At 39.7% G+C, this 115,343-nt stretch carries 82 protein-coding genes, 4 pseudogenes and 1 riboswitch (1 of these 87 running past the window's edge); of the genes and pseudogenes, 25 read left to right on the top strand and 61 right to left on the bottom strand.

The window, feature by feature from the left end; genetic code table 11:
• The 8 genes from murJ (B0I26_RS08145) to B0I26_RS08110 form a co-directional block, all read right to left on the bottom strand.
• Positions 1-123: the 5' end (the start) of a murein biosynthesis integral membrane protein MurJ gene (gene murJ / locus B0I26_RS08145; RefSeq protein WP_111644951.1), read on the bottom strand. Its footprint begins 1,389 nt before the window's first position; only the first 123 of its 1,512 coding nucleotides appear in the window; it begins with the start codon at positions 121-123; the stop codon falls past the left edge of the window.
• 23 nt (positions 124-146) lie between these two features.
• Entirely contained in the window at positions 147-629 is a 483-nt protein-coding gene (gene pssE / locus B0I26_RS08140) for a PssE/Cps14G family polysaccharide biosynthesis glycosyltransferase (RefSeq protein ID WP_111644950.1), read from the bottom strand.
• Entirely contained in the window at positions 626-1,111 is a 486-nt protein-coding gene (gene pssD, locus B0I26_RS08135; protein ID WP_111644949.1) for a PssD/Cps14F family polysaccharide biosynthesis glycosyltransferase, read from the bottom strand. The genes pssE and pssD overlap by 4 nt, the downstream gene beginning before the upstream one ends.
• The gene (locus B0I26_RS08130; RefSeq protein ID WP_245934735.1) at positions 1,104-2,216 is read right to left on the bottom strand and encodes a glycosyltransferase; all 1,113 of its coding nucleotides are present in this window, start codon (positions 2,214-2,216) and stop codon (positions 1,104-1,106) included. The genes pssD and B0I26_RS08130 overlap by 8 nt, the downstream gene beginning before the upstream one ends.
• Positions 2,195-3,358 (bottom strand): polysaccharide pyruvyl transferase family protein, encoded by a 1,164-nt coding sequence (locus B0I26_RS08125; protein ID WP_111644948.1) that lies wholly within the window; start codon positions 3,356-3,358, stop codon positions 2,195-2,197. Before B0I26_RS08125 ends, B0I26_RS08130 begins: the two co-directional genes overlap by 22 nt.
• Before the next feature lie 205 nt (positions 3,359-3,563).
• A complete protein-coding gene (locus tag B0I26_RS08120; RefSeq protein WP_245934734.1) occupies positions 3,564-5,087 on the bottom strand; it encodes an N-acetylmuramoyl-L-alanine amidase in 1,524 nt (507 codons plus the stop codon).
• Entirely contained in the window at positions 5,088-7,631 is a 2,544-nt protein-coding gene (locus tag B0I26_RS08115) for a phosphodiester glycosidase family protein (RefSeq protein ID WP_181502797.1), read from the bottom strand. It abuts the gene before it with no gap.
• A 270-nt stretch (positions 7,632-7,901) separates the two neighbouring features.
• Positions 7,902-10,205, bottom strand: a complete 2,304-nt coding sequence (locus B0I26_RS08110) for a S8 family peptidase (RefSeq protein ID WP_111644946.1) — start codon at positions 10,203-10,205, stop codon at positions 7,902-7,904.
• 447 nt (positions 10,206-10,652) lie between these two features.
• Here B0I26_RS08110 and B0I26_RS08105 point away from each other — a divergent pair, with 447 nt between their 5' ends.
• Together B0I26_RS08105 and B0I26_RS08100 are read left to right on the top strand one after the other, a co-directional pair.
• Positions 10,653-11,327, top strand: coding sequence for a hypothetical protein (locus B0I26_RS08105; RefSeq protein ID WP_111644945.1), 675 nt, complete (start codon positions 10,653-10,655; stop codon positions 11,325-11,327).
• Between the two features lie 15 nt (positions 11,328-11,342).
• Positions 11,343-12,542 carry an efflux RND transporter periplasmic adaptor subunit gene (locus B0I26_RS08100; protein WP_111644944.1) on the top strand — a complete coding sequence of 400 codons (1,200 nt, stop codon included), beginning with the start codon at positions 11,343-11,345 and terminating at the stop codon, positions 12,540-12,542.
• 415 nt (positions 12,543-12,957) lie between these two features.
• On the opposite strand, the gene galU is transcribed toward B0I26_RS08100, so the two are convergent.
• Complete coding sequence (galU, locus tag B0I26_RS08090; RefSeq protein ID WP_111644943.1) at positions 12,958-13,839, bottom strand: UTP--glucose-1-phosphate uridylyltransferase GalU; 882 nt, start codon at positions 13,837-13,839, stop codon at positions 12,958-12,960.
• 450 nt (positions 13,840-14,289) lie between these two features.
• Between galU and B0I26_RS08085 the strand changes: the two genes are divergently transcribed.
• Complete coding sequence (locus tag B0I26_RS08085; protein ID WP_111645036.1) at positions 14,290-17,217, top strand: SH3 domain-containing protein; 2,928 nt, start codon at positions 14,290-14,292, stop codon at positions 17,215-17,217.
• A 193-nt stretch (positions 17,218-17,410) separates the two neighbouring features.
• Here the strand turns inward: B0I26_RS08085 and B0I26_RS08080 are convergent, their stop codons facing one another.
• Entirely contained in the window at positions 17,411-17,671 is a 261-nt protein-coding gene (locus B0I26_RS08080; protein WP_146612802.1) for a hypothetical protein, read from the bottom strand.
• A gap of 99 nt (positions 17,672-17,770) precedes the next feature.
• Between B0I26_RS08080 and B0I26_RS08075 the strand changes: the two genes are divergently transcribed.
• The gene (locus B0I26_RS08075; protein WP_111644941.1) at positions 17,771-18,673 is read left to right on the top strand and encodes an S-layer homology domain-containing protein; all 903 of its coding nucleotides are present in this window, start codon (positions 17,771-17,773) and stop codon (positions 18,671-18,673) included.
• A gap of 416 nt (positions 18,674-19,089) precedes the next feature.
• On the opposite strand, the gene B0I26_RS08070 is transcribed toward B0I26_RS08075, so the two are convergent.
• Together B0I26_RS08070 and B0I26_RS08065 are read right to left on the bottom strand one after the other, a co-directional pair.
• Complete coding sequence (locus B0I26_RS08070; protein ID WP_245934740.1) at positions 19,090-21,351, bottom strand: S-layer homology domain-containing protein; 2,262 nt, start codon at positions 21,349-21,351, stop codon at positions 19,090-19,092.
• A 356-nt stretch (positions 21,352-21,707) separates the two neighbouring features.
• On the bottom strand, positions 21,708-23,624 hold the full coding sequence (locus tag B0I26_RS08065) for an S-layer homology domain-containing protein (protein WP_111644939.1): 1,917 nt from the start codon (positions 23,622-23,624) through the stop codon (positions 21,708-21,710).
• A 424-nt stretch (positions 23,625-24,048) separates the two neighbouring features.
• On the opposite strand from B0I26_RS08065, the gene B0I26_RS08060 reads away from it, so the two are divergent.
• The 5 genes from B0I26_RS08060 to B0I26_RS08040 all read left to right on the top strand — a co-directional run bounded on the left by B0I26_RS08060 (position 24,049) and on the right by B0I26_RS08040 (position 29,323).
• Positions 24,049-25,509 (top strand): alpha/beta hydrolase, encoded by a 1,461-nt coding sequence (locus tag B0I26_RS08060; RefSeq protein ID WP_111644938.1) that lies wholly within the window; start codon positions 24,049-24,051, stop codon positions 25,507-25,509.
• Between the two features lie 372 nt (positions 25,510-25,881).
• Complete coding sequence (locus tag B0I26_RS08055) at positions 25,882-27,777, top strand: S-layer homology domain-containing protein (protein ID WP_111644937.1); 1,896 nt, start codon at positions 25,882-25,884, stop codon at positions 27,775-27,777.
• A gap of 472 nt (positions 27,778-28,249) precedes the next feature.
• On the top strand, positions 28,250-28,438 hold the full coding sequence (locus B0I26_RS08050) for a hypothetical protein (protein WP_111644936.1): 189 nt from the start codon (positions 28,250-28,252) through the stop codon (positions 28,436-28,438).
• A gap of 151 nt (positions 28,439-28,589) precedes the next feature.
• On the top strand, positions 28,590-28,871 hold the full coding sequence (locus B0I26_RS08045) for an AbrB/MazE/SpoVT family DNA-binding domain-containing protein (protein ID WP_111644935.1): 282 nt from the start codon (positions 28,590-28,592) through the stop codon (positions 28,869-28,871).
• Between the two features lie 20 nt (positions 28,872-28,891).
• Positions 28,892-29,323 carry a type II toxin-antitoxin system death-on-curing family toxin gene (locus tag B0I26_RS08040; protein ID WP_111644934.1) on the top strand — a complete coding sequence of 144 codons (432 nt, stop codon included), beginning with the start codon at positions 28,892-28,894 and terminating at the stop codon, positions 29,321-29,323.
• A gap of 290 nt (positions 29,324-29,613) precedes the next feature.
• On the opposite strand, the gene B0I26_RS08035 is transcribed toward B0I26_RS08040, so the two are convergent.
• The 8 genes from B0I26_RS08035 to B0I26_RS08000 form a co-directional block, all read right to left on the bottom strand.
• On the bottom strand, positions 29,614-35,721 hold the full coding sequence (locus tag B0I26_RS08035; RefSeq protein ID WP_111644933.1) for a lamin tail domain-containing protein: 6,108 nt from the start codon (positions 35,719-35,721) through the stop codon (positions 29,614-29,616).
• A 793-nt stretch (positions 35,722-36,514) separates the two neighbouring features.
• Positions 36,515-37,714, bottom strand: a complete 1,200-nt coding sequence (locus tag B0I26_RS08030) for a polysaccharide deacetylase family protein (RefSeq protein WP_111644932.1) — start codon at positions 37,712-37,714, stop codon at positions 36,515-36,517.
• A 538-nt stretch (positions 37,715-38,252) separates the two neighbouring features.
• Positions 38,253-39,365: a Delta(10) desaturase DesB gene (gene desB / locus B0I26_RS08025; protein ID WP_111644931.1), complete on the bottom strand. Its 1,113-nt coding sequence runs from the start codon at positions 39,363-39,365 to the stop codon at positions 38,253-38,255.
• A 734-nt stretch (positions 39,366-40,099) separates the two neighbouring features.
• Positions 40,100-40,489 (bottom strand): GtrA family protein, encoded by a 390-nt coding sequence (locus B0I26_RS08020; protein ID WP_181502809.1) that lies wholly within the window; start codon positions 40,487-40,489, stop codon positions 40,100-40,102.
• Positions 40,476-41,441: a glycosyltransferase family 2 protein gene (locus B0I26_RS08015; protein WP_111644929.1), complete on the bottom strand. Its 966-nt coding sequence runs from the start codon at positions 41,439-41,441 to the stop codon at positions 40,476-40,478. The genes B0I26_RS08020 and B0I26_RS08015 overlap by 14 nt, the downstream gene beginning before the upstream one ends.
• Positions 41,442-41,452: 11 nt before the next feature.
• Positions 41,453-43,531 carry a glycosyltransferase family 39 protein gene (locus B0I26_RS08010; protein ID WP_111645035.1) on the bottom strand — a complete coding sequence of 693 codons (2,079 nt, stop codon included), beginning with the start codon at positions 43,529-43,531 and terminating at the stop codon, positions 41,453-41,455.
• Positions 43,532-44,100: 569 nt separating this feature from the next.
• Positions 44,101-44,982: a coiled-coil domain-containing protein gene (locus B0I26_RS08005; RefSeq protein WP_111644928.1), complete on the bottom strand. Its 882-nt coding sequence runs from the start codon at positions 44,980-44,982 to the stop codon at positions 44,101-44,103.
• 745 nt (positions 44,983-45,727) lie between these two features.
• A complete protein-coding gene (locus B0I26_RS08000; RefSeq protein ID WP_245934733.1) occupies positions 45,728-46,465 on the bottom strand; it encodes an HI0074 family nucleotidyltransferase substrate-binding subunit in 738 nt (245 codons plus the stop codon).
• A 202-nt stretch (positions 46,466-46,667) separates the two neighbouring features.
• Here B0I26_RS08000 and B0I26_RS18235 point away from each other — a divergent pair, with 202 nt between their 5' ends.
• Complete coding sequence (locus tag B0I26_RS18235; RefSeq protein WP_181502795.1) at positions 46,668-46,841, top strand: hypothetical protein; 174 nt, start codon at positions 46,668-46,670, stop codon at positions 46,839-46,841.
• A gap of 7 nt (positions 46,842-46,848) precedes the next feature.
• The gene (locus tag B0I26_RS07995) at positions 46,849-47,220 is read left to right on the top strand and encodes a hypothetical protein (RefSeq protein WP_146612801.1); all 372 of its coding nucleotides are present in this window, start codon (positions 46,849-46,851) and stop codon (positions 47,218-47,220) included.
• Here the strand turns inward: B0I26_RS07995 and B0I26_RS07990 are convergent.
• The 3 genes from B0I26_RS07990 to B0I26_RS18815 form a co-directional block, all read right to left on the bottom strand.
• A complete protein-coding gene (locus B0I26_RS07990; protein ID WP_111644926.1) occupies positions 47,206-47,412 on the bottom strand; it encodes a hypothetical protein in 207 nt (68 codons plus the stop codon). The two genes, B0I26_RS07995 and B0I26_RS07990, sit on opposite strands and share 15 nt — an antisense overlap.
• 75 nt (positions 47,413-47,487) lie before the next feature.
• Positions 47,488-48,240 (bottom strand): pyruvate kinase, encoded by a 753-nt coding sequence (locus B0I26_RS07985; RefSeq protein WP_245934732.1) that lies wholly within the window; start codon positions 48,238-48,240, stop codon positions 47,488-47,490.
• A 68-nt stretch (positions 48,241-48,308) separates the two neighbouring features.
• On the bottom strand, positions 48,309-48,437 hold the full coding sequence (locus B0I26_RS18815) for a hypothetical protein (RefSeq protein WP_281268689.1): 129 nt from the start codon (positions 48,435-48,437) through the stop codon (positions 48,309-48,311).
• Between the two features lie 257 nt (positions 48,438-48,694).
• Here B0I26_RS18815 and B0I26_RS07980 point away from each other — a divergent pair, with 257 nt between their 5' ends.
• Positions 48,695-50,623 (top strand): 5'-nucleotidase C-terminal domain-containing protein, encoded by a 1,929-nt coding sequence (locus B0I26_RS07980; protein WP_111644925.1) that lies wholly within the window; start codon positions 48,695-48,697, stop codon positions 50,621-50,623.
• Positions 50,624-50,986: 363 nt separating this feature from the next.
• Here B0I26_RS07980 and B0I26_RS07975 read toward each other — a convergent pair whose 3' ends face one another.
• From B0I26_RS07975 to B0I26_RS07955, 4 genes and pseudogenes are all read right to left on the bottom strand, one after another.
• The gene (locus B0I26_RS07975) at positions 50,987-52,018 is read right to left on the bottom strand and encodes a type II TA system antitoxin MqsA family protein (RefSeq protein ID WP_181502793.1); all 1,032 of its coding nucleotides are present in this window, start codon (positions 52,016-52,018) and stop codon (positions 50,987-50,989) included.
• A 959-nt stretch (positions 52,019-52,977) separates the two neighbouring features.
• Positions 52,978-53,157, bottom strand: a pseudogene (locus B0I26_RS07965) (ATP-binding protein); the annotation flags it as partial.
• A gap of 205 nt (positions 53,158-53,362) precedes the next feature.
• The gene (locus B0I26_RS07960) at positions 53,363-53,974 is read right to left on the bottom strand and encodes a hypothetical protein (protein WP_111644922.1); all 612 of its coding nucleotides are present in this window, start codon (positions 53,972-53,974) and stop codon (positions 53,363-53,365) included.
• 23 nt (positions 53,975-53,997) lie between these two features.
• A complete protein-coding gene (locus B0I26_RS07955; protein ID WP_111645031.1) occupies positions 53,998-54,471 on the bottom strand; it encodes a hypothetical protein in 474 nt (157 codons plus the stop codon).
• 370 nt (positions 54,472-54,841) lie between these two features.
• Between B0I26_RS07955 and B0I26_RS07950 the strand changes: the two genes are divergently transcribed.
• The gene (locus tag B0I26_RS07950) at positions 54,842-55,219 is read left to right on the top strand and encodes a hypothetical protein (protein WP_111644921.1); all 378 of its coding nucleotides are present in this window, start codon (positions 54,842-54,844) and stop codon (positions 55,217-55,219) included.
• 381 nt (positions 55,220-55,600) lie between these two features.
• Here B0I26_RS07950 and B0I26_RS19085 read toward each other — a convergent pair whose 3' ends face one another.
• The 9 genes and pseudogenes from B0I26_RS19085 to B0I26_RS18545 form a co-directional block, all read right to left on the bottom strand.
• A complete protein-coding gene (locus B0I26_RS19085) occupies positions 55,601-56,155 on the bottom strand; it encodes an ATP-binding protein (protein ID WP_458295086.1) in 555 nt (184 codons plus the stop codon).
• 12 nt (positions 56,156-56,167) lie between these two features.
• Positions 56,168-56,526: pseudogene (locus B0I26_RS19080) on the bottom strand (magnesium chelatase domain-containing protein); the annotation flags it as partial.
• A 68-nt stretch (positions 56,527-56,594) separates the two neighbouring features.
• Positions 56,595-57,185, bottom strand: coding sequence for a transposase (locus tag B0I26_RS07940; protein WP_111644920.1), 591 nt, complete (start codon positions 57,183-57,185; stop codon positions 56,595-56,597).
• A gap of 292 nt (positions 57,186-57,477) precedes the next feature.
• Positions 57,478-57,864: a type II toxin-antitoxin system PemK/MazF family toxin gene (locus B0I26_RS07935; RefSeq protein WP_033020639.1), complete on the bottom strand. Its 387-nt coding sequence runs from the start codon at positions 57,862-57,864 to the stop codon at positions 57,478-57,480.
• Complete coding sequence (locus B0I26_RS07930) at positions 57,864-58,172, bottom strand: AbrB/MazE/SpoVT family DNA-binding domain-containing protein (protein ID WP_004888884.1); 309 nt, start codon at positions 58,170-58,172, stop codon at positions 57,864-57,866. The genes B0I26_RS07935 and B0I26_RS07930 overlap by 1 nt, the downstream gene beginning before the upstream one ends.
• A 583-nt stretch (positions 58,173-58,755) precedes the next feature.
• Entirely contained in the window at positions 58,756-63,939 is a 5,184-nt protein-coding gene (locus B0I26_RS07925) for a DUF4073 domain-containing protein (RefSeq protein WP_111644919.1), read from the bottom strand.
• Positions 63,940-64,206: 267 nt separating this feature from the next.
• Positions 64,207-65,475 (bottom strand): TolC family protein, encoded by a 1,269-nt coding sequence (locus B0I26_RS07920; protein WP_111644918.1) that lies wholly within the window; start codon positions 65,473-65,475, stop codon positions 64,207-64,209.
• Positions 65,476-65,857: 382 nt separating this feature from the next.
• The gene (locus tag B0I26_RS07915; protein WP_111644917.1) at positions 65,858-67,027 is read right to left on the bottom strand and encodes an ISL3 family transposase; all 1,170 of its coding nucleotides are present in this window, start codon (positions 67,025-67,027) and stop codon (positions 65,858-65,860) included.
• A gap of 317 nt (positions 67,028-67,344) precedes the next feature.
• Positions 67,345-70,827 carry an S-layer homology domain-containing protein gene (locus B0I26_RS18545; RefSeq protein ID WP_245934731.1) on the bottom strand — a complete coding sequence of 1,161 codons (3,483 nt, stop codon included), beginning with the start codon at positions 70,825-70,827 and terminating at the stop codon, positions 67,345-67,347.
• A 446-nt stretch (positions 70,828-71,273) separates the two neighbouring features.
• Here B0I26_RS18545 and B0I26_RS07905 point away from each other — a divergent pair, with 446 nt between their 5' ends.
• A complete protein-coding gene (locus B0I26_RS07905) occupies positions 71,274-72,272 on the top strand; it encodes a C40 family peptidase (protein WP_111644916.1) in 999 nt (332 codons plus the stop codon).
• Between the two features lie 100 nt (positions 72,273-72,372).
• Here B0I26_RS07905 and B0I26_RS07900 read toward each other — a convergent pair whose 3' ends face one another.
• The 3 genes from B0I26_RS07900 to B0I26_RS07890 form a co-directional block, all read right to left on the bottom strand.
• Positions 72,373-73,188 (bottom strand): S-layer homology domain-containing protein, encoded by an 816-nt coding sequence (locus tag B0I26_RS07900; protein ID WP_111644915.1) that lies wholly within the window; start codon positions 73,186-73,188, stop codon positions 72,373-72,375.
• A 9-nt stretch (positions 73,189-73,197) separates the two neighbouring features.
• The gene (locus B0I26_RS07895; protein WP_181502791.1) at positions 73,198-74,826 is read right to left on the bottom strand and encodes a transglycosylase SLT domain-containing protein; all 1,629 of its coding nucleotides are present in this window, start codon (positions 74,824-74,826) and stop codon (positions 73,198-73,200) included.
• A 111-nt stretch (positions 74,827-74,937) separates the two neighbouring features.
• Positions 74,938-78,501: a S8 family serine peptidase gene (locus tag B0I26_RS07890; protein ID WP_111644913.1), complete on the bottom strand. Its 3,564-nt coding sequence runs from the start codon at positions 78,499-78,501 to the stop codon at positions 74,938-74,940.
• A gap of 304 nt (positions 78,502-78,805) precedes the next feature.
• Between B0I26_RS07890 and secA2 the strand changes: the two genes are divergently transcribed.
• On the top strand, positions 78,806-81,181 hold the full coding sequence (secA2, locus tag B0I26_RS07885; protein WP_111644912.1) for an accessory Sec system translocase SecA2: 2,376 nt from the start codon (positions 78,806-78,808) through the stop codon (positions 81,179-81,181).
• A 123-nt stretch (positions 81,182-81,304) separates the two neighbouring features.
• Positions 81,305-82,204: an accessory Sec system S-layer assembly protein gene (locus B0I26_RS07880; protein ID WP_111644911.1), complete on the top strand. Its 900-nt coding sequence runs from the start codon at positions 81,305-81,307 to the stop codon at positions 82,202-82,204.
• Positions 82,205-82,985: 781 nt separating this feature from the next.
• Here B0I26_RS07880 and B0I26_RS07875 read toward each other — a convergent pair.
• From B0I26_RS07875 to wecB, 7 genes are all read right to left on the bottom strand, one after another.
• Positions 82,986-84,254, bottom strand: coding sequence for an oligosaccharide repeat unit polymerase (locus B0I26_RS07875; RefSeq protein WP_111645030.1), 1,269 nt, complete (start codon positions 84,252-84,254; stop codon positions 82,986-82,988).
• A gap of 5 nt (positions 84,255-84,259) precedes the next feature.
• Positions 84,260-85,792, bottom strand: a complete 1,533-nt coding sequence (gene murJ, locus B0I26_RS07870) for a murein biosynthesis integral membrane protein MurJ (protein WP_111644910.1) — start codon at positions 85,790-85,792, stop codon at positions 84,260-84,262.
• A gap of 10 nt (positions 85,793-85,802) precedes the next feature.
• A complete protein-coding gene (locus tag B0I26_RS07865) occupies positions 85,803-86,510 on the bottom strand; it encodes a WecB/TagA/CpsF family glycosyltransferase (RefSeq protein WP_111645029.1) in 708 nt (235 codons plus the stop codon).
• Between the two features lie 32 nt (positions 86,511-86,542).
• Positions 86,543-87,829 (bottom strand): nucleotide sugar dehydrogenase, encoded by a 1,287-nt coding sequence (locus B0I26_RS07860; protein ID WP_111644909.1) that lies wholly within the window; start codon positions 87,827-87,829, stop codon positions 86,543-86,545.
• A 248-nt stretch (positions 87,830-88,077) separates the two neighbouring features.
• Entirely contained in the window at positions 88,078-89,412 is a 1,335-nt protein-coding gene (locus B0I26_RS07855) for a UDP-glucose dehydrogenase family protein (RefSeq protein ID WP_111644908.1), read from the bottom strand.
• A 245-nt stretch (positions 89,413-89,657) separates the two neighbouring features.
• Positions 89,658-90,053, bottom strand: coding sequence for a hypothetical protein (locus tag B0I26_RS07850; protein ID WP_111644907.1), 396 nt, complete (start codon positions 90,051-90,053; stop codon positions 89,658-89,660).
• 222 nt (positions 90,054-90,275) lie between these two features.
• Positions 90,276-91,421, bottom strand: coding sequence for a non-hydrolyzing UDP-N-acetylglucosamine 2-epimerase (gene wecB / locus B0I26_RS07845; RefSeq protein WP_111645028.1), 1,146 nt, complete (start codon positions 91,419-91,421; stop codon positions 90,276-90,278).
• Between the two features lie 227 nt (positions 91,422-91,648).
• Here wecB and tagU point away from each other — a divergent pair, with 227 nt between their 5' ends.
• A complete protein-coding gene (gene tagU / locus B0I26_RS07840; protein ID WP_111644906.1) occupies positions 91,649-92,584 on the top strand; it encodes a polyisoprenyl-teichoic acid--peptidoglycan teichoic acid transferase TagU in 936 nt (311 codons plus the stop codon).
• A 218-nt stretch (positions 92,585-92,802) separates the two neighbouring features.
• Here tagU and B0I26_RS07835 read toward each other — a convergent pair whose 3' ends face one another.
• From B0I26_RS07835 to B0I26_RS07825, 3 genes are all read right to left on the bottom strand, one after another.
• Complete coding sequence (locus B0I26_RS07835; RefSeq protein WP_111644905.1) at positions 92,803-93,519, bottom strand: CpsD/CapB family tyrosine-protein kinase; 717 nt, start codon at positions 93,517-93,519, stop codon at positions 92,803-92,805.
• Complete coding sequence (locus tag B0I26_RS07830) at positions 93,491-94,234, bottom strand: YveK family protein (protein WP_111644904.1); 744 nt, start codon at positions 94,232-94,234, stop codon at positions 93,491-93,493. Before B0I26_RS07830 ends, B0I26_RS07835 begins: the two co-directional genes overlap by 29 nt.
• A gap of 546 nt (positions 94,235-94,780) precedes the next feature.
• Positions 94,781-96,127: a C40 family peptidase gene (locus B0I26_RS07825; protein WP_245934738.1), complete on the bottom strand. Its 1,347-nt coding sequence runs from the start codon at positions 96,125-96,127 to the stop codon at positions 94,781-94,783.
• Positions 96,128-96,391: 264 nt separating this feature from the next.
• On the opposite strand from B0I26_RS07825, the gene B0I26_RS07820 reads away from it, so the two are divergent.
• Positions 96,392-96,661 carry a hypothetical protein gene (locus B0I26_RS07820; protein WP_111644902.1) on the top strand — a complete coding sequence of 90 codons (270 nt, stop codon included), beginning with the start codon at positions 96,392-96,394 and terminating at the stop codon, positions 96,659-96,661.
• Positions 96,553-96,840, top strand: a pseudogene (locus B0I26_RS07815) (DEAD/DEAH box helicase); the annotation flags it as partial. The gene B0I26_RS07820 and the pseudogene B0I26_RS07815, both read left to right, overlap by 109 nt.
• Before the next feature lie 160 nt (positions 96,841-97,000).
• Here B0I26_RS07815 and B0I26_RS07810 read toward each other — a convergent pair.
• Positions 97,001-97,498: a hypothetical protein gene (locus tag B0I26_RS07810; RefSeq protein WP_111644901.1), complete on the bottom strand. Its 498-nt coding sequence runs from the start codon at positions 97,496-97,498 to the stop codon at positions 97,001-97,003.
• A gap of 229 nt (positions 97,499-97,727) precedes the next feature.
• On the bottom strand, positions 97,728-98,072 hold the full coding sequence (ssb, locus tag B0I26_RS07805) for a single-stranded DNA-binding protein (RefSeq protein ID WP_111644900.1): 345 nt from the start codon (positions 98,070-98,072) through the stop codon (positions 97,728-97,730).
• 487 nt (positions 98,073-98,559) lie between these two features.
• Here ssb and B0I26_RS07800 point away from each other — a divergent pair, with 487 nt between their 5' ends.
• Positions 98,560-98,979: a YwpF-like family protein gene (locus tag B0I26_RS07800; RefSeq protein WP_111644899.1), complete on the top strand. Its 420-nt coding sequence runs from the start codon at positions 98,560-98,562 to the stop codon at positions 98,977-98,979.
• 143 nt (positions 98,980-99,122) lie between these two features.
• Here B0I26_RS07800 and B0I26_RS07795 read toward each other — a convergent pair whose 3' ends face one another.
• The 6 genes from B0I26_RS07795 to B0I26_RS07770 all read right to left on the bottom strand — a co-directional run bounded on the left by B0I26_RS07795 (position 99,123) and on the right by B0I26_RS07770 (position 105,930).
• Positions 99,123-100,217, bottom strand: a complete 1,095-nt coding sequence (locus B0I26_RS07795; RefSeq protein WP_111644898.1) for a Fic family protein — start codon at positions 100,215-100,217, stop codon at positions 99,123-99,125.
• A 280-nt stretch (positions 100,218-100,497) separates the two neighbouring features.
• Positions 100,498-101,844, bottom strand: coding sequence for an aspartate kinase (locus B0I26_RS07790; protein WP_111644897.1), 1,347 nt, complete (start codon positions 101,842-101,844; stop codon positions 100,498-100,500).
• Between the two features lie 81 nt (positions 101,845-101,925).
• Positions 101,926-102,372, bottom strand: a complete 447-nt coding sequence (locus B0I26_RS07785; protein WP_111644896.1) for a DUF1284 domain-containing protein — start codon at positions 102,370-102,372, stop codon at positions 101,926-101,928.
• Positions 102,373-102,830: 458 nt separating this feature from the next.
• Entirely contained in the window at positions 102,831-103,352 is a 522-nt protein-coding gene (locus tag B0I26_RS07780) for a competence protein ComK (protein ID WP_111644895.1), read from the bottom strand.
• A gap of 464 nt (positions 103,353-103,816) precedes the next feature.
• On the bottom strand, positions 103,817-104,836 hold the full coding sequence (locus B0I26_RS07775; protein WP_111644894.1) for a DNA sulfur modification protein DndB: 1,020 nt from the start codon (positions 104,834-104,836) through the stop codon (positions 103,817-103,819).
• Positions 104,836-105,930 carry a DNA sulfur modification protein DndB gene (locus tag B0I26_RS07770; RefSeq protein ID WP_111644893.1) on the bottom strand — a complete coding sequence of 365 codons (1,095 nt, stop codon included), beginning with the start codon at positions 105,928-105,930 and terminating at the stop codon, positions 104,836-104,838. The genes B0I26_RS07775 and B0I26_RS07770 overlap by 1 nt, the downstream gene beginning before the upstream one ends.
• Before the next feature lie 350 nt (positions 105,931-106,280).
• Positions 106,281-106,366: riboswitch (cyclic di-GMP riboswitch) on the top strand.
• A gap of 410 nt (positions 106,367-106,776) precedes the next feature.
• Here B0I26_RS07770 and B0I26_RS07765 point away from each other — a divergent pair.
• From B0I26_RS07765 to gloA2, 4 genes and pseudogenes are all read left to right on the top strand, one after another.
• A complete protein-coding gene (locus B0I26_RS07765) occupies positions 106,777-107,343 on the top strand; it encodes a hypothetical protein (protein ID WP_111644892.1) in 567 nt (188 codons plus the stop codon).
• 562 nt (positions 107,344-107,905) lie between these two features.
• Positions 107,906-109,426 carry an aldehyde dehydrogenase gene (gene adh / locus B0I26_RS07760; RefSeq protein WP_111644891.1) on the top strand — a complete coding sequence of 507 codons (1,521 nt, stop codon included), beginning with the start codon at positions 107,906-107,908 and terminating at the stop codon, positions 109,424-109,426.
• A gap of 455 nt (positions 109,427-109,881) precedes the next feature.
• On the top strand, positions 109,882-110,232 hold the full coding sequence (locus B0I26_RS07755; RefSeq protein ID WP_111644890.1) for a DUF779 domain-containing protein: 351 nt from the start codon (positions 109,882-109,884) through the stop codon (positions 110,230-110,232).
• Positions 110,233-110,434: 202 nt separating this feature from the next.
• A pseudogene (gene gloA2, locus B0I26_RS07750) lies at positions 110,435-110,820 on the top strand (SMU1112c/YaeR family gloxylase I-like metalloprotein).
• 165 nt (positions 110,821-110,985) lie between these two features.
• On the opposite strand, the gene B0I26_RS07745 reads toward gloA2, so the two are convergent.
• Both B0I26_RS07745 and B0I26_RS07740 read right to left on the bottom strand, forming a co-directional pair.
• Positions 110,986-111,417: a VanZ family protein gene (locus B0I26_RS07745; RefSeq protein WP_111644889.1), complete on the bottom strand. Its 432-nt coding sequence runs from the start codon at positions 111,415-111,417 to the stop codon at positions 110,986-110,988.
• A gap of 104 nt (positions 111,418-111,521) precedes the next feature.
• Positions 111,522-111,842: a hypothetical protein gene (locus tag B0I26_RS07740; protein ID WP_111644888.1), complete on the bottom strand. Its 321-nt coding sequence runs from the start codon at positions 111,840-111,842 to the stop codon at positions 111,522-111,524.
• Between the two features lie 502 nt (positions 111,843-112,344).
• Here B0I26_RS07740 and B0I26_RS07735 point away from each other — a divergent pair.
• Positions 112,345-113,328 carry a Gfo/Idh/MocA family protein gene (locus B0I26_RS07735; protein ID WP_111644887.1) on the top strand — a complete coding sequence of 328 codons (984 nt, stop codon included), beginning with the start codon at positions 112,345-112,347 and terminating at the stop codon, positions 113,326-113,328.
• A gap of 340 nt (positions 113,329-113,668) precedes the next feature.
• Here the strand turns inward: B0I26_RS07735 and B0I26_RS07725 are convergent, their stop codons facing one another.
• Together B0I26_RS07725 and B0I26_RS07715 are read right to left on the bottom strand one after the other, a co-directional pair.
• On the bottom strand, positions 113,669-114,133 hold the full coding sequence (locus tag B0I26_RS07725; RefSeq protein ID WP_111644885.1) for a hypothetical protein: 465 nt from the start codon (positions 114,131-114,133) through the stop codon (positions 113,669-113,671).
• A gap of 346 nt (positions 114,134-114,479) precedes the next feature.
• Positions 114,480-115,280 carry an ExeA family protein gene (locus B0I26_RS07715; protein WP_015864165.1) on the bottom strand — a complete coding sequence of 267 codons (801 nt, stop codon included), beginning with the start codon at positions 115,278-115,280 and terminating at the stop codon, positions 114,480-114,482.
• Positions 115,281-115,343: the final 63 nt, after the last annotated feature.

The following is a 115,343-nucleotide window of genomic DNA, read 5'->3' as shown; positions in this document are numbered from 1 at the left end:
GGCCAATGAAGAAGTTCCAAAATGATAGCCGATGACAACTTCGCGGAAAAAGCCTAATAGCCGGGACAGAATATTAATAATGGCTACAACACTGATAATTTGAACAATCCTCTTTTTGCTCACAACCTCACCCGCTATTTGTTATTTTAAACGTGTTCATTGATAAAGTTGCGGATAATTGAAATGATTTCTTGTTTTCCGCTTACAAACGGTACCGGCTTAAAATCTTTCGCCAGCTTTAATATTTCTCCTAAATCATCCCCGTCATACCACGCTAAAATATGTCCTGTTTTTTCAAATTGATGAACAATTTCCAACTGATGGTCATCGTTATGCTCACCATATTTAATAAGGCGAGGTGCAGCAATCATTTTTTTTCCCATTTTCACTCCCGTTGTAATGGAGCCTGTTCCTCCGTGCGTGATAATCAGATCGGCGTCACGGTACAATCGTTCCATGTTTTCATAACTTGTAAATTTAATCGTCTTCATATACGGGGATTTATAAGGAGTATGCCCTAATTGGACAATCACTTCATCTTGAATATTTCCATTTAATATTTGTTTTTCCACTTCACGCAGCAATCTTGTAAAAGGTAATTCATGGGTTCCTAACACAACAAAAATCAATAGATCGAACCTCCGTAAACAGCTTTTGGGTAGTGTTTTTTCATTGATTCCCATTGAACAATGAATAAGTCCGCAATTGGATAAACCAATCTTCCGGAAATAGTAGGGGTTGTTGTTTTCGCAAAACTCTCAATAAAAATCACTTTTTTGCCGAATAATTTCGCAATATAACACATTGGTACAGCGGTATGTGCACCTGTTGTCACTACGACATCAGGTTTTTCTCTTAGAAAATAATAAAAGGATTTAACAACATTGTATGAAAATTTAAAAATGTAGCGAAATGGATAATTTCTGGCACCATACATTAGAAAAGACATATTGTACTGCTTGCTTAATTCTTCCGTAATGACCGATTTTTCTGTAACAATATGGTAATCATATTCTGAAAAAAGCGGCTTTAGCTGTAATAACTGAGTTAAATGCCCTCCAAGAGAGGAAATAAAAAGCACTTTTTTCTTGTCTTTCTTTCTTTTAAGCATTACTCATACCCTCCGGAGGTGAATAAACTTGTATCACTTTTTCTATTAAGTATTGTTGATCATTTTCCTGCGCTCGAATCTCACCTTTTTGTATTAATTGTTTCCCAATATTTGAATCGGTTATAACTTTTTTTATTCCTTCATACAACGATTGAGGATTATGCGGTTCAACAAGCACACCCGCGCCATCGGCCAGCAAATAAGACAAACCGCCGACATCGCTGCCAACAACAGGGGTATGGCAAGACATCGCTTCTAAAGCAACGAGCCCAAACCCCTCGAGATGAGACGGCAGAACGAAAACTTCAGCAGCAGACATCCAAACGGCAATCTCTGATTGAGGCATCGCATCATAAATAAAAACATCTTGAAGAGTTCTGCGATGAACATACTCTACTAGTTCATTATAAAATGTAAAATCTTTTTTCGCACCAATAAGATAAAGTGAAACGTTTGGAATTTCACGTTTTAACATGCTGAACGCTTCAATAAGCTCCAGCAATCCTTTTTGCTTAATCATATTTCCTACAAACAAAATAGGAATGGATTGTTCATCAATCCCGCATTTTTTTCGCGCTGCGGATTTATCCATGGGCGCAAAAACTTTCCGGTTTACTCCCATATTAATGATCGAAATTTTCTCTTTTGGAATGTTAAAGTGCTCATGAATATTTTCATAAAGCTTTTGTCCTACTGCAATCACATGATCCGCTTCTTCTAATATCCTTTTTGTCCAATGGCGGATCCGCCCGCTTTTTTGCGCCATCCTGTCGATATCACCGCCATGGGCTGTGACGATGAGGCGAGTTTTCCAAAGTTTTTTATATAAAAGCCCGAGCATTCCTGTTGGAAAAACATAATGAACATGTACAACGTCATAGCTTCTGCCTTTTAAAATGAGATGAAGCATGACCCTTAACATCCAAAAAAGATATTTTGCGATAACATCCTGCTTCTTCATGCTTGGATTCGTCACAGCAATGACATCTACTTCCAAGCCTTTCTCACGAAGAGCATCCACTTGGTTTTTCACAAAAATCCCAAAAGATTTCGCTTTTTCCGTTGGATACATATTACTTAAAACTAAGATTTTTTTAGCTGACATTTTCCCTCACCTGTCATGTTAAGCAACTCAATCCCTTTTGCAGCTTCTTGCTTCATTTGATATGAAATTTGTTGAATCTCATTTTGTACTTGATGCCACTGGCTTTCCATTTGTCGGACAACCGCTGGAATGGCATCTGTATTTTTTAAAAGCTTTTCCATTTCAATATAGCACTCCAGTTGACCGATTGTTGATAAAAAGTGCTGTACTTTTGAATGATAACCAATTCCGATCACCGGTGTTTGCGCAACAATGGACAATATTAAAGAATGCAGCCTTGTACCAATGACAAGATCATGAGACGCACAAATCGAGATAATCTCATCGGGATGAAGATTGCTATCTATCATTTTTGTGTAATCTTTATATTTCATCAAAGAAACAATGTCCTTTGTCACTTCGACATCTTGCGGATATTTTGTCGAAAAAAACGTAACAGAAGCTCCTTTTTCCTGAATGAGCCGGTCCAAATTCCGAGCCATGCCTGAAATATAGTCCAAATATTTCATATCATCAGGCGTCGGCCAATACCGGCGGCTATAGTATGGTACTGCAGTGACAGCAATTTTTTGAATGGATGAAGAAAGTTCTTTTTGATGAGAGCTGGACAAAAACAGTGCAGGGTCGCCAATAATATGAATGTTCTTTTTTATACCAAGCGATGTTAGCAGCGCTTTAGAGTCAGCATCTCTCACTGAAATTTGCTCAGCCTTTTTTAACAGCTGCTTAATAAAAAAAGCGCCTATTTTCGTTCTGATCGGTCCGGCCCCGACACCATAAACAACTACCTTACATCCCGCATAATGACCTAAAATACCAAGAGTAGCATATAATGGGGCATCGCGCTTATACATATCCATCAACAAGCCCCCTCCGCCGATAATAAGCAAATCTAAATTCTTCATAATCGGATAGCTTGCTCTTAATGTCGCTATGATGGAAGATGCGATATTGCCTTTTTTATGCAGCAGCCGTACTGATTTAATACCGTATCTCTGCCAAGTATTTTCAGGATGATTGCTAAAAATGACGATATCTTCTTTATGAACCGTCAATTCCTCCGTCAGCTGTTTTAAAATACCGGTTAAAATCGCTTCATCTCCATTATTATTACCATAGTTTCCAATGATTCCGACTTTCATATAAGAAACACCTTTTGTTAAATTTTGTAGAATGATATTGATTTCCTCAACTTTTACATTATACTATTGTTCCTTTAATGGTAAAAGCGTTTTATACGATTACATGTAAACCCGAAAATCTCTGCAATTTTTTACACTGAAATGGACAAACGATGATATATTTGAAATGAAGCAAAAAAGCGGGGGCATTAATGTCCCCCAGCTACTAATTACTATAGTATTGGACAATACCATTATAAATGGATTGTGCAAAAATTTCTTGGTATTGGTTTGAAGTTAACTTCTTGGCATCATTGCTGTTAGAAATAAATCCGAGCTCTACAAGAACGCTTGGAACATTATTGTTGCGAATCACATAAAATCTGTTATCTTTTACCCCTCGATCATACATATCGGCATTTTTCACGATTTGTGATTGAATTTCTTTAGCCAATAAATAGCTTTCATATCCGTTTGGGTTTGTTGATGTGTCATAATACGTTTCTGTCCCATACGCCTTACTGGAAGCAGCAGAGTTATTATGAATGCTCACAAACAGCTCCGCATAATGTTTTTTAGCGATTTCCACCCGTTCTTCCAGAGACTTAAACGTATCATCATCTCTTGTCATAATGACGTTAGCTCCGGCAGACTGCAGCTTTTCTTTCAGTTTTTGTGCGACAGATAAAACAACGGTTTTTTCATTTGTTCCGGACCCGATGGCTCCAGGGTCTTCTCCACCATGACCGGCATCAACGACAATAATACGATTTCTCAATACATTCCCGTCCACATTTTTCAGTTTCAAGTAGGACTTATGCACATACCCGCTTTGATTACCGTATGTAATTTTTGCCCAATACCCGTTAATTTCGTATACATTTACTACATTCCCTAAAGATAATTTGCCAACAATCTTTGCATTTGCATTCGGCTCTGAGCGGACATTTAAAGCTTGTGCTGTCACTTTTCCTGTTGCAATGACTTTCCCCGTAACAGGCAGACGGAAATCTTTATTTAAAGCACGTGCCAAAAAAGCAGAAAATTGATCTCTTGATATATATTGTTCCGGCATAAAACGGTTCTGGTTTCCATTGGAAATGCCGTTATAATATAGCTTTAAAATGTACGAATATGCCCAATGTTTTTTATTAACATCGGAAAATACTTGCACATTCATTTTTGATGAATCAAGTGGTAGTTGAAAAGCGATAGCGATAACTTTGCTCATATGTGAACGTTTTAATGGTTCATTTGGCCGAAATGATCCATCGTCATATCCTGTAAACAATCCAAGCTTCACAGCCCGTTCAATCCATCCTAATGCCCAATGAGCATGTCCAACATCTGTAAAGGTCGGCTTCGATACTTCCAATTCACTATAACCAAGTGCTTTAACAAGCATTTTTGCTGCCTGGGCACGGGTCACATGACGGTTAGGAAGGAATTGCAATGTTTGATCATTTTCATACCCTGTAATAATAGAACGATTGTACAGAAAATGAATTTCGTCAATCGCCCAATGGTCGGACGGAACATCTGAAAAAATAGATTTCGTTGATGCGATATGAACTAAGCCGTTGTTATTGGATGTTTCTTGAGGAGGAGATTGATTAAAATCTTGAATCTCTAACAGCAAATCTTGATCAGCAAAATGAGTCGCACGTTCTTCCTGTTCTTCCGCGCTGACAGCTGCAGCAAACGGAAATAAGATAAACACGGAGGCAATAAATGATAACAATAAACGCACCTATTCATCTCTCCTTTCCTTTGTCAAAATGCGATATAAAAATGCGCTAAACTGTGCTCTAGTAACAGGTTGTTCTGGTCGAAATGTATGATCCTCTTGATATCCCGTCGTAATGTTGTTTGCCGCGATTGCCGATATAGCTTCATAAGCCCAATAGTCCTTTGGAACATCGACAAAATCCGTCTTATTTTCCCCTTGAAGGCGATAGGCTCTCTGTAAAATGACGGCCATTTGTGCTCTTGTCAATATACCATCCGGGTCAAATTTCGTGCCATTTTGCTTGCCTGTGATAATGCCATAATGGGCAACGGAGGCAATGATACCGTAATAAGGATGATTTTTAGGAATGTCTTTAAAACCCGGATCAGGTATTCCCGTTGTCGGCAATTTTAATTGTCGTGCCAGCAATAGAGCAGCATGAACGCGCTTTAAGTTCATATTCGGTTTAAATGTTCCATCCGTGTAGCCGTTAATAATATTGTTTTCTACTAAATATTGAATCTCTGTTTTTGCCCAAAATTGGTGAGGAACATCTTTAAACAGCGGTTCTTCATATGTGTCACTGTATTCTGCTTGGAGCTTATCAAAGTAAAGCTCTCCTTTTCCTTGGCGTTCTTGGTGAGCTTCCGCTATATACAGCTGTTTGAATGAAACAGGATAAGACACTTGTGATGGAATATCTGCCCGAACATATTTCCACCCGCTCCAATCTAATCCGCCTTCTTCCGTAAAGTTAATCGTATATATATCACCCTTGGCATCAATGATTTTTCCCCTCAACCAGTTCTTCTTGGCGTTTCCAAAAACCCAAACTCCAATTCTTTTTGGATATGCTTGAAGTTTAATAGGCTGTTTGGCTGTAATATAGGCAGCTTTTATCCCTTTCTCGCCAACCGTGAAATCATAAGAAAGCTTCAGGGAAGTACTTCCTTCATAGACAGGTTCAGACTTTGAGCTTAGCCGGATAGAAGCTGCGGAACGGGCATTTTCCACCTGCCAGTTGGACAGCGAATGAAATCCGTCGATTAAAAGCGGAGATGTACGATTTTCCACAACTGTAATTGGAATTTTCGCAGAAGCATTGCCGTATTTTCCTACAATAAAGCCTGTTCCCACTTTCGTCGCAATAAAACGATTCCCCTCTATCCTGCCAATATTTCCTTCTACTGTGTAAGAGATTTGTGTTTGCTGAAATGGCAAAGGGTTATAGTATTGATCGAGCACATACTTCGCTTCAAGTTCTACCGAAGAACCATTAGGAATGTCTCCATTATATTTCTTGCTAATAGACATATACGTTGGCTGTCCATATGGTGCTGTACTGACAGCTTGAAGAATAGTAGAAACAGCCCTTTCTTTTCCTTCAGACGGAGAATTAGCTACCGTTGAATACAGATTTCCATAACGCCGGACAACCATCGTAGTCGATCCGCCACCGTCAAGGTTTAATGCAGAATCAACACCAAGAGAAACTAAATATTGGGCGAATTCTTTCAATGACATGCCATCGCTATATCCAGGCTGCCTTCCATCTACAGTGACAAAAAACACCTTTTTTTTCGAAGAATCAACAGCTACAGCTGTTCTAGGATGACGTTCTTTTGCTCGTGAGCTATTTTCATCAATGGTTAGATACACCTGACCATTTTTAACAAGCATTGGCCCGCTCGCTAACATAAATTTCCCTTGTTTCCATTTATCGTTTATATCAACTTTCAGGCTGATGTTTTGCCCCGGCTTGACATCGGCAAATTGCGCCGCTTGATGACCGCCTTGAATCGAAATGACATATCCATCTTTCGGAATCAGCGAATTTCCTTTTCCATACGGAGAGACTTGGGAAACTGTACCAACTAATACTTCTCCGAAATGCAAGTCATGGTCAATTGATTTTCCAATATTTTGTACAACAATTTCTAAACCATACCCATTTGTCCTTGTAGATTCATAGCTCCACTCTGGAGTATACAAAATAATCTCATTGGCTTGCCGTGCTTTATTAATGGAGGAAATTTTAATAGTCTTCCCATTGACTTCAGCAGAAGCTTCATATTGGTACGTATCAATAAGAGCCTGTCCATCTTTCGTCAGCCCAAACGCTGTTGGAACACTCATATATTCATCGAAACCGGTCGAAATGACTCCTAAATTAACTATCCGATTGTTTTCAGCTATCAAATAAGCTGGAAGCTTGCTGCTAAAGTGATAGAATGAGCCATTAATCGCTCCGACCACATGATGGTTTTCACCGCTGTTTAATTTCGCATGAGAACTCGTTGGCAGCAAGTTCGTTAACGGTTTAGGAATTCCTGGTTCAATCTTGGTAAATGGGTTATGTAAATCAATTTCCAAAACACTAATCGCCTGTTTTGTTCTGTTATTGTCCAGACGAATATTTTTATATTGTACACCGGGCGAAACTTGAATGTTTTCTTGAATAGAAGAGGAACTTACCTCGGAAGCTCGAACGATGGGAATATGAATATATAAAACCAATATCAGCAACAGCAGAGAAAACGAAATCGTAACCTTCAGATGTTTCAAACGAAACTCCCCCATTTTTTCTATTTTTTTCTACACGACTCCTCTTCCATTCTACGAAACTAGCTATTTAAGTTCAACTTTATACGACAAAAAAAGGAAAATTTTGCGGTACATTCATTTTCGGATAGATTTAATAATTTGAACAAAAGCCAATCGCATTCACCGAATTGTACAAACTCTCTCATCGTCTTTATATTAAAACAAACTGCTCTTTATCTATATCACCCATACGTCTCAAATTATTGAATAACACTCAACATAACCGGGATATTATTTATTTTGCAAATAGTCATATGTTCTCATTACCATAGCAGCAAATTGAGCCCGCGTAATAAAGTCATTTGGACGAAAATAATCCTGCTTTGTAATAATTCCTTTATCGGCCAGCTGCTGAACGGCATAGTAAGCAAAGTGCTTCGGCTCAGAAAGGTCTTTAAACGGATAAGGTGCTCCATCATAAGATGTTTCGCTTAGTTTCAAAGCTCTGGCTAATATGACGGCCATTTGCGCCCGAGTAAGAAGTTTTTCAGGGTAAAAATTCCCATTATCATACCCTTTGATCACTTGCTGTTCATAAGCCGAATAAATGGCTAACGCTCCGGACAATTCAAGCGGTGTATCCTTAAACGGCGGCACCAGCTGCTGGGGCGGCCATGCGAATAAACGATGAATCATCATTAGACCATGTCTTCGTTTCAAATATTCATTCGGACGGAATGTTCCGTCGCTGAATCCATTGATCAAATACTGATTATACGCCCTTTGGATGTCTTTATATGCCCAATATGTTTCTGAAACATCGGCAAATGATTGAATCTGATTTTCATTACCTAAAATAATGATCCTATCGTCCGATGCTAATACATTGCCATTTTGCTCAGCAGCAATAACCGTTACATTTTTTTCATTCCGTGCCGATTGGATCGCCGGCAAATGAATATACTGCCAGCTATTCGCACCTATAAATCTCGAAACAAGCTGACCTTCAATAAAAATATATACGTTTTTACCAATCAAACCGCTAGATAAACCTAATATTTGTTGGTTAGAAAGATTAATCGTTTGAAAATCCTTCATTGTCAGCCAATCGATACTCTCGCTGGAAGTTCGATTGACCGCTTTTGAAATTTGTACAATACCGTATCCGGAATATATATCATAGCCTTTACTCTTAACATCAAGTGCTGACTGAAACAGACGTTGGCGAATTTGAATAAGATCCAGATCCGGATGAGCTGCCTTTAAAAAGGCAACGGCGCTCGTAACAAAAGGAGCAGCCATCGAAGTACCGCTTAGCGAGTGATAGCTGTCATTCAAGTAAGTGCTAATAATATTTAAACCGGGGGCACTTATATCGACTTCCCAGCCATAATTTGAATAAGGAAGGATATTATCGCTTTGATTCGTAGCTGCAACCGTAATAACACCTGGATAGGATGCAGGGTAAATATTCGCCGTTGACATTTTCCAATTTCCAGCAGCTGCAACAACGATGATGTTTTGCCGCAATGCTGCATAAATCGCTTCATACAAAATTGTTGTTTCTCCCTGTCCCGCCAAGCTTAGGTTAATGATATCTACATGAGCGACGATCGCGTCATTGACCGCCTGTGCAATATCAAAATCACTTCCATTTCCGCTTTGATCAAGAACTTTCAAAGGCAAGATATCTACAGGAGCAAAGCCTGCTGTTCCCGCAACACCTTCACCGTTATTAGGACAAGCAGCGATGATTCCCGTTACATGAGTGCCGTGACCATTTTCATCAATGGCGATCCCTTGTTCATCAATGTAATCTTTTCCAAGGCTATGCAATACATTGCCGCAAAAATCTTTATGTAATGACACTCCGGTATCAATGACGGCAACTAACACATGATTGACACCGATTACCTTTTCTACAATTGGCTGTTGATCCCATTGTTCCGTATTTTTGAGCGAAATTTGTAAACGACTATAAGTCTTATCTTTTGAAATGAGGACGTCCAGCTTCGGCAAATCTCCCGTATTCATTGCGATTACATTGCCGTATTCATCTAATACTTCCAATAACCACGGGCCTTCAATATGATCCAATTGAACAGATATTCTCGATAGCTTCGTTTCTTCTAACAACACTTGAAAATTTGAGGAACGCAACGGTTGTTCCTCATACATGACTGCTGCATGATTCACGATGAATCTCTTCCCGTATAAAAGATTTTTGGATATAAATTGATTCATAGCTTGATAAACATCAATTTTTTCCAACCCCCACTGCTCGAAAAGAAGCGGGTCATTGAAAGAAAGATAGGAAGCGAAAGATTTTTTATGATTAGGTTCGACTTTAGAAACAATCGACAGATGTTGAACTTGCTCAATCTCCTGAGAGCTGAATGCAGCTTTTAGAACAAGCTCTTCATCCATATAATCTTCGATGCGATTTTTATATTTTTCGATAAACTGCATATAGTTTTCCTTATTGTCAAAATAAACAATCCATTCTTGCAAAAATTCGCCGTTTACTTTCTGCTGATGAAAAAATAGAGAGAGAATCATGACGAACAGGCCAATAACCAATTTTTGCTTCTTCATCGTTGCCGCCCCTTTGATGCTTCTTTATAAGTCATTATATCAAAAATTAGGAAACAAAATGGAAAAATTATAAAGTTCGTGTCGTATATTGTAAATTTTTTAAGTCAAAAAAATGAAGAGGCTGACCTTACAGAAAGCATCGGATCCCACAAAGCTATATCACAATATGTATATTGTGAAACGCATGTGAAGCCAGATACTTTCAGGTCAGCCTCTAATAAAGTTTTCGCAAATATTTGAGGAAAAACCTCAGTTGGTTTTTTTATTCTAACAAATCTCTGCCTCCGTTGAAACAAGTAAGTTTTAACAAATTGTCCAATGATTAAATATTTTCCCGTTTTATAGGGATGAAGTTTATAAAATTGAAATTCATTTATTTGTTTGATTTCATATTGTTAAGGTAAAATGTTATAAGGTTATCAAATATTTCATAACGGGGGAAAAATTATGATTTTTCGCATCCAGCTATGGCGGGGCATTTTTCAACCGAATTTTAAATTTTATCAGCTTCGGCAAGCAGAAAAGGTTAACGGGCTTCTTTGGAGACTGATGATTTTATCCATTGTCAGCGGATTACTTTCGGGATTGAGCGTATATGCCGGTTTAGATACAGAAATGTTCACTAGATTAGTAGAAAAAAAGTCAATGGAAGCAATAGAGGCGATGAAGCTTTTATTTGGCGTTGGCTCTGTTCTGAATGGAATCATCTCCCCTATCATTATCATGTATCTTTCGTCATTGCTGATTTGGACTGTATTAGAAGATATGAAATTTTATAAAATCGCTGCGATTCAACTTTATGTTGTCTTTATTGGTGTCTTGGAAAAGACATTAGAAATGGTCTTTCGTTTAATGACAGGTGCCAATAGCTTTTCTTCCCCATTTGGATTTGGCATACTGGCCCAACTGATAACAGATCAGCCCCTGCTTATTCATTTCATGAATGAAATTACGATTTTTGGGATTTTAGGGGTTATTATTCAAATCATTGCTTTAAAAATTTGCAGTTCCTTTTCGCTCGGAAAAATTTCCATCCTTGTCATCGGTATTTATCTAATATTTAATCTCATCTCTTCGCTGTTATCCTTAATGGACATCGAGCAAATCTTCAAAGTGATATAAAAAGGGGAGAGCTTCATGCATAAAAAGTGGATATTGCCAAGCATCGTTTCTGCTTCTCTGCTGTTAACCGGGATGAACACTTACTTCCTATATAAACATGGAGAAATTTTGAACAGAACAGCCATTAGCCAAACAATTGAGCCAGTAGATAAGAAGGACTTTCAGCTATTCCTATCAACAAGAGGTGTAGTGACAGCCTCAGATGAAAAAAAGATTTTTATTGATTCTCAGCGCGAAACCGTTGAGCAAGTGCTTGTAAAAAGAGGAGAAGCGGTTGAAGCGGGGACACCGCTCGTTCAATTTAAACATGATGAAATCGATCATCAAATCGGACAGCTTGAAAAGAAATTGAGCCAACTGCAAACTCAATCGCAGGAAATTGAGCAATCGATACGTGATTTAGAAGAGTACAAGCAAAATGTAAACGAAGAAACATCCTCGTCTAAAGAAGAAACCGATCTGCTAATAGAAATCCGGAAATTAGAGACGGAACAAAGAATGGTTGAAATGAATATGCAGAATTTAGAAGAGGAAATCGATTACTTAGAGAAAAAGAAGCAAAAGTATGTATTAAAAAGCAATGTTGCCGGAATTGTTGAAGAGGTTCAACTCGAAGGAAATCACCCTTTTATTGACATTCTTGTTCCACCTTATTTCGTTGAAGGAGAAATATCCGAGTTCCATCTTGAAAAAGTAAAAGAAGGCCAGAAAGTGAAAATCTATCCTTCTATTGACCGAAACAATGAATACGACGGCAGCATTGCTGCGGTTTCAAAGCTTCCGTCAACTCAACCAACTTTACATGAAAAGGAAAGCTTTTATCCTTTTTACGTCGAACTGAAAGACAAATCCGACCGTTTGCCTTACGGCTCCCATGTTCATCTCGCTATTATCCTGAAAGAAAGCAAAAATGCTCCTTCCATTCCAAAAACAGCAGTAGTACGAGAGAAAAAGAAAGCGTTCGTTTATGTCGTCAACAACGGGAAAATCGAAAAACGAAAAGTGAAACTTGGGATAAGCAACGGCTCAGACCAAGAAATTACTTCGGGATTAAAACCGGAAGAGTGGATTATCGCACAGCCATCTTCTGCGATGCAAGAAGGTATGCTTGTCTCTACCCCTTTGCAGGTTGAAAAACTGCAAAAAGAAACAATAAAACAGCTTTCAAAAACAGAATGGGCTTACTCATTGCTAAAAGGATTTCTCAAAAACTAAAAAGAAATACAAAAAGAGGCTGACCAAAAGTTGACCTCACATATATTTCACAATATATAGTCCTTATATAATTGTGTTGTGGGGTCTAACGCTTTGCTTGTGAAGGGACGTGCCATTATAAACATTCTTGTATTAAAACAGCTTCCATATACAATCGTCTTTCCTTTAACGTCCATTACGTATATTTGGACATTAATGATATCGTATTTCCTTCTCGGTGAGAAAATAAAAGGAAAAAATTGCCGGCGTCGTTTTGATTATCATTGGCTCTATTTTTCTTGTCCTGTAAAACAGACACTGAGGCTGACCCAAAAGCAAAGTTTCAACCCCGCATCCATCATCTATAGGATAAAAACACGATATATGGTGGATTGCGCGCGAGGTCAGACACTTATCGATCAGTCTCAGTGTTTTCTTATAACATCTTCTCTTTTTTTAACAGCTCCTTTAAGAACGCAACCAATTCCTCACGTAAATCTTCTTTTTGAAGGGCAAACTCAATCGTTGTTTTGACAAAGCCAAGTTTTTCACCAACGTCATAACGTTTTCCTTTAAAACTATATGCGTAAACAGGCTGGACTTCATTTAACTTTTGAATCGCATCCGTTAACTGTATTTCACCACCAGCCCCTACTTCCTGCTTTTCCAAAAACTCAAAAATATCTGGCGTAAATACATAACGCCCCATAATCGCCAAATTGGATGGAGCTGTTCCAAGTGCCGGCTTTTCGACAAACCGCTTTACTTGATATAACTCCCCGACCTTTTCAAGCGGCTCAATAATACCGTAACGATTTGTTTCCTCATCTGGTACGGGTTGAACACCGATCACCGAACAGTTTGTGCGTTCAAAATGCTCAATCAACTGACTTAAACAAGGCGTTTCTGACTGGACAATATCGTCGCCCAATAATACAGCAAATGGTTCGTCACCAATAAATTTGCGGGCACACCAAACAGCATGCCCCAACCCTTTTGGAGATTTTTGACGAATATAATGAATATCAACCAAATTCGCAGAATGACGAACTTCCTCCAGCAAATCATACTTCTTTTTTTCTAGTAAAATTTGTTCAAGCTCTGGAGCATTGTCAAAATGATCCTCGATTGCTCTTTTTCCTTTTCCGGTGACAATAATAATATCCTCAATTCCAGAAGCAATCGCTTCTTCAACAATATATTGAATCGTCGGTTTATCAACAATCGGCAGCATTTCTTTCGGCATTGCCTTAGTGGCTGGTAAAAAGCGTGTTCCTAAACCAGCGGCAGGAATAATCGCCTTTCTGACTTTCTTCATCATAAACTCTCCTTCGCATCCAACTCGTTACTTTATTATACCTTAATAGAAATTGGTGAACAACAAACGAAAAATCGCCCTGCACATTCCGCTTCATTTTAGTGTCATCGAACTATGTCAGCTTTTTGGGAAAAATGATATAATTTGTATAGTCATAAACAATCATTGATTAGGAGGTGTAGACCTGGTTACTAAAATCGTTGAGTCTGTCTCAAAAGCCAAGGATCAGACTCTACAATACAATATATAGGGCATCATGTTGGATAAATGAGCTATTTATAATGAACGCAAGGTCAGACCTTATGAGACAACCTCATGCGCTGCTGCTAACAACAAGCCGCTGGTTGTCTTTCACAATAGGTGAATGACAACGAGATTTCTTTCCTGATGGAGCTCAGTTTTGCTCATTCCATCACGTTTTGCAGGCCTTTATCGATTTTAGTAACCAAGATGGAGATGTTTGCCAACATAAAAAAAATCTATACGTTTCTTACTATTCTAGTTTTGCTAGCTTCATATCTTTTATCTCCCGTTTATGCCGTTAAAGCAAGCGGGAATACAGATGAAGCTAGCCTGTACTTTCAAGTTTCCCAAGACGTAACGCCGGTCAAAAACAGCGAAACAAAACAAACGGTTGGCGAGTTAGTAAAAGGGGCCATATTAAAAGCCGTCAAAATTGAAGGAGAAAACGTCTATTTGCAGTGGGGAGAAGGATTAGCTTATGTATATGCGAATCATATACAAACGATTACTCCTTCTCAACCATTCGAATTTCAATCATACGATGCAAATGCTCCAACACTTTTATCTGTGGAGATAAAAGAAAAAACAGCCATTCTATCTAAAACGAAAGAAACGATTGGTTATTTAACAGAAGGAAGTCAATACCCTATTTTCCGGGAGTTAGAAGATTCATTTGAAATTATCATCGGAAACCAACTCGCTTATATTGCTAAATCTCCGTCCATTACCGTCAGCAGAGACAATGAAGCGGGCGAGACAAACATTGAAAATCATATCCAAACAGAGAATGAGCAAACAGGTAAAGCCGGGTCCACAGAAGAAATAGCGACGACCTCTGAAGCGAAAATAGAAACAAAACCGACAGAAACGAAGAAAACGGAAGCAGCCCATGCATCGGCGGCATCTATTGAAACAACACAATCTGCATTTACTCCAAATACTAAATTTTTTAAAGTGACAACAGACAAATTAGCGATCTACGACAATAGTACTGGAAAGCTTGTCCAAGTCGGTTCATTAGAAAAAGAACAAGAATTTCCAAGAGTGAAAGATTATGGGAATTGGCATCAAATTCAGTTTGGTAATAAATACGCTTACGTTTGGAAAGGGTCCACTGTGCCATCTGATGGAAGCAGTGCCATGAAATTAAACAATCAACGAAATCAAGATACAACCTTTACAGCTACTGCTGATTTACCAGTTTATGATAACTCTACAGGATCGTTAGTACATATCGCTACCATTCAAAAAGGACAATCTTATCCTATTATTGAAAGCTCAGGAAACTGGTATAAAATCGCCATTTCCGGAAGAATTGGTTACGTATATAAAGGTCTGGTACAAATTAACTTCAAAAGCAGTGACCGCTACTTTCGTGTAATAACTGAGCAATTAGCTGTCTATGATAACAGCACAGGAAAGCTTGTCAAAGTCGGCTTATTAGAAAAAGGACAAGAGTTTCCAAGAATAAAAGATTACGGAAATTGGCATCAAATCAAGTATGGCAATGGTTATGGATTTGTGTGGAAAGCATCCACTGAGCCTTCTAACGGTTCTAGCATTCGAAACTTAAATTCTCTCTCGCCATCATCGCAAACTTTTACAACCATTGCGAATGTACCTGTATATGACAATTCTTCTGGAAGTTTAGTGAAATTTGCAGCAATCGAAAAAGGTGTAAAGTATCCGATTGTAAAAGATTATGGGAACTGGTATGTAGTGGACGTATCCGGGCGTACTGGTTATGTCCATAAAAGCGGCGTAAAACTCCCATTTACAAATAAACATCGTTATTTTGAGGTTATTGAAAATCGTGTTCCAATCTATGATAATAGTTCAGGAAAATTATTGCCAGTTGCTTATTTGGAGAAAGGACAAGTCTTCCCAAGATTGCGTGACATAGGAAATTGGCATGAAGTAAAATACGGCACAACGGTCGGATATGTTTGGAAGGAATCAACAAGACCACCTTTTTCCATTAATGTAAAAAATGAAAATAACGGACTTTATCAACCGAGCGACCGGAGCTTTTTGGCAACTGTTGATGTTCCGGTTTACGATAATTCAAGCGGTACGCTCGTACAATTTGCTATTATCAAAGAAAAACAAAGCTACCCAATGATCAGCGAAGAAGGAAATTGGATAAAAATTGACATCGCAGGCCGAATTGGATATGTAAATAAAAATAATGTTCAAATAGGGCCCATTTTTAGATTTACGAAGTATGACCTAACTTTAGAAGAAATGCTCAACATTCAAATGACAAAAAATCCGCAAACAGATAAATATCGCAACGATAAATCGTATGTACATGCGGATTATATTCAAATAGCACAACCAAACACATTCCCGACAAAAGGAACAGTAACAGCCGCGACATTAAATGTAAGAGAAGGAGCGGGAACAAACTATCGGGTTGTCGGAACGTTAAAATCAGGCCAAACGGTAGATGTTCTGGCTAAAGTCGGAGACTGGTATGAAATTAAATTCGGACCGTGGAAAAACGCTAAATCAGAAGATGTACTAGCTTACCTCGATCCTAGTCGTTTCAGCCGCGACAGCAAAGAATATTTCCAATTTCTCGTTTTATCCGAAAGCGCCGGCATTCCAGTGAACGATTTAAATAATAAAATTTTAGCCAACAAAGGGATTCTCGCTGGGAAAGGACAGGCCTTTATCGAGGCAGGGCTGAAATATCACATGAACGAGATTTATTTAATCTCGCATGCCTTGCTGGAAACAGGAAATGGAACCTCCGCTTTAGCGAACGGTGTTTTAGTGGACAAAGTAGACGGAAAGCCGGTAGAACCGAAAAAAGTGTATAATATGTACGGCATCTCTGCTTATGATCACTGCCCTGTTACTTGCGGCGCAGAATACGCTTATAAACAAGGCTGGTTTACTCCTGAAGCAGCGATTATCGGCGGGGCTGAATATATCGCCAGCCAATATATTAATAACCCTGCCTATAAACAAGATACTCTCTACAAAATGAGATGGAACCCGGCCAATCCCGGCACCCATCAATATGCGACAGACATCGGCTGGGCGGTCAAACAAGTCCGCAACATTAGCCAGTTATATGACTTATTAGATCATTACACTTTAATCTTTGATGTTCCCGTTTACCGCTAACTAACAAAACAGAGGCTGCCCTAATGTAAAGTGTCAGACCCCACAAACCAGCAATTATACATGTGAAGTCTGACAATTACGGGGCAGCCTCTGTCTTTTTTGTTTTGCCGACAAAAGCTATCTACCTTCCAAACCGGACTTAAATTCTCCCACCTATCTTCGCTTAGACGCGGGAGACTTCCCGGTGAACATGTTAACTCGCACCACTAACGTTAGACTCATCTTCGTTTTGCTCTGTGGAATTTTGTTCCGAAGACTCATTCGAATTTATAGCATCATTCATTAATTGTTCCTGATGAACTGAAGATTCGGAATTTTCTCCCGGCTGTAACGTTTTTACACGTTCCATTTCAGCTTGGGCAAGTTGGATTAATTCCTCGACACGCTGCTCTAATGCTGCCAGATCCTCCTCATCTTCCTTCGCTTTCAACGAGACTCGATATAACTTGCACATTCACAATATGAACAGTCCCGACTTCTTGAAGTACTTTTTCTAACGCAATACATGTTGAAAAATCGAGTTGGAATTATCACGCCAAAGGAGAGTGTAATCATGAAGCATATGATCGTTCGAATTGTATCGTTAACATTAGCAGCGATGTTCATATTGCCTGCCATTCCGTCTTCAGCTGTAACTCGTTTTGCCGATGTAAGTCCTGATTACTGGGCATATAATGAGATTAATTATTTAGTAGGAAAACAAATTATTAGAGGAAAAGATGGCAAATTTGCTCCTGAGGATCCAATCAAACGAATTCAAGCGGCAGAAATGCTTGTAAAAGCATTAGGCTTAAGCACAGAAAATCGTCCTAATCCGAATTTCAAAGATATGAAGCCCGGGGACTATGGCTATCAATATGCCGCAACTTTAGCAGCTGAAGGAATTATGACGGGAAGCAATGGCTATTTTAAGCCTTGGGACACATTAACAAGAGGACAAATGGCAAAAATTCTTTCCGAAGCATATGACTTAATGTATGCGTTTGGCACGAATTTTAAGGATGTTCCATCCGACAGCTGGGTATATGATTACGTATCTTGTCTTGTCGATAATCATGTTACTACTGGATATGCTGACAATACATATCGCCCTAACGCCAAATTAAAAAGAGCACAATTCTCTGCGTTTATGGCGAGAATTTTAGATGATTCATTCAAACAAACTGTTTTATTTAAAGCATTAGATTATGAATGGAGCGAAGACGGCGGCTTGTCCTTATTAGTCGAAATTAGAAACAACTATTCCTATCCAGTCAAATTAATTAAGGCAAATGTGGCAGTTACTTCAAACGATGAATTTATTGCTGATGGTACTTTCGAATTTAATCCAGAAGAGATTTTCTTAGAGGCTAAACAATCGCAACAAATTGTTTTATCTTTCCCTTCCGATCTCGTTTATTACGTTACTGATTTAACTGATATTGTTGTTTATACACAAACGGAAATCAATAAATAAAAACAACTTATAAAGCAAAAAATTTTTCGTAAACGCTAGAGAGAAATCTCTTCAAGAAAAAAACTATATAACCATAATTTACATTCGACATTTTTTGTCGAATAATGTAGAATAATATCACGGTAAGATTTTGCTTGGTAAGCTGATTCCCGTAAAATTCGGGATAGCTTACCTCCATTTTTATTTCCGCAGAAGATTTTTCGACAAAATTTGAGATTGATAACATAAATAAAGAAACGTGCCCTCAAAATGGCACGTTTTTTTATTATATAGTAGATTTTCACCTACCATTTATATAAAGTCAGATTGAAAACTCGACAATAAGTAAGATGTTTAAAGAATTTAAGGAAAGATAAAAGAACATCCGAAATTCTTTATACATATGTCAGAAAATCAATCTGCATTTATACAGGTAATCACTGTAATGATTGCTTCGGATCGAAAATTTGAACAGATTGAACTTCGACATTGGTAGAGTAAGGCATTTCCGTCGTGAGCATAATCAGCTTTCCATCTCGCACAAATAGACGATCCACCGTTCCGTCCACATACCAGTTATTGAGAATCTCAAACGATTTACTATCGTACATAGTAATAAGATCGTCTGTTCCTGTATAAAAGACATTTTCTGCTTGGTCAAAAGCAATCGCTGAAAAAGGATCGATGCTTGTTACATATGTCATGTTTGTGCTTTGTAAATTAGTCGCACGAAAAACCGTACCGATATGATTAAAAATATATTTACCGTCAGCGGAAATCGTCATATCCGTAGACATTTCGTAGTCTCCGTGATAAGGAGAGTCATAGTGCCCGGTAAATTGTCCATTCGAAATTGTATAAACAGAAATATCTCTCGGAGACGTATCCGTTGTAATCGCGTAAATCATCGATTTATTCGGATGCATTTCCAAGTAGCTGGCATTGCGAATCGATTCCGAATCAACCTCTTGTTTTGTCATACGGTCATAACTTTTAATATACGTCCATTGCCCGGAACCGGATGACACATAAATATATTTGTCATCAGCAACAATATCATATGGGTCAATCGCAATGTCGAACGTTTCTTTTAATGTAAACGTGTTCGTGTCGATAACAGCAATCGCTCCCTCTTGATCTTCCTCCCACCAATATGGGCTATGCCGGCCTTTTAACAGGGTAATATACAGCTCATTATTGGCGAAATATAATCGTTCCGCCGGAAGTGGCAGTGAAATCGATTTTACTTCTTCAGTTTCATAGTTAATTTGAACAGCATTGCCGGAATAATCGATTCCATAAATGATTGGCAGTGACGGATGAGCAATCGCTTCCGCCAGCTGTTCATCTAAATAAAACTTTTCCGTATTCACAATTTCATCCGGTTCCGCCGACGGATCGGTTTCGATCTCATCTTCCGGTATTTCTTCCTCATACACCGGCAGCTCTTCAACCGGGATGACGGACAGCTGATAAAACGGCGCACCCACATACGGAGAAAGGAGATCTTTTATATGATCCGCCGCAAGAGCGAAATTCAGCTCTCCAAGTTCAAATCCAAACGATACAAGACCAACGACATAGCCGTACATATTAAACAACGGTCCACCTGAACTCCCGAACGTCACCGGCGCCGTAAATTGAATAAAATGAGCATCCAATCCATCTTCCGTAAAATGGCGAATCCCGCTCACGATCCCCGTGGACACAGAATTGTAGAAACCTAACGGACTGCCAATCGCGATGACATCGTCTCCCTCTTCCACCATATCCTTTGAACCGATTTTTAATTGTTTTAACGGAAGGCGGTCATACGGCTTTAAAAGAACGATATCATAATCAAGGTCGTAATCGACAACTCCTTCAATTTCATATACTTCATCTTTATATGTAACAACTTCAAACGATGTTCCGCCGCTAATGACATGATAGTTGGTCACAATTAAACCGTTGGACGTCACAAATCCGCTTCCTTGCGAAATTTCTTCACCGTTTTCATCATACGCATAAATCATGACGACACTTTCTTTTTGCGCGATGACTTCTTTCCTTGTTAGCGGAGTTTTAACAGGCGGTTTAAACTCATCGTTAATATATCGGGCCATAAATACAGCGAAATGCATGCGGGTAATCAGCGCGTTTGGACGGAAGCTGCCGTCAGGATACCCCGTTGTCACTTCATTCGCTGCTAACGCTTGTACATAATCGTAAGCCCAATCCCCTTTTTTTACATCTGTAAACTCTTTCGCAGTCCTGCCTTGAAGATTGAACGCATTAGCAAAAATTTTCGCCATTTGCGCACGAGTCAATTTGCCGTAAGGATCAAACGAACCATCGTTTTTTCCGTTGACAATCCCAAGCTCAACAGCAGTTGCTACTTCCTTATAGCCATAATCACCCGGCTTTAAATCTTTAAATTCAATATGTGATGCTTCCTCTGCCTCGATACCAAGAGTCCGGAGAATCATCTGAACCGCCTGTAACCGCTTAACTGGCGCTGCCGGCTGGAATGTCCCATCTTGATAACCTTGAATAATGCCTAAGCTTGTTAAATAATCAATTTCTTTTTCATATTGTGTCACATCCCGAAAAACAGATTTCGTATCCTCTGCTTCAACAAATACCGCTGCCGGTAACACAGAAACCATCACCATGACGGTCGACAAGAGCATGAATATCACTTTTTTAAAAGATCCCACATGATTCAAGAAAAAGTTCCCTCCAATTATTTAAATTTCCTGAAACTAAAATTATTTTAATAGAAAATAATGAGGAAATCTTCAGGTATTTTGTGGGATTTATAGGATAGATTGATGATAAAAAACAGTGATGGAAACAAACTAAAATCCAAGTTCGTTTTCCGTTACGAAAGTTCAGATACTTTTGAACTGCTTCTAATTTAAATTCTACGGAATAACTGATTTTACACATAAAAAACTCTTTCGTAGTAAACAATATCAGCCTTCGCTTTTTCTGACTGCTTTTCGGAACATGTTAAACAAAAAGAAACCAGAGTCGATACCGCTCTGATTCCTTTTGACATACTTCAACTTTTCTACCCCCGGTCTGCTGCACGCAATGAACGGTTGACAAAAGCAACAAATTGCGCGCGCGTCGTTCGTTCATTCGGACGGAAAAGCTCGTTGGCTTGGGTAACTTGGTTGGCTAACAACGTTCCAATGTACGGTCTTGACCATTGGGACGAGGAAATGTCTCGGAAGCGAACTTCATCTTCCCCCGTTAAACGGTAAGCATTCACTAAAATTTTTGCCATCTGTTCTCTCGTCAAAGGAGCGTCCGGATGAAAGCGGCCATTCGAACCGCTAAAAATCCCTTCATCTACTACAGTTGCGATAACATCGTATCCATATTGTCCGTGCTTAACATCCCCTAGCTGCGGATTAGGCCGATTTTTTGTGCTTAATCCAAGAGAGCGGACAATCATCACAGCGGCCTGCAGACGGCTGACAGGCGCTTCCGGCTTAAATGTTCCGTCTTTATAGCCTGTAATCACTCCTAAGTTTACTAAATTATCAATGTCTTCTTTCGCCCAATAATGAGAAGACACATCTTTAAAGGAAGGCATGTTGAGTATAGATGCGCTCTTTTTGTTGTCTTTTATTGAAATGATCTTTGTATGACCGGCAATTTTCACTCCATCATGATTGTTTCTGCCCGCGCGGTAATAAGCGGTTAGCTGATAATCTCCAACAGGTGTATTTTTCGGAAGTGTCAAAGCAAATTTTTCCGGATAACTTTCTCCTTTCGGCACAAGACCAACGACATACTTCTCATAGGAAGCTTTAACCTTGCCGGAAGGATCGGTTAGCTCTACTTTCATTGTGCCGCGTGAAATGACATTTCCATTGTTTTTCGCTTTCATCGTTCCGTACACGACATAATCACCCGCGCGAGGATATGCCCGAACATCAGTCAGCTCCATCGTTACTTTTCGATCAATTGGATGGAATTTCATAAGCGGCTGTGCTGTCCATTTAACACATTCGTCTAACAAGATTTTTAAATCTTCTCCTCCCTTTAAGGAGTCCCATGCTTTTCCTTTTGTTTCCGTTTGTCCATTCGGGTTCTTTTCATCCCATTCATTCGATAGACGTTCGTCCACCTCCATATAATCTAACAATTGAAATCCAAACCAAACCGCTTTTCCTTTTCCGTATTCGATAGCGTAGGCAGCCCCGGTCTTCGGAGGCGTATGTTCCGGCACAGAAGAGTAGCCAATCGTTTCGTATTGTAAAATTGGTGTAGCATAACTATTATTTTGATAAGGTTGAATCACCTCAATCCATGTCGGCTGATGGTTTTCAAGGAGAATGCTTGTTTTTTCCATCTGTTTTAACGCTTCTGACACAATTGGATGATTGCCAACACTTCTAATCGTATAATTGTTGAGCACAACATCATTGATAAACGCGGATTGAAATACTTCACTCAAATTATCCCATTCCCAAATCCACGTTTTCGTTTCATATATAAGCGGTGTTAAATCTAAATCCGTATCTTTATATGGGAAGCGCGCGCTTTCATTTCTTGCCATCGCAAACGCAAAGATCGCTCCTCCGCCATTTTTTATATATTCTTTTACTGCCTGACGCTGTACCTTTGACATCATCACCGTGTTTGGGAAGAAAAGAGAATTGAATTTCGCCAATTGCTTCGGATCGCTCAGCTGCGCATCGTTCACATATTCCACTTCATATCCTAAACTTTCAAGCAATAATTTAGCTTTAATTCGTTTATTTTTGATGGATGACCATATTTCTTTCGGTTGAACATATGTCCCATTATAATAGCCTCCTTTTCTTTCAATGAAGGCATACTTTTCGCTTAGCTGCGAAACAACTAATCCAACACTCATTTTCCCCTCTGCTTGTACTTTATGAGTATACACAAAACTCATGCAGATAAAGGCTGTCATGAATACACCAAATAAACTTTTTAAATATTTAAACACATGAATCCCCCTTATCCCTTATTACAAGAACTCTTTATTTATATCGTCTGAATTTGTAAAAACTTAACTGATATGTATTTTATAGAAAATAAAAAAGCTGGGGTAAAGGAGCTGGCAACATCCACATATATCCTATAAATAAAAACGAATCAAGGTTTTAACCTTGCATTTCTGCCCGTTCCTTCTATAAATATCTGTGCCGGGCAAGTCTTTTTCTTTTTACACCGCCTTTACTTGTATTTCGTATTGTTTTTAGCCGTCGCAGCGTCATGCCTGTTGCGCCTTTTCATTCAAAAATGGTTCCCGCTGAACAAATCATTTTTTGCTCGACTGATGCTGAGAGGACAGGCATGAATTCATGTTGAATTAACATTTTATTCATATTAATATATATATTACCTTTTATGATTTTCAGGGGGACAACATGAGTTATTACAAAACGAATGATGCTGATATTTACTATGAATATATTCGTTCTGCTGACCCGAATGCAGAAACAATCGTATTGGCACATGGATTGGGGTTGGATTTGACAACGTGGAAGTTTCTTATTCCCTATTTGCAAGACTTTCATCTGTTAATGTTTGACTTTAGAGGACATGGTCGCACGGTGAGCAAAGCTTATGAAATCAACTGGAAAACGCTATATAAAGATTTCAAGAATCTTCTGCATTTCTTAGAGATTAAACGATATCATTATGCAGGTCATGGATTGGGTGGGCATTTCGGTATTGAATTATTCAGCACCTTTGGCGAGAAGGCAATGTCCTTTACTCTTTTATCAACGCCTTGTTATTATCCAGAAAAAGTGGCTCAAAAGGCAATTCAGTTCCGCGAAAAAATCGCTTCCTTTCTCAATCCGAATGATTTTGCCGATTTTATGATTCCTCAAATCCTTTATGATCGGACAGCGGAGAAATATGAACTCGTCAAAGAAGCTTATTTGCGTTCCGATCAGGCAAAGCATATAGATTTTTTAAAATTAATTGCACAATCTTTGTCATTAGAGAAGTTAACTGCCATTTCAATCCCAACCTTATTATTAAGCGGTGAATTCGATACAAACTATCCGCCTTCGCTCACCACGATCAGTTCCAACTATTTTCCACAATGCAAAACATATATTATTCCCGATTCATCGAATTTAGTGTTCGTGGATCGACCTCAGCTTGTCAGTGAACATATCAAAAGATTTTACTTTGAAAAACAGAAGTTCATTAACCGGGCAAAAGACCGAACGATTTTTCCCTATCTAGAAGAGTTAAACAAACATCTTTACTCCAAAAAAGATGATGTTTCAGAGCATTCCTTGCAAATTCATTTTCTTCATCAATTCAACATAGCATATGGAACGAAAAAAATAGAAGGACAGTGGAATCGCCGAAAAGCCAAAGAAATTATCAGTTATTTAGCCATCTGCAAAAAAGTGTCACGGGACAAGCTCATTGAAGTGTTTTGGCCGGATCTTCCATTGCCGAAAGCACAAAACCAATTACGCGTTTCTTTAAGTCATCTGCGGAAAATTTTAGGAGATTATCAGTTTATTATTAAGATAACAAACAAGCATGTTCAAATTACCGAAAACTATCAATGTGATGTATTAACGCTCCGGCAAAAATTACACGAATATCAGTTTACGGAAGATGAGTATATGCGTTTATCCATCGCCGCAGAACTGCTAAACATTTGGAAAGGCAATATTTTAGAGGATTTTTATGATAATTGGGCAGTCGAGCTGAAAAGAGAACTGGAAGATTTGCTGCTCGCTCTTTTTGAAGATGCCTATGCTCTGTCTATACGGTTAGAAAAGCGGGCAATCGCTTTGCAATTTGAAAAAATTCTTAAAGAAAGTAAAGGAGAAATAAATGATATAAGAATCAGCTGAATGTCATAATGGATATGAACCCGGGAACTCACCGCATCCCGGTTTCATATCCATGGACAGCACCTGAATGCCTATAACGGCACTGCTTTTAAGTTTACATGCAAACCAAGGCACATTCCACCTAATAACGCGACTTTTTTAATCCCCATTTTTCTTCCTCCCTCTTTGCTTTTTCTAAAGAAATCCTATTATTTCTCCCATTACAGGTTCATTACAAAGAGAATTTCTGTACGAAATACGCATAGTTCGTTGAATGCAACATTCGTCAAAACCACCCATCACAGACGCGTATTTCATTGTAATGACTTTGTAATGCACCAAATCGTATCTTTATAACGTAACAAAATTCTTTTAGAGATTGGGGGACAACGAATGAAAAAGCTTATCGGATTTGTCGTTTTGCTCTTCTTCATTCCACTATTTCATATTCAGGCATATGCAAAAACTTCGTTTACAGACATTACTCCCTCTCATGACTCTTGGGAAGAAATTCAATATTTGATTGAACGGGGAGTCATTAATGGTTTTCCCGATGGAAGTTTTCGGCCGAACCAGCCGGTAAAACGCATTCAGGCGATTACTATGCTTGGACGTGCTTTAAATTGGGATACAACGAACGTAAAAGCACCGAATGTTAAAGATGTAGAAAAAGGGACAGAGGCGTACGGTTATATTGCTGTCGCTGTCGAAAAAGGGATTATTGCTAATTCCACAGCGTTTAATCCGCACGGAACCCTAACCCGTGCACAAATGGCAAAGATGTTAGCAAACGCATTCCAGCTGCCAAAGGGAGAAAGCAGAAATTTTAAAGATGTTTCTTCTAAGCATTGGGCTAAGACGTTTATTGATCAGCTGGCATCTTCAGGAATCACAACAGGGTATCCTGATAACACATTCAAACCGGAAAATCCAACAACACGACTGCAATTCTCACTATTTTTGGCACGGGCTTTAAACCCGGAATTCCGCGAATCATCAACCGAAGATCATTCAAAAGCGGTACATTTATCAGAAGTGATCGAATATAACGATCGACTTTACACATGGTGTGATAATGAATGGGACGAAACGAAAATGTGTTCCATGAACTTAGATGGTAGTGATCATCAAATCATTCCTCTTCCGACGGGATCGCTTGCTGTATGGAACGGTAAGTTTTACATTAACACATTTGATAATAAAATTGTTTCTGTCAACTCTGACGGAACCGGGTTGAAAACAATTGTGGAAGCAAAGAATATTCCTGAAAAAATGGATCCGATCTATCTTTCTGATGTAATCATTACAGAAGACTGGATTTACTTTTCTGTAAGTTCAAATCATCCGTATGAAGGCGCCATTTATAAAGTCAAACACGATGGAACGAAGCTGACGAAAGTGCATAATAAACCAAATCTGGATTTAACATATGCCAATGGCGAACTATGGTTTCACGAGGAATATGCCGATGGATGGCTAACAAAAATAAATATATCCAGCGGCAAAAAAACGTCATTCGGAATTCATGGTGTTCAATTTATGATTGATGATGGATGGGTGTACTTTGTTGAACGGAGCGACACCGGGGACTTCCCACTATATCGAATGAAGTTGGACGGATCCAATAAGCAGCTAATTGTCGCAGATGTCAACCCAAACTCCGATATTTATGTAAAAGACGGAACGGTCTATTATGTAAAAGGGTGGTACCATGAAACGCCGACATTGTATAAAAACAGCCCAGATGGAAAGAAAGAGCAGAAGTTAGCTTCTTTTGATAGCGATATTCACATCTATGGAATATGGAAAAACCATATGTATCTTCTCACCGATCATGGAGAATATAAAATCATAGATTTAACAACATTATCAGTGAAAAATCTTGTGCTTCATCAATATATAAAACCTGAAATTACTACACCCAATCCGCTCGTTGAAAGATTAAAAAGCATTGTTTCTGAACCGTATGAAGTGGTCGTTAAAGAGGGGTACCCTGAAATTTTATTAAACGGTCAACAAGCCATCAATGTTGCCTATGTTGAAGAAACTTCAGAAGTTTGGTTAAACATGTATGATACTTCAGAAGAAACGCTAAAGTTAGCGATCGACATATTACAAAGCTATGATTCGAGCATTGATGAAAATGCAATCATGGAAACAATGAAGACATGCATCGCTGAAGCAGCTTCACAAAATTATGAAACCGAAAGCTTTTCTTTAATAGCAATGCCGCCAGTGGATGAAACCGATCCCGTTGATTTACTCATTGTTGCCAAACTGAAGCAGTAAAAACGAAGCTGTCTCAAAAGCCAAGGGTCAGACCTCACAGCACAATATATACATCATATGTTGTGATAAATGAACCAGGCGTGAGGTCAGACCCTTATGAGACAGTCTCTTCTCAATCTCGCGTTGTTTAGCCCAGCTGCTCCCTTTTATATTTTCATCGCTAGACAAAGTGATACTCTCCACATATGAACTTGCCAAATCACTTGCAGACAGCTATCATCACAGCCGCTCGAATATAAACGACGATCTCTTTTTTATAAAATTTTCCTAAAAAGTAACAACTCCACGCATTGTCACTATGATAGAGGGCAAGCACTTATCCCTCTAAAACCGTAAAACATCCTAACAAATATCATTAAAACGCCGAATCAAAACATGGATCAACACCATTCCAAAATTCTACTTCCGCCCAAAAATAAGAGAATTTCTTCGTAATAGAGGAACCATTACAAAATTCAAACATCCTCTTAGTGTGAATGAACGACATGAATGGGCTGCTTACTCCGATCAAGCAGATACAAAACAGAAAAGTTCGGCATTGATCGAACGGGCTCTCGAGATATTGAGAGAAGAACTCGAATCCGACCAACGCGAAAGACAAGTACATGCCGCATTTGGCGCCTTTGACATCAAAACGTATGCCGGAACATATGAAATATGAGTTTTTGTTTGGAGAAAAGCCCTTTTTATTATTCCGTATTGCTTTTTGAAGAATCGTTGTTATAATTGTTTATACAGTAATAATTATATTAATAAAGAAAAGATAAAAACATCCTTTTTTGTAAATGTTATGGAAAGGAGATGGTAAAAAAATGAGCATGGAAATGTTGGGAAGCAACTATGAAAAAACGTACACACGTCGAATTAGTCAAGTTGGGAATAGTTTGTCCGTTAATCTACCGAAAGATTTAGCCACTATGTTAAACCTAAATAGAGGCGATGAAATCGAAATATCCTACAATGAAGAACGAGGTGAAATTGTGATGAAACGCGCAAACCGAATTCCAAAAGGAGTCCGGCCAGAAGTATTAATGGCAATGAACCGCGCGATCTCCAAATATGACGAAGCGCTTCGAAACTTAAAAGATAGATGAAGGAGTAATCAGGGTAAAACATGGTTTATTATCTAACAGCCGAAGAAATCATATTCTTACATTACACGATAATGGAAATGTATGATGACGCAGAACAAGCGGGGATCAAATTCCCCGATAAATTTGAATGGATGCTGGAAAGACCGAAAACAAAATTGTTTGGGGAGGAACAGTTCCCTTCGATCATTGAAAAGGCATGTTGCTATTACCATTCCATCGCTACGGGGCATATTTTTCACAACGGCAATAAGCGAACGGCTTTAGCCGTATTCGTAACATTTCTTGATTTGAATAGATATGAATTCACGATGACCAATAAAGAAGCAGAAGATTTTACAGTTTACCTTGCTGAGGATGATAAGTTTCGAGGAAATGATTGCATTCATCACCTTGTCAATGAATTAAAAGGTTACATTCTCCCCATTGAAAAGCAAGAAGACAATCAACGTTAGTACCCCTATCATCACTAGACTGAATGGAGCGATTAAGCTTAACCTCCCTTCACCGGAAAGTGGTCAACCGCCCAACCTGCTTATGCAGCTGCTATTAAAATTCTGACATTTGTCTATTTCCCATTCTAAAAGGAGAGCCGTTCACTTCTTACAGTGACGAGCTCTCCTTCTTTTTTAACATGTTCATCGACAAGTCTCCCGCCTCTAAACAGAGTATAGGCAGGAGAGGCTCATCCTAAAAATCAGGGGCGCGGCCAAGCATGAATCGTGGTATCCCTCTCGTTGGACTGTTAATCATTCATATACTCAATAAACACTAAGAAACGGTGCAAAATGGCAGCGATATGTGAACGATTCGCAGGGTCTCGCGGTGCAAAATGACCTGTCTCGCGTCCCTTCATGATATTAGCCTGTAACAATAACTCAACATCATCGTGAGCCCAAATCCCTATAGCATCTGAATCTTTATAGTTTGTGATTGATTTTTCCGTATCAAGCTTTTGTTGGTCATAACCAACATACTGCATAGCCCTAGAAATCATCGCAGCAGCTTGTTCACGGGTGACTGATTCATAAGGAGCAAAACGGCCATCATCTTTTCCTTTAATAATTCCTGCTTCAACCGCAGCCATTAGCTCTTCTACGAACCATTCGTCTCCCTTAACATCAGTGAAGCGGCCATCATATTCTTTTACTGTCGCTAATCCAAGGCTGCGAGCCAACAAGACCGCTAAATGAATACGTTTTGTATCCTCAAAAGGACCATACGTACCGTCTTTGCGGCCGTGAATGATGAACTTAGACGCCAGACTTTCGACATCCTCTTTATTCCAAAGACCTTCAAGATCTGAGAATGTTTGATCATGCTCTACGACGGTGTATTTACTGTTTGTCATACTTCGAAAAATAGCTTGGTTGTCGTCAAAGTAAGTTGGTAGAGCCGTAAAGGTTCCATCATTGTTCAATCTTACGACGGTCGCCCGATTAACATTTACTTCGCTTCGGAGCTTAATAGATCGTTTAATGGATTGCATAAATTGATTCAGTTCAACTGCTTTGTTATTGGCTGAAGCAACCACAGCAAAATCAACAATATCTGATACTGCTGTTAGTTGATTATTTTTTAACACCCCTTCTTCATCAGAGGCTTTATTAATTTGAATAGTAATCTGAATCTCACCTATCGATGTATGAAGTTGTTCAGCCAATTGTGGAAGATTCAACTCTTGTACAGGTAAGCTGTATGTTCCCTTTCCTGTCTCGACTTGAACAACGGATTTTTCATTCTTCTTGTGCAAAAGTTCAATGACATCGGATGGCAACACAATCTCTGCCAACTCTCCACTTTTTTCTGGTTTTAACATGATCGTTAGCATCTCAAATGGTGTCTCATTGGCAATCAGATTTTCAACTGTTGATTTCGCAATCGTTGAAGTGACTTTTTTCTTTCCATCTTTCGTTGTTTCTTCTGTTACTACTATTGAATTCTCAGGTAAAATGACTTCTCCATCCACAGGTTTTCTTTGTCCGTCAGAATGATCAACATCGGATCTTGGCGGAACAGGTGGACTACTTGACCCTCCACCGCCACTTCCACCACCTGAATTAACTGGCTGTTTATCTGTTGTGAAAGTCCAAATATTTGAACGAACTTTTCCTTTAAAATCATCGCTAACAATTACATACCATCCATACTCTTTTTCTGATGATAGATTTTTCCATGCAACCTCCGCTGTTTCATTGTCTTTCACTTTCGCTACTTCACCAATTTTTTCATCTGTAAAAACATTTACTTCAAACTTGTCTGTTGCTACTACTTTTTCTTGAGGCTGCAAGTTCATATCAATCACAAATTCATCTTTTCCAGGGTATGTTGTGCTGTCATAATAGTTGTATCGGTTTAAGTATGGTGAATATGTCTTTACATAAATTTTGTTTTCGACAGGATTTACGTGAAGCAGCCGCATAAATCCTTGTCCGCCTTCAGGTCCGCCTTGATAATCAGCAAGCATTTGATATACTTTGCGGTCTGGTGTACCGTCTTTGTTATCATCGATTTCATCGACTAATGTTTCGCTGTCATGATAATGTCCGGAAAGTACAGCGATCACATTTTGATTCGGGATGACAACTTCCTCATAAATTTTATTGCCAATTGGACTGCGGTTTCCTGAGACAAGCAAGTATTCATGGAAATTCAAAATCGCCATTCGGTCAGGATATTTTGCCAGCACTTGATTCATCCAAGCAATATCTTCGTCACTGACTCCCCAGCCCATGTAAATCATGATGAAATCATTTCCGTTTACGCTTATAAGATCGTAATGCCCACGGTTGTTTTTATACGATTCTCCGTAATAGTCTTTTCCTTTAAAACGTTCTTCACCAAAGTATTTGCTGTATTCGTTATAATCGCCTGTTTTATGGCCGACATCATGATTGCCAGCCAGCACGCCGTATGGAATGTTATGTTCGTCAAGAATACTCATTGCTTCATGCGCGTTGTTCCACTGCATTTCGTCTTCAGCTTCATCGACTAAGTCACCCGTATGAAAAACATATTGAATATTTAATTCTTGTTGTTTTTCCGCAATCCATTCTGTCATTCGCTTAAAGATATGCGGATAGCTTTCCGAATAATATTGCGTATCAGACATCCAAACAAAGGTGTAATCGAATTGAGGCGTTGACGCAATTTCATCCTGTACCATAACTTGAACGGTTTGATCTTTTAGATAATCTGTACCTTTCACCGTTCCCTGCAATGTAAAGTTTTCATTGTTTTCGGCTACTTTCCAGCTCAATGCTTCCCATCTGTTTGTATTGTAATTCCAAACGTACATCGTTACTTTTCGACCTAAAAGAGACTTTCCTTCCCAATTTAATTCGATTTCATCATTCGCATCGATTTCTTTATCTAATTTCACTTGGAAACGTTGATACGGAAATTGGGTTGTTGATTTCGTTGTTACATATTGAGAATCGGCTTTTTCTAATTTTTTTAGTTCCTCATCGGTTAATACGGTCTCGCCTTGAGGAATCATCTCTTTAGGCGGTTCACGGTCAACGTTGTTTTGGTAAATAGACAAATTGTCCTTTTCACCCGGCTTATATTGATAACCTTTAAAGAAAGTAACGTGTAAGTCATCTTTCGTAGGATCAGAAACTTTTACCTTTAATTTTGGCGATGTTGATACATTTTCTTCTTGATCCTGAGGTGAAATGACTTCAGGGCTAAAAGGTTGTTCCTCTACAGTAGAAAATGTAACCGTTTTTGATGAAGAATTTCCGACATGATCCACTGCTGTAAAAGTTAATGTATGCTTTCCATTTGATAATTCAGCTGATGACGTTACAAATGGAAGAGGGATTGGTTTGCCATCCAAAGTTGCTTCCACTTTACTTACTCCCGCGATTTCATCCTTCGTCTCTGCATCAATCGTAAACTCCCCTTTATATTCTTTTCCTTCTTCCACCGAAGAAGTTATCATTGGTGCGCTATTGTCGACTTTTACATTAGCCATTACCTTGTTTTGTCCATCAGCGGCTTGGATGATGTGCGTTCCTTCCGCTGCTTTCGTCGTATCCCACACATAAGCTTTGGCATTGAACTTTTCATCAGGAATAGTAAACGTAAAATCAACCGTTTCCTGTGATGACACTCCGTCTCCTACTGAAATTTCTTTTTCAGGATCTGCATAATTGGAATCATAAAGAACCGTGCCGTCTTTCAATACTAATCTGGCATTTTTAATGTAAAAATCATCGCGGTTTTCTTCTGATTCTTGATCAAATGGAGAGACTTTTGTGCCTGAACGAACGGAAATCGTCGTTCCTTTGCCTTTCTCAAAGTGGTTCGGATCAATTGGCACTGTTAACGTAACATATTGATTAATCGTATCATCAAAAATAAGTAATACTTCGTCTCCGATTGTAATTCCATTTTTAAAATAAAGATTTGTTTTTTTCACATCTACCGCAAAATAGACATGATCTTCCAGAGCCGGTTTTGTTTCGGCAGTGACATCTTTTGAATCAATTTCAATCGTTGTGCTTGCGACGTCATTTGAACTAGCTTTGATGATTGCCGTTTTATTCAAAATCGTTTCATCTGTCACGTTTAGTCTGATTCCTTGCTGCTTCTCTTCTTGGGTAATAGCAATTATTTGTTTTTCCGTTGTTACATCATTCGCTCCATCCGAAATCACCACGTAGTATTCGATAAATGACTTTCCGATTAATTCCGGGGAGTAGATCGTATAATGATATAAGCTGTCGTTAAAATCTTGGATCAAGTCAACAGATTTATATTCAGCCGCTTCATTATGCTTGTAAAAAAGACGGACTGTTTTTACTTGTTGATTGTCTTTTGCGTCAAATAATAGTTGAATATTTTCATATTCTGATACTTGCTTTTGCGTTGTTAAGTCTTCAAACGCCGGTTCTTCATTATCTTCTGGAATGGCAACTGGTTGATTAGGCACTTGTATCAGTGCCACCTGCCCCGGCGTTGCCTTTTCTTTTGCACTGCTATATTTCTTCATATTAAGAGAACCGTCTTTTGGAAACGTGTATAAAATTCCTTTATCAGCTGCGGTATCCTTCACGTTCGGTTCATCGTTATAATAAGCAGCAACAACGTCATGGCCTGTATTCGTCGCGATCACAATACCGTTATGGTTCGTATTTGACATGCCGTTAGAGTAAATTTTCGCAATGCTTTCGTTTTCCACTAATTGAGTTCCATAATGAGCATTAAAATCAGCAACTGTTTTATCTTGATTCCCTTTGTTGATAATCCAAAACACCATCGTTTTTCCGGCCGGCAGGATGATATCTTCTTTTTCCGCTCCCCATACTAAATCGGCTTCAGGACCATCCATTGGATAACGATAGTGAAGTTTATAGTCTTTTAAATGAATATCTTTGGAAGAGTTGTTATAAATCTCGATAAATTCGTAGCCATCAAGTCCGTTGACATTCGTTGAATCCGGAACAAGCTCTGTAATTAACAATGGTGGCAATTTTTGCGCATCAAACGCTCCGCTGTCAATCGTAATTTTCTGTTCTGCCGTTTCCGCTGTTTGTGTTCCGTCAAATGCTTCAATTTTATAAAACACTTCATTTGTCAAAATGCTTTCTTTTGGAATAATGGCTAAATACGTATTTGTTTCTGCATTGGTTAATTCCATTGGAATAGATTTATATTCGCCATTTTCTTTAAAATGGTAAGATAAGACAACACTAACGACTTTTTCATTATCTGTTACATTTGCTTCAATCTTAATATCTTCTTGCCATTTTCCTTCGGTTACTGGTGTATGCGTAATAATTGGAGGCTGATCGTCATTATTCACTTGAACAGGTTCAGCAGGCACTTGCCCTTCAATGATTTTTCCTGGATTTGCAGGGTTGCTGAGACCGATATTGACGAGCTGGGCTTGATGATTGAATACCTTATATTGAATACCCTTGTTTTCTGCCACATCTTCTTTTACATAATGAGCTGATGAAATTTCGTTATTGAATGGATCAGCGATAATAATGGTTCTTTCTCCGTTATTCGTCATGCCATCTGAATGAATCGTCGTCATCCTGTCTTCGCTGACCGCGGAGTTATAAATATGGTTGAAATCCTCGATTGTTTTTTCTTCATTGGATCCATTTTTTATCCATACAACCAATGAAGACTGAGCTGGAATTGTCTTATTGTCGTCAAACTTCCAGATAGCATCTGCTTTATTATCAGACGCGGGATAGCGGTAAATAATGTGATAATCTTGCAGTGAGACGGGCTGATCGCTATTATTGTAAATCTCAATAAACTCGTATCCGTCTTTTTCTCCTGTGTTGGATGAGTTAGGGACTATCTCCGTAATGAGCAATTTCGGATTTTTCTGCGGATCATCGTTTCCTTCAGCTTGTACCGTTACTTTAACCGGTTCTTCCTTATTAGCTGGGTAATACGTTGTTTGCTCTCCATCTGCTGCCTCAATATAATAAGATAATTGATTTCCAACATACTCATTAGCTGAAATCGTCCCTGAATATTCGAAATCATTTCCTTTTGCCAAAGGTTTTGATTTCCACTCTAACTCTGGTGAAGTTTGATAAAAAAGAGTAACAGTCGTGTTCTCGCTGGCATTTTCTACTCTTGTACTAATGACTAAATCTTGTTGATTGCCGATTGTCGTAACAGGAGTATGTAAAAGTTGTAAATTCATGGTGTTACTAGATTCCGATTGCTGTGGTGCTGTTGTGTCTGTTGATTCAGGTTGCTGCGATGCTGGAATGTCTATTGACTCTACCGCTGCAACAGACATCGAAGGTAAAAAAGTCGCAGCAAATATAAAATAAGCGGCAACAATTTTAACAAAAGTTGATCTAAAATACAGCATCTTGATCATTTCCTCCTTTACCTTTAGGATGTTGTTTTTTGTTATAAGAGTGAACAACAGGGATTTTTTACACAATGATTATATAGAATTAATTTTCATAAAATATTTATAATATGTTAATTTTAGGTAAAAGAGGAGTCCTATATAAATCAAACTTGATTTTTAAGCAATATTTAAAAGGTCCCTGTTGCTTTATAAGCAGGACTCCAGTATATTTTTTGTTTCACATGTTGAGAGTTTAAGTTGGATTTATATAAAATATAAAAATAAAAGGAGAGCCGTTCACTTCTTACAGTGACGAGCTCTCCTTTTTTTATTCTTTCGGGCGGTGGCCGCACAGAAGCACCACAGAAAACTTTGCGCCTGACATTTAACGCAATACGCGCAAAAAACCTCTACCTTTTATTATTTCTTCCTTTTTCATAGCACCAGTAAAAATACATATTTAATTTTCCAAGCACTGAATCCTACTCAAAATAATATAAAATCGCTACAACACTGACAGCATAAAGGCAAATGATGAATGAACCTCTCCCACTTACACTTCTTTTAGAGGGGGGAGGCTTCTCGGGGAACATGTTAAAAAATCGACATAAATAAGGTGTTTAGATTAAGCAAAAGAATAGTCGAAATGCTTTAGCTCTATACATATACCGGAAAATCAAGCCGCGTTTATATCATTTCCAATACGCTTATTGAAAAAAGAAAAGCCCTGCAGAGATTTCTCTCCGCAGAACTTTACTGCTAATCTATCACTCTTGGGCAAATTTCGGGGCGTGATACAGGCACGCATCTAGTTTTGAACCATTTTCGAAAAATCCTTTAGCGTATGTTCTGGGTATACACCTAATCGTTTTATCTCAAATAAAGGGTCTCCTATGCGTACTTTCCCCTGTTTTGTCGTCACTGCCAGTTTAAAATCCAATTCATTTAACATCTGAATAATACTAGAGTTATATTGACCGAATGGATAGGCAAAATACCGGGCACCTAATATGTCTCTACTCCGTTTAATATCTTCTTTTACCACATTGTAAGGTTTAGTAAGAACATCGCTCTTTCCTCCATTTAAATTATGCAGACAATCCGTATGGGATTCAAAAGTAAATACATCACTCATCGCGTCCATTTCAGATCGACTTAAAAATTGTAAGCTGTCTGGATTGAACTTTTGCGGTTCTTTCGGTATTCTGCCCGTTATGACAAAATTGACAGCTTGGAATCCATGCTCTTTTAATTTCGGATAAGCATATAGAAAACTTGTTTTCAACCCATCATCGAAGGTAATAACGACCGCTTTGGCAGGAATATTTGCCTTTCCCCGCACATACTGTTCTAAACGCTGCAATGTAATCGTTTCATATCCGTTTTCTTTTAACCAATTCATTTGTTCATTAAATTGGCTATCTGAAATGGTCGTTGATACATTACGATAGTTTTTGTTTTCGGATTTTTTCAAAATATGGTGGTACATTAATACAGGAACTCCATGATCCCAACTGGCTTTTGAATGATGGATGTACCCGATCCGGCCGCCAACATCAATTTTATACCAATTCTTAAGTTTGCAGATGATGGGATAACGCATATTCCCTTTAATCGTAACAAACGGAATTAACTTTCCCGTACTATTATCATATATTCGTTGATTTTCCATTAATAAAATCGTATCGTTTGAATTTTTTAAATTACTTGTATTCTCCCCCCCAATTGCTTTAGCCTTAAACGATTCGACATTACCTTTATAAACATAGGCATAACTATTACCAAATTTAATTTGCCACCAGTTTTTTCCCGGATCTTTATCAACTTTTAAAATATCCCCTTTTTCCATATAACCGACTTCTACCAACGAACCGGTACTGTTATCAAATAATGGAACGCGATCTTTAATAGCCTTAATATATGTATTAAGCTCGTCAGCTTTAACGAAATAATTAGAAAAACTAAAAAAAGAAATGAACAATGAAAAAGCAAACAGAATTGGCCTCATCCTATCATCATTTCCTCTTCTGCAATATTTTGTATGTACATAAATCGAACTTAAACTCTCAACATATGAATCAAACATGAAAATAGGTCGGCACTGTTTAGAAACAGCAGGGAGTCTTTTCAATACGCTGAAAAATTAAGTTTTTCTTATTATTATAACTTTAAGAGATTTTAAGGACTAGATAATTAGAGGCTGCGAGTTACAATGAGTTTTCGACAAATTTCGAACGATGACCAGTCATGCATTCGTCTAAAAATAAAAAAGTCCCTGGAGAATTTTCTCTCAAAGGAACAGCTTCGGTAAATATAAAGCACCGATCCAAAGTTAGCTAATCAACTAAGTTTCTACGGCGAGCACTAATCACATGTAGGTAGACATAAGCAAAATAAAGAAAGAGGACTCCCCCATAGGTGCCAACCACCATCTATCCAGAAAGGAATCCCCTCTATGTTGAAAATAGAAACAGGTTTATTTCAGGCATTACAGGAATGATTTCGTCAGTGGATGAGGGAGCTATCATTCATGGCACACATTCCATCTACTTATGTTTCGCGACTTTTTTGAATGATGAAGACACAAAGCTTTGACCCAGCTCCCGTTCGACTTCCGCCTTCCGATATTGAATGCGGGTTGGCTCAAGTCCGTTTCCAAGCGTGCCGTATACATGCCCTTGGAGCGGTTCAATGAGTTCGCGCTGCTGATAATACACGCGCGGCGTCTTCCAAAGCGCAATGAGCGCTTTTGTCATCGGCATTTCATGATAGCGATCCGGCCACATTTTTTTAAGATGTTTTTTCACGAGCGGATAATATTTTGAACTCATCGTTGGAAATAGATGATGCTCGGTGTGATACGAAAAGTTAAAATGCAAAACATCGATCCATTTCGGAACGGTAACTGAAAGGCTGTTGGCGAGCGGATCGTTGACCGGCACTAACGGATTTAACCGATGATTCGTCGAAATGTAGCTCATAACGATGAAATTGCCAATCAAAAGCGGCAGCAAAAACGCAAACAGCCACTTTGAAAATCCGATAACAAACAATAAGCCAATCCACGACGCCCAAGGCAATAGAAACTGCCAAAGCACGATTTTGCGGTTTTTCGGCTCAAAATCTTTAAAAAAGTAAAACAGCATCCGAATCGAATGAAGCGTAAATGTGAACGTCAATGCACTAAAGGCGAAAAACGCGCGAATCACAAACGGAATTCGATATACCCAGCGCAATAAACGACTTTTCGCTAACTTTTCTAAACCCGGCCATGCATCAGGGTCCAATTCCTCATGTTGGGTGTGCACATGATGGTTGGCGTTGTGCCACTTTCGCCACAGCTTCGGGCCTGTACATAACGGCCAAAACGCAATGGCTCCAAGGAAATCCCGCAACCACGGACGACGAACAACCGTACCGTGTAAAATTTCGTGCCCTAAAAATCCTAATGACGCAAAGCTAAAACCAAGCACGACAGAAATGAGGAAATTCCACAATGGATGAAGATCCAACAAGGAAATGACTAGGAGGCCGCTGAGCGCAATGATGAGGTAAATAAGACCGCCAAGTAAACGGGAAGGAACGGGCTCAAACACTTCTTTCGGCAAGTGCGGCGAAATTTTCGACGCATACCAGCCGAACGTATAAAATTCTCTCATTCAAATAAATCTCCTTTCAAATATACCGCCCATTCGCGCAGAATGGAGGCGCTACTCCGTAATGAGAGGCGCGAAACATATACAGAAAAATGAACATTCCGAACTTTCGCACCAATCATTCTTTCTCATCGTAACACTTGCACGCTCATCCTGTCAAACCTTTTTTATTACTTGGTACTATTATTTGGTTACAATCATTTACTCTTTCCGAGCCGGGAGACAACTCCTTTTTTCGATAACCCCCGGTGAGTGACGCCGGGAAAGCAATCAATAATCTGGAGGTCTTTATTACTGATTTTTTCTTTTTGTTGATTTAAATTTAGTACCTTACGAACTTTTTTGAAACCTTGTTGTACTGTCTAGATTCGACTTTTAGCATGTTCACCGAGAAATCTTCTCCCCCCTCTAAGCAAAATGAAGGCTGGAGATGTTCATCAGCGCCTTTCAGCATTCAATGCTTCAATTTGTAATGATTAAGATAAAAATTCCTCCGTTGAAGTCATTGAGCATGCGTTTCAATTCCTCATAAGTTAAGATAAAAACTTATAACGAAAGAGATATTTTTTATCAATTTCTTGTTTTTCCGCTATTTTTTATCTTTTCTCCAGAAAACAACTGGTCGTCGATCCCTTGGGGTTTTTACACGATTGGAGGCCGACGACCAAAATCTGTATATAATATAGTCGGATTAATTTCGAACGGTGACCAGACACCATTATTCTGTTCACTGCACACTATTCTTGAAACACCCAAAGACGGCTTCCGATGAAGTTCATCATCATTCCTCCTACGGTCGCAATCATTTTACTGATCAATAAAGGCCATCCTAAAATTTGCTGGCACACGTACAAAACGAAAAACGTCACACCTAACGAGAAAAGATTGCTGATCATGAAGCGAAAGAATTCTTGTATCGTCGCTTTTTGTTTCATTTGAAACGTCCAAACCCGGTTCCATATATAGCTGTTTATCATTCCCGCTGTATATGAACCGCCTTGTGCTAACAAATACGGAACACCTATAGAAGTGAGAAGGAAAAAGACGCCAAAATCAACGAGTGTATTTCCAACTCCTACCGTACAAAATCGGAATAACGAGCTTATTTTTTCTTTACCATTCAACATACTGCGGTACCTTTTCACTCTTTTGTCCGACTCCCCGGCAATCTTTCAAAATATATAATGGACGATGTTTCACCTCATCATAAATCCGGCCAATGTACTCCCCCATCACACCTAACATAATGAGAACAACGCCATTGAAAAAGAGAATCGCCATTAACAACGAAGACCATCCGGTTACGGTAGAGTTCGTAAATAATTTTAAGTATAAAACGACAAACATCCAAATCACGCTCGAAAACGAAAGAAGAAATCCTAACAAACTCGCTAACTTCAAAGGTTTATATGAGAAAGAAGTAATCCCATCCATAGAAAACCGCAGCATTTTCTTTAACGGATACTTCGTTTCTCCTGCAAATCGTTCATCACGCTCATATTCAAGCGCCGTCTGCTTAAATCCTATCCAACTAACGAGCCCGCGGACAAAACGGTTTCGTTCTCTCATGTTCACTAACTGATCGCACACTTTCCGATCCATTAAACGAAAATCCCCTGTATCTAATGGAATGTCAATTTCCGTAGACGCCCGTAAAATGCGATAAAATAAATGGGCCGTCACCTTTTTAAATATTGTTTCTCCCTTTCGTTTGATCCGCTTCGCATAAACGACATCGTAACCTTCTTTCCATTTTCGAATCATCTCTAAAATCAATTCGGGAGGGTCTTGCAGGTCAGCGTCAATAATCACGATCGCTTTTCCAGATGCATAATCCATTCCAGCCGTAATGGCGATTTGATGACCAAAATTTCGAGAGAAGTCTAAATATTTCACTGTTTCATCTTTGACGGCGAGCTCTTTTAAAATCTCGATTGTTTCATCTTCACTCCCATCATTGACAAACAATAATTCATAAGGTCCATCCGTTTGTTCCATGACTGCTTTTAAACGTTTATACGTCTCGCGAATAACAAGCGCTTCATTATATACAGGAATAATGACGGAATACTTCACCATATAGATCCCTCCTATCCTTCATATTTGTAAAGCTTCTCGGCTCTGTCCGTTCCAAATGGATGCCGGTCAGCAGATGTTTGGCCTTTTTGCCATTCTTCTTGCGGCACTTCTTTACAATGTTTTTGAATCCACTGAATTAACTCGCTATTGCTTTCACCGCCGCCACCGAATCCAGAAATAAGGAAATATCTCACTTCCCCTTTTTTCACGATTTGTTCCAATTTTTCCGGTGTTAACACAGGGTCACTTCCTAAAAATCCTCCCATCGCCATGACTGCTTTATCCGTTTTCAGCATAATTTGCGCGGCCGTATTCGCCCTAAATGTTGCCACTAAATATTTTTCACCGTTGTAATTCTTCTCTAAATATTCAATGAGACTTGAATTCGCTTCTCTTTCCATTCCTCCCGCCATCATCCGGTCTCCTTGTTGCCCAGAATGTCTTAAATCCGGACCCGCATAAGGAATGGCGCTATTTCCTCCGTATAAAACAGGGGTCAACGACCAATAAAATGGCATGATGAGAAGACCAATCATTCCGGCAATCTTTGTATAATACGCTGTTTTCTCTTTATTTCGAAAAGCTACTATAAAGGCAAAAATGGCCAATCCTAATAAAGCAATAACCAACATCCAAGAGACATGAATCGAAGAGCGGTTTTGGAATAATACATACGCTTCAAATAGGAATGTAACTAAAAAAGCCGTTGGAAGCAGCCATTGACTCCAATCCCGCTTCTCTTTGTAAAATTCCCATAATATCGTACTGCCAATGGCCGTAATTACGGCGATCGCCGGTGCCATCATACTTAGATAATAACGATGAAAAAATCCAGCAATGCTGAAAAAGCCCATCATCGGAATCAACCAAATGAACCAAAACATCGTAAATTGATGCGGCAAAGTCAATGCACGTTGTTTACGAATCGATACGATGAGTCCGATGAGACTAAAAAGAACGAATGGAAGCAGCCAGCTAATTTGCCCCGCCATTTGTTGATTAAAGAGACGGAACAATCCCGGCTCGCCCGTTTCGCCCCCTATCCCCCCCATTCTTCCGGGAGGTTGACTTTCGTTCGGTCCAAAATTCCCCATTTCTCCCGGATTCATACCCGGCATTCCTTGCGGCGGGCTTGGCAATGAACCATTTCCTTGATTTCCATTCTCGTCATTTATTTGAGAATTTATATTCGGCGTCCCTTGCGGCGGCACGCCTAACAAAGCATTTCCTTGATTTTGCTCATTTGTTTGCGGGTTCATTCTTGGCATATTTCCATCAGATGAATGATTTCCCCCTGGTCCAGCCTCACCCGTTAAACGCCCTACTCCGTTATAGCCAAATGCTAATTCAAAAACCGAGTTCGTTTGGCTGCTTCCGATATAAGGCCGCTTATCTTTCGGAATTGAATCGGCAACCGCCGCATAAGAAATGGAAATGACGAATAATACAACTGTCGCCAGCGATAAATGCCCTATTCGTTTTTTCCAATTTGCTTTATCTGCCAAGAAGTAGAACAAATAAAAGGCAGGTAACACCATATAAGCCTGCAGCATCTTCATGTTAAAACCGATTCCGACTAGCGCAAAGCTAAATAAAAGCCATGATATCTTCTGCTTATGTACCGATTTCATCAACGCCCATGCTGCCGCTAAAAGGGTGAAAATTAAAATCGCATCGATATTATTTGTCCGCGCTACTGCGACAAAGATGGGCGTACAAGCAAAAATCAAACTTGACCATAAAGCCGGAGCGCGTCCAAATATCGGCTTGACAATGAAATAAATGAGTAAAGTCGACAAAACTCCAGCAATTGCTTCCGGAAGCAGCACACTCCAATCGCTCACGCCAAAAATCGCTACGCTCAAAGCTTGAAACCATAAAGCAACTGGCGGTTTGTCTACCGTAATAAAACCTGCAGGGTCAAGTGATGCAAAGAAAAAAGCTTTCCAGTTTGCCGTCATACTTTTGGCAGCCGCTGTATAGTACACATTCGACCCGGCATTCCCGATGTTATAAAAATTTAAAAAAACCGACAGTAAAAAAATCGCTATGAGCCAAACGTCCACGCGACCTCTCAGTTTCGCTTTCATGTCCGCTTCACACACTCCTTTTTTCATTTTTACATTTTTCAACAAAGTAGTTGCTGCTCCATCGCATTTCCTATCACCCCTTTCGTTCATTTAACTCCGAACTTTTGCCTTTCCCTGACCTCAGTTAAAGAATACAATGCTTTGATGAAAATTTAGTGAAAATTTACGCAGCAACACAGCGATGTTCTCTCTTCAATGCGGTTAAAGAGCATCTCTCCTATCGAAGAAAAGTAAACCAAGTAAAGAAGCCCAGACTGAATCCCTATACTGATGCAGGATGTTCATTTTTGTCACATGAAGCGCATGATAGCTTCATTTTCTGCATGGCACACTCTTTCCTATTCCCCTTTAAAGAGCTATACAAAGTCATTTTTGCTTTCATTGAGTTTTCTCGACTATTTATTAAGATAAAAGGAGAGCAGGTCCCCAAGGACTCTACTCTCCTTTTCTTGCTCTCTATTTACAAAACATCAAAATGCGTCAAGCACTTGATAAATCATTTGGCATCATCCCTGCAAATACATGACAGAGCATATGTAGGTCAATTTTTTTATTTACTTAGATTTACGTCAAAATTCTGCCCTATCGAAATCAAAACCTAATCCATCAAATCCTCGCTCTCTATGATTAAACTCTTTCCATCCAAATTCGCCGCCTTCTCCAAATAAGTGATCCGTTTCTTCCTTTAATTTGTTTGGATCTTTCTTGTTAATTTCTATGATTAACTGGCGGATTGTTTTGTTTTCTGTAGAAATACCCAATTCTTCCGCCGCTTTGGTTACTTTCTTCTCTTTGACTTCGTGGACAAGCTGCTTAATCGTTTTGCCTTCTACTTCAATGCCAAGTTCTTCTGCTTCGTTTTTCACTTTTGCTTCAAGCACTTCCTTTTTCAATACTCTAATATCTTTTCCATCAACTGTTATTCCAAGCTTTTCTGCCTCTTGTTTGATAGAAGCCTCAAATACTTCTTTTGCCAATGTTTTTGTGTCTTTTCCGGCTGTACTAATCCCTAATTCTTCTGCTTTTTGTTTGAGCAGCACTTCGCGGATTTCTTGTGCCAATGTTTGTGCGTCTTTTCCGGCTGTGCTAATGCCTAGTTCTTCCGCTTTTTGTTTGAGCAGCACTTCGCGGATTTCTTGTGCCAATGTTTGTGCGTCTTTTCCGGCTGTGCTAATCCCCAATTCTTCTGCTTTTTGTTTGAGCAGCACTTCGCGGATTTCTTGTGCCAATGTTTGCTCATCTTTCCCGTCTGTGCTAATCCCTAATTCTTTCGCTTTAACGATTAAATCCTCTTTATTGAGCTGAAAATGACCTTTCTTCCACTCTTTTTGACTCCACTCCACATTGGAATTTGCAGTATCTTGATTAGAAGCTGCATGTGCAGTTATTCCATTAAACGCGCCTGCCACTAAAGCGCCTGAAACAGCTAATCCTAATACAATATTTTTCATAGTATGATCCTCCTCCACTTAATGGGATTGATATGCGATAACTCATGTTGAAAATTCTCAGTCTTTGCTAGCATCTCATTCCTTCGTTTCGCTTTCTTATTGCTGATAAGATTTTCGTTAAAACGTTATGTCCGAACTTTCCGGTCCACACATGGAACAACAGCAGTGCTACACTTTGACGGGAAGTAATGCGAATAAAATATTTACACATTTTCACTGTTTCAACTTCATTTCACACTCCTTTGTCATATTTTTATAGTAAACAATCGTACACCAAACATTCGCCCAAAATGAATGGTTTGTAAATTTCAATAGTCAGTTTATTTCATTCATCGAGCGAACTTTGGCAGTTTAAAAAATACAACACTATAGTGAAAATCAGGTGAAAATTTAATATAACCGGCCACTTCCGTCACTAAAACCGATTTCATTGCAAAATCCTCCTCACTCCTTCCTTGTTGATTCGTCATTATACAAAACGGCTTCACACGAATAAACCTCTCCTACCAGCACGCTGTTTAGAGGCGGGAGACTTCCCGGTGAACATGTTAAATAGTGAAAAAATTAAGTAAAAAACCTTCTTTCCCTCTTTATCACTTTTCACGAAAAGAGGAGAAAAAGAAAAAAGGAACCAGAGCTGTTCAGCCCTGATTCCTTCAGGTTAACCGATTTTATATTGTCTACTTTTGGGATCGCAATGCACATGACAGCAGCACCGCTAATCGTTCGGGAGGTGACATCAAGCCTAATGATCCATGCGCCGTTTCATCTCCGTCACAAAATCAGCAAACAAAGTGACATACGTTTGTTTGATGTTCTCGTATATTTCAATTGCGATCGCTTCATCATACGTATGCGATGTTCGATTGCGATCCTCAAGCATTTGAATCCACTTGTCCCCTTGCTCAATCAGACCTTCTTTAAACGCTTCGCGAATGGCGCTTCTTGGATTTGTTGCCTGTAAATTTCCGTTATATTCCAAATATACTTTCATCAGCTTCCACGATAATTCATACGTAAATTCAAACCGTTGAATCACTCCATCGCGCACAAGATCATCTGCACTTGCATCGCGTTGTACACTTTCGTGGAGCTTCTTCAACGCTCTTTCAAGATCAGCTAACTTGTCGATTACTTTATTTAAAGTCACAACGGGCTCTCCCTTCTCATTTGTTAAAAAAATAACCTTCCCTTCTTCGTCGATATAACGCTTCAGTTTTTCGTTATTTATTTTGTCATAATCAATGACATCGATCGTGTAAATAATGCTTGCTTCTGAGAGAGCGTCGCGGATGCAGCATAATTGCTCATGCTCTTTTCGAAATTTAATCGCCAAGTCAATGTCAGATGTTTTTTTATAATCTCCTCGTGCTCTCGAGCCAAACAAAATTACTTCACGTACAATAGGAGCATAGTTTTTTAAAATATTGATGATTTTATAAAAATCGGCTTCACTTAATCCGTACATCCTTTTTGCTGCCACAAGACCACCTCGCCCGACCTCACTTCGAAAAACATATATGACATGAAAAAAACGAATGTTATTTTCTTACAGACATTTTCAACAAACATCCTCTTATTCCTGCTTCTAAACGAACATAAGGCTTTTTTTGCACCATCATACTTTTCTTTAGCCTATATTTATCATTTATAATCACATTATACCATGCAAAGGAGGGGGCCGCTTGAAACTGCCGAGCGTGATTGAAGTGTTAGAAGCTTTAACAAAGCTGCCCGATTATGATACATTACCATCATCATTGCGCAGCGAAATTAAAAACGTCCTTTTCACAAATGAGCAGCCTGTCGAACAGAAAAAAGTCCCTTATGCTGTGTATCAAAGTGAAGGCTTTGTTTGAGGCAGGCTTGGCATCCAGTCATCAAAAAATTTGCACATGCACCTATAATCGAAAATCAAAACCAGGTGCGATGAACACCCGGTCAGAGCAGCTACATGCCGCAAAAAGAGCGGCTGACCTTGAAGATATTTTAAATAAAGAAATAACTGTTATACCTTTTGCCGAGGGGAAAGGTTATTTCACGTTTTATAAAGCAGAAGATGATATTAGACTTTATGGACAAAACCATCTAGTTGAAAGAAGGTTTTATTTCAAGAATAGAAGAAAGCTGTCTTCCCTGCCAGTGGCGGTCATCAATTCGGGCTGTACCAATCCCTGCTTCCTTTTCCGGGCTGCGGCACCGGCACGCAGCCTATATCTTCTCCTATTTTCTCGGTAACAATACTTCCTTTCCGATAAAGATAATTTTGTTTTGCTCGAGAATAAATTCAACTGTCTCCACTTGAATGCGAAATCCTTTATATTGAATAATATCGGAACGCAAAAGCACATCGACGATTTCCCGTTCTACTTCGGCCTTAATTTTTGACATATGATCGCCAATAAAACGAACGATTTCAATTGTATACAACTTCTCCCACCACTTTCGAGATTATTTTGTTATTTATATATATGTGTCGTAAGGATGGAAATGTACCTATAAGTTTTACTCGATTACGCCATATTGCGTCATATAATGAGTCAAGGTTTGCCGCCGTTTTTGCGGGTGTGCCTCTTCTTTTTCTAACAATTGGGCAAGGTTGTGAAGCGCCTCACCCGTCTCAATTTTCGCGATCACGGTTATATGCTGCGCGCCATGCTCCGCAAGAATGGCATAAAGCTTATTCACATCATGAGGAGTATGAACGAATGATAATCCAACGATATCTGCATGTTTGATAATAAACGGGATAGATTCTAAGTCTTGTTTTGTCAATGAAGAAACGTTCAAGTGTATAAATGAATCAGGCAAGTTCATTCCAGCCCCTTCTTTTATCGCGCGCGGTTTTCTTCCTGTAGAGATCACTTCCGCTTCCACGTATTCGTTTGTTACTTTTTGAATGAGAGCGAATATTTTTCCGTCATCAATATAAAGGCGGTGACCGACACGAACATTGCAAAATGCTTTTGGAAGAGTCGTTGTGACTTTCACAGCCGGATCGGTTTTTGTCACGTCTAAACTCGTTTCATCTAAGTAAATTCTTATATGGACTCCTTTTTTCACCGGCACTTGAACGGGAATAGGCACAACTGATTGTACAAACAGTTGAAAGCGCTCATTTTTTAAAAAAGACCGTTCTTGAATATATGCGGTTTTTTGCAATTCTACTTTTACACATGTAGGGCTAATAATATCAATAATCTTCAATGTTCTTCGACGCCCGCGCATATCTTTAAACGTTAATTCATCTCCGCTCACAAAAGTGACTTCATCTTTCGTTGCTGCTTCTAAAATAAAAGATATATCGTTCGAACGGTGACTTTATCTCATCCTAACTCCAATAAAAATTCTCTCATTTTTCTGTATGTGTCAATGACATCTTTTGATAAATACCATTCCACTGTATCAGGAGTAGGTTTCACTTCTTTCTTTTTCTTTATCAGCTCTGCCCACATACCTCTGTTACAATGTATATTTTCATTTTCGACCGTTTATTTTTTATAATCGATCAAAAGACCTTTAGAAGGTTAAAATGTACTTACCCTCTTCTCCCATACTCGTTCATCCAAAATATCTGCCAAAACGCACGCAATCACATTTCCCTTCAGAATGTTTTGAATCATGCAATCATAAAGTCATTTTAGAGAAATTCCAAGATTAATAGAATTTTGGTATAATTTAAAATAATTTTAAAATCATAGGAGGTTAAATCATGCTAAAGCAAAGTAAATGGGTTCCTTTTTTGCTTTCTCTTGTTATCGCTTTATTGCTTGTTGCACCAACAAAATTTGAAGCAAGCGAAAAAGCGGTTACACGCGGTGAGTTTGTGAAACAGCTCATCATGACGATGGATGTAGACATAAAAGAAGAAATAAAAAATTTAACGTTTACCGACGTTGATTCAGAACTAGCGCCATACGTGGAAGCCGCTCTTCGTCTCGGCATCACAACCGGAAAAACAGAAACAACGTTTGCCCCAAACGAAAAAGTAACGCGCGAACAAGCGTATGTTTTTCTCATTCGTTCTCTCCAACTTCGCGATCACTATTCGACAGACAAATTAAAAAGATTTAAAGATTTTTCGGCTGTCGGGCAATGGTCACAAGAATATCTTGCTGCCGCTGTCGAACTCGGCCTATTAACAGGATACACGGATCAAACGATCAGACCGCATCAAGCCATCACACCATCACAAGTGGCAGCCATGTTCAACCGTTACAATACAAACATTGAAAAAATTACATTCATTCATACAAACGATACACACGGACGCATTTTGTATAACGACACAAATGGAGAGATGGGCTTCGCTAAAATTTTCCGGATTGTCAACGATGTTCGCAAGAAAAATAACGAAACATTGCTCGTTGATTTAGGCGATACGTTCCACGGTACAACATATGTGAACATGAACGAAGGCCAAGCTGTTGTCGACATCATGAACGGAATGAAATATGATGCGATGGTCCCAGGCAACCATGATTTCAACTACGGACAAAATCGTCTGCTTGCTTTAAAAAATATGGTTCAATTCCCGATCATAAGCGGAAACATTTATAAAGATGGGCAGCCGTTTTTGCCGGCTTACACCATTAAAGAAGTTGCCGGAAAGAAAATTGCCCTCGTTGGCTTAACAGCAACGGACACAGCTGTCAAAACGAATCCGGCAGGCATTGTCGGCATCACGTTTGCAGATGAAGAAGCGACATTAAAGCAGCTTGTCCAACAGCTGAAAGGACAAGTGGATCATATTGTCGTCCTTTCCCATTCTGGATTAAAAACAGATGAGAAGCTTGCCAATTCTGTACAAGGAATCGATCTTATTCTCGGCGGCCATAGCCACGATGCCATTGAAACACCAAAGAAATTCAAATATGCGTATGTATCACAAGCATTCGAATACGGAAAAGCCGTCGGGCAAACAAATTTACTATTCTACAAAGGAAAACTGATTGGCGTAAACGGATTCCTTTATCGTGATTCATCTAACAAACAAGAAGATGCAGCGATTCAACAGATCGTTCAAACATACAAAAATGAAGTAGATACATCGTTACAACAAGTGATTGCGAATATTTCCGTCGATCTTGACGGTGAACGTGAAAACGTGCGCACAAAAGAAACGAACCTCGGCAATTTGATTGCCGATGCGATGCGTTCAGCATTAAATACAGACGCGGCCCTTACAAACGGCGGCGGCATTCGCGCTTCGATTCCAAAAGGAGACGTGACAAGAAATCATGTATTAACGACCCTTCCGTTTGCCAATACGCTTGTCAAACTATCCATTACAGGGGCAGACTTAAAGAAAGCGCTTGAGCACGGCGTTCGTCTATACCCTGAACAAAACGGCGGCTTCCCGCACGTATCAGGGATTCGCTTCACATTTGATGCAACAAAGCCAGCAGGCGAACGAATTACAAACGTTGAAATTAACGGCCAGCCGCTTGATGAAACAAAAACATATACGCTGGCAACAAACGACTTCCTGGCCAAAGGCGGGGACGGATATACGATGTTCAACAATGGCACTATTGAGTTTGACAGCGGCGAACTGCTCAGCTCAATCGTCATCGCCTACTTGCAAAATAACAATCCAATTCCAAACGTCGAAGGGCGAATTACCGTCATTGGCCAATAAAAATAAAGAAGAGAACCCCTCTATTTGATATTATCCCCTTATAGTAGACAGAAAAAAGAAAGGGATGTACGTCTACTATGGAGGGGATATTTTTATGGGAAAAATCAGAAAAACTTACAGTAAAGAATATAAATTAGACGTGGTGAAGAAATATTTGTATGAGGGGTGGACTAAACATGAAATCATGGATCCAAAATTCAATATCAGCCCTTATTGCTGCTAATCGAATTACTTTTTCTCTGTATTCACTATCTGTATTTTTAACTCTCTGTGATATATCAAGTTCAGTCAGCATACCTAAATCTGTACAAATAGGGGCTGTCCAAAAAGTCAGGGTAACTGACTTTTTGGACAGCCCCTTTATTAGAAGTCTCGAATTTCACGGGCTAAACTATATGGAATCACTTCATCTCGAGCAGTTTTTTGATAAGCCAACTCTTCATGCATATAATCGCTAATTTCTCTACTCCCCATTTTATCGAATTTTTCTAACACCGTTTGTAGAACGGATATCTCTTCTATAGTAAATTTTGATAAGTCTACATCCACTTTAGGTAAAATTTTATATGCAATCTTTTCATCAAAATATTCTTCAATGATGTTTATAGAAGATTGTGCATATTTTAATATCTCTTCATGTGCTTTTGGAACAGCTCCCAATGGTAAACGCTTATAAACCAATCCGGACATTCCCACTCCATATTTTTTAAAGAATAAAGCATCAGCATACCAAAGAAGTTTCATCAGTTTGACTTTATACAATCTAGAACTATATTGAGCAAAAAATGCTATCATATTCTCTACTTTCTCTAGATCCAACAATTTATAACCGTTATATTCAGATTCTTCTTGGTGATCAATATATATAGACTCAATAATTTCTTTATTCAAGTATTTAATCGATTTAGTCTTAACTAACTCTTTTATAAATTCTCTAATCTCTTCATATCTTGCTTGATCAAACTTTTCTTTATGTTTTTCTAATTCGTCTAAAGCTAATTTCGGATTATCTTTAACCTCTCTTATTTTTTGGTCATACGTTTCGTCTTGAATAGATTTTTTTTCGTATCTTTGAATGGTTACATCTCCCCATCCCAACATATTAGCAAATTCTTTTTGAGACAAACCGTATGAATTACGTATATCTTTAATCTCTTGAGAAGTAAGAAGCCCATTAAGGGTTCTATAGCTATCTTTAGCAGCTAATAAATTTTGGTTCAGTATTTCCTTAGGTACAAACTTATCTTCTTCAATTGGACAATAATAGTAAATCTCTTCATATTCGACTGGAGTATTATTAACTAGAGCTTTCGTTTTTTCTCTAAATACAGAAATTTCATGTTCTTCATCACAAAATGGGCAATTATAATGAATTTTTTCTAAAAGTTCAGCCATTTTTATCATCCTTTTACCCCTAGTATTGTATATGAATATTTCTAATAAAAATTGAAATAATGGGCAGGATATCTAATAAAGATAACCTGCCTAAAATAGTTAAGCATAAGGTTTATTCGTAATTGGCCACTTAGCAAAATGAAAGGACATACAGAAAATTTTCTTATTTTTTTCATCTCTTACCTTAAACTTGATGTAGACACTTTTACCATTTATGTTTTTTTCAAAAAATCAGAATGGTGGACTACTGGGTCTTTTACGATCTACAGCAGTTTTACAGTAATCGCTTGCTTTTAAAGTGATTAGCTCATTGACTACGTCCTCCTCATCGTACCCCAAACTTAGAAGCGTATTCTGTGTTGTATAAGGATCAAGAGGATCTTCGTCCTTTCTGATCAGTTGGATATCTAATTGGTAATTCTGACTAGACAAAATGGTTCTAACTTTATTAATAAAATTATTAACATCGTCTAAGCTTTCGATCCAATCCTCTTTCACCAAAAACACATCCTTTTCTGACTACTACATATATTTTACAATCAATTGATAATTTATTCAATAAAAATAATCAATTGATAATTTTATCAAAAGTTAATTTGTAGCTAATTGAAATTGGTAAAACCTAATGCCAAAATATATTGCGCATCCTTGATGCTGTTCACAAATAAAAAGTTGTTTAATTTTGTTCCATTACACATGCATTTCACCGTTCCAACATGACTGAACAGCGAAAATAAAGTTATTTAAAAATCTCAACATGTTAGCTGCTTCATGTTGAAGTTGTCAGAAAAATGTTGTTAAAATTTGATGAAAACCATTGTTGTTTAAAGGATTTACCCTTTTTTAAACAACTTTTTTGTAATTCAAATATCTTTATTGTCATCAAACAATAATTTGTAACTGCTAAAAAATTCCCCAATTTCAACGAAATGAAATTCCCAATCATTATGAACGGTTAATTAGATAATTGGGCAGGATAAACTCCTGCTTTTTTTCTTTTCCCATAGGCGGTAAGAATCTCCTTTGATATTAAAGATAATGGCGTGATGTAATGGACGATCTAAAATCGCTGTCACTAATACATCGTCACCGAATACTTTTCCCCATTCGAGATAGGATTTATTCGATGTGAGAATCATTTCAGACAGTGACAGTGCACGCACTATAATTTATTTTTTCAATAATTGACTTACATGATCAGTCTACTTCAACAGAAAAGAAAAGGTCTGCAGAGATTTCTCTCCACAGAGCTTTTCGACATTTTTCGGATGGTGAATTTTCGGGCGGTGCACAGCTACCGATCTCAAACTTCGTTCATATATCCGTGAGTGTATGGCAATCTTCTTATTTTTTCATAATCTGTAATATAGCAGCAGCTGCTGTGACTCGAACGAATGGATCATTTGATTGCAGTTCTTCTTCAAGCACGTTCCACGCTTTTTCAGCCAGTGAATGGTGACCATCTGAAAGTTGAGGTGCAGGTTTCCCATGCAGTAAAGGCTCCAACTCAGCAAGATGAATTGGATATTTAAATTTCGTTACTGTAGCCCGATTGCGTAAATGTTCCTGCACCTTATCATTTAAGGCATTCCGTTCAACAGTAGTTATCCAATGCACTGGACGCTGATGACACATCCCATCTTTATCGTTATCATATTCTTGTTTATATTCGTAATCACCAAGCTGTCCAATATGGACAAAATCCCCCTCTGTAATCATGACAAGGTCGCCCGCTTTCATCGTATTGGCAAACGCATTTACAATCCCTTTATAATATGCCATCTTTTGACCGACATAAGACGGATATCTCTTGGCAAGACGCTGTTCAATTTCGTTAGCATCCACATCCTTCAGTGAACCTATGCCAGGCCAGCCAATCGCCACAAACCCTTTTTCTAAAAAAAGAGGGAGACGTTCAATTCCGTGGGGCCGAGTTTTCATTTGAAACAAATTCATTCTCTTTCCCTCCTTTTTCTTCTTCACATCAATTCAGAGCCCAATTCCAACTCACTTAGATCATATTTACATTTAGTTACAATCCCGCGATGATTTAAGGTTTCCCGTACTTTTTCGTTAAAAAGGGAAGCATCCTCATCGACTACAATCCAATCAACTGAACGCTGATGACAAAATCCGTCTGTATCATTATCTAACTGCTCTTCGTATTGATAAGGCCCAATCAGCCCGATGCTCACAAGCGATCCTTTACGAATCATAACAATGTCGCCTTCCTTCATCGTATCGATAAAAGCCCAAATCGCACCTAGAGCATTTCTGAGTCTTGCCCCTGAATATCCGTAAACAGCGCGTAGTCGATTACGTAGCTCCTCCTTACTTACATTAGACAAATTCGAAATACCGGGCCAACCGATCCCAATCTTGTTTTCCTTGATAAATTCCTCATAACGCTGAATTCCATGTGGCTTTGTTTTTAGCTGAAAAACGCTTTTCACCATAAACACTCCTTTGGATTCCAAATGATTTGTAATATGATTATAACAAGGAACATAAATATTTACAACCTTCATTTATCTTTTGGAACCCAAATGGTTAAAACTGTTTCATGACAGCCTGTCATTTATTTCTTTGAAATGATAATTAACCCCTTCACTAAAAAGGACTTCGATATTAACAGGGAAAACCTTCTAAATTAAGCATTTACTAAAAAAGAAAAACTCCACGTAAATAAAAGAAGAATGATAAAATACATTTGAACGACTTAGGGCACTAAAAGGAATTTAACATGTTCACCGAGAAGTCTCTCACCTCTAAGCGAAGTGTAGGTGGGAGAGGTTCATATATAACTTTGAGGGGGAGAAAGATTTGAAGTTAAGTGATGATGAACTAAAAAAATTTATAAAAGGGATACCTGTTAATAAAGAGTTGGAGGATGGCGACTTTTACGATGAATTAGATAAAGACGATATGCTTGATCGGCTCCAACAGAATCATGAACCGGCGAGCAGAATGTTTTGGGAAAAATTCGTAGAAATAAAAAGGTACTTTCCACAAAAGGATTTGTTAGCAATAGTATTAGGTGCCGACGAGCCAATGGATTTGGAAAGCGATGAGGCTATTGAATTTGCTGCAAAAATAGCAAAAAAGAATAAGTATCCAAAATTCCATCAAGCTGAAGACGATGTTAGACTCTATGGCCAAAATTGTCTCGCAGAAAGAACCTTCTTTTTTAAAAAGAAATAAATTCTAGTATTTAATATTAATCCTCAATTTCTGTCCGCTACTAAGCTAATATGACACTGTACAAAATGATCTCCTTTTACGTAAGGGGATTTTTTTCTTTCCACAGAGCTGTTCCCCAACCTATTTACCTACTAATAGAGTGACAGTGGATTGCACCCACACTAAGGCAGAGTCACCCATTTATTTCCTCTTTGTCGGCCTATTCTTTGGCACCCAGATTGGACCATCCCAAGTAAAGTGAACAAGTACATCTTCACCATTTTCATCTTTTCTGATACATTTCAATTTTCCATCCATCATTAACTTACACAAACCGATTTCCGTTTGCGGTCCCCATTCACTCGCCTTATCTACTTTTTTATTAAAAGCTTTGATTTTACTCTAGTTTTGCAACACCATCAATAAAAAAAGCCCCGCAGCGATTTCTCTCCGCGGAGCTTTTCGACATTTTTTGGTGGTGCCAGGCACCCTTAAACTTAGAAACAAAACACCGTGATGGGCCAGCGACACTTCACCAGGTTTGGGATGAGTTCCCCCGCCAATTAAAGAAACCGATGAAGCGGAATGATGCGGATGACGAAAAGGAGGATACCCTCTATTCGCACATGGTTCTCCTGCCAACTTATATAAACTGAGTACCTCTAACTGAGTATCATTTGAGAGACGCGGTAAAATCGTTGGAAATGTTTCAGCTAATAAACTTTTTCCACACCCAGGAGGTCCGATCATCAGGACGTTATGTGCCCCTGCTGCGGCGATTTCAAGTGCACGCTTTGCTTGTTGATGACCGATAATATGTTGAAAATCGCGATGATGCTTTGGAGGAGTGTCGACTGTGGGAGGAAGATGGAAAAATGGAGAAAAGACTTGCTGTCCTTGTAAACGTTGCACCGCTTCGTCTAACGTTTGAACAAATACACAATTGAAGTTTTGCAAATGATGAAGAGGAAGAGTAGGATCGTACGGAAGGTATACTTGTTTGAAGCCGAGTTTTTTTGCTGCTAAGATCGCCGGCAGCATCCCATCGACAGGCTGAATCATTCCGTCTAATGATAACGAACCGAAAAAAGCGATATCCGATGAAATCGGTACTTTTAGCTTCTCTTTTGCTTGTAAAATTCCAATCGCCATCGCTAAGTCAAACATCGGACTTTGCTTTTCCGCTCCAGCGGCGATAAATGAATGACAAGCTTTTGATCCGCTACATCACATTCAAACGAATGCAACGCCGCAATCACTCTCTCCTTCGCCTCTTTCACCGATGCATCTGGCAAGCCAACAATGACAACAGACGGCAGCCCCGGCATTTCTTGCACTTCTACCTGCACGCGATATCCTTCAATTCCTCGTAAACCAACGCTGCAAATTTTGCCCGTCATCCATTCATACCTCCTTCAGCGAACATATTGTCGTTTGGCACAATGTCGGCTTTGACAAACTGCACATATTTTTTCTTTTGCTCTACTGTCGTTCCGGAAAAATAATCAAGCAGCACATCAATGTTCATAAATGGGGGTGATGAGATGGGTTGCGTGTATAAATAAAAACTGCTCCAGCGATAATGCTCGGGGAGATGCACCATGCGGGCTTCAACAGGATTGAGATGAATGTAGCGACTTACTTCCAACATGCCTGTTTCATCGTCAATGATTTTACTAAAGTAGCGTTTTTCAAACACATGTCCAGTCAAACGATAACGGGCGTTATAATAGTTGGCATATCGTTTATTGATAAGTGCCATCACTTTTGCGATCGATTCTTGCTGTGAACGCAGCTGCAGATGAAAATGATTCGTCATGAGGCAGTACGAAGCGATTTCAAACGGAATTTTTTCGTGAAGCTGTTCGAGGATATGCAAAAAAGCAAGAAAATCATTCGATTCTTTAAACAACGGATCACGCCGATTCCCGCGGCAAACAATATGGTAAAACAAATGCGGCACCCAAATCCGCCTCGCTCGTCCCATTCCCTTCACCTCACATATAAGTTGTCATGTGCTTTTTCGACAAAAACAAGCAAATTCCTGCATACCTAGGAAAATTTTTCAAATCAGTGGTAAACAACGAGTCTAATATTGATCGACTCCTTAATTTGATGAGGATAGATGAAAAAAGACAGAGAGCCAAGGCAACCCTCTGTCTCTATCAATCTTCGATAAAATTCGAGGCGTACAGCATCCCATTGGATCAAGGCCTTCCCCTTTCTCCCGTGAAACAATCTTGTGAAACAAGATTTTTCGGGGTGTGACAGGCACGCATTCAAGTCAGATATGTTTCTATTTTCGCTAGGCATTCATCAATGATTTTATCTATTTCTTCAATTTGTGCATCTTCTGGATTATACTTCTTTAAAATTTTTAAATTACGAGCTTTCCAATCCAATGATTTAATTTGATCAGTTAAAACTACCCCTGTTATTGGATAGCCATCGCCATCAAGGGATATTCCTTCTTTTGGTAAATCCACTTCGAAAGGATAACCCTTCTTTTGATTGGTAATCGGACAAACAGCTATAAATCCTGTTGCTTGATTGAATTCTTTAGGCGATAAAACAATAGCATTCCTTCTCCCAGCCTGCTCATGACCAGCTTGTGGATTGAAGTTTAAAACAACGAAATCGCCTCTCTCTGGTACGTCTGCTGGCATTAAATCAATTCACGCCCTTCTATCCCGAAATCAATTTCCTCGTGTCGATTTTCAGGTGTAATCTGTGATATTAGTTCTTCCAGTGTGTATTTCTTCCGTGTTCTTTTTGGCTTTAATGTGATGATACCTTCATTTCCAATCACATTTAATTCTATTTCGGAACCTTGTTTAATCCCTATTTTATCAGCAGCATCTTTTGGGATACGAATGCCCAAACTGTTTCCCCATTTTTGAACAATAACTGTAGACATGTAGTCAACCCCTTTACTCTGGTTTATTTTGTTTTCTAAATATTCTTTTGAATACATTATATCACCCCCAACCTAAAATGTATATACATAGTATATACATATTTACAAAAAATGATACCAATGATTTTTCGACAAATACTATTCTCGTCGCAAAAGCAATCATTTGAATCGATTAATTAAAAATGCTTTTTTCAGACTCAAAAGCATATATCAACAAGTATAGTTACAAACGTTGAATTGCGAAATGATGTATAAAGCTTTGCCATAACAAAAAAAGTAGGACCTTCAAGGAGAATCTAAAGCATCTATAGCTGAGGAATAGTTTGAGTAGTAAAGGAGTTATAAACATCTTGCTTTTGCTCATAGAGACTTATAAGTTTTTCGAGAGCATTTATTTTTTCGTTTAATTCTTTTATAACTGAATGATTTTAAGCATCATTTTGGGATGATAAGAACTTCTGCCACCGCCTTTATAGCGAGAAAACAATAACTTCATTTTACTAGAAAGGACGATTTTTTTGTGCACTTTTTTAAAAAAACATAATAAAGAGGGGCTTCAAAAAGTCAGTTAACCATGACTTTTTGGACAGCCCCCTTTCGATATTTTTCAGGCGGTGACATGCACCGATCCCAAATCTCTTTATCTAGTAAAATCTACCGCTAAAGTATCTTGTGCCGCATTATTTGGATTTATTGTATTTGTATTTGCTTTTACATTGTTAACATTTTTAACAGTTACTCTAAATTTCGATGCTTCTGTCGCTTTTTGAGCTAAATTAGTGACATCTTCAAGAGAAATAATGACATCGTTTCCAGTCCCATCTGCAACTGTGAAAACGGATGGAGATAGTGTAGTTTGATCATCTGTTGTACTAAAGTCACCGTCAACATCAAATACGATAGTGTAATTATCGGATGTACCTACGGTTGTTATATCCTCACTAAATGTGAGTGTTAAGAAATCATCTTCAGCTCCATCGTCTACCCCAGAAGCTCCTAGAACGTCTGCGCCGCTACTATATGATGTTGAATTTGAGCTGTAAGTTACCGATGTTAATGTAATTGTATTATTACTTGTATCATCTTTTAATGCGGATGCTCCTACTGCACTTTCGCCGTTAGAGTTCTTTGCAAATACGCCTAGTTCTACCGCATCATTCGGTACTACCGTGTTATCCGGAACCGTAAATGTGTTTACTCCATTTGCAACTTCACCAATCGCAGTCCCTATCTTCGTTCCATTGTTATCTAAGAAGTAAACGGTATAGCCTGTTATTCCTTCTTCATCCTCCGGTAATGTCCATGTTACGTTACCTGCGATTTCTCCTGCATTTGTATCCGTATCCGTGAAGGCTACTTCTGTTACTACTTGTGTTGGAATATTGGCTGTAAACGTTAATTCTGTTGTTTCTCCTGCTGGTGTCCCTGCAGTTGGATCTGCCGCTACACGTACCAATACCGTTTGATCCCCTTCAAATGTTGGCTCATTTGTTGGATCGTATGCCGTCCAGCTTTGGCCGCCATTAGTCGAATATTCCATTGTTGCATCTGCACCTACGATAACGTTGTTCTCATCATCAGCTGTTACGTCTGGTGCCGCTGGTACAGTTTGGTCATCAAACTGGTCAAGCGCTTCTTCTAACTGCTCTAATATTTGCTGCAGCTCTTCTTCAGACGCTTCTTCATCTTCCAATGCCGCCTCCGCAGCGGAAATTGCAGCTGTAAGAGGTTGCAATTCTTCCTCAGTATAATATTGGCTCAATGCGTCCAGTTGCGAATGTGCATATTCAAGCATCATGACAAGCCCCACTCTAGTATCAAAGCGGTCGAACACTTCCTCTAGCTGTGTTAAAAGTTCCTCCAGCGTTTCTTCAGACGTTTCCTCACTTGCCAATGCCGCCTCCGCAGCGGAAATTGCAGCTGTAAGAGGTTGCAATTCTTCATCAGTATAATATTGGCTCAATGCGTCCAGTTGCGAATGTGCATATTCAAGCGTCATGATAAGCTCCACTTTCGTATCAAAGCGGTCGAACACTTCCTCTAGCTCAGCTAAAATTTCCTGAATCTCTTCTTCAGACGCTTCTTCATCTTCCAATGCCGCCTCCGCAGCGGAAATTGCAGCTGTAAGAGGTTGCAATTCTTCCTCAGTATAATATTGGCTCAATGCATCCAGTTGCGAATGTGCATATTCAAGCGTCATGATAAGCTCCACTTTAGTATCAAAGCGGTCGAACACTTCCTCTAGCTGAGCTAAAATTTCCTGAATCTCTTCTTCAGACGCTTCTTCATCTTCCAATGCTGCCTCCGCAGCGGAAATTGCAGCTGTGAGAGGTTGCAATTCCTCATCACTATAATATTCGCTCAATGAGTCCAGTTGCCAACGTGCATCTTCAAGTGCCCATTCGAGTTCCGTTCTAGGATCAACATCGTTGTCATCTGCCGGCAACTCTTCAGGTCTTTCAATTGATAACGTATTGATTGGATTAATTTCAATATTTGTACCGTTATTAGAAACAACCATTTCAAAGACAGTCCAATATAACTCATTACCTTCACCGGCTGGAATTTCGAAAATATGGTCAGGTGAAGTGGAATTTCCTTTAAAAATTTCCACTTTCGCTCCGGACTGTCTCAGTGGAATATCATCTCTATGCTCACCAGAGAAGTTATGAACAATAAATTTGTACGTTCCATCAACAAGTTTGCGAATCGTTGTTGTTTCAGGACCATACGAATCAGTATCATCCCAATCTAAGTCTACATAGGTGATACCATTATATTTATACTCTCTCTCACTCTCAGGATACCAAGTATGGAAACGACCGCTTCCATCAGGAGTTGGACCTATTAAATGAGAGTCAATATCATACGGTTTTTCATTCCAAGTTAGCATAATTTTCACTTCGCTCGTAGCCGCAGCACGAATCGCCGTCTCATTTTGATTCACATTATATTGATCATCCGGCGCAACGGCGAACATATATGAAGTGACAAATCCTCGTCCTGAAATCTCCCCAGTATACGTACCCGGCTCAAGTGAAACAGAGTAGTATCCGTACTTACCTGTTGTCACTTCTTTCACTACTTCGCCTTCTCTTGCATCAGAACCTTTGCGGAATTTAATCGTAAGGCCTTCTACACCGACTCCGTAAATATCTGTAATATATCCTTCAAATCCCGTATTCAACTGTACTTTCGTTGTTTGCGGCTCCCCTTCTAATTTCTCCGTACCATCAGCAGGGGCAACTGTAATTTCAACTTCCTTGCCAAGATTTCCAGAAGTCAATGGAATTGGATCGTAAGTAATTCGTTTTTTATTAGGATCGTATTCGAGATTTTCCAGTGTTACGTCTTGATCCCCCATCTTCGCTGTGACCTTAAAATCGTCAATTGTTAAATCAGCGACATAATCTCCTAACTCAATATCAATAACTCCTTGAGTTGCCTTAATTCCCTTAATTGTTGTCTTATCAACATCGGAATAGCTTCCGGTCACTTCTTCATCGCCGATTTGAACTCGGCCGTTTGGAATTTGCAATACTAGATTTCTTGGTCGTTGTGATAATGTAATTCCCTCTGCATTAATTTCAGCCGTGCCAATACGACCCGATCCTGTAACGGCCGCAATCGCATTCAATACCAATGTTTCGATATCGGTTTCTTCTGCCAATTCAATTTTTACATTTGCAGCACGAGAATTGATCGTTTCAAAGTTTCCAACCAACTGAACTGTTAGGTTAGGATTGGAAGATTGGATGCTTTCTACGAGTGTAACATTTGTAAAACCAGGCGCATCTCCTGTAAGATTCATTTCTTCCACTTTAGCAAATGATTCCAGCTGTAAATCAACAACTCTTGTTGAACCTTCCGCAACAATTCGAACTTTGCCGTCATTTTTATTTACGATGACCGTCATTAAAACGGAATCTATAAAGTGGATACTATTTTCCCCGCCGCCTTTAACTTCGGTCTTTCCTTCTACCGTAACACCTTTAAGGGTAACGTCCCCTTCGCCAATTTCTTCACCAAGAACGAGGTTTCCTTTGATCGTCACATTTTGTAAAGTAACATCTTTGCTGTTAATTGTTACATCACCATCAATAGTGAGCTGACCGCTGCTTGGTCCATAAGTGCCTGCTTGGCTAATTACACTTGGTATTTGCGAATTACTATTGTCAGAGCGATTATTATTTGAGCCGCCGGAACCCCTTCTTGTTGTTCCTCCGGTTGTGCCGTTATTAATCAAGCTTCCATTCACTTTTTCAATCTGATTTTTTACTGAATTATAGTTTTTTATAATGCTGCTGATATTGAGTCCTTCAGGAACAAGAACATTGCCAACTCTTACATTTGCTTTAAGAGTGATTTGCGAGTTTTCGTTTTCAATTTCTAATTGTTCAATTTTTCCGCTAGTGTTTAGAACCATATTAGCCGCTGATTCGACTTTAAGATTTTTAACATTTCCATTTCCCTCTATTGACAGATTGCCTGTCGTTTGCACAGCCATTTCATTTATGTCAGCATTTAATTTGATGCCGGTGACTCCATCGTTTAAGACAAGTTTAGAAATTTGAACATCTGAACTTGCTACAACACTTACATTGGAAGTAACAACAATTTCTTTTACGTTTGTAGTTCCTTTCATCTCAAGGGAAGAATCTTGTTTATCAAGCTCTACTGTACCCAATGCAGCATTTTCGAATACAAGGTTTGTTTTTGATTCTTGAGCTGCCTGCATTTTTGCTAAAGGAAGTTTATAGGTTAACGATTTATAAAATAAATGGGTCGCTGCAGATTGCAAATTATCATCCTTATCGGAAATAATCGTTTTTCCTTTTACCTCCAAGTTATTAGCGTAGAAATTATTTTTCAATTCCTTCGTGATTTCTAAATCCCCATTAATTGTTAAGTTTTTCAATGTAATGTTATCAGCGCTTATTTTTACATTTCCATCAATAGTTCCTTGCTGACCATCTAAAACAAGATTCTCATTCGTTCCCGATGAAGTAATCTCTAAATATTTAACATTTGCAACTTTCTTGCCTTTCGTCTCAACTACGACATTTGCATTTTTTAAGATTGCTGAGTTTGCTATATTAATAATGTTCTTTACTTTATCATCAATTTCATATTCATTTCCATTTAATTGAACGGAATGGCTTGTAATGTTTTCAATCTTTCCTGTTTGAGTCGCAGTTTTCAATTTTTCACTACGATAAATAAATGCCGCCATCTGCCCACGGTTGACAGGTTCGTTTGGTGCAAATTCATTTTTGTTTTTCCCCGTTGTAATACCATTTTCGTATAAAGCTCCGACGAAACCAGCAAACCAATCATTTGTCTTTACATCTACAAAAGGCAGCTTATCAGTCTTGTTTTCTTTTAATTGAAAACCTAAAGAAATGATTTTTGCCATTTGTGCACGGGTGATTTTTTGATAAGGTTTAAAGGTTTTATCCTCATAACCTTTTAATACCCCTTCTTTTACTAACGCTGCTACCGGTCCGTAGAACCAATCTGTTTTTGAGACATCTTTAAAACCTGGATCCGTTACATTGTTTACATCTAATCCTAAAGCTAAAGCTAACATTTTAGCTGCTTGGGCGCGGGTAACGCTTTCATAAGGTTTAAAAGTTCCATCTTGGTAACCTTGAATGATATTTCGCGCTGCTAAACTTTGAACAGCTTCATAAAAATAGTCATCTGGTTTTACATCAGAGAAATTGATTTGCTGAGCAGATACAAAAGGGACTGAAATACTAGAAACCATTACCGTAGAGACTGTGGCAGCTAAAAACTTTTTAGAATCTTTCGATAAATACATTCTATCGATCCCCTTCTTATGTATATTTCACAGATGAAAAAATCTGTACAAATTTAATATTAGTATTATTATCCAAACATGTAAATATATATTTAATCATTCTTTTTTCGACATGATTCTATAAACAAACGTCTGTACTGAAAACGATTTACGTCATCGCTTATAGCTTAATGAATGAATTGAAAAAAGAAGAAAAGCCCCGCAGAGATGTCTCTCCGCAGAGCTTTTCGATATATTTCGGGACGAGGCACAGTGCGCGGCATTCTCCTATTGTATATAACCTTTTTCTAGAGCCTCAATAGACTGTTGCACTAAAAAGCGCGCTGCTTTAGCCAATTCTACATTTAACAGTGCCTGTTCCAGCTGCAGTTTCGCTTTCTCATAATCATATTTAGATACAACACCTGCATTGTATCTTTTCTCAAGATTCGCCAGATCGGTTTTCACATTTTCCAGTTTTCTCACTGCTTCTTCATAATTCAATTCTGCAAGATCGGCATTATGATTTAACGCATCAATCTTCGTTGTCAGTTCTTTATATAGCTTATTAATCGTTTCTTCTGCTGCTTTGACCTTATAGTCTTTTTCTGCTTTTAAAAATTCACTTGCATCTTCGTCCTCATAAGCTACATCACGATGATACTTCGCCAACTCCAAATTGTCTTTTGCCCGTTTCATTTGGAACGTGCCTTCAATAACAGAATCATAGTCTTCAATTTTCGTAATGCTAGCGATCTCCATATCGACCGGTGTTAAATACAAATCCGGATTGTAATTGATGTTAATATCAAACGAAAGATTCGCCAAATTATAATAATAGTTTTTTTGCAGCTGCTCCAATTGTTTTTCTAAATCCACTTGTTGTCTTTTCGCCTGATCAACCGCCTCTTTTGACCCTGCCCCGTATTGATAAAGTTTTTCTGCTTTTTTTACTTCATTTATCGCTGTTTGAATCGCTTTTTGCGTAAAATTCATTTGTTTTTGCAAATTTAACAAATTGACGTACGTTGAAGTAAGTTTTAACGAAATGCCTTCCTTCACTTCTTCTGCCTGCAGATTCAATTGAAATTGACCTGATTCAAGCTGCTTAATCGCCGTCTCAAGAGCTGTAATTTTATCGTCAAGTAATTCCAAGGCATCGGAAATAGCTACTCGTTCCTGTCCGTTCGCCAATCGCTCTAAACCTGTCAACCGGTCACGTTCATCTTTTAGTTTATCTAATTTTTTCTCCAAATCTCTAATGTCTTTTTGAGTATCTCTCATGTCATCTACCGCATCAAGTGTTTGATTTTTTAAAGCTTCAAGCTCATACTGCAGCACGACAAGATTTTGATCGTTGTCTAATGCACGTTTAACAACGTCATCTAACGTAAGAATTTTAACATCCTCATTTTGAACGTCTTCAGAAGTACTGCCTTGTTCATTTTGAACTTCTTCCGCCTGGTTTGCATCATTATCCCCGCTTGCCAGCGCAACTGTCGTAAAAGGCATACCTGCGATGACGGCTGTACATAAAAGTGCAGTAATTTTTTTCATACTTTCACCATTCCCCTAGTATTTTTTAACTATATAAGTTCAGATTGCAAATCAAGCATAAGTAAAGACGTTCAGTCTCAATGTTTTATATGCTGGAAAATCAACCTGCATTTATACAGAATGTTGTTAGGAAGGATATTAAAAATAATTGGATGTGAAACTTGATCCACTTCCCTTTTCTTTATTCTATACCGAAAATACCCAAATGACAAAATGTATAAAATTAAAATATTCATCCTTCCGATGATAATGTACTTTTTATATTATGGGCATCTATTTAATGAATTTTCCGACACAAAATAACATTACATACAGCACATCAAACTAATAAGAGGTTCTACGTCAATTGTTGGGGTGTACTTGATAGCTTTATATATGAAAGTTAGATCAATGAACATAACACCTTATTTCTGAGTCGATCAAAGTTGCGAATGCCATAAGACATCTGTTTGATGACTTTAATTTTGTTGTTAATCCCTTCTAAATAACCGTTAGTGTAAGGATAAATGAATGAATTAATAATTTCTTTCTCCCAACTTTTAAAGGTTCGTTTCATGTACTGATATTCGTCCAGTCCTGATTTATCCATCGCTTGATACAGCTGTTCTAAGTTAGACCTTACATTCCGCTCATTGCTTTGTGTTATCCATTTTTTAAAGGCTTCTTTCACTTGATAAGCTTTCTTTAAATCGGAGGACAACTCTAAATAATATTGAAGGAGTTCTTGTTCTCGAGTGGTTAGCTTCTCTTTCGGTTTATGTAAGAGAAAACGTAACTTTTTCATCGATTTTCGATCTTTGTCTTGGAATGACTTTTGTACTCGCTTTCGTACTCGTTCGAGTGCCCAGAAGTGATGACGTGCATAATGGAATTTGTCTACAATGATAATCGGATTTTGAAAGAGTTGTTGAGCCAATATTTTGTACGGCTGCCACATATCCATTACCACCATTTGAACACGATGAGTCGGTAAAGAGCGAAAATAATCTTTTAACGTGGATAACTTCCGATCTTGAATGACATCCAATACCTTGAAGCCTTGAGGATCTCCGATGACACATTGATATGTTCCTTTTTCGGTTGTCCCCTTGAACTCATCAATGGCTAAAATTCGTGGTAATGAGTGGTTCTCATAAGTATAATAACGGTCAAACCATCGAATAACCGTTGAGTGTCCTAATCCAAGCTCTTTTGCCACTTCCTTAAAATTGACCGTTCTTACTTTGACGAGAAGGGCTTGAAGGACACGTTTCGTATGACGTTGATAACGATCTAAAAAGGCATATGGTTCATAGAAACGCTTCCCACAGGATGTACATTTATAGCGGCGCTTTTTCAAAATCAGGTACGTATACATTTCGCGAAATTTGACGTCTCGAATTTTCTGTAGCCGATAATCATGAATCGCTCTCGTCCTTTTCCCGCATTGAGGACAATTTTGGTGACAAGGTTTGGTTTCGATCAAAATTTCAAGATGCGTATCCGTTTCCACAATATTTGACACAATGACATTTTCTAATCCAATCAGTTTTGTGATACAATAGTCTTGCATTTACGAAGTCTCCTTTTAAATGAGGTTTGGCCACTTTCATTATAAAAGAGAGCACTTCGTAAATGCTTTTTATTTTTATGAAATTCTTTTACCCCAACATTTAGTATAGAACCTTAAAATATTAATCCTTCTGATGGTAATGGTAATGTACTTTTTGTATTAATGGGCGTCTATTTAATGAATTTTCCGACACAAAATAGTACTACATGCAGCATATCAACTAAAATAAGAAACAGAGAGCCAACAAATGACTCTCTGTCTCTATCAATCTTCTAGAAATTTCGGATGGTATTGGTAACCTATCTTAGCTAGATTAATTATTCAGCATTTACAATTACTAATGAAGAAGCAGTATTACCAGCAACATCAGTTACATCTACTGTTACATCGGTAGAATAAGTTGTACCACCAGTAGCTCCAGTAATTGTTAATACTTTACCTTGAGCATCCCAAGTGTAAGTGCCGTCGTTAGCGCTTGCTGCAGATAATGCATTTTCTACAGCAGTTTTACTATCAGCACTTAATGGTTCACTGAATGTAATAGTTGCAGTTTCACCTTGATTAATAGTAACAGCTGAACCACTTCCTAATGGTGTAACTGTTGGCGCAACAGCATCAATTGTAAAGGTAATTGTTTGTGTTGCAGTATGGCCTTCACCATCAGTAGCTATAATTTCTAACGTATGGTTACCAGAATTCGCTACGTCTGTTGCTACAGTATATCCTGTACCAGTAGCAGCAGATGTAATATCTATACCATCTAATTTAACACGTTTAGTATCTACTCGGCCAGCATCAGTAATGCTTACTTTGATGTTTAAGTTAGGATCTGCATCATTATAAACATGGCCATCAACAACACCCGTTACATTAATAGATGGCGCTGTATCTGTATCATCGAAGCCATATTCATCAAGATCATCTGCATCAACTAATACAATTGCATCAGCAAATCGGCTTCCTTCAGCTGATAAACCAATGACAACTGCATCGCCTTCTTCGATATCGCGGATGCCTTCTACAGAGAAGTCATCGCCATCTTCGTCAGTTGCATCATAAACTTCACCAACTTTAGAGTCTAACGCTACAGTTACGTAAGAACCATCGCCTGTTAAAACCGTTACCTCTTTCTTGCTAAAATCAACATTGTCTACATAACCTGTAACAATTCGGTCTGTATCTTCAACGATTTTCGAAACTTTTCCATTAGCATCGTTGATTTCTAAAACAACTACAGAACCTTCGAATAAGCCGTTTTCAGTGACAACTTTGCTACCTTTAAGATTTTCTGCAGCAAGTACTTTTGACTCACCGTTTACAAGTGCTTTAATACGAACGATTTCGCCATCAGTATTTTTGTCGATTCGTTGGATTAAAGCCGTTTGCTCTGTAGTATTAGATGCTTCTAAATCACTTACTACAATGTGAGTTACATAACCATCTTCATTGTAGTAAATAGTGCTGTCCGCAGGGATATCAGTGCCGTTTTTCTTCAATTCGCCCCAAGTAGTATAGCTTACGTCCTCAGCATCTGGATAAGTTGCGTCAGTATCCACATCAACTACAACCGTATCATCTGTTACACGGTATGACTTACCATTTTCTGCTGAAGCATAGTTATCATCAGACTCTAAGTCTTCCTCTAAAGTTTCTACAGCTTCATAGAATTTAAGACCTGTTACTTCTCCGTCTTCGTCAGTTGCTACGCCAAGTAATAAAGGAGCGTCAGTAATTTCGAATACTTCCTCTTCCTCATCACCAGCAGATTTTGCAACAATAGTAAATTCAGCGTCAGTTTGACCACTCGCATCTACATCGAAATCATCACCAAGACCAAATTCATCGATTTCGAATCCAGATGGAGCATCTTCATCAACTTCGTACTCTACTTCGTCATCAGCTGTTTGTACAACAACTTTATCGAGAGAGTCTACAGCGAAATCATAAGTTTTTTCTTTGCCGTCTTTGTTTACTACATTAAGTTCAATTCTTACATTACCTTTAGCATCTTGGTAAGCAAGGATAGAATCTGTAGTATAAGCATCTGTGTAAGCAGATTCTACTTCGCCTTCTGTACCTTTAACAACAACTACTTCACCTTTCCAGTTGAAGTATACAGTAACGTTGCCGCCAGCTTGCAATTTCTCTGCCGCATCACTGTCTAAATCTTTAAGCTCATCGCCGCTTAGATATTTTGCCTGAAGGCCATCGTTGCTTTCATAGTCATAAGTTTTACCATCAATTTCAAATGAATCTTCAAATACATTTTCAATTTTGCCAGAAACAGATTTATTAGAAACAATTGCAATTCCATCTTCTTCAGCATCTTCATTGAAGAATACTAAATCGCCTTCTTTGATATCTGAAACTGAAATTTGCTTTCCGTCTTTTACGATAAGGTAATCTTCAAGGTCAACTTCGTCCCCATCATATCCGATTACAACTGTGTCTTCTACTTTTTCAGTAAGGATATAATCATCTAAATCATCATAAGCAACGATTGTTTGAACATCTCCGCTCTTGTCAAAAATGACTTTAGCGTAGTCATATTTAACACCTTCTGCACCAAGTGAATCAGCTTCTCCATTCAAGAAGAATTCAAAGTCAGATGCAAGGTCATACTTTTTGCCATCAGAAGCAAGTTCTACTTCTTCATCTTCTTTTGTTACTTTAACAGATGTTTCAACTACTTTTTGATCTTCAAAAGCATATTTTACAAGCTCCAAATCTTGGTTGAACCAAACACGAGTTTCACGTCCAAGAGCATTATAGAAGTCAAAATCAACGTTTTCAGGCACTTCAATATTTACGTCGCCGATTTCGAATTTACGCTCGTTCGCATCAACATCAGTAATTACAGATTTTATATATGCAGGACGGTTGAATGTAGCTTCTAAAACTTTACCGTCAACATTCACTTTTACAATATAATCCTCAAGATATTCTAAAACTTCATCAGCATCTTCTTTTGAATACAATTCAACTGTTGCTACTTTGCCGTTAGAAGATAATTTTACTTCTTTTACTCCATACTTAGCTAAAGTATCAGCGTTTTGTACTGTGATATCAGAAGGCTCAAGACCGGAAACCGCTCTGTTGAATGTAATTTCTAGGAAACGGTTTGTATCATCAAGTGCAGTTACACTCTCAATTGCTAGCTCGCCAACAGAAGCATCCATCGCACGTTTTACGAATGATGCGAATGCTGCACGAGTAACAGTTCCTTTCGGATTGTATTCAGTAACAACTGTTACGCCGTTTGCTTCCAATGTTTGGATGTAGTCGCGGAATGAAGCATCTGCTTTGTCTAAGTCAGTGATTTTAGATGTAAAATCATCTGGCTTTGTTAAATCGAATGCTTCAACAAGCACTTTTGCCATTTGTTCACGAGTGATGTTCGCAGACGGATTTAATTTACCGTTGCTTCCAGTCATAACGCCTGCTGCTTTCACAATGGCAGCTGCTTCAACTAACTCTTTGTCTGCGCTGTTAACTGGAACATCGTCGAATGCTTGTTTGTCCGCAGGAACTTCAAAACCTGCATCTTTTAAGATGCGAGCGAAGATTTTCGCTACTTGACCGCGTGTAATGCTGTTGTAAGGTTTGAATGTACCGTCTTCAAAACCTTTGATGTATCCGAGTTCAACTAATGCGCTGATGTTTGCCGCATGAGAATCGCTAGGGTTAACGTCGCTGAATGATGCAGCGTTTGCGGCTACTGGACCGATTGCCGTTGCCACTAATGCAGCAGAAACGGAACCAGCCAAAAATTTACGGTAAGACTTTGGTTGGTAAGCCATCTGAATTATTTCCTCCCTTTATGGTTATTTTCTTAATATCATTTAATTTATGAAAACTAAATTTAAGAGAATATGTATCTCTTTACATCTCGTTCTCTTAAACTTAGTTGCTAAACAATTACTAGTATAGATTCTTATGGCATTTTTGTCAACGTATACACAGGCATATTTTGCAAAATTGTATATAAATCTCTCTTTCTAGCTAATATTCTACTAAAACTCCCACATTATTCAAGTGTTTTTTATAAAATTTTTTCCTTTTTATGCCTTTTGTTCACTTCCTGTTCATTATTTTACCAACACATTTATTATATACCGGCCTCTTAAAAGTTATGACTTATTTTTGTTACATAAATGTAAAGTTTCTCAAGCTGCAAATATGGTAGACTGCTAATAGTTACAAAATTCGTACCATACTTGGTGATGGGTGAGGTGTTTTGTCGAAAATGTGGAAGCGTTTTAGCTGCGGATTGCTTGTCTGCGCGGCCCTTTGGCTGACGGGACAGTCTCACGCTGATGCAGGCACATATCACGCTGAGACGAATTACGATATGATTGTTCCGGCTTCGAAAAAATATATCGGCGTTCCGTATCAATGGGGAGGCACAACAGCGAGAGGGTTCGATTGTTCCGGATTTATCCGCCATGTTTATCAGACGCTCGACGTGAATGTTCCGCGGACAACGTCTGAAATGTACGAAACAGGGACAAGCGTCAAAAAAGAAGATTTGCGGGTCGGAGATATTGTATTTTTTAACACGAACGGTAAAGGAGTATCCCACGCCGGCATATACATAGGGGAAAACCAATTTATCCATTCTTCTTCATCGAAGGGAGTAACGGTTTCATCGCTGAACGATCCGTATTATTGGGGCAAAAAATATATCGGTGCAAGAAGGGTTCTTTCTTATCCATTAGAGCCGGGAAAGTTTCGTGATATTGCCCCATCGTACTGGGCGGCTGATGAAATCCGCGCCCTTTCTGAAGACGAATTGCTCATTGGTTATGAAAACGGCTATTTTAAACCGGACGAACCGATTACCCGCGCCGAAGTGATGGCGGATTTAGCCGAATACTTAAATTTAGATTTTTCCGATCGTTCGGCGATTTTCCGCGATGTGCCTTCTGAACATTGGGCGGTCGGTGCGGTGAACGCCATGTATAAAAACGGATATGTAAACGGCAGCAACGGAAGTTTTCATCCTGAAGATACGCTGACACGCGCACAATTAGCGAAGATTTTGACCAATGTGTTTGATTTGAAACAGCCTGCTGTAAAACGATCCTTCACAGATGTGCCTGACAGCCATTGGGCATATCCATATATTCAAGCGCTTGCTGCATCGGGAATTACAACAGGATATTCAGACGGCTCTTTCCGCCCCGACGACACGGTGACACGCGCACAGTTTGCGGCGTTTTTGTATCGGGGGATGAACAAATAAGCGGCGGCTGTTCAAACCTCGGCGAGACTTGGAACGATTCGCTTCCTTATTATTAAAAAAGAGATGGTCTCATTTGGTGAGATCATCTCTTTTTTATTGCTTATTCTTTTCGCTCGAGCGTCCGCTTTAGGAAAAGGGCAAATTGCGAGCGCGTCACATGCTCGTTTGGCCGGAACGAATCGACGACGGTAATTCCGTTATAGGCGAGTGTATTTATGTCCTTGTAGTTCCAGAAATCGCGCGGCACATCCGTAAATGTTTTCTCTGTCTGCGGTGTATCGTAATACTTTTGATACGCACGAACTAAAATAGAAGCCATCTGCGCGCGCGTTAAATATTCGTTCGGCCGCAAACTTCCTCCTTGTCCCATTAAGCCGTAAGCTTCGGCAATGACCATCTCTTCGTAACCTAAATCGCCCGGTTTCATATCTTTCGCTTTTGTTACATATCCGTCCGGAAGCTTCAAGCCGAGTTCATTGACGAGCATTTTCGCTGCATGGCGGCGGAGAAGCTTGTCATTTGGACGGAATGTGCCGTCTGAGTATCCGTTAATAACACCCTTAAGATGAAGGTACGTCACCGCAGAAGCAACCTCATTGCTGGAGATGTCTGTGAAAATTTTTACATCTCCTTTCACCACATTGGAAGAAGCGACATACCCGTCAATTCCATTTCCTCTTACATGATAATAAACATAGTGGTTATACGGGTTGGCGGCAGACTCATAAGGACCGCCGACAATTTCAAGCGGTGTATAATGAGCCGCTTTTAAAATAACCGCACCGTCAATTCCGCTGCGAATATTGGAATAAGACGCCTGTGTGTTCCATGTATACACTTTGTCTCCTGCTTGATAATGCTGGGTTGTCACTGTATTTAATTGCGGCCATGTGTATTGCTTAACAGGAAAATACATGATGTCCGGCTAATTTTCATCGGAATACTCGACCTCAAAGCTTGGAATGCTTTTGACGTTGACGAGACTGTGATTGCGAATAATATCAAACACACGCTCTTGATACGGCTTTTTCGCATGCGGCAAATTCGGGTCATTGCGCTTTGACAAGCCGTTATACGCCATCACCGCAAAATACCAGTGCTCCAGAATGTTTGGATGATGATCGTTTATTTTTGGAATGCGCGTTCCCGCCCAGTTCCACTTCTCCTTTAAGATTTGCGCACCAATCTCGATATTGTATTTTGTGTCGTTCATAAGCCGTTCTTTATCAATCTTTTTCGCTTGAATCTCTTCATCGGTTAATGTAACTTGCATAATGCCGATGCCGCCGTCTTCTGTGACAATCGGATTCCCCGCATCATCAAATTGCTTCATTCCCGTTTCAACATAGGCAATTGCTTTTAAAATTTCCGCCGGTATGCCGTATTTATTCGCTGTTTCGTGCAATAATTGTTTCATTTCCGCCGTTGTAAGACGATTTTCAAGATTAATGGTGTTTTGCGCCGTTTTACTGTTTTCAATTTGACTGTAGGTAATGGCTAATGTTTTGGAACCGCGGTTAAATCCTTTGTCTTCATGCTGAATGAGCCGAAACAGTGTTTTTTCGTTTTCAGAGCTGTCTAAAAGCCAGTTTTTCTCCGCCGGCATTTCATGAGCGCGATACCATTTTTCGATTGGATTACTTGATTGAAGCTGATCGAGCTGAACCGCCATATACGTGCCGCTGCCTTCTTGTCCAATGAGATAAGCTTTCTTATTTTGTAAATCCGTTGCGTAAAATTTCAAATCATAATAGGCTGGGTCCCTCTCGTTTTTCTTATAATCTACCAGATAAAACGGCAGCGGCTTTCTGACCGTATATTCGCCGGAATTCAGTTTCTTTGCCCAATATGATTGCAGCTCCGGTAAATCAAACGGCGTCGGGATGTCCGTATTCATTTGAAATTGTTTTTGAACGGCGGCTTCTGAGCCAAACAGCTGCACGTAGTCTTCTGCCGCGATTTCATGAATCGACCATTCATACTCTCCCCGTCCATCGTCATGAGCAGGTGTGTTTTTTAATGCCCGTACGCTTGCATACGCGGATTCCATCCACTGTTCAGGAAGCTTATTTTCCTTATCAAGAATATGGTACATTGTAAAATGGTGGCCGTATTCATGGGATAGTGTTGCCGCTAAAGATTCGACCGTGCGAAAGTCATCTCCACCGTAAAGCTCAATTGTTCTTCCCGGCAACAGCCTCACATCGCTTGAGCTGTAGTCATACTGAAGCCGATATTGTCCTAAAATATTTTTTCCGGCCGGATAATCGGGATAAATCTCGACTTTTTCGAGCAGACGCAATTCGTCTCCGTGTTTATTGTTCATCAGTTCCGCTTCTAAAGCCTGCAATTGATTGAGCGAATTCCACGCTCGGCTGTAGCTAATAAACGTTACCCCGCTTTTGCCTTTGTATTGCTGAATCGGCTGGTAATAGTCACTGTACTGAAATTGAGCGCTTTTTTGTTTCGTTTCATCGAGTATATGGGCGTGTGCATCTCTAGGAATCATTAAAAATAAAAAAAATCCCGATATAGCCAGCAGCCATTTACGCATTCTTTTTCTCCACTCCTCTCTTATATCTATTATAAGAGATGGTAGATTCATAGGAAAAGAGGCTGTCTTAAAGCCAAGGGTCAGACCCTTATGAGACAGCCTCTTTCTCCATTACTTCGTTTTTTCCACATATAATTGATAGTTATCAATGCTTGAACGGGCATACACATCTTTTACTTCTACGTAATACGTTCCCTTTTTCAATGTAATATATCCTGTTTCGGCATCACCTTGCATGTAATCATCGAATGTTTTCACAACATTTCCTTTTGCATCATAAACAGTAATCACACCATCTAATTCTTTTGGCGTCTCTAATGTCAGCTTGAATGTGCCGTCTGCGGCAGCATCAAATCGATAGAAGTCCTTGTCGCCAAATGGCACGCCGCCATTTAGTTTTGCAGCTGCTTTCCATTTATTGTTGCCGTCTTGCTTGAAGCTGAGCGGATGAGATGGTACATTATTTTTCACAACCGATTTGGCATCTTCATCCTGACCGTAAGAAGTATTGAGCATCAATTCATATTCGCTGATGTTTGCTCCGATTCCGAAGAATTGGTCAACAATAATGAAGTAACCGGCATTTTTCTTCGCTTTAAATGAGCCGGCCTCCGCCTCATTTTCCCAACCATAATCATAGACAACCAGTTTGTTTGCTTCCTCTTCGCTAATCTGCATGTTTCCGTCTGTATCTTCGATGACAGTGGCAACAACATCAAGCGGCATTGTCAACTCGGATGGCAAATTCTCTTTTTGTTTTTCATCTAGCTCCAGCGGTTTGAGAGAGAAGCCAACGATTTGATCTTCTGCGCGGTGTTTGTAATAGAAAATGTCAATATCTCCTTGCTGCACAAAGTTGCCGCGTACTTTAGAACCGCTGTTTAAGGCCGTAGCGCGAATCGGTTCGTTATTGTCCTCGTTTGCATCTTTTGGCGCATCCATATAAAATTTAGAAGTTATACGGTAAGGATCAAATGACATCTCGCCGGAGCTTCTCAACTGCAAGTAATACTGTTTATCTTTTTCTAACGTAACCTGCATTTTTATTTCTTTATTGTCTTCAAGGCCAAATGGATTATAGAACATCCAAGAGCTTGCGACTTGATAAAGCGTGCCTTCTTTTTCGTCATATGCATACAATACCAGTTCAGGCATTAACGTATCTGTTTGATTGATGGTGAATTCATAAATGGCTGTTTGGTTAACATTAAATGTGAACCAATCTTGGTCTGCCCCTGATTGGAAATAGCCCTCTGCTGTATCTCCGATGTTGTATGCCAATGCCTTCTCTTTAATCTGCTCTACATCCTCTTTCTGGAATTCATTCCACTCATCATAGATAATAATGATCGCATTTTGATCAGCTTGTTTTTTCAAGCTCTCGATTCGTTTTTCGACAGCTTCTTCCGTAACAGCTTCCATCGGCTCTTCCATTGGAGGCTCCATAACCGGATAGCCGTCTTCATCTTCCGGAAGCTCTTTTGTTTCCACTGTTAATTGGTATGGAAGCATGGAGCCTTTCACCAGTTCATTTTCTTCTTGATTTTGATTATCCATGCCTAAACCGTAGAAGAGGTACCAGAGCAAATCGAAGTATGAAGACCCCTCTCCATCCACCTCTAAAATATATTCACCCGGCGCTGCTTCAAGAGTTAACATTTCCTTCTCGCCAACGCCGTTTCTATCAGCGATGGTCATTGGCAGCGGCCACTGTCCTTTTTCATATTCAGGAAGGTCAGCCGGCGGCTCCGTGTAGAACTCTTCAGCAAAGTAAAGCTTTAACGACGTATTTAACCCCGGAATGGCAGATAAGTTGATTTGTATTTTCGCTGGTTCCTCAACCTTCAATTTGAAATAATCTTTATCGTCTTCAATCGTTGTTTTGCCGTCTTGTCCTGTCACTTTGTTTTCTGATAGCAATTGAAGCGGTACATCTAATGTATTGCTGTCAAACGGGAGCTCGGTGATTTCAATCGGTTCCTCTTTCGTTCCGATATCTTCACTAGGAGCAGCAAAGCGCTGAACCGTCAGTTCGTACTTAGATAATCCTTGGACGCTGTAGTTTTCATTTTCATCTGTAACGCCAATCACAAGCGTTCCCTTTGCAGGTGCTTTCCATAATTTTGCTTCTGTTTTGCCTTGGCGGACATTTCTTACTTCGATTGGCTTATCACTTTTCGTCTCTCCTTCAGGATAGAAGCGGAGAACCATTTTGTAGTCATATTTATCGGCACCGCTCAGCGTTGTTTGTATATATTCGCCTTCTGCAACATCTAATTTCACCCAGTCCGTTTGCCGCGGCGTTGTTAATTGCCCTGTGTGTACGAACGGTTCATCAGCTACTTCCAGTGAAGCAGCCGCTTTTAAAATTTCTTCATCTGTCTCGTTTTTGAACTTCGGAAGGTTTTTTATGTCATACTTAAGAGCAGCCTCCGGATTGACTAATCCGTATCCGTAGTCAAGGTCAAATCCTTTTTCGCCTAAATCAACAGCCGTGTTTTCTAATATATACTCTACCTCATACGTATTTAAATTCGGGTATTTTGATTTAATTAATGCCGCTACCCCGGCAACGATTGGCGACGCCATTGATGTTCCGCTCAGCTTGTAAAATGTCGACTTACCAGCATTATTTAACGTGCTGTATACATCTTCCCCCGGCGCCACAACGTCAATCGACGGTCCGTACGTAGTGAAATAAGCTTTTTTGTTTTTGTCGTTTGTGGCTCCAACCGTGATCACACCGTCATACGATGCCGGATAATTGTATTGAATCGCGCCATCGTTTCCGGCTGCCGCAACGATAACGACTCCTTTTTCAACCGCTTTTTTTATCGCTTCTTCGACAAGCGGCATTTCAAACGGAGCACCAAGGCTCATGTTAATGACGTCAGCGCCATTTTCTGCCGCATACAAAATCGCCTCTGCTAAAATATAATCAAAGCCGCCATAACGGCCAAACACATCAATTGGCAAGATTTTCGCATTTGGAGCGACACCGTGTCCGCCTATACCGTTATTCATTTCTGATGCGATAATCCCGGCAACGTGTGTACCATGATAATCAGGGTAACCTAGATTGGCAGGATCAGCGACATTATAAGGCGGCAATACACGTCCTTTTAATTCAGGATGATTGACATCCACTAAGCCGTCAATCACAGCCACTGTCACTTCGTTGCTGCCTGCAAGCTTTAAGGCTTTTTCAATTTGCAGCAATTGAAGGTGGTACATTTCTGTCTTTTTCGGGTCTGGATTTCCGTACTTCTCCAGCTTCACACTTGGAGCGACATGAGAGACAGCATCAAGTTTTTGATACGCCTTTATGACATCTTCCATTTTCTTCCCTTTTTGCAGTTTGACTACTTCATATCCTAATTGCGGGAAAGAACGGATCACATATGTACCAAGGCGTTTATGATCTTCGCTGCTTAGCTTTTTGTTGTACTTCACAATGAGCGTATCTTCGCTGTACTTTGCTTTTTCTTCTTTCTTTTGCTCGAACGCCAGCTTGCTCTTTTCTCTTGCCGATAGATTCAGGCGCTCAAGCACATCATACGCTGGTTTTTCACCATACCTTTGCAGCAGACTGCTCTCTTGCGCTGCGGCGAAGCTAGGCATCAGCAAAGTGGCTGACAAGCCAAAAGCAGCCGTTATCTTTTTCCATTTCCCCATTTCATTTCCTCCCTTTTCTTTTTCATTAATGATCCGCACTTTATAAGACGGATGAAGAATGGAAATAGTTTCATAAATTTAATAAAATAATGGTTTTACAACCATTATTTTCTATAACAATAATAGTCTATCTTTTTTTTTGCAGAGAGAAAAGATATTTTTGAAAATTTTTTATACATGCAAGGAGAGAAAATGTTATCCGGAAAAAGATGAAACTGTTGTAGAAGAATGCTATACTGAAGCTAGTCATCTATCATTCTGAAACCATGAATATTACTGCTAGAATTTTAGAGGAGAGAAAGATATGCTTACCTATTTGAAAAAAGTGCTCGGCGATTCACAAGAACGCCGATTAAAGAAATATGCGCGGATTGTCGACCATATTAATCAGCTTGAGCCGCAGTATGAAAAGCTGTCTGATGACGAACTGCGGAAAAAAACGGCGGAATTTAAAGAGCAGCTGGCCGGCGGCAAAACGGTGTTTGACATTCAAGCCGAAGCGTTCGCGGTTGTGCGTGAAGCAGCGAAACGCGTGCTTGGGATGCGCCATTTTGATGTACAATTAATCGGCGGTTTAGTTTTAACCGAAGGAAACATTGCGGAAATGGCAACAGGTGAAGGAAAAACATTAGTCGCTTCCCTGCCAAGTTATTTGCGGGCATTAGAAGGCAAAGGGGTACATGTCATTACCGTCAATGAATATTTGGCAAAACGCGACCGCGACTTAATTGGAAAAATTCATGAGTTTTTAGGCCTGACGGTTGGCTTAAATATTCCGATGATGGATCCGGCGGAAAAGAAAAAAGCTTATCAGGCTGATATTACTTACGGAATCGGCAGTGAGTTTGGTTTTGACTATTTGCGGGACAATATGGTGTACGATGTTTCCCAGCGGGTGCAGCGTCCGTTCCATTACGCGATTATCGATGAAATTGACAGCGTTCTTATTGACGAAGCAAAAACCCCGCTCATTATCGCCGGAAAAACGGGAGTCAGCTCGGAATTGAGCTATTTATGCGCGCGCATCGTGAAAACGTTCAAACGCGACGTCGACTACTATTATGATGAAGAAACAAAAGCAACAAACCTTACGGAAGAAGGAATTTCCAAAATCGAAAAAGGATTCGGCATTGACAACCTTTACGATTTGGAACACCAAACGTTATATCATTACGTCATTCAGGCGCTGCGGGCACATGTATTATTTAAGCGCGACGTCGATTATATTGTGAAGGACGGAAAAGTTTTATTGATTGATATGTTTACGGGGCGCCCGATGGAAGGACGCAGCTTGAGCAACGGCCTGCATCAGGCGATTGAAGCAAAGGAAGGATTGGAGTTAACAGAGGAAAATAAAATTCAAGCTTCGATCACGATTCAAAACTATTTTCGCTTGTATCCTATTCTTTCAGGGATGACGGGAACAGCGAAAACGGAAGAAAAAGAATTTCAAACATTATACAATATGGATGTCGTACAAATTCCGACGAACAAACCGGTCATCCGCACGGACGAGCCGGATAAAGTATTCGTGACCATCGAGCAAAAATACAAAGCCGTCGCGAAAGAAGCAAAACGGGTTCACGCGACCGGCCAGCCGATTTTAATTGGAACAACATCGATTTTACAATCAGAAAAAGTAGCGGAATATTTACAAAAAGAAGGATTGACTTTCCAATTATTGAACGCTAAGACGATTGAACAGGAAGTTCAATTAATTTCGTTAGCGGGACAAAAAGGACAGATTACGATTGCGACGAATATGGCGGGACGTGGAACCGACATTATGCTTGGGGAAGGAGTCGCAGAGCTCGGCGGTTTATTCGTTTTAGGAACGGAGCGGCATGAATCCCGGCGAATCGATAACCAACTAAAAGGGCGTGCCGGCCGTCAAGGCGATCCGGGGCGCTCGCAATTTTTCATCTCCCTTGAAGACGATATGTTCCGCCGCTTTGCGAAAGAGGAAGTGGAGAAGTTAAAGAAAAAAGTAAAAACAGATGAAGACGGACTTATTTTAAATAAAGATATTCACGAGTTTGTTGACCGCGTCCAACGAATTTGCGAAGGCAGCAACTTCTCCATTCGCGAATATAACTTAAAGCTGGATAACGTCCTTAATGATCAGCGAAGTACGATTTACGAATTGCGAAATCAAATTTTAGAAACGGAGAACCCGCTTTCGATCGGCATCAAAATGCTGCGATCCTACATTCCGTATGAAATTGAGCAAGCTTGTCCGGTTGATGTATTGCCGGAAGAATGGAACTTGGAAAAACTGGCTGTACGGTTAAATGAAATGATTGCCCATCCTTCGGTACAATGGGCCAACAAAATCGAAGACATCGAAGACATCCAAAAGCAGGTTGATGAGTCACTTGAAAAGTATGTCGATAAGCTGCAAGGTTTAAGCGATGATAAAAACCTGCAAAGTCAATTGAAATACTCGCTTCTTTCGATCGTTGATTATCATTGGCTGCATCATCTCGATGCGATGGAACGTTTAAAAGAAGGGATTGGCTTGCGTTACTACAGCCAGGAAGATCCGATTCGCCAATTTCAACGCGAAGGACTGGAGCTGTTTACACATATGTACCGCGAAATCGAACGGGATGCCTGCCGCCGATTGGCGCAGCTCGTTTCCGGCAAAATACAGCAAGCGAAAGATGACGTTTCCTTATAAAAATGATGTAGGGCTGACCTAAAGCTGGGTGTCGGAATCCGCAGCACAATATATAACGGTGAAAGCACGTCGGTTCAGACACTTATATGTCAGCCCGAAAATTTAGACGTGGAGGTTGGACGAATGTTATCATTCTTCAAGCGGAAAAAAACAACACAACAAGAAGGGCTCGACAGCGTAGTCGATTCAAATGAGCTGTTTGAAGACGAAGCAGCTGCAACAACTGATATAGAAGTAAAGCCGGAATTGTCTTTTCATCCAAACTGGACGGTCAGCGTAGAAGAACGCTACTATTACCAGTTTCTGAACAATGAACAGCAGCCGTTGAAAGAAAATCAGCTTTCTCTTTCCGGAATTGAATTAAAGCAGACGGAAGAGGGGTATGTCGTAACCGCGCTTGTGCGCAGCAGCCTGGCAAAGCCGGTTACATTTCAGGAAACGCCGCTTTTATTAATCGGACCGAACGGCGAAATACTTGCACGAAAAGTGTTCAATTTGTCGGAACTGGGAGAGCTTCCGCCAAAAAGCAGCAGGCCGTGGAAGTTTTTATTTGAAAAACATACATTAAAAACAAACGAAATTCCGGCAACCGATTGGAAGCTCGCTTTTGAATTAAAAGCAGCACCGAAAGCTCACTCGCTTGATTTAGCGGAAAGCTGGGAAAAAAGCTTGGCCGATGAAGATAAGCAGAAATTACAGGCATTAGTTCAATCGATTCAGCCGCCGAAGCCGGGAGAAGTGAACTTCATGGGATTGCAAATTAAGCAGGCGGAAAACGGCGACCTTCACGCCACATTGCTCATCCGCAACGGCAGCGATAAAAATATTCAACTTCACCAGCTGCCGCTGCAAGTTGAAGATGCCGCCGGCGATATCGTTGCCCGCGGAGGATTTACCTTCGATTCATTTGAAATAAAAGCAAATACAAGCAAACCGTGGACATTTATCTTCCCGAAATCATTAGTTCTCAAAGAGCATCCTGATTTCAGCACATGGAAAGTATACCCGCCTCAATCAAACTAGAACATTCATAAAACGAAAAAAGCCGATCATAAAAGGCTGTCTCAAAGCAAAAGGTCAGACCCCACAACCATATATATAGGACATAACATTGGATAAGAACACTATATATTTATGGATTACTCGTGAGGTCAGCCCCTTATGAGACAGCCTCTTTTGCACTTATTGAACGATCCATTCCCATTAGTGAATGAACTTCGTTGAACTTACTGTCTAATGGATTAGGGCATCATTTTCGTCCCAAAAACTTTTGGCAATGATTTAATCGAAAAACATTTCCATCCAAATTTTGTTTCATCCATTCTTCGTACATATGAAACATCATCCGTCTCCAGTGCTTAAAATGCTCGAATGATTTTTCGCCCTCTTGAACTTAACTGTTTCAAAGCATGGAGCAACAGTAACCTAAGAAACAGCTGCCAATATCGGCCGGTTTCTGTAAGGAGTAGCCTTTAAAAAGTCTCAAGGCGGGAGAGATTCATACAAGTTGTTGAATGCCTTAGACCCTGCTAACCTCCTCTAAATATTTTTATCCCTTGGTTATAGCAGGATTTCAGACAACAATTACCTTTAAACAGAGCAAAAGAAAAAAACCACCCGTAAAAACAGGTGGTTTTTCCCAGAGGCTACCAACCGAGGTTTCCCGTCATTTTATTGCTAAAGAAGGAAATAATATCTTTCTTACAAGTATATTTTACCATTGGTAGTTTTATATAACAATTGTTTTTCGACGTGATTATGCCAATTTTGAAAAGTTTTTTAGAGAAAGCCTCTTTCCTCTTTTTCAGGAAGCTGCCTTTCTCTCAATACCTCCTGAAACAATCGCATAAGCAATCATCAGTAAAAAAATTAAATCCAACAGACCGGTATGAATCGAAATCATAAAAATCGTCGTAATAAAGGCGTAAGTGACGGTTTGGTAAGATTTTAACCCGGAGTTTTTCATTTGATTATATAACATCGATAAAATCATACCGTATAGGGCAAAACCGATGATAATGACAATATAACCGCCCTCTACATAAAATTGTCCGAGCAAAGTCGGCGTGGTCGTGCGTCCCGGGCGTGTAACATATTTCCCTTTCTCAATCGTCAGAGAGTTCACCATTTCAGTAATTTCCATGCGCGGAGACAGCTGCTCCCCCGGCAATATCGTTGAAAAAATACCGGCATGGAGCTTCCCAAGCGTATATCCATGTTCATCTGTATACTCCATTAATTTACTTAATACAATTCTTCCTGTTACACTCGCCTCGGTTAAACCGCGGACCCATTTTGGCGTTTCATTCATCTTGCGAATCAGCATTAAATCGCGGTTAATTTCTTCTTCGCTTCTTTCCACATCCGGTCCTTGACGGCTATTAAACTCCTTGCTCGTATCTTCGGTTATAACCCGGAAAAACCCGAATAATGAAAGGGCTAATCCGACAATAAACAGAAATGTCAACAACCATGACAGTTTAATTCGTTTAATGGTGTAGTGAAAAACGATCAGGCAAGTAAAGCACATAATGGCAATCGGCGTCCGATACCCCATCAAGATCAATAACAAGAGAACGACAAAAAGAACAATAAGATATGTCCGTTTGCGCTGCTTCGTTAATTGCTTTTCTTTTACTACGCGGCTGCAAATGAGAAAGAGGACAGAAAACCAGAGAAATGAGCTTAAAAAATTTAATTTTGGATCTAAATGTCTGCGAACGGACTCATCAGTTATCCCAATTTGCCCTGTGAATAACATGATTAAATAACTAACAAGCCCGATGAAACCGAGCGCATATAAAAAATAAACGGTTTTGCCTTGTAAAAATTTCAATCCAAAAGAAGGAAACATCCAATTTTTCTTTTGCACAACATGCACAGCAGCTAAATACGCAAGCAATCCTGCTAAAATCGGCCACAACACATTTTTATTTGCTTCGAAATATTCAACTCTTCCAAAGTCAAATAAACTGACCATAAAATATAAAATTAAAATAAAAGGAAAGAAAAAATAAGGTGAAAAGGAGTCTATCTCGTCGTTTATTTTGCGCAATTTTTCTAAGTGCCTCATAACGCTCAAGTTTCTTTCGAAGCAGAAACTTTATTAATCCTCCCTTTTGATAAAATTTCTTTCAGAGATGCCGTTTTTAATAGCCATAAGCCGATAAAATAAATAACTGCTCCTAAGCTAATCATCACAGCCAAATAAAGGGTTAATGGCAGCTGATCAACATGAAATTGATATTTGATCCAAAGCAATGCAGCAGCCATGCCAACTGTAGCCGTTACAATTTTCAAGTATTCTTTCCCAACAGCAAATAAATGAAATCCCCCAGAAATTTTATATAGAGTGATAAATGTGATGGAAGAATACACAAGCCCCACCAGCGAAGCAGATAAAGCCAATCCTTCTGCTCCCATCGTTTTTGATAATATCGCGTTAAAGATAATATTAGCAATGATAGAGATGATGCCAATTCGAAGCATATAATGGCCTTTTTCTAACGTATAAAAGCCTTTGGCAATGACCGCCTGGATGCTGTAAAACAAAACAGAGCCGACATAAAAGACAGCGTACCGGCTCGTTAATACCGTTGCCGTTTCAGTAAATGCCCCGCGTTCGTAGACGATTTCGACAAGCTCCTTCATCAAAATGAGCATGCCGGCCACAGTCGGAGCCAAAAACAAAAACATGTACATGAGCCCTTTTTCAATGCCCAATCTAAACAATTTCATGTCGTCTTTCGCTTTCGCCTCAGCCAACAGCGGAAATACAATCGTTGCGATCGTTACACCGAAGATTGCCTGCGGAATGTTCACAAGGCGAAAGGCATAGTTTAAGTTCGCCACTACTCCTTCTCCGAGTCTTGCGGCAAACAGTGTGTTGACAAATAAGTTTACTTGGCCGACCGCAATCGTTAATCCAACCGGTAAAAAGACAAGGTAAAAGGCAGATATTTCTTTTCGATCCATCGGCTGCCGCCATAACAAAAACTGCCGCGGACCTAAATAAAATAATTTAATGAAAAGCGATATAAACGTGCCCACCAAATATCCTACTGATACGGAATAAATCCCTATTTGCCGGTGGAGCAGAAGCGCTCCGCCGATTGTACAAAGCACAACAACCGTTTGCGAGAATGTCGAAAACGAAAACTTTCTTTGCGCATCAAAATACCCTTCATATACGGCATTCACTCCGACTACCGCAACAGAAATAAAGTAAATGACAGCTGTCCAAACCGCTATTTCTGTTCCGTGTGAGTTAAAATCAGGATAAAACCAGCGAATGAAAAGCGGTGAAAAAACAGCTCCCGTTATGGCAATGAAAGCAGAAATCCAAAATGTTCCCTTAACGATATTCGTTAAATGAGAAAAGCCTTTCCCCAGCCTTTCATACTTATAATAGCTGGGCAAAAAGGCGTCTTTCATTCCTGTAAGCATAAACAAAATAATCGCATTCGGAATCGTCATCGCCGCAATGTAAGCATCTGCCATATAAGAATCGCCAAATAAATGGGCGATGACTAAATCGCGGAGCATGCTGGAAAATTTTAAGAAAAAGGTGGATAGCAAAAATAGAATACTGGCAATTCTTAATTTTGACATACGATCCCTTCTACTCTCTAATCGCCTTGATTAAAAATTTCGGAAGAACCAGCTGTCTTTTCCAGCGCCATGGTTCCTTTATTAATCGATAAAACCATTCCAACCCAAGCTTTTGAAAGAAAAGCGGAGCTCGTTTCAGCCTGCCGGAAACGACATCAAATGAGCCTCCCACGCCTTGGTAAACTTTTGGAACAAGTGAATGCATATGTTTCACAATCCAATACTCTTGTGTCGGACTTCCTAATGCGACAAATAAAATATCTGCATCTGATTTGTTAATCGCTTCTTTTACAACATTTTCATCTTTTTCATATCCGTGCATCGTACCGACAATTTGAATTCCCGGAAACCTTTCTTCCAGCTTCTTTTTTGCTTCCTCAGCCACTCCGGGCTTAGCGCCATATAAAAAGATTTTCTTCCCGTGTATGGCAGCTTCCTTGCACAAGCGCAGCATCATATCAATTCCTGTTACACGCGAACGAATTTTCCCGCCTTTTATGATGGATGCCAAAATGACGCCAATACCGTCTGGAATTTGATATGTAGCCTTATTGAGAAGCTCACGCAAACGTTCATCTTCCTGCGCCTTCATAATTTTCTCCGGGTTGATGGCGACAATAAACGATTTACGGTTGTGGTTAATATCTTCTATAAGCTTGGCGGCAAGCTGTTCATAAGTATCTGTGCAAACATCTACCCCTAAAAACGTTTCTTTCATCTTATCACCTAATTCAGACAGATATCCCAAGCTTACATCTTTGGGACATTTTTAGCATCTCCTAAGAGATAAACTTCATAACCTTCTTTTTCCCACATCTGTCGATCGATGCAATTTTTTGTATCAAAAATGATTTTTGTTCTAACTTTATGATCGACCAGCTCCGGCTGTAAAGATTTAAATTCGTTATGATCGGTTAAAATAACAATCATATCAGCATGCGAGACTGCTTCTTCGATATGCTGTGTTTGGCGGCTCAACCGGTTCTCTTTAATATGCGGATCATAAGCCGTATAATCAATGCCAAGCCGTTCTAGATGATGAATAACCTCTAATGACGGGCTTTCACGCATATCATCAACATTTCCTTTAAACGCCAAGCCAAACAGTGCGACACGACCGTGCTGAATTCCTTTTTCTTCAAGAATTCGTTTCATTTTCAAAGCCGTATATTCCGGCATGCTGTCATTTGTATCGCGGGCGAGGCGGATGATTTTCGCCAATTCAGGCTCAAGCTCTACTAAAAACCATGGATCAACGGCGATGCAGTGGCCTCCGACTCCCGGCCCCGGCAAGTGAATATTAACGCGCGGGTGGAAGTTGGCAAGACGAATCGCTTCCCAAACATTGATGCCGATTTTTTCGCTAATTTTCGCCAGCTCATTAGCAAACGCAATGTTTACATCGCGATACGTATTTTCAATGACTTTGACCATTTCCGCTGTCGTTGCATCGGTTAAATGAATCGTTCCTTTCACAAACGTACGGTATAGTTCCGCCGTTAGACGGGCTGATTCTTCGTTAATTCCGCCGACAATGCGGTCATTATTCGTTAATTCTTCAAAAATTCTTCCCGGAATTACCCGTTCCGGAGAATGAGAGACAAATAATTCCGTACCGATTTCTAAATTTGTTTCCTTTAGAATCGGCAGCATGACATCTTCTACTGTACGCGGCGGTACGGTTGATTCCAAAATCACTAAATTCCCTTTACGAAGATAAGGAACAAGCGATTTTGTCGCGTCACGCACATAATCTAAATTCGCGGTTTTATCTTCATTAATTGGAGAAGGAACGGCAATAATGAATACGTCAGCCTCTTCCGGTGTTGTCGAAACGGTGAACTTGCCGCTGTCAATGGCATGATTTAAACGTTCTTGCAGTCCTTCCTCCTCAATGTGCAATTGCTTTTGTTTAATCATGTTAACAGCTTTTTCATTGATGTCGACACCGTGTACTTGCACACCATGATTGGCAAACATCACGGCCGTTGGAAGTCCAATGTATCCTAACCCGATGACACAAACTTTTTTATTCATACGAAGTATTTCTCCTTTACGCAAGTACCAAATTTTTTGCACTTAATTTTCATTGTACCAAAAAAAGACTATAGATGATAGTTTTTCTCTGTATTTGTAACGAAATTTAAACAAAGCTCGTTTAACAAAATAAAAATTTTATGACAGCCGTACTATTACAAATTAGAATTTAAAGGATATCCTAAAACAATTCAAGTAGTAATAAAATCACTTTGCTTTTTCTTTAAGAAAAGCAACTTTTACAACAGTCACTTATGTTTTGAAAAAAGCGGTTGCGCCTCTCCCGCTTGACCGCGTCCGATCGATATATATGTGACGGGATAGCTTTTTGCTTCCTGCCAGCTGTAACAATTTCTTCCGTCAAATATAATGGGCTCTTTCATTTTTTCGACATAGGTTGAAAGAGGAATGTTTTTAATTTCTTCCCATTCCGTTACAATAAACACCATATCTTTTCCGTTAATGGCATCAACGGCCGAACGGGCATATTGAACAGAATCGTTCAGTATCTTCTTCGCATTCTCCATTGCCACCGGATCATAGACCGTAATATCGACTTGCTCTTCAAGAAGTTTATCGATAAGAACGATCGATGCTGCTTCACGAATATCATCGGTATTTGGTTTAAACGCCAATCCAAGAACAGCTGCTTTTTTTCCCGCCAGTGCTCCAAACATCTCCTTTGCTTTCGTATAAAGGAGCAAACGTTGTTTATTATTGACGTTAATAACCGATTCCAGCAAATCAAATTTATGCTGAACGTTCCCGGCAAGCTGCACAAGCGCTTTTGTATCTTTTGGAAAACAGGAGCCGCCGTAGCCGATTCCTGCTTTCAAAAAGTGAGGGCCGATTCGCTTGTCTTGTCCAATCCCGTAAGCTACGTCATCAATATTGGCTCCAACTTTCTCGCAAATGTTGGCAATTTCGTTAATGAAGCTTATTTTTGTCGCTAAAAAAGCATTGGCGGCATATTTAATCATTTCCGCACTGCGTCGATCTGTTTTGATAATCGGAATGCCAAAAGGCTTATTAATTTCTTCAATAACAGAAGCAGCGTATTCATCGTTTGCCCCAATGACAATCCGATCGCCATGAAACATATCATAAATGGCAGAGCCTTCCCGCAAAAACTCCGGATTCGAGACGACCGCTACGCGAATTTCCGGAGACTTATGTTTATCAATCAGCGCTTGTATCCGATCGTTTGTACCGACCGGAACGGTACTTTTAATAACGACAATCACGTCTTTTATCACGTAACGGCTAATGGCTAAAGCCGTTTCTTCGACATACGTTAAGTTCGCAGAGCCGTCTTCGTTTTCCGGCGTTCCGACTGCAATATAAATTACATCGGCATCCTCATAAGCCGTTTGTGGATCCGTCGTAAAAAACAACCGGGCTTCTTCAATATTTTTTTTCATTAAATCTTCCAAACCCGGTTCATATATAGGAGAAATACCTTGGCGCATTTTTTGCACCTTTTGTTCATCAATATCGTAACAAGTTACAATGTGTCCTATATCTGCCAAGCAAACCCCGGTAACAAGGCCGACATACCCTGTACCTGCAATCGTAATCTTCACTTTATACCTCCTATAAAGTTTTTTGTAGCATAAAAAATATCGCTTATTTTTTCATGATATGAGACAGAAGGAGAGCTTTTTACCTTCACAACGGTATTATAATACATAAAACAATAAAAAATGGCGATGAACAAAAATGAAAATATTGTAAAAAATAATTAAAAAAAGTCCGCTGATAAGTGAAAAAAGCATATTTACATCATCCGGCATATAAAAATACACGAGAGATATGCCCTCGTGTATTTTTACCGCCGTTCCTGTTTTAACCTTTCCAATCGTTCAATATGATAATTCGCTTCGGCTTTGCAGGAATAATCTATATCTTCGATGTTTAACTCTTTGGCGAGCTGTTCGAGCTTTTTGGTTTGTTCCTCTGTCGGTTTTTCAGAAAGCACTTTTTCGATAAGCTCATTGATTTTGTTTGCTAATTCTTCATGAAATGACGGGTCTTGTTTAACCGTTTCACTAAGAGAATGAAACCATGTTGAATGTTTTTCAACATGATCCCGCCACTCTTGTACAAATGTTTCCGGGCTAAAATTTCCTTCATCCCAGCCGATCTTGTTCATATATTTTTCAAATGCAAGTGCAATTGAACGGGAAATGCTGATTTTTGTCCCATGGGGAAGATTTTTTAGCATGAACAAAAAAACCTCCAAACTTTCGTGCTCCAATTTTTTATATTAACATAAAACAATATTTTATGACAAAGTTTTTTATCCGCTTCCACCATTCATTAAATAGAAACGAACAGAGGCTGACCTAAAAGTATCTGACCGCACGAGAAATCCACAATATATATCCTGGCGGGGTCTGATACTTTTTCCCAGGGTCAGCCTCCATCGTTCGCGCTATTGCTCCATTTAAGGTTGGAATCGTTGAGGCGGTTGTTCAGCCTTGCCAAAATAGTAAAGAATCGCTTGAACAATACGCAGAGAAGCCTGTCCATCCCCATACGGATTTGACGCTTTTGCCATTTTTTCATATTCCTGCGGGTTATTCAATAATTCGTAAGCCATGTTATAAATGGTTTCTTCATTTGTTCCCGCTAATTTTAACGTTCCCGCTTCAATGCCTTCAGGCCGCTCGGTCGTATCGCGAAGAACCAATACAGGAACCCCTAAAGAAGGGGCTTCCTCCTGCACGCCGCCGGAGTCAGTTAAAATGAGAAATGCTCTTGCGGCAAAATTATGAAAATCCAGCACGCCTAACGGCTCGATTAAGTGAATGCGCGGATCATTGCCAAGTATTTCATCCGCTACCTCACGTACCGCTGGATTTAAATGGACCGGATAAACAACCTGTACATCTTCGTGTTCATTGACAATCCGCTTAATCGCGCGAAACATATTGCGCATTGATTCACCAAGATTTTCTCTGCGGTGTGCGGTTAATAAAATCATCCGATCATTACCGATTTTCTTTAAAATTTCATGCTCATAATCATCTGTTACCGTTGTCTTTAAAGCATCAATGGCCGTGTTTCCTGTAATAAAGATCGAGTCCGCTTTTTTATTTTCATGAATTAAGTTTTCATACGCTTTTTTCGTCGGCGCAAAGTGAAGATCAGCAATAATGCCGGTAAGCTGCCGGTTCATTTCTTCAGGAAATGGTGAATATTTGTTCCATGTGCGCAAACCCGCCTCAACATGACCGACGGCAATTTGATTGTAAAATGCTGCAAGACTTGCCACAAACGTAGTCGTTGTATCCCCGTGCACGAGCACTAAGTCCGGCTTTACTTCTTTCATCACTTTGTCAAGCCCCTCGAGGGCACGAACGGTAATTCCTGTTAATGTTTGACGATCTCTCATAATATTTAAATCATAGTCAGGTCTGATATTAAAAATTTCCAATACCTGATCAAGCATTTGCCGATGCTGGGCTGTTACCGTGACAATCGGTTCAATCTGCTCGGGATATTTTTGAAGCTCCAACACAAGCGGAGCCATCTTAATCGCCTCAGGTCTCGTGCCGAAAATCGTCATTACTTTAATTTTGTCAGCCATAAATTCACCTACAATTACAAAAATTGTAAAAGTATTGCTCCACAGCAATGCAATCATGCAAACTTCCAATCCTTACATTATCATAACCGTTATATTTCCTCAACATTTATCAAAATGATTATTCCACCCATACAGATGAATATTCTTGTGTAAGTTGTCGTATCCCTATATATAAATCTCTATAATTATACTTTGATTTACAATTTATGACAAAAAGGAAGATGTCCATGCGAGCAAAACAACGAAAGCGAAAAAAATGGTTATGGGGCATCACCGGAGGATTCACACTGCTCCTTTTATTTGTTGGTATTTACGGTTATTCGCTTTACCATAATGTGAAGCAAACAGCAAATCGCATACATGAGCCGATTAAACGGTCAACTCCGGAAAAACGTCCAGAGCCGATTTCGCTCGAAAAAAGGGAGCCGATCTCGATTTTGCTAATCGGTGTCGATGAACGAAAAGGAGACCGCGGCCGCTCTGACTCTCTCATTGTTGTCACCGTGAATCCGAATAAAAAATCGATTGAGATGGTCAGCATTCCGCGCGATACGCGGACAAAAATCGCCGGTAAAGGAATGGAGAATAAAATTAACCACGCCTATGCGTTTGGCGGAGTGGACATGACGCTGTCGAGCGTCGAACAATTTTTAGATATTCCGATTGACTATTACATTAAAGTCAATATGGAAAGCTTCAAAGATATTGTCGATGCCGTAGGCGGCGTTACCGTTAATAACCCGTTCGCTTTTACATACGAAGGCGTAACATTTCCAAAAGGGGAAATTACTTTAGACGGAGAAAAGGCCTTAAAATATTCGCGCATGCGCTATGCAGACCCGCGCGGTGACTTCGGACGTCAAGACCGGCAGAAGCAAATTATTGAAGCGATTATTAAAAAAGGCGCCAGTTTCGGCTCTTTGGCGAATTATGACGAAATTTTAGCGGCGATCGGCAAAAACTTAAAAACGAACATGACGTTCGAACAAATGAAAGATATTCAAGCCAATTACAAAGACGCGCGCCAGCAAATTGAGCAGCTTCATATTAATGGAAAAGGAACAAAAATGAACGGTACGGATTATTTCATCGTTCCTGAAGAAGAACGTTTAGCTATCTCCAATAAATTAAAGGAGCATTTGGAAATTCATACAGCCTCATGAACCTCTCCCACCTGCACTTCGCTTAGAGGTGGGAGACTTCTCGGTGAACATGTTAAACAAAAATAAAAGGACTGTCCCAAAAGCGTCCGACCTCATGCACAACCCGCAATATAATGATTCATTTATGTCCTGGTTGTGTGGTCTGACACTTATGTTCGGGTCAGCTCTTATTGACGTGTAATCGTCGTGGAGGAGCAAAATTTTCCATCAAACATTCTTCATTTATTGCCATAGTAATAATAATATTGCCCTTGTTGTTGTTTCTTTTTGTTTAGCACGACACCTAACAGTTTAGCATTGGCTGAAAGCAGCAATTCTTTTGCTTTGACAGCCGCCTCGATTTCCGTTTTGCCGCTGGATACGACAAGCACAGTGCCATCGCATTTGTTCGCTAAAATTTGTGCATCCGTCACTGCTAACACCGGCGGGGTATCAAAAATGACTAAATCAAAACGTTTATATACTTCCTCAAGAAAGGTTTCCATCGCTTTGGACGCTAATAATTCTGCCGGGTTTGGCGGAATTGGCCCTGATGTTAACACAAATAAATTGTCGACTTCTGTTGCTTGATAGGCTGAAAGTAAAGCAGCTGATTGAGTTAAAACATTTGTTAAGCCAATAATATTGTTCAAGTGAAATGTATAGTGCATCGTTGGTTTGCGCATGTCCGCATCAATGAGCAAAACTTTTTTCCCCTGTTGCGCGAATGTGACCGCTAAATTAGCTACAGTTGTCGATTTTCCTTCACTCGGCCCCGCCGAAGTGACCATTAACGACCGCATAGTCTTGTCAACGAAAGAAAATTGAATATTTGTTCGAATCGTTCTATATTGTTCAGAAATCGGGGATCTTGGGTTTTGTACCGTAATCAAGCTTCGTTCTAATGTTTGCATTTGTTTTCGATTACTACGAGCCAAACGACTCACCTCTTGCATCGCTCATTTTCATTTTTGTCTTTTTCGCTTTTTGTTCATTCTGTTCAATAACGCCAATTACGCCAAGAACAGGAAGCTGCAGATGTTTTTCAATATCTTGTTCTGTTTTCACAGTATTATCAAGATATTCTAATAAAAAGGCTAGCCCTACACCTGTCATTAAGCCAACGACAAAGGCAATCGCAATATTTAATAACGGTTTCGGTTTGACAGGCTTTTGATTTTCCTTTACTTCTGCTTTTGATAAAATACTGACGTTGTCAATCTTCATAATTTTAACGATTTCTTCTTTGAACACTTCTGCTGTTTTATTGGCAATTGCTGCTGCTAAAGCCGGGTCTGGGTCATTCACTGTGACGGAAAATACTTGTGAATCTTTTTCGCTCGCCACTTGAATTTGTTCGTTCAATTGTTCAATAGAACGCTCTATTTCCAGTTCCTCCTGAACTTTTTCTAAAATAGCCGGACTTTTAATAATGACGCTGTACGTATTAATTAATTGTAAATTAGTTTGAATCTCGCCAATATTGTAAATTTGCTGCTCCGAATTTGCTTTATTTACAAGAATTTGTGTCGAAGCCTGATAGATGGGCGTTAGAAAAAAGTAACTTACGATTCCGCTTGTTACAGTTGCGATGGTTGTAATTAAAACAATTAACCACAAGCGTTTACGCAATGTTTGAAAAAGTTCCTTCAAGCTGATCGTCTCTTCCATTTTATCCTCCTCGTTCAGCCAGCATAATAGTTAAACTTAATGTCGATTATAACATAAATTTCTGTCAAAAAACGTCTTTTCATCTTATAAACCTATCAAGTTTTGTCAAATTTACTGCCATTTATTTTTTAATCCTATGTAAAAAAATTTGATTATTTAAAGCTTTTTTGCCATATTCACTGCCGTTCCTTTAATCTATATAGAACTGATTTCATTTTTCAACATATAAATTTAAGCCGCCTCATCCAGTGCAGTCTATTTGTTTTGTGGCTAAACTTACTCAATGTCGTAACCATTAATCATTTATAAATCAAACTTGATTTTTCAACCTATTTAAAAGGCGAACAGAACCTTGGTTGATTTTCATGTTTAATTCACATGTTGAGAGTTTAAATTGGATTGACTTATATATGCCGATTGATTTCCTAACATATGTAAATTTTTAAACTTTTTGCTTATGTTGATTTTTCAATCTGAACTTTATAATATACACAAAAATAACAGCCAACGAATCATTGTCATCGGCTGTTTTCAGCAAACCGCCTGTCAATAGTACCTTTTTGCCCCTAAATAACGCTGGCTCCAATACGGACTGTCTAGTCTGCTGATGGAAACGCCATTTGTACCGCCGCTATGAATGAATTGGTTGTTTCCGATATAAATGCCGGCATGAGACGCGCCGGGCTGATAGGTTTCGAAAAAGACAATGTCTCCGACAGAAGGAGCGTTGACAGGTTTGCCTGCATTCCAAATGGTCGCTACCGTGCGCGGCAATGAAATACCTTGTTTCTTAAAAACGTACACGAGAAAACCGCTGCAATCAAATCCGGTCTCCGGTGTTTCTCCTCCCCATACATACGGTATGCCCAGCAACTCCGCTGCATCGGCAATTAAATCCATGACATCAAATGTTTTGTTTGCCTCTTTATCCATAAGCAGCTCATACGTTTGGCTGTCCACTGTTCCTGTCGCCGGCAATTGCACGCTTTTTTGAAACTGCTTGACCGCCTCTGCCGTTACACTGCCGTAATAACCCGTAATCGTTGGATACGTAAAATAGCCTAATTGCTTTAATTTCATCTGCACTTGCTTCACCTGCTCCCCGATGGAGCCGATTGCTAAATAAACGTCCCTCTTCGGTGCGGCAGCTTGCGATTTTTCTTTCTGTTCAATCGCTTGGCGGATTTTTGCCAATGTAATGCTGTCGGCTATTCCTGTCACCTTTAATCCGTTCTCTTTTTGAAACTTTCTTACTGCATCAGACGTTGCACTGCCATAATAGTCTGTAATCGTTGGATATTGGAAATATCCGAGCGTTTTTAAATGAAGCTGCAGCTGGCTGACTTCTTTTCCCCTTGTCCCCAGCTTCAGCACAGGAGAGGAATTGGTTCCATTTTCGTTCTGCTTCGACGCCGCTTGAGGCTTGTTTTTCCGCTGAACGGCTTCTTGAATTTTTTGCAGCGTTTGCGAATCAACCACTCCATCCGCCTTCAAGCCGTATGCCTGCTGAAACCTCTTGACCGCCTCCGCCGTTACGCTGCCGTAATAACCAGTAATTTTCGGATAGGTAAAGTAGCCTAATGTTTTTAAATTCCGCTGTAAAACGCTGACGCTTTCGCCTTTTGCGCCCATTTTTAACACATTGCCTGGCTGATGGGTGGAAACGCTGCTTTTTAACTTTTCATATGTCGCTTTATCGACAATGCCAGTCGGAGTTAAATGGACAGATGCTTGAAACTCTTTAACCGCTTTTTCCGTAACCGGTCCGAAATAGCCTGTCGATGTATGATAAGCAAAAAAGCCTTTTGCTTTTAACAAGTCCTGCAGCTCCTTCACCTGCTCATTGCTCATGCCAAGCTTTAATTCGGATGCTTCCACAGCCAGCGGCACCATAAATAACGCCGAAGCAAACGCCGATGAGATAATGACCTGCTTTGGTGTAAGCACTCTCCCCATCCTCCATTCCTTATCATTTCTATATGTATAAAACGTTCATACGTTATCTCTTTGTCCAAATTCCGTATATACTAGTATTTTTTTCTAGTATAACGAAACTTTATTTTTTATATAAGAGACTTTTGTTATAATTTTGTGTTAAATTTTTAAAATTTGATAATAATAGATGATAGAGACTTTTCCGAGAGGATGGACATTGATATGTTAAAAACATACCTTCCTAAATATGTGCTTGTTCAGGCTGCCGGGCAAATAAAGTCGGAATTAGACACATATGAAAATAGTCAGGCGTTAATAAAAAAAGCACTGTTACTCTATCGTATAGGCACTGTTTATAAAATCAAAGTAGAGGACGGTTCGGCAACCGCCCTCGTATTATTGAACAAAAAGAATATTGTCCGCTTACAACCGAACAAGCCTCTCTTTACGAAGAGCTTGTCCAAGATACGCTCTCACGCATTGAAGCATTAACAGGCTTCGAGCGGCGCGGACTGATCCTGCAAATGCTCCATCGTCTTAAGCGATTATGCAACCATCCGGCTCTTTATTTGAAGGAACCTGAGCCGAACAACGTCGTCGAACGATCCTATAAACTTGAAAAATTGCTGCAATTAACCGGACAAATCCGGGCAAACGGCGAAAGCTGTCTCAAACGTCCATGACTTACCAGCCGCCACAATGAACGAAAATGGATGGGGTTGTGACTTGCTTAATGATTGGCCGTCTTCTTTTTTGGGGGACATACCTATTATGAGACAGCCTCTTTTTCACATCTGCCTGAAAAAATCGAAGCAGCATGTAATTTTATGTTTATACTTTTGGGTCAGCTTTTTTCTTGGATGGAAGCGTGAAAAAGAGTGAGCGCCTGCCTTCCGAGCGGATGTGTAACGATTGGAGTATATCGTAAATCAGCTGTTTTTCAATGGCAAGCAGCTGATTCGTATGGATGCGGAGATATTTTTGCTGGAGCTGGTTCCATTCATAGGTGGTAATTTCAATATTGCTTTTCTTTAAATTCATCCTAATAACAAACATATAAAGCTGATTGACAGATTTAAAAATAAAGTATAGCTGGGCGTTCTCCCTACATTCGATCATACGAAACCGCACATCCTCATGCAGCATTCCGCCAGCTTCTGCTTCATTTCGCAAAAAACAAAGCGAATCGCCAAAGCTGACAGGAGCAATTGTTTTCAGCTTAACTGAAAAGGGACTTTTTATTTCTTTAATAAAAATATGATATTTCTTTAAAAACCGTGTGGCTGTTTTTTCTTCACTAATCATCAAATCAGCAAGATAAATATTCACGCATACCCCTCGCTTATTTCATTCGGTTTTTTATCATTTATTACATATTTTAACAATACACTTTGTAGCAAAAAAGTATTTTAAGTTCATGATAAAATAAAAAAACGCCAACCAAACTTGGTCGGCAAAGAGAGAGGAAGCATGGAGGGTTCAACTTTTTTATATCGAGGTAACGTTTTGGAAGGAGAATGATGGAGGAACAAAAGAGGACTTTCGCCACCTGCAAACATTAATAAGTTCCGAGGAGCTCTACCGTTTTGCCGCCCATAAACCGCACTGATTCTGCGACAACCTCTGTCACATATACACGCTTTCCATCTTGATTTTCATAATTTCGTGTTTGAATCCGCCCCGTTACCCCAATGATGGACCCTTTCCGGCAATAATTAGCTGTATTTTCCGCCACTCGTCTCCACAATGTACAATTGACAAAATCCGTGTCAATGATACCGTCAGCGTTGCGGAAGTTTCTGCTCACTGCCAATGTGACGTTCACAACTGCTTTTCCATCCGCTGTGTAGCGCAGCTCTGGGTCCTTCGTGAGGCGTCCAACAAGAATGACTTGATTAATCATGACTTCCCTGGTTACTTAGCGATAAAATCAAGAACCGAGCGACCGCCCCACAAATCTCACGGTGTTTCAGGCGGCTTTTGTCATGGGCGACTCTTTCGTTCAGTTCGTTCATGACAGCCATTTCAGCAACCAGGTTACACCTCCTTGAATGGAATTTCATATAAGAGCATAAATATTGAATTTAGCGATCCCCCCTCCTTTCTATTGCAGGTGCACTCTCATCTTACTTAACCGGAAATTTTTTGTAAAATGACAACTTTTTAATTTTCTGAATATTCCTGGAGCAAAAAACCAGCATTTTTCTCATTTTTTAACAGAAAATCGACAAGAAATTCAATTTTTGCACTTTCTGAAAAAAATTTTGCGGCACATGAAATAGTAGGCGACAATGATCACATGAAAAAGGCTCGTCTTACTGATCCTCTTTTAATTTTACACTGCTTATATGTTATAATCTCTAATAAGACAACGTTGACGAGGTGATAGAATGAAAACCTTTAAGCTCGCCGCTCTATCTATTGTTCATGACGATGTGCACCGCGAAGAAATTGCGCTCATCGATGGCTTAATCATTAATAAAGAGGACGGGAGAAACCGCTGGCTTATTGAAATGTACTTAGATAAAAAATACGAGGAGCGATTTTTACGCCTGCAACAAGCCAATGAAGAATTCCGGCTCCAAGTGACTATTTCGCACAAAAGCAACGATCCCGCAAATATGTTGGCAACCGTACGTTCAATTACCATGATGGACGAGCATATGAGCGTGCTTATGGATGGACTGTTGATCCGGAATAAAACCGACTTAGCGGAAATTGTCCTCGCCAACCTTGTCGAACAAGGCTTGCAAGGCGAAGCTCTTCTGAAAGAATTCAAACACCAGCTCCACGAAATAAAAGGGGTCTAAGACATAAACGCTTGTTTTCTGCTTGAAAAGGCGGTCCATCTTTTACTTTCATTCATCTACACTTGGTCCGCCCAGAAGTAAGAGTTTTCTCTCCTATCGAAAATAAAACCGTTGAGAGTTTAAGTTTCTCAACGGTTGTTTTCTTATCGAAGTTTATCAAGAAGGTTATAGTAGTAATATGTTTTAAAGCGAGTTCTTCCATCTGAGAAAATAAATCTTTGGTCTTCTAATTTGTTTAGATATCTCCTAATAGTTCCTTCTGACAAACCTGTTAGGTTAGACAAAGTTTTTGAAGTAAATATTGGTCTTTGGAACATTACATCCATTACAGTGCGAATATTACTGCTATTAATAATGGAACTTGCCCTTTCCAAATCTTCCTCGTATAGTTTATTCACTTCTTCAATTAAACGCACATTTTTCTTAGCCTGAATGCTAATGCATTCTAAGAAAAATTTAATCCACTGCGTCCAATCGCCTCTATAGCGGGTATCATTTAAATACCGATAGTATTTATGCTTATCTCTTTCTAAAACATCACTAATAAAGAAATTTGGATAGTCGATTATACCTTTATTGTACAAATAAAGAGGTATTAAAATCCTGCCTATTCTGCCGTTTCCATCAAGAAATGGGTGGATAGTTTCAAATTGCGCATGAATAATCGCAACTCTTATCAATTCGTCGTAATTGTCTTGAGGATCGTTAATATATTTTTCTAAATTAGACATATATTCATCAACAAGTTGTGGTTCTGGAGGAATATAGGTAGCTGTTTCAATGGTGCATCCTTCAGGTCCAAGAAAATTTTGAATTCTTCTAAACTCTCCTGGAGAACGATTGGCTCCCCTGACATTATTCGATAACAATATTTTATGCATTAATTTAAAAAGACGCGTAGAAATCGGCACACTTTTCAAAGCATCCATCCCATCAATTAATGCTTTGTAGTAATTCAATGCTTCTTGTGTATCCTTATTTACTTTTTTAGTTTGAGTCTCTGCTTCCATTACTTCATCTAATGTAACCTGAGTACCTTCGATTTTTGTAGATTGAACTGCTTCCTTAAGCATTACCGGTCTGAGCAAGAACTTAGGATGTAGTTTAGAGTTTTTTAACATCGTCTGGTATTCCACCATACTCTTGTTTGCTTCGATTAATTCACGAATAAATTCAATCTGGTTTACAATTTCTTCTCCCAACGGTAACATTAAAGGAACGAAAGGTTTTAATCTCACGCCTCATTACCCCTTACGTTCATTTTGGTCATATATTGTTCGTTAATAATATAATATATACCTCTTACATTCATTTATTCCTCTTTTTGAATTTAATTATACACTTTCATCACTTATTTGTTAAGAAAAAAGACTTCTGTTAGAAACAGAAGCCTTTCTATTAGTGTATAGGGTATTTATTTTATTCGACTCATGTTGTTTAGATGAGAAAATAAGATTGGCTAATAAACCTCTCCCACCTACACGTTGTTTAGAGGCGGGAGACTTCTCGGTGAATATGTTAAAAATAAACCTCATACAGCGCTTTGACAGCTCTGTTCACTGCTTCTTCTTTGACGCCGAACATCATGCTGACTTCAGAGGAGCCTTGGTTGATCATTTCGATATTGACGTTGGCTTTGGCAAATGCCATCGTTGCTTTAGCGGCGACGCCGACGGTTTGCTCCATTCCTTCACCAACGACCATGATAAGTGCTAAATTCCGCTCCACATGAATGTCATCAACGTTCAACTCTGTTTGAATGCGGTCAATAATGCGCTGTTCTTTCTCCCCCTCTAATTGAGCAGCTCTTAAAATGATCGACATATTATCAATTCCCGATGGAGTATGCTCATAAGAGATGCCTTCATCCTCTAAAATTTGCAGCACTTTTCGTCCAAAACCAATTTCACGGTTCATCAAATATTTGCTGATGTTAATGCTGCAAAATCCAGTATCACTTGCAATTCCGGCAATAGGCTGCTCCTTATGGTCTCTTTCTGCCACAATCCATGTACCTGGCGCTTCCGGATTATTCGTGTTTTTCACACAGACTGGAATGCCTGCACGATAAACAGGCTCTAAGGCCTCATCGTGGAATACAGAAAAACCGGAATAAGATAGTTCACGCATTTCGCGATACGTCAGCTCTTTCAATTTACGCGGATTGTCGACAATGGACGGATTGACACAATAAATCGAGTCTACATCGGTGAAGTTTTCATACACCTCCGCTCCTACTCCCGCCGCAACAATCGAGCCAGTAATATCCGAGCCGCCACGCGGGAATGTCACAATATGTCCTGTTTTTGAATAGCCAAAAAATCCTGGGATGACTAAAATCCCGGTACGCTTCTTCAAATCTTTCAATTTCTCATAAGACTCCGGTAAAATTTGCGCATTCCCCGGCTCATCTGTAACAAAAATACCGGCTTCTTTCGGATTAACGTAATGCGCTTCATGCCCTAAATGATTGAAATAAAATGCCATCAGCTTTGCATTGTTATCTTCTCCGCTTGCTTTGAGCGCATCCATTAACCGCTCCGGCTCATTCTTATAATTGTCAATGATTTTCTTTAAATCTGCTTTAATTTTTTCAATAATTTCGGACGACAGCTCTAATCCTTCAGCAATCTCCTCGTAGCGTTCCATAACCGCTGTAAATACGTCATCACAGCTGTCTCCGTTTGTCACCTTATTCGCCAGCTGAATGAGTAAATCCGTCATCTTAATATCCTCTTTAAACCGCTTCCCAGGTGCTGATACAACGATGATGCGACGCTGTTCGTCCGACAAAACAATATGTGCAACTTTCCGAAACTGTCCGGCACTCGCCACCGAACTTCCTCCAAACTTTGCTACCTTCATCACCGATAACCCTTTCTATGTAAAAGTTTATTTATATTTTGATATCATATCACACTTTTACAAGAAGGGAAGAGTCATTTTTTATAAATTCTGACATCTTTGCTTTTCCTGAATATTTCCTGCCCTTACATTCGCAATTCCTTCTTTGCACACCCCATACTGCAACCATGAACAGCCTTGACATAAATGATCTAAATCATCAGGATGGACTTTGCGCGCCGTTAATTTAAGCAGCTCCGACTTTAAATACACCCCGTTTTGTTCAATTCCAAGATGTTTTAATACTTTTCGATCCATCGATGTCACATGTTCCTCTGAATCCGGATCAGCTTCACAAGTTGCCTCACCGTGATGCGGACATGTAAAACAAGCATCATCAAGCGCTACGACTACTTTGATTACAAAGTCTTTTTCTTCATTGCGAATCTCTTCAACAATCTCCCCCATTTTCTCAACGAACTCCGGACTATATCCCATTCCGCGAAATCCATGAACACATAATAAATGATGTCCGCGCAACGTTCTCATCTCGAATCCTCCCTCATTGATCTCAACAAATTCATTTTCATTGTTACACTTCATTTAGTTCTATTAAATTAGAATGAAAACCTTTTTTCCATTTACCAATCTCACCAGCTTACTCCCACCATATATAAACATATAAATCTATCTTACACTCTCAATACGTGAATCAAACACGAAAATAGACTAAGGTTCTGTTTATAAGCAGCAGGGCGTCTTTTCAATATATTCAAAAATCCAGTTTGATGTATACAGACTAATTTTCCGACATATCTTATGAAATATTTCAACCGCTCTTTTGTCTCGCTTAAACGTCTTACTTATGTCGTTTTTTCGCTCTCAACTAGTTTACTAAATCTTGCCCGGCAATAAAAAAGAGGCCGCCCTTATAAGCGTTTGACCTCACGCGCATTCCACATGGGGTCTGACACTGTGCTTTAAGGTCAGCCTCATCACTTATCACTTTATAATAAGCGCCAAATTTCATTCAGCCCTAAACGGCTTTCCCACTTCTCATACACTCCGATCCGCTTTGTCAATACGTAATGCAATAAGGTCATTTTCGCCCATCTCGCTTCGAGCGTATCTTGGTGCACATCAATAATGAGCGAGCTGTCATTTGCAAAAATGACTTTCGCGCGCTTTTTTTCATGCCGCTCAATCTTCTTCATATGCGCTAAAAACAGCCAGCAGCACTTATCGCTGTCCGGTGAACAAGTCGGCATCGCATATAGCCCAAGTGCCACACTCAAAGCAATCGGCACCATTTGTTTAATGCCAAGAATTTGCTTCGCTGATTCAAGCCTCCCTTCATAACCGCAGCCATAAAAACTGCAATTTGCTTCAATAATCTGCTTTGGAGATTTCGTCACCATATATGTTTCACGCGATTCATGTACAATCGTACATAAATTGCCATAGTTATCGTACATCGGTTCCAATGCCTGAGTTTCTCTAGTAATCACACAATAATCTTCTGTTCTCATAACTTCTCCCTCCTTTTACAACTTGAACATTTGCTTTTTTCAAAATAGAGGGTATACTAACATTATGTTGGTATACCCAACTGCTCCGTCCCTTTTGGTGAAAAATTTCGCCGGATTCACCAAAAGGGGCTTTTTATTTTGATTGATGCGTCCGCTTTTTTCCCTCCTTTCTGCTAAAAATTCGGGATTGGCAGCGAATTCCGATGCTTCAGCTCATTTCCGCAACAATTTTCGACATTTCTTACAAAAGATTACTATTTTTTCCTTTTACGACTAAATTATACTAAATATTCAAAAAACTTTAATACCCTTTTTTGAATAAATTTTCTAATTTTTTGCGATATTTTTCATTTTTGCAGCTAAACTTCCTCTGCTTCCCTTAAATATTTACAAAATACCATTTATTTTATATAATTAAAATTTTAAAAGGATGCCTCAAAACAATGAGGCATCCTTTTTCATGTTCAAACAAGAGTTTTCTGTGATTTCAACCATTGCACAATGCTCAACAATGTTTCTTTATCATGATTGAAAAAGTACAGGCGCTGACTGCCGCGAAATTGGCCGTTAAATTGCTGCCATTCGCGGTTATGGACATTCCAATTCACGGTGCGCAGCGCTTCCATGCGCCGTTTCATCACTTGTTTCCTCGCCGCAGCCGTACTTCGAACCATTCCTTCATTGACGTAGTAGCCGATCGCTAAAATCATCGGAAAACTGGCTAAAATCGTTTTTTCATAGTTTCCAATATTCTCATGCGGATACAATAAAAATAATTCATTAAACCACTCATCGATCAATTCGACATACTCTTCAGGCTGCAAATTCAGTTTTACATCAAACTCCGGCGATCTCATATATATTTTTCCTGTAATAAACAACACGACTAACTGGCGCAATTGCGACAGCGACAAAAATTTTTTATTCGCCGGACGTATCACCGCCCGCTTTTCTGTTTCAATTCCCGCTAACCGAAGCAGCGGATTTTGCTGCAGCACTTGATGGGCAATTTGGTTCACCGCATTGCGCGAATCGTACTCAATTAACTTCGATAGTGCGACTTTTTTTCCCTTTGTATTAAAATCAATATAAAGCTGGTCCTGCTCTTCCTTTGTTAAGCCGCTGAACAGCTGCACGCCAATGGCTGTCTCGCTTAAAATAATGTCTAACTTGATTCTCTCTTTATTATCTTCACTATTTTGCAGCATTTTTTTATTCGTTTTGTACAATTGCGTTAAAGCAACCGCACGCTTCGAACCGTCAATCATTCTCATTTTCAGCGTTTTTAAATCTGTCTCCTGCTGATCGGTGTGCGCAATAAGCGGAGGGAAATATACTTGTTTCTTGCTAAACGCCTCCTCCATATACTTTTTAATGCTTCTCACTTGCGACTGATAGACATTGCGGACTTCAATCCGTTTTTCATCCATCATTTGCGCTAATTGAGGAATGGGAATGACGATCATCGTTTGCTCCGCATACATCAGCCTATCACCGCTTTCCGTTTCATCTCTTGTAAAAACAGCTCGCTCAGTTTTTTCATTTTTCCTTGCTCGGATAAACGAACAACCTGCTTTTTCTTTTTATCATAAAACGGCGCAAACAAAGGATCGTCATGCCGCCAGCTTGTAACTTCTTTTAACCTTTTTAAATGTTCGATCGCCTCCGTATAGCTCTTCTCTTCCTCTGCAACTAGCCGATACACGGTATATGCAAGCGCAATTTGTACGCCAGACAAACCGGAAACATACTTTTTCCGGTTCTCTGCTTGTTTCGGAAAAAGGTGCATCCATGCCGTAAAAAACAACTCTGCAATATCGGGCACTTCTTCTTCACGGCAATACTTGCATACCGGTTCCCCCTCTTTATAACCGACATTTCCTTCAATGAGGGCTATTAAACATTTTTTCATAATGACCATCGACGTTAGCGAAGAATTCGTCGTCGTCAAACGCGATAAGTTTCTTTCAATCTCAAATTTGCTGTCTAACCGTTGCGCTAACGTTCTTGTCCATTCCGCATAACGGTCGCGCCGGTCATACTTCACCACTAAACCGCCATGCGCTTCTTTCCGCTCCGTATTAATATCCGTAAAAAGCTGGCGTTCATCGTCTTCTGATAAATCTAAATAAATTTGCATCGCAATTTCGTATGATTCAAGCGTGTCAATCCATTTTTGTATTTCCTCTGCTTTTTGCATATAACCGCTATCTTCATACGCCTCTTTTTCAAATTTCAGCTTTTGCAATGCGCTTTCTAACGCTTTGACACGATGCTGTCCATCGAGAATCGCCATTTTCACTCCTGGTACAAGTTCCCATTCCCCTTCACGGATCCGCGCCAATGCGCCGCGGGCAGAAAAAATAAATGGCGAAAAATAAAACGTTCCTTCCTTGACCGTTTCCAAAATAAAATCACGTATTGCATTTTTTCGCCGCAGGTCCAATTCCCGCTGCACTTTTCCATCGATCGTAAAAATCGACTGCAATAGGCGAAAAGGCATTTTCATAAGCAGCACACTGCGGCCAAACTGTCTATATTCTTTTACTTTTATTCGCGCTAATAAATGCTCATTCATATTTGTCACCCCATACACATCAAGTTAGTGAAAGAACTTTCTTCCCTTTCCGGTATTCAATCGGATGAGGAAAAGAAACTTGAAACGCGAAAGGATATGAAAGAACACTGATGATGAAAAGAGGAACTATCACCCCTGATTTTATTATACAAAAAATTACAAATATACAAATATTTCTGTAAATCTATTTTTGAACTATGAATGTAAACTTTCGATATAGCAGGGAGCTGCCAAACAACTTATAAAAATAGCAGAGCAAACAAATTGAATCCATTTTCTTAGCGATTCGATACTTTCGCACTATTTATATCCATTATTGGAAATGGTAAGTTAATAGTGTCGACATAAGGCGAACGAAAAGGCAAAACCGTTGAAAAACGGTGACGCAAAACTATAGGGGCTAATGTCTCTTTGACGATGCCAGCCAGTTACCGAATCGCTTCCTCTGTTCGTCTTATCAAACCGCAATGGAGGGATGACATTCATGAATGAATCATGGTTAACACCCGAACGAAAACAAAAGTTACTATATAGTGCTTTAACTGTAACGGCCATCGTTGTCGGAACGCTTGTAACCTTGCTTGTTAATCAAGCACTATGATGAAAACGCGAATGGCTCATGCTCCTTTTGAACATTTCGCTCTATGTCAAGCTCCCACTGACAAGCGAAAATGTGAATAAAAAAGATGAGCCATACAATGAGCTCATCTTTTTTACTTAACGCTGATTTTTGTCCACATCCCCCTCAAAAGAACCTCAGTTTGCAACAACATTTCCATTGACTCTGTACGGATTGGAATGGCATTCTAAACATAAAGACCAATTTAAGAAAGGACTTGTTCGTGCATGGGCTTAACGAAAGAAGAAGTAACAAAATTATTGTCTGTGATCCTCCATCAATTAGCCGGCAGCTGGCAAAAAGAAAAAATTCACTCCGATGTCACGGAAATCATTATGAACATGAGAATCAAAGCGGAAAACGAGCAAGAGTATATGGATTTACTATTGGCAAACATCGCTTTTGCCGTCGAATCAAGCCGCGCCTTACAACAAATCATGGAACTCATTTTAAAACAAAAAACGCTTCCATCTGCGCAAGCGATCGAAACGATGATGAAAGACGCACAAACGCACATCAATGAGCAGTTAGGAAACTTGACTGGAACATATCGCGCACATTTTGAAAAAATCGAAGACGAAAAGGAACGAAAACGAAGACTCGAACTGACTTACTGTCCGGTGGTTCTCGCCAATCGCATTAAAACCGATTTTATCCTCGGCTTTGTTCATGAAAACAACCGTGAAACAATCAAAGAGTTGCTAAATACAGAACCAGCTTACATCCTTGAATCACTTCACCGTCTAAGCGGCTTGTACGCCAGCATGCTGTTGGAAGGAATAGATTTGCCATAATGGTAAATAAAAAACAAATGGAAGCATAGCGATTGGAAATAGAACAATTACGAACAAAACTAAATGAACCTCTCCCACCTACACTCCGCTTAGAGGTGGGAGACTTCTCGGTGAATATATTAAAGTGATAAAAAATACAAGGAGCTTCCAAAAGAGCATCAACAACAATTAAACAACATCTTCTGTTGACTTTGGCAATATACAATTTTGGTTAGAAAAAATCCCCCTCTGTCCCATCCAATCCCTTTCCTGACAAACTACGTAAATCCAATTTAGAAAACATTCACCATATGAACAGGCCTCAATCTTTGGAATACTTTTTCGCGTCCATAGCGATACACTTCAACATTAGAAAACGCTAAAAGCTTTTAACATGCTGAAAAATCAAGTTAGACTTATATTTATCGCGTTTATCCGATGGATCACTTTAGTTTGACATATTTTACATATAATGATAGTATTTATATTAAGAATTTTCTGTATTTTTGTTCATAAAAATGTATACGCTTACATATATAATGTAGTGGCGTATACAAATATAAAAATAAGGGGGAGAAAGGTTATGATTTATGCTCAACCTGGACAGCCTGGTTCACTTATCACATTTAAAAAACGCTATGAAAATTTTATCGGCGGGAAATGGGTCCCTCCAGTTGACGGCGAATACTTTGAAAATATTTCTCCTGTAACCGGACTCGCCTATTGCGAAGTGCCGCGTTCCAAAGCAGCTGACATTGAGCTCGCACTTGATGCAGCCCATGCAGCAAAAGAGGCGTGGGGACGCACTTCTGCCGCCGAACGCGCACGAATTTTAAACAAAATTGCCGACCGCATGGAAGAAAACCTCGAAATGTTAGCCGTTGCTGAAACATGGGAAAACGGAAAACCAATCCGTGAAACATTGGCAGCTGACATCCCTCTAGCAATCGACCACTTCCGTTATTTCGCCGGCTGCATTCGCGCTGAAGAAGGCTCACTCGCAGAAATTGACCACGACACGGTTGCCTACCACTTCAAGGAGCCACTCGGCGTTGTTGGGCAAATTATCCCTTGGAACTTTCCGATTTTAATGGCAGCGTGGAAGCTTGCTCCGGCATTAGCAGCCGGTAACTGCGTTGTCTTAAAACCGGCAGAACAAACACCAACTTCAATTCTCGTTTTAATGGAATTAATCCAAGACCTTCTCCCGCCTGGCGTTGTCAACATTGTGAATGGCTTTGGTCTGGAAGCAGGAAAACCGCTCGCTTCAAACAGCCGTATCGCTAAAATCGCATTTACCGGCGAAACAACGACTGGACGCTTAATCATGCAATACGCTTCACAAAACATCATTCCGGTGACATTAGAACTTGGCGGTAAATCACCAAACATCTTCTTTGAAGATGTGATGGAAAAAGATGACGAATTCTTTGACAAGGCGTTGGAAGGCTTTACGATGTTCGCCTTAAACCAAGGTGAAATATGTACATGCCCTTCGCGTGCTCTCATTCAAGAATCGATTTATGATGCATTTATCGAGCGTGCTTTAGAACGCGTCAAACAAATTAAACAAGGAAATCCGCTGGATACAGAAACGATGATCGGTGCCCAAGCTTCTTCCGAGCAGCTTGAAAAAATTTTATCTTATATTGATATCGGCAAACAGGAAGGAGCTGAATTGCTCATCGGCGGCGAGCGCAATGTGCTTGAAGGCGATTTAAGCGGCGGTTATTATGTCAAACCGACTGTATTTAAAGGGCATAATAAAATGCGCATTTTCCAAGAAGAGATTTTCGGTCCGGTTGTCGCCGTAACGACATTTAAAGATCAAGAAGAAGCGTTGGCGATTGCGAACGAAACATTGTATGGCTTAGGTGCCGGAGTATGGACGCGCAATATTAATACGGCATACCGCGTTGGCCGCGGCATTCAGGCAGGCCGCGTCTGGACGAACTGCTACCATGCCTACCCTGCTCATGCGGCATTCGGCGGCTATAAATTGTCAGGCATCGGCCGGGAAACACATAAAATGATGCTCGAGCATTATCAACAAACAAAGAACTTGCTTGTCAGCTATTCTCCTAAAAAACTTGGTTTCTTCTAATCTACTGCTTTCATGAGGCTGTCTCACAACCAAAGGGTCGGACTTCTCAGCGACAATATATAGGTCATTGTTCAAAATCGGCCTTACCTATTGCCATCGTTTGAGAAAGCGAGACCTTAACGAGACAGCCTCGTTTTATCAATAATGCAACTAACTTTATTTCATCCCTTGGCAAATGCGGAAGGGGATTCTTAGCCATGAGCCGATTTGGAGGCAGCCATATTCGCGGCTGAAAATTCGCGTTTCTATATAAATAATGAATGGTTACGACATTGTGTAAGTTTAGCAACGAACCTAATAGACTGCACTAGATGAGGCGGCTTAAATTTACGTGTTGAAAACTGAAAGCAGTTCTATATAGGTTCAATTTTCAACCCATCGGTTCGATTTGCGCATCGATATCTTCTGCTGATAGAGTCTTACTGATAAAATATGGAAAGGAGCTGGATTCCTTTATGAATGGGCAACCAAAAGTGATCGCTACAGAGGCAGCATTGCAGCTCATCGAAAAACTGAAAGCAAAATATGGACCGCTTATGTTTCATCAATCAGGAGGCTGCTGTGACGGAAGCTCGCCAATGTGTTATCCTCAAGGGGAACTCATCATTAGCGATTCGGATGTGCTGCTTGGTGAAATTGGCGGCTGCCCTTTTTATATCGCAGCGGCGCAATATGAATATTGGAAGCATACACAGCTCATTATTGATGTCGTTCCTGGACGCGGCGGCATGTTCTCGCTCGAGGGGCCTGAAGGAGTTCGTTTTCTAACGCGGTCGCGCGTGTTCGGCAGCAATGATGAACAATGAACGACCTATATTTCCGATATATATAAAACGTCTCAACTGCTCTTTTGCCTAACTTAAACACCTCACATATGCCGGTTTTTCAGTCCGAACTTATATAATTTCCAACTTTTTTAAAACAGATGCGATTTATCGGTTTTGTATATGTTTTTATTTGTGTATTAATGTTTTAAAATAAGGAAAACAATAAAAAGGGAAGCATACGATGAACCTGAAGCGAATTCATCATGTCGCCATTATTTGTTCTGATTATGAACGTTCAAAGCATTTTTATGTCATGTTCTCGGGCTTGAGGTGATTCATGAGCATTACCGCAAGGAGCGCAACTCATACAAGCTTGATTTAAAAGTGAACGAATATGACCAAATTGAATTGTTTTCATTTGAAAACCCACCGAAACGGTTAAGCTACCCGGAAGCTTGCGGGTTGCGCCATCTTGCTTTTGAAGTGGAGAACATCGAAGAAGCAATCACCCACCTTCATAAACACGAAATTGAAGTAGAACTGATTCGCACTGATCCAATCACCGGAAAACGATTTACGTTTTTTGCTGACCCCGACGGATTGCCAATTAAGTTATATGAAAAATAACAAATCTCTCAAATTTAAAGACATTGCTTCGTATTTCAATAAAAACAGCGTTCTTTCCATCTATCAGCAGGCAATTGTAATGAAGCGAAATGATATGTTCCTCTCAATCCTTCTAAACAAGAAGAGAAAGAAGAGGAACATAGACCATCATGTCAGCGGCCCTCTCTAAGAACGCTTCAGCCGCAAATAAATACGGACAAATAATAACGCAAGAGCCGCGCCAACCGAATCAATCATCACATCGGATACAAGAGCAGAGCGTCCCGGCTGAAACGATTGATGCCATTCATCCGTAGCGGCATAAACAGTGGCGAAGCTCCAGGCGCCGATATAGGCAAAACGATGAGGACTCATCGCTTTCCATACGAGGAAAGCAAGAGTGCCGAACACAGAAAGATGGGCAAACTTGCGGACAATAAAATTCCATGAAAAGAAACTATCATCCTCTCTATGAATCGTTTCCAATCCTAAATATCGGGCAATATGATCAATCACCTTCGCTGTATTTTCCCCTGTAAATGCAGGAGATTCCGTAAAGTAATAAATGAGACCGCACCATAAAAAGACGAGTCCCCACCAAAACCATTTGTTTTTCATCATCTCACCTACTTATTTTTCCACTTCTTAATTCTAATCTTTCCTTCCTTCTGCTCCCTTCTATACGATTCACATCCTTGTGTCAATAAAAGTGTAAGTCGCTGTTACAACAATGCATGTAACGCCAAAGTACGTGAAGAGCACTTTCTGTACGAAAAAAGCAAGAACTTCAAAGCCGGAAATGCTGATAAACTTCCGAAGTAAAAAACCAACATCCTTAAACCGCAGATGTTGGTCAGACCTGTTGTTAACTTCCACGTGATGACTTCCCTGGGCGTTTTAATCAATGAAAGATCAGAAGCAATAGCGCGAATCAATGAAAGAACTCTTTCTTCTTCCCACGTAGAAATATAAAGAAATGGGAAACGGGCTCGCAGTAAATTGGCAATCGTTTTTTTCGTATTTGCTTTTTGGGAACTTGCCAATGAAACCTCCCCTTTCAATATATACAAAATATTACTAATATTATTATTCTACTATACAAAACGCAATTATTTCTATGTTTTAACTACTGAATCTAAGTACATTAATCATAAAGCGGATTTACCTTTTCAACACGCAAACTTAATTTGGTACAGCCTATTTTGTTCGTTCATAATCTTGTATAGACAAGTGGCAAGAGATGTTTGTGAAGCATTTCTGAATCGTTGGGGAATGAAAACTTGTGCAAATGAACAAAATACGGGCAGTGATAGTGGAGTGATTCTTCAACACTTAAACCCGAAACGATAAAAAGAACCGTGTTCCCGACAGAAAAAAAGGTTATAATTTTTTACAATGTTGTTAAATTGTGAATCGATTTATAGAACCAAAAATATAGAAGGAACCCTTAACACGGGCGGTATTCTCCCTCACTTACATCGATATCTCTCCATAATCATGTTAAAATGATAGAAGCATTTTCTACAAAACAAGGAGGGACAAACGATGATTCAATTCGCCACCATCGGAACGAACTGGATTACCGAAGAATTTATTAAAGCAGCGAAAGAAGTACAAGATTTTTCTTTAGCAGCTGTATATTCGCGGACAGAAGAGAAAGGAAAAGAATTTGCGGCAAAGGTGGGTGCGGCACGAACTTTTACCAGTTTAGAAGAAATGGCAAAAAGCGATGAAATCGATGCCGTTTATATCGCCAGTCCCAATTCTTTTCACGCTGAACAAGCCATTATGCTGATGAACCACGGCAAACACGTCTTATGTGAAAAACCGCTCGCTTCCAATACAGCGGAAGTACAGGCGATGATGGCAGCGGCCAAACAAAACGATGTCGTCTTGATGGAAGCGATGAAAACAACGCTGCTGCCAAATTTCCAAGCGATTCGCAAACATATACATAAAATCGGGAAAGTCCGCCGCTATTTCGCAAGCTACTGCCAATATTCATCGCGCTATGATGCGTACAAGCAAGGGATTGTGTTAAACGCCTTCAACCCGGCGTTTTCCAACGGGGCATTAATGGACATCGGCATTTACTGCCTTTATCCGATGGTTGTTTTATTCGGGAAGCCTCTTCACATAAAAGCGAACAGTGTCATGCTTGAATCCGGAGTCGACGGAGAAGGCAGCATCATTCTCGATTATGGAGATATGGATGCAGTGGTCATGTACTCAAAAATTTCCAATTCATACATTCCTTCAGAAATTCAAGGAGAAGAAGGAAGTATTATCATGGATACGATCCATACGCCGCAAAAAGTCGAAATTCGCTATCGCGACGGCCGCATCGAAGACATTACCGAAGCGCAGCCACATCATCCAATGTACTACGAAGCAAAAGAGTTTATCGAGTTAATTCAAAGCGGAAAACGGGAATCAGAGACAAACTCACACCATCATTCACTAACGACAATGGAAATAATGGAAGAAGCACGGAAACAGACAGGAATTGTCTTTCCGGCGGATTGCTAAAGAAGCTGACCTTAAGCATAAGTGTCAGACCCCGCAGTGCCCATATACTATGATGGATTTTGCGTGAGGTCAGACACTTTTTTGGATGGTTGACCGATTGAGTGATATGAAAAAGAAAACACCTCCTCCTGCTGGAATATCTCCAACATCCAACAGGAGGTTTTCGTGTTGACTTCATTACATGCGCTTGCGACTATCTCTTTAAGCGTTGTTTTGATTAAATATTTGAGCAGATAGCTGTATTCCCTCAAAAGAAATAGTAGGTAGTAACTAAAAAAAGAGAGCAACTTTTCACGATTCACTCTTTCTTATCCCCTCTCATCTTCGACAACGACAAACTTCAAGGAGTATTGATATCAGTCAAAAACTTATTTCCCCATTGAAATAACTCATCTCGTCCAATTAAATAAAACGCATTTCCCTTTTCCCATAAGCCTAAACGCTGTAACTTGAACCGGATTAATTCTTTTTGATCAAAACATACTAAAAAAATCGAATGATTGAGTCCGGCATTCCTCAACTCATCCACTAATAACTGCAAATATTTAATGTCTTTCGTATGAAAGGCCTCGGGGCTAAACTTTACCTCAGCAAACTCACCCGCTTCTCCATCCCAAAAACCAGCATCAACTGTTTGCCGATAAACATCGCTGTCATCTATTGTTTCATACGGAGAAGAAGGGACGTACTTTACTGGTTTACCGTCAATTACTACTATTACCCCATAGCCAAAAACGCCTTTTTTACTGTTGTGCCTTAAACTAAATACTTTTTCAAATAACTTTTCAGGAACTAGTCCACGCATTTTTTTTTTCGATCCTCTTCATTTTGGCAAACTGAAAAAAATTCGTGAGTTAAATCAATCAATTGTAACGTATCCGGAGCTGCTTTTTTACGATTAGACACGATGCGATTAGACCACCTCTGTAGTTGTGCTTTATAATTGTAAACTAGCACATTATTTCAGAATCCCTTTTTCAAATTATTTCAGGCGGATTCGGAAATAATGTGCAAAATTTTTGCGGATTGTTCCGGATTTTGCACATTCTTTCGGAACGTTTGCACGCTCTTTCAGATGAAGATTTCCAGCGCGCCTGATGGACCGATGGAAAAGAGAAAGCACAAAAGAGGCCGATTCGGCCCCTTTTGTGCTAATACCCCATTTCTTCTGCGGCCATGCGCACTACTTCTTCGTCAATGGCGTCCTTTTTCAGCTGATATCCGTATAACAGGCACGTCGTGGCCAACGTGTTGATCACCCGAGGCCATCCCCGCGACTGCAGGGCAATCGCCTCTAACGCCGATGGGGTGAAGATCGGATGCTTCGCCCCGGCCTGTTTCATCCGATGCTCGATGTAGCCCGCCACCTCTTCCTTCTCCAGCGGCCCCATCCGGTATCGCATGATGATCCGCTGGTCGAGAGGGCGGTGCTGATTGAGCCGCAGCTTCCCCTGTAAATGGGGCAGCCCGGCCAAAATCAAGACAAATGGGTTGGTCGAATCCATCTCAAAGTTGAACAAGATCGCGATGTCCTGTAAAAATGCATCCTTCGCTAAATGCATCTCGTCCAAAATGAACACCGGCGTGATCCGCCGTTCATGATACAATCGCTCGATCGCCTGCTGGATTTGGCGGAAGAGGTCTACCTTGCGGTACTTCGGTTCCTCTCCTAATCCCAAGGCCAGACCACGGTAAAAATCCATCACGCCTCCGGTGGATAACGGAAAGTAGACGACATGATACAATGATGGATTCAATGACTCTTTCAGCGCCCGAAGGGCGAACGTCTTGCCCGCCCCCGGCTCTCCGATCAACAGCCCGATCCCCCGGGTTCGTTTCACGTACTCCAGCGCCCGCAACGCTTCCTGAAACGGCGCCCCTTGATACGCCTCGGACGGGTCTGTTTCTTTCGCAAACGGCTCCCGCGAAAGGGAGTAAAACGATTTATACACCGTGTTCTCCCTCCTTCGCCGGAATCGCCGCAAACGGGGACCGATGGCGTTTTACATAGGCGT

Source organism: Paranoxybacillus vitaminiphilus (genome assembly GCF_003259935.1).
GTDB lineage: Bacteria > Bacillota > Bacilli > Bacillales > Anoxybacillaceae > Paranoxybacillus > Paranoxybacillus vitaminiphilus.
Note: the sequence above shows the minus strand (reverse complement) of the source record. Positions and strands in the feature narration are given on the sequence as shown.

Bases quoted from the DNA above. Each gene is read 5' to 3' on its own strand.
- B0I26_RS08085 (WP_111645036.1), top strand. From the start codon at position 14,290: ATGGAGATGTTTGCCAACATAAAAAAAATCTATACGTTTCTTACTATT.
- B0I26_RS07860 (WP_111644909.1), bottom strand. From the start codon at position 87,829: ATGAATAAAAAAGTTTGTGTCATCGGGTTAGGATACATTGGACTTCCA.
- B0I26_RS08060 (WP_111644938.1), top strand. From the start codon at position 24,049: ATGAGTTATTACAAAACGAATGATGCTGATATTTACTATGAATATATT.
- B0I26_RS07755 (WP_111644890.1), top strand. From the start codon at position 109,882: ATGAATGGGCAACCAAAAGTGATCGCTACAGAGGCAGCATTGCAGCTC.
- B0I26_RS07735 (WP_111644887.1), top strand. From the start codon at position 112,345: ATGATTCAATTCGCCACCATCGGAACGAACTGGATTACCGAAGAATTT.
- B0I26_RS08125 (WP_111644948.1), bottom strand. From the start codon at position 3,358: ATGAAAGTCGGAATCATTGGAAACTATGGTAATAATAATGGAGATGAA.
- B0I26_RS07880 (WP_111644911.1), top strand. From the start codon at position 81,305: ATGTTATCATTCTTCAAGCGGAAAAAAACAACACAACAAGAAGGGCTC.
- B0I26_RS07865 (WP_111645029.1), bottom strand. From the start codon at position 86,510: ATGAAAGAAACGTTTTTAGGGGTAGATGTTTGCACAGATACTTATGAA.
- pssD (WP_111644949.1), bottom strand. From the start codon at position 1,111: ATGCTTAAAAGAAAGAAAGACAAGAAAAAAGTGCTTTTTATTTCCTCT.
- adh (WP_111644891.1), top strand. From the start codon at position 107,906: ATGATTTATGCTCAACCTGGACAGCCTGGTTCACTTATCACATTTAAA.
- B0I26_RS07745 (WP_111644889.1), bottom strand. From the start codon at position 111,417: ATGAAAAACAAATGGTTTTGGTGGGGACTCGTCTTTTTATGGTGCGGT.
- B0I26_RS07775 (WP_111644894.1), bottom strand. From the start codon at position 104,836: ATGTATGCGGAGCAAACGATGATCGTCATTCCCATTCCTCAATTAGCG.
- B0I26_RS08055 (WP_111644937.1), top strand. From the start codon at position 25,882: ATGAAAAAGCTTATCGGATTTGTCGTTTTGCTCTTCTTCATTCCACTA.
- B0I26_RS08005 (WP_111644928.1), bottom strand. From the start codon at position 44,982: ATGAAAAATATTGTATTAGGATTAGCTGTTTCAGGCGCTTTAGTGGCA.
- B0I26_RS08035 (WP_111644933.1), bottom strand. From the start codon at position 35,721: ATGCTGTATTTTAGATCAACTTTTGTTAAAATTGTTGCCGCTTATTTT.
- B0I26_RS08045 (WP_111644935.1), top strand. From the start codon at position 28,590: ATGAGCATGGAAATGTTGGGAAGCAACTATGAAAAAACGTACACACGT.
- B0I26_RS18545 (WP_245934731.1), bottom strand. From the start codon at position 70,827: ATGGCTTACCAACCAAAGTCTTACCGTAAATTTTTGGCTGGTTCCGTT.
- B0I26_RS08130 (WP_245934735.1), bottom strand. From the start codon at position 2,216: ATGTCAGCTAAAAAAATCTTAGTTTTAAGTAATATGTATCCAACGGAA.
- B0I26_RS08010 (WP_111645035.1), bottom strand. From the start codon at position 43,531: ATGAAAGCGAAACTGAGAGGTCGCGTGGACGTTTGGCTCATAGCGATT.
- B0I26_RS08110 (WP_111644946.1), bottom strand. From the start codon at position 10,205: ATGAAGAAGCAAAAATTGGTTATTGGCCTGTTCGTCATGATTCTCTCT.
- B0I26_RS07820 (WP_111644902.1), top strand. From the start codon at position 96,392: ATGTTAAAAACATACCTTCCTAAATATGTGCTTGTTCAGGCTGCCGGG.
- desB (WP_111644931.1), bottom strand. From the start codon at position 39,365: ATGAGAGAATTTTATACGTTCGGCTGGTATGCGTCGAAAATTTCGCCG.
- secA2 (WP_111644912.1), top strand. From the start codon at position 78,806: ATGCTTACCTATTTGAAAAAAGTGCTCGGCGATTCACAAGAACGCCGA.
- B0I26_RS07960 (WP_111644922.1), bottom strand. From the start codon at position 53,974: ATGAATTTGTTTCAAATGAAAACTCGGCCCCACGGAATTGAACGTCTC.
- B0I26_RS07785 (WP_111644896.1), bottom strand. From the start codon at position 102,372: ATGAGAACGTTGCGCGGACATCATTTATTATGTGTTCATGGATTTCGC.
- B0I26_RS07905 (WP_111644916.1), top strand. From the start codon at position 71,274: ATGTGGAAGCGTTTTAGCTGCGGATTGCTTGTCTGCGCGGCCCTTTGG.
- B0I26_RS07780 (WP_111644895.1), bottom strand. From the start codon at position 103,352: ATGAGAACAGAAGATTATTGTGTGATTACTAGAGAAACTCAGGCATTG.
- tagU (WP_111644906.1), top strand. From the start codon at position 91,649: ATGCGAGCAAAACAACGAAAGCGAAAAAAATGGTTATGGGGCATCACC.
- B0I26_RS07925 (WP_111644919.1), bottom strand. From the start codon at position 63,939: ATGTATTTATCGAAAGATTCTAAAAAGTTTTTAGCTGCCACAGTCTCT.
- B0I26_RS07825 (WP_245934738.1), bottom strand. From the start codon at position 96,127: ATGGTGCCGCTGGCTGTGGAAGCATCCGAATTAAAGCTTGGCATGAGC.
- B0I26_RS08075 (WP_111644941.1), top strand. From the start codon at position 17,771: ATGAAGCATATGATCGTTCGAATTGTATCGTTAACATTAGCAGCGATG.
- murJ (WP_111644910.1), bottom strand. From the start codon at position 85,792: ATGTCAAAATTAAGAATTGCCAGTATTCTATTTTTGCTATCCACCTTT.
- B0I26_RS07980 (WP_111644925.1), top strand. From the start codon at position 48,695: ATGCTAAAGCAAAGTAAATGGGTTCCTTTTTTGCTTTCTCTTGTTATC.
- B0I26_RS08020 (WP_181502809.1), bottom strand. From the start codon at position 40,489: ATGTTGAATGGTAAAGAAAAAATAAGCTCGTTATTCCGATTTTGTACG.
- B0I26_RS07850 (WP_111644907.1), bottom strand. From the start codon at position 90,053: ATGCTAAAAAATCTTCCCCATGGGACAAAAATCAGCATTTCCCGTTCA.
- B0I26_RS08100 (WP_111644944.1), top strand. From the start codon at position 11,343: ATGCATAAAAAGTGGATATTGCCAAGCATCGTTTCTGCTTCTCTGCTG.
- wecB (WP_111645028.1), bottom strand. From the start codon at position 91,421: ATGGCTGACAAAATTAAAGTAATGACGATTTTCGGCACGAGACCTGAG.
- galU (WP_111644943.1), bottom strand. From the start codon at position 13,839: ATGAAGAAAGTCAGAAAGGCGATTATTCCTGCCGCTGGTTTAGGAACA.
- B0I26_RS18815 (WP_281268689.1), bottom strand. From the start codon at position 48,437: ATGTGGGCAGAGCTGATAAAGAAAAAGAAAGAAGTGAAACCTACTCCT.
- B0I26_RS07935 (WP_033020639.1), bottom strand. From the start codon at position 57,864: ATGCCAGCAGACGTACCAGAGAGAGGCGATTTCGTTGTTTTAAACTTC.
- B0I26_RS07800 (WP_111644899.1), top strand. From the start codon at position 98,560: ATGAAAACCTTTAAGCTCGCCGCTCTATCTATTGTTCATGACGATGTG.
- ssb (WP_111644900.1), bottom strand. From the start codon at position 98,072: ATGATTAATCAAGTCATTCTTGTTGGACGCCTCACGAAGGACCCAGAG.
- B0I26_RS08015 (WP_111644929.1), bottom strand. From the start codon at position 41,441: ATGGTGAAGTATTCCGTCATTATTCCTGTATATAATGAAGCGCTTGTT.
- B0I26_RS07830 (WP_111644904.1), bottom strand. From the start codon at position 94,234: ATGGAAGAGACGATCAGCTTGAAGGAACTTTTTCAAACATTGCGTAAA.
- B0I26_RS07875 (WP_111645030.1), bottom strand. From the start codon at position 84,254: ATGAGGCACTTAGAAAAATTGCGCAAAATAAACGACGAGATAGACTCC.
- B0I26_RS07920 (WP_111644918.1), bottom strand. From the start codon at position 65,475: ATGAAAAAAATTACTGCACTTTTATGTACAGCCGTCATCGCAGGTATG.
- B0I26_RS07765 (WP_111644892.1), top strand. From the start codon at position 106,777: ATGGGCTTAACGAAAGAAGAAGTAACAAAATTATTGTCTGTGATCCTC.
- B0I26_RS07725 (WP_111644885.1), bottom strand. From the start codon at position 114,133: ATGCGTGGACTAGTTCCTGAAAAGTTATTTGAAAAAGTATTTAGTTTA.
- B0I26_RS08030 (WP_111644932.1), bottom strand. From the start codon at position 37,714: ATGAGGCCAATTCTGTTTGCTTTTTCATTGTTCATTTCTTTTTTTAGT.
- B0I26_RS07900 (WP_111644915.1), bottom strand. From the start codon at position 73,188: ATGTATTTTCCTGTTAAGCAATACACATGGCCGCAATTAAATACAGTG.
- B0I26_RS08105 (WP_111644945.1), top strand. From the start codon at position 10,653: ATGATTTTTCGCATCCAGCTATGGCGGGGCATTTTTCAACCGAATTTT.
- B0I26_RS08040 (WP_111644934.1), top strand. From the start codon at position 28,892: ATGGTTTATTATCTAACAGCCGAAGAAATCATATTCTTACATTACACG.
- B0I26_RS07930 (WP_004888884.1), bottom strand. From the start codon at position 58,172: ATGTATTCAAAAGAATATTTAGAAAACAAAATAAACCAGAGTAAAGGG.
- B0I26_RS08080 (WP_146612802.1), bottom strand. From the start codon at position 17,671: ATGTGCAAGTTATATCGAGTCTCGTTGAAAGCGAAGGAAGATGAGGAG.
- B0I26_RS07915 (WP_111644917.1), bottom strand. From the start codon at position 67,027: ATGCAAGACTATTGTATCACAAAACTGATTGGATTAGAAAATGTCATT.
- B0I26_RS07890 (WP_111644913.1), bottom strand. From the start codon at position 78,501: ATGGGGAAATGGAAAAAGATAACGGCTGCTTTTGGCTTGTCAGCCACT.
- B0I26_RS07770 (WP_111644893.1), bottom strand. From the start codon at position 105,930: ATGAATGAGCATTTATTAGCGCGAATAAAAGTAAAAGAATATAGACAG.
- B0I26_RS07790 (WP_111644897.1), bottom strand. From the start codon at position 101,844: ATGAAGGTAGCAAAGTTTGGAGGAAGTTCGGTGGCGAGTGCCGGACAG.
- B0I26_RS07975 (WP_181502793.1), bottom strand. From the start codon at position 52,018: ATGGCTGAACTTTTAGAAAAAATTCATTATAATTGCCCATTTTGTGAT.
- B0I26_RS07835 (WP_111644905.1), bottom strand. From the start codon at position 93,519: ATGCAAGAGGTGAGTCGTTTGGCTCGTAGTAATCGAAAACAAATGCAA.
- B0I26_RS07940 (WP_111644920.1), bottom strand. From the start codon at position 57,185: ATGGGACGAGCGAGGCGGATTTGGGTGCCGCATTTGTTTTACCATATT.
- B0I26_RS07895 (WP_181502791.1), bottom strand. From the start codon at position 74,826: ATGCGTAAATGGCTGCTGGCTATATCGGGATTTTTTTTATTTTTAATG.